At 32.2% G+C, this 115343-nt stretch carries 109 protein-coding genes and 1 tRNA gene (1 of these 110 running past the window's edge); 43 read left to right on the top strand and 67 right to left on the bottom strand.

Annotated elements, in window-relative coordinates:
• Together P6733_RS03110 and P6733_RS03105 are read right to left on the bottom strand one after the other, a co-directional pair.
• Nucleotides 1-486, bottom strand: partial view of a uracil-DNA glycosylase gene (locus P6733_RS03110; RefSeq protein ID WP_306350141.1) — the 5' portion only. Its footprint begins 180 nt before the window's first position; 486 of the gene's 666 nt are visible here — the first part of the coding sequence; it begins with the start codon at nt 484-486; its stop codon lies beyond the left edge, outside the window.
• Between the two features lie 21 nt (nt 487-507).
• A complete protein-coding gene (locus P6733_RS03105) occupies nt 508-1458 on the bottom strand; it encodes a hypothetical protein (RefSeq protein WP_306350140.1) in 951 nt (316 codons plus the stop codon).
• Nucleotides 1459-1623: 165 nt separating this feature from the next.
• Between P6733_RS03105 and P6733_RS03100 the strand changes: the two genes are divergently transcribed.
• Both P6733_RS03100 and P6733_RS03095 read left to right on the top strand, forming a co-directional pair.
• Nucleotides 1624-3795 (top strand): endonuclease MutS2, encoded by a 2172-nt coding sequence (locus P6733_RS03100; protein WP_306350139.1) that lies wholly within the window; start codon nt 1624-1626, stop codon nt 3793-3795.
• 2 nt (nt 3796-3797) lie between these two features.
• Nucleotides 3798-4214 carry a thiol-disulfide oxidoreductase DCC family protein gene (locus P6733_RS03095; RefSeq protein WP_306350138.1) on the top strand — a complete coding sequence of 139 codons (417 nt, stop codon included), beginning with the start codon at nt 3798-3800 and terminating at the stop codon, nt 4212-4214.
• A 4-nt stretch (nt 4215-4218) separates the two neighbouring features.
• On the opposite strand, the gene P6733_RS03090 is transcribed toward P6733_RS03095, so the two are convergent.
• The 3 genes from P6733_RS03090 to P6733_RS03080 form a co-directional block, all read right to left on the bottom strand.
• Entirely contained in the window at nt 4219-4665 is a 447-nt protein-coding gene (locus P6733_RS03090) for a hypothetical protein (RefSeq protein ID WP_306350137.1), read from the bottom strand.
• 100 nt (nt 4666-4765) lie between these two features.
• A complete protein-coding gene (locus tag P6733_RS03085) occupies nt 4766-7441 on the bottom strand; it encodes a zinc-dependent metalloprotease (RefSeq protein WP_306350136.1) in 2676 nt (891 codons plus the stop codon).
• A 297-nt stretch (nt 7442-7738) separates the two neighbouring features.
• Nucleotides 7739-10396 carry a zinc-dependent metalloprotease gene (locus P6733_RS03080; RefSeq protein ID WP_306350135.1) on the bottom strand — a complete coding sequence of 886 codons (2658 nt, stop codon included), beginning with the start codon at nt 10394-10396 and terminating at the stop codon, nt 7739-7741.
• A gap of 1058 nt (nt 10397-11454) precedes the next feature.
• On the opposite strand from P6733_RS03080, the gene P6733_RS03075 reads away from it, so the two are divergent.
• Complete coding sequence (locus P6733_RS03075; protein WP_306350134.1) at nt 11455-12465, top strand: beta-ketoacyl-ACP synthase III; 1011 nt, start codon at nt 11455-11457, stop codon at nt 12463-12465.
• Between the two features lie 63 nt (nt 12466-12528).
• Here the strand turns inward: P6733_RS03075 and P6733_RS03070 are convergent, their stop codons facing one another.
• The 3 genes from P6733_RS03070 to P6733_RS03060 all read right to left on the bottom strand — a co-directional run bounded on the left by P6733_RS03070 (nt 12529) and on the right by P6733_RS03060 (nt 16223).
• Nucleotides 12529-13875 (bottom strand): DEAD/DEAH box helicase, encoded by a 1347-nt coding sequence (locus tag P6733_RS03070; RefSeq protein WP_306350133.1) that lies wholly within the window; start codon nt 13873-13875, stop codon nt 12529-12531.
• Between the two features lie 157 nt (nt 13876-14032).
• Nucleotides 14033-15544, bottom strand: coding sequence for a DEAD/DEAH box helicase (locus tag P6733_RS03065; RefSeq protein WP_306350132.1), 1512 nt, complete (start codon nt 15542-15544; stop codon nt 14033-14035).
• A 163-nt stretch (nt 15545-15707) separates the two neighbouring features.
• The gene (locus P6733_RS03060; protein ID WP_306350131.1) at nt 15708-16223 is read right to left on the bottom strand and encodes a DUF6155 family protein; all 516 of its coding nucleotides are present in this window, start codon (nt 16221-16223) and stop codon (nt 15708-15710) included.
• Nucleotides 16224-16416: 193 nt separating this feature from the next.
• Here P6733_RS03060 and nhaA point away from each other — a divergent pair, with 193 nt between their 5' ends.
• From nhaA to P6733_RS03045, 3 genes are all read left to right on the top strand, one after another.
• Nucleotides 16417-17772 (top strand): Na+/H+ antiporter NhaA, encoded by a 1356-nt coding sequence (nhaA, locus tag P6733_RS03055; protein ID WP_306350130.1) that lies wholly within the window; start codon nt 16417-16419, stop codon nt 17770-17772.
• A gap of 113 nt (nt 17773-17885) precedes the next feature.
• Nucleotides 17886-18155, top strand: coding sequence for a DUF3817 domain-containing protein (locus P6733_RS03050; RefSeq protein WP_306350129.1), 270 nt, complete (start codon nt 17886-17888; stop codon nt 18153-18155).
• A 10-nt stretch (nt 18156-18165) separates the two neighbouring features.
• Nucleotides 18166-19410: a mechanosensitive ion channel family protein gene (locus P6733_RS03045; RefSeq protein WP_306350128.1), complete on the top strand. Its 1245-nt coding sequence runs from the start codon at nt 18166-18168 to the stop codon at nt 19408-19410.
• 9 nt (nt 19411-19419) lie between these two features.
• Here P6733_RS03045 and P6733_RS03040 read toward each other — a convergent pair whose 3' ends face one another.
• Together P6733_RS03040 and P6733_RS03035 are read right to left on the bottom strand one after the other, a co-directional pair.
• Nucleotides 19420-19812 (bottom strand): acyl-CoA thioesterase, encoded by a 393-nt coding sequence (locus P6733_RS03040; RefSeq protein ID WP_306350127.1) that lies wholly within the window; start codon nt 19810-19812, stop codon nt 19420-19422.
• Nucleotides 19813-19900: 88 nt separating this feature from the next.
• Nucleotides 19901-21256 carry an NAD-dependent succinate-semialdehyde dehydrogenase gene (locus P6733_RS03035; RefSeq protein ID WP_306350126.1) on the bottom strand — a complete coding sequence of 452 codons (1356 nt, stop codon included), beginning with the start codon at nt 21254-21256 and terminating at the stop codon, nt 19901-19903.
• A 152-nt stretch (nt 21257-21408) separates the two neighbouring features.
• On the opposite strand from P6733_RS03035, the gene P6733_RS03030 reads away from it, so the two are divergent.
• Together P6733_RS03030 and P6733_RS03025 are read left to right on the top strand one after the other, a co-directional pair.
• Nucleotides 21409-22647 (top strand): OmpA family protein, encoded by a 1239-nt coding sequence (locus P6733_RS03030; protein ID WP_306350125.1) that lies wholly within the window; start codon nt 21409-21411, stop codon nt 22645-22647.
• Between the two features lie 113 nt (nt 22648-22760).
• On the top strand, nt 22761-23159 hold the full coding sequence (locus P6733_RS03025; RefSeq protein WP_306350124.1) for a glyoxalase: 399 nt from the start codon (nt 22761-22763) through the stop codon (nt 23157-23159).
• Nucleotides 23160-23211: 52 nt separating this feature from the next.
• Here P6733_RS03025 and P6733_RS03020 read toward each other — a convergent pair whose 3' ends face one another.
• The 27 genes from P6733_RS03020 to P6733_RS02890 all read right to left on the bottom strand — a co-directional run bounded on the left by P6733_RS03020 (nt 23212) and on the right by P6733_RS02890 (nt 50073).
• Nucleotides 23212-23997, bottom strand: a complete 786-nt coding sequence (locus P6733_RS03020) for a heat-shock protein (RefSeq protein WP_306350123.1) — start codon at nt 23995-23997, stop codon at nt 23212-23214.
• Between the two features lie 3 nt (nt 23998-24000).
• Nucleotides 24001-24429 (bottom strand): META domain-containing protein, encoded by a 429-nt coding sequence (locus tag P6733_RS03015; RefSeq protein ID WP_306350122.1) that lies wholly within the window; start codon nt 24427-24429, stop codon nt 24001-24003.
• A gap of 73 nt (nt 24430-24502) precedes the next feature.
• Entirely contained in the window at nt 24503-25108 is a 606-nt protein-coding gene (gene hisIE, locus P6733_RS03010; protein ID WP_306350121.1) for a bifunctional phosphoribosyl-AMP cyclohydrolase/phosphoribosyl-ATP diphosphatase HisIE, read from the bottom strand.
• Between the two features lie 24 nt (nt 25109-25132).
• A complete protein-coding gene (hisF, locus tag P6733_RS03005) occupies nt 25133-25888 on the bottom strand; it encodes an imidazole glycerol phosphate synthase subunit HisF (protein WP_306350120.1) in 756 nt (251 codons plus the stop codon).
• Nucleotides 25889-25912: 24 nt separating this feature from the next.
• Nucleotides 25913-26638: a 1-(5-phosphoribosyl)-5-[(5-phosphoribosylamino)methylideneamino]imidazole-4-carboxamide isomerase gene (gene hisA, locus P6733_RS03000; RefSeq protein ID WP_306350418.1), complete on the bottom strand. Its 726-nt coding sequence runs from the start codon at nt 26636-26638 to the stop codon at nt 25913-25915.
• Nucleotides 26639-26654: 16 nt separating this feature from the next.
• The gene (hisH, locus tag P6733_RS02995) at nt 26655-27239 is read right to left on the bottom strand and encodes an imidazole glycerol phosphate synthase subunit HisH (protein WP_306350119.1); all 585 of its coding nucleotides are present in this window, start codon (nt 27237-27239) and stop codon (nt 26655-26657) included.
• Between the two features lie 10 nt (nt 27240-27249).
• Nucleotides 27250-28386 carry a bifunctional histidinol-phosphatase/imidazoleglycerol-phosphate dehydratase HisB gene (gene hisB / locus P6733_RS02990; RefSeq protein WP_306350118.1) on the bottom strand — a complete coding sequence of 379 codons (1137 nt, stop codon included), beginning with the start codon at nt 28384-28386 and terminating at the stop codon, nt 27250-27252.
• Between the two features lie 4 nt (nt 28387-28390).
• Complete coding sequence (gene hisC, locus P6733_RS02985; protein WP_306350117.1) at nt 28391-29434, bottom strand: histidinol-phosphate transaminase; 1044 nt, start codon at nt 29432-29434, stop codon at nt 28391-28393.
• Between the two features lies 1 nt (nt 29435).
• Complete coding sequence (gene hisD / locus P6733_RS02980) at nt 29436-30755, bottom strand: histidinol dehydrogenase (RefSeq protein ID WP_306350116.1); 1320 nt, start codon at nt 30753-30755, stop codon at nt 29436-29438.
• Nucleotides 30756-30776: 21 nt separating this feature from the next.
• The gene (gene hisG, locus P6733_RS02975; RefSeq protein ID WP_306350115.1) at nt 30777-31634 is read right to left on the bottom strand and encodes an ATP phosphoribosyltransferase; all 858 of its coding nucleotides are present in this window, start codon (nt 31632-31634) and stop codon (nt 30777-30779) included.
• Nucleotides 31635-31920: 286 nt separating this feature from the next.
• Nucleotides 31921-33339 carry a sensor histidine kinase gene (locus tag P6733_RS02970; RefSeq protein WP_306350114.1) on the bottom strand — a complete coding sequence of 473 codons (1419 nt, stop codon included), beginning with the start codon at nt 33337-33339 and terminating at the stop codon, nt 31921-31923.
• Between the two features lie 2 nt (nt 33340-33341).
• Nucleotides 33342-34013 carry a response regulator transcription factor gene (locus tag P6733_RS02965; protein WP_306350113.1) on the bottom strand — a complete coding sequence of 224 codons (672 nt, stop codon included), beginning with the start codon at nt 34011-34013 and terminating at the stop codon, nt 33342-33344.
• 29 nt (nt 34014-34042) lie between these two features.
• The gene (locus tag P6733_RS02960; protein WP_306350112.1) at nt 34043-34477 is read right to left on the bottom strand and encodes a thioredoxin family protein; all 435 of its coding nucleotides are present in this window, start codon (nt 34475-34477) and stop codon (nt 34043-34045) included.
• 155 nt (nt 34478-34632) lie between these two features.
• Entirely contained in the window at nt 34633-35526 is an 894-nt protein-coding gene (locus tag P6733_RS02955) for a diacylglycerol/lipid kinase family protein (RefSeq protein ID WP_306350111.1), read from the bottom strand.
• Nucleotides 35523-37508 (bottom strand): LTA synthase family protein, encoded by a 1986-nt coding sequence (locus P6733_RS02950; protein ID WP_306350110.1) that lies wholly within the window; start codon nt 37506-37508, stop codon nt 35523-35525. The genes P6733_RS02955 and P6733_RS02950 overlap by 4 nt, the downstream gene beginning before the upstream one ends.
• 166 nt (nt 37509-37674) lie before the next feature.
• On the bottom strand, nt 37675-39711 hold the full coding sequence (locus P6733_RS02945; RefSeq protein WP_306350109.1) for a hypothetical protein: 2037 nt from the start codon (nt 39709-39711) through the stop codon (nt 37675-37677).
• A gap of 75 nt (nt 39712-39786) precedes the next feature.
• Entirely contained in the window at nt 39787-40533 is a 747-nt protein-coding gene (gene fabG, locus P6733_RS02940) for a 3-oxoacyl-[acyl-carrier-protein] reductase (protein ID WP_306350108.1), read from the bottom strand.
• A 229-nt stretch (nt 40534-40762) separates the two neighbouring features.
• Nucleotides 40763-41101, bottom strand: coding sequence for a tRNA-binding protein (locus P6733_RS02935; protein ID WP_306350107.1), 339 nt, complete (start codon nt 41099-41101; stop codon nt 40763-40765).
• Nucleotides 41102-41124: 23 nt separating this feature from the next.
• Complete coding sequence (locus P6733_RS02930) at nt 41125-42459, bottom strand: polymer-forming cytoskeletal protein (RefSeq protein ID WP_306350106.1); 1335 nt, start codon at nt 42457-42459, stop codon at nt 41125-41127.
• A gap of 160 nt (nt 42460-42619) precedes the next feature.
• Nucleotides 42620-43492, bottom strand: coding sequence for a succinate--CoA ligase subunit alpha (gene sucD / locus P6733_RS02925; protein WP_306350105.1), 873 nt, complete (start codon nt 43490-43492; stop codon nt 42620-42622).
• Between the two features lie 116 nt (nt 43493-43608).
• A complete protein-coding gene (locus P6733_RS02920) occupies nt 43609-43974 on the bottom strand; it encodes a nuclear transport factor 2 family protein (RefSeq protein WP_306350104.1) in 366 nt (121 codons plus the stop codon).
• A complete protein-coding gene (locus tag P6733_RS02915) occupies nt 43974-44903 on the bottom strand; it encodes a UDP-3-O-(3-hydroxymyristoyl)glucosamine N-acyltransferase (RefSeq protein WP_306350103.1) in 930 nt (309 codons plus the stop codon). Before P6733_RS02915 ends, P6733_RS02920 begins: the two co-directional genes overlap by 1 nt.
• An 89-nt stretch (nt 44904-44992) precedes the next feature.
• Nucleotides 44993-45559 carry an elongation factor P gene (efp, locus tag P6733_RS02910; RefSeq protein WP_306350102.1) on the bottom strand — a complete coding sequence of 189 codons (567 nt, stop codon included), beginning with the start codon at nt 45557-45559 and terminating at the stop codon, nt 44993-44995.
• Nucleotides 45560-45580: 21 nt separating this feature from the next.
• Nucleotides 45581-46366: an acyl-ACP--UDP-N-acetylglucosamine O-acyltransferase gene (gene lpxA / locus P6733_RS02905; RefSeq protein ID WP_306350101.1), complete on the bottom strand. Its 786-nt coding sequence runs from the start codon at nt 46364-46366 to the stop codon at nt 45581-45583.
• Nucleotides 46367-46381: 15 nt separating this feature from the next.
• A complete protein-coding gene (locus P6733_RS02900) occupies nt 46382-47770 on the bottom strand; it encodes a bifunctional UDP-3-O-[3-hydroxymyristoyl] N-acetylglucosamine deacetylase/3-hydroxyacyl-ACP dehydratase (protein WP_306350100.1) in 1389 nt (462 codons plus the stop codon).
• Between the two features lie 13 nt (nt 47771-47783).
• On the bottom strand, nt 47784-48803 hold the full coding sequence (gene lpxD / locus P6733_RS02895; RefSeq protein ID WP_306350099.1) for a UDP-3-O-(3-hydroxymyristoyl)glucosamine N-acyltransferase: 1020 nt from the start codon (nt 48801-48803) through the stop codon (nt 47784-47786).
• A gap of 34 nt (nt 48804-48837) precedes the next feature.
• Nucleotides 48838-50073, bottom strand: a complete 1236-nt coding sequence (locus tag P6733_RS02890; RefSeq protein ID WP_306350098.1) for an HD domain-containing protein — start codon at nt 50071-50073, stop codon at nt 48838-48840.
• Nucleotides 50074-50379: 306 nt separating this feature from the next.
• Here P6733_RS02890 and porX point away from each other — a divergent pair, with 306 nt between their 5' ends.
• The 6 genes from porX (at nt 50380) to P6733_RS02860 (ending at nt 55433) form a co-directional block, all read left to right on the top strand.
• Entirely contained in the window at nt 50380-51933 is a 1554-nt protein-coding gene (porX, locus tag P6733_RS02885) for a T9SS response regulator signal transducer PorX (protein WP_306350097.1), read from the top strand.
• A gap of 15 nt (nt 51934-51948) precedes the next feature.
• Nucleotides 51949-52356 carry a tRNA (adenosine(37)-N6)-threonylcarbamoyltransferase complex ATPase subunit type 1 TsaE gene (tsaE, locus tag P6733_RS02880; protein WP_306350096.1) on the top strand — a complete coding sequence of 136 codons (408 nt, stop codon included), beginning with the start codon at nt 51949-51951 and terminating at the stop codon, nt 52354-52356.
• A 54-nt stretch (nt 52357-52410) separates the two neighbouring features.
• On the top strand, nt 52411-53604 hold the full coding sequence (locus P6733_RS02875; protein ID WP_306350095.1) for an alanine dehydrogenase: 1194 nt from the start codon (nt 52411-52413) through the stop codon (nt 53602-53604).
• A 100-nt stretch (nt 53605-53704) separates the two neighbouring features.
• Complete coding sequence (locus P6733_RS02870; RefSeq protein WP_306350094.1) at nt 53705-54076, top strand: DUF4258 domain-containing protein; 372 nt, start codon at nt 53705-53707, stop codon at nt 54074-54076.
• Nucleotides 54077-54150: 74 nt separating this feature from the next.
• Nucleotides 54151-54225: transfer RNA gene (locus P6733_RS02865), tRNA-Val, on the top strand.
• A gap of 368 nt (nt 54226-54593) precedes the next feature.
• The gene (locus P6733_RS02860; protein WP_306350093.1) at nt 54594-55433 is read left to right on the top strand and encodes a DUF5694 domain-containing protein; all 840 of its coding nucleotides are present in this window, start codon (nt 54594-54596) and stop codon (nt 55431-55433) included.
• 77 nt (nt 55434-55510) lie between these two features.
• On the opposite strand, the gene P6733_RS02855 is transcribed toward P6733_RS02860, so the two are convergent.
• From P6733_RS02855 to P6733_RS02820, 8 genes are all read right to left on the bottom strand, one after another.
• Nucleotides 55511-56449, bottom strand: coding sequence for a hypothetical protein (locus P6733_RS02855; RefSeq protein ID WP_306350092.1), 939 nt, complete (start codon nt 56447-56449; stop codon nt 55511-55513).
• A gap of 89 nt (nt 56450-56538) precedes the next feature.
• Entirely contained in the window at nt 56539-57087 is a 549-nt protein-coding gene (locus tag P6733_RS02850; protein ID WP_306350091.1) for a helix-turn-helix domain-containing protein, read from the bottom strand.
• Between the two features lie 235 nt (nt 57088-57322).
• Nucleotides 57323-58357 carry a hypothetical protein gene (locus P6733_RS02845; protein ID WP_306350090.1) on the bottom strand — a complete coding sequence of 345 codons (1035 nt, stop codon included), beginning with the start codon at nt 58355-58357 and terminating at the stop codon, nt 57323-57325.
• 187 nt (nt 58358-58544) lie between these two features.
• Complete coding sequence (locus tag P6733_RS02840; protein WP_306350089.1) at nt 58545-59144, bottom strand: GNAT family N-acetyltransferase; 600 nt, start codon at nt 59142-59144, stop codon at nt 58545-58547.
• Between the two features lie 224 nt (nt 59145-59368).
• A complete protein-coding gene (locus P6733_RS02835) occupies nt 59369-59578 on the bottom strand; it encodes a hypothetical protein (RefSeq protein WP_306350088.1) in 210 nt (69 codons plus the stop codon).
• Nucleotides 59579-59713: 135 nt separating this feature from the next.
• On the bottom strand, nt 59714-60859 hold the full coding sequence (locus P6733_RS02830; protein ID WP_306350087.1) for an agmatine deiminase family protein: 1146 nt from the start codon (nt 60857-60859) through the stop codon (nt 59714-59716).
• Nucleotides 60860-60916: 57 nt separating this feature from the next.
• Nucleotides 60917-61744: an AraC family transcriptional regulator gene (locus tag P6733_RS02825; RefSeq protein WP_306350086.1), complete on the bottom strand. Its 828-nt coding sequence runs from the start codon at nt 61742-61744 to the stop codon at nt 60917-60919.
• 245 nt (nt 61745-61989) lie between these two features.
• Nucleotides 61990-62499 (bottom strand): GNAT family N-acetyltransferase, encoded by a 510-nt coding sequence (locus tag P6733_RS02820; protein ID WP_306350085.1) that lies wholly within the window; start codon nt 62497-62499, stop codon nt 61990-61992.
• 185 nt (nt 62500-62684) lie between these two features.
• On the opposite strand from P6733_RS02820, the gene P6733_RS02815 reads away from it, so the two are divergent.
• From P6733_RS02815 to P6733_RS02805, 3 genes are all read left to right on the top strand, one after another.
• A complete protein-coding gene (locus P6733_RS02815) occupies nt 62685-63752 on the top strand; it encodes a tyrosine-protein phosphatase (protein WP_306350084.1) in 1068 nt (355 codons plus the stop codon).
• Between the two features lie 140 nt (nt 63753-63892).
• Nucleotides 63893-64747, top strand: coding sequence for a TolB family protein (locus P6733_RS02810; protein WP_306350083.1), 855 nt, complete (start codon nt 63893-63895; stop codon nt 64745-64747).
• Nucleotide 64748: 1 nt separating this feature from the next.
• The gene (locus P6733_RS02805; RefSeq protein ID WP_306350082.1) at nt 64749-65948 is read left to right on the top strand and encodes an N-acetylmuramoyl-L-alanine amidase; all 1200 of its coding nucleotides are present in this window, start codon (nt 64749-64751) and stop codon (nt 65946-65948) included.
• A gap of 117 nt (nt 65949-66065) precedes the next feature.
• Here P6733_RS02805 and P6733_RS02800 read toward each other — a convergent pair whose 3' ends face one another.
• The 5 genes from P6733_RS02800 to P6733_RS02780 all read right to left on the bottom strand — a co-directional run bounded on the left by P6733_RS02800 (nt 66066) and on the right by P6733_RS02780 (nt 74028).
• Nucleotides 66066-67196 (bottom strand): PepSY-associated TM helix domain-containing protein, encoded by a 1131-nt coding sequence (locus P6733_RS02800; protein ID WP_306350081.1) that lies wholly within the window; start codon nt 67194-67196, stop codon nt 66066-66068.
• Nucleotides 67197-67287: 91 nt separating this feature from the next.
• Entirely contained in the window at nt 67288-68544 is a 1257-nt protein-coding gene (locus tag P6733_RS02795; RefSeq protein ID WP_306350080.1) for a DUF4374 domain-containing protein, read from the bottom strand.
• Between the two features lie 21 nt (nt 68545-68565).
• Entirely contained in the window at nt 68566-70917 is a 2352-nt protein-coding gene (locus tag P6733_RS02790) for a TonB-dependent receptor (RefSeq protein ID WP_306350079.1), read from the bottom strand.
• A gap of 408 nt (nt 70918-71325) precedes the next feature.
• Entirely contained in the window at nt 71326-72651 is a 1326-nt protein-coding gene (locus P6733_RS02785; protein ID WP_306350078.1) for a sensor histidine kinase, read from the bottom strand.
• A gap of 30 nt (nt 72652-72681) precedes the next feature.
• Complete coding sequence (locus P6733_RS02780) at nt 72682-74028, bottom strand: sigma-54-dependent transcriptional regulator (protein WP_306350077.1); 1347 nt, start codon at nt 74026-74028, stop codon at nt 72682-72684.
• A 142-nt stretch (nt 74029-74170) separates the two neighbouring features.
• Between P6733_RS02780 and P6733_RS02775 the strand changes: the two genes are divergently transcribed.
• The 4 genes from P6733_RS02775 to P6733_RS02760 all read left to right on the top strand — a co-directional run bounded on the left by P6733_RS02775 (nt 74171) and on the right by P6733_RS02760 (nt 80082).
• Complete coding sequence (locus P6733_RS02775; protein WP_306350076.1) at nt 74171-75409, top strand: efflux RND transporter periplasmic adaptor subunit; 1239 nt, start codon at nt 74171-74173, stop codon at nt 75407-75409.
• A gap of 66 nt (nt 75410-75475) precedes the next feature.
• Nucleotides 75476-76174 (top strand): ABC transporter ATP-binding protein, encoded by a 699-nt coding sequence (locus tag P6733_RS02770; RefSeq protein WP_306350075.1) that lies wholly within the window; start codon nt 75476-75478, stop codon nt 76172-76174.
• A gap of 51 nt (nt 76175-76225) precedes the next feature.
• The gene (locus P6733_RS02765) at nt 76226-78655 is read left to right on the top strand and encodes an ABC transporter permease (RefSeq protein WP_306350074.1); all 2430 of its coding nucleotides are present in this window, start codon (nt 76226-76228) and stop codon (nt 78653-78655) included.
• A gap of 95 nt (nt 78656-78750) precedes the next feature.
• Entirely contained in the window at nt 78751-80082 is a 1332-nt protein-coding gene (locus P6733_RS02760) for a TolC family protein (RefSeq protein WP_306350073.1), read from the top strand.
• A 79-nt stretch (nt 80083-80161) separates the two neighbouring features.
• Here P6733_RS02760 and P6733_RS02755 read toward each other — a convergent pair whose 3' ends face one another.
• The 3 genes from P6733_RS02755 to P6733_RS02745 all read right to left on the bottom strand — a co-directional run bounded on the left by P6733_RS02755 (nt 80162) and on the right by P6733_RS02745 (nt 84442).
• On the bottom strand, nt 80162-81016 hold the full coding sequence (locus tag P6733_RS02755; RefSeq protein WP_306350072.1) for a GEVED domain-containing protein: 855 nt from the start codon (nt 81014-81016) through the stop codon (nt 80162-80164).
• Between the two features lie 188 nt (nt 81017-81204).
• Nucleotides 81205-82287, bottom strand: a complete 1083-nt coding sequence (locus tag P6733_RS02750) for a DUF4932 domain-containing protein (RefSeq protein ID WP_306350071.1) — start codon at nt 82285-82287, stop codon at nt 81205-81207.
• A gap of 139 nt (nt 82288-82426) precedes the next feature.
• The gene (locus P6733_RS02745) at nt 82427-84442 is read right to left on the bottom strand and encodes a hypothetical protein (RefSeq protein WP_306350070.1); all 2016 of its coding nucleotides are present in this window, start codon (nt 84440-84442) and stop codon (nt 82427-82429) included.
• A 265-nt stretch (nt 84443-84707) separates the two neighbouring features.
• Between P6733_RS02745 and P6733_RS02740 the strand changes: the two genes are divergently transcribed.
• On the top strand, nt 84708-85472 hold the full coding sequence (locus P6733_RS02740; protein ID WP_306350069.1) for a LuxR C-terminal-related transcriptional regulator: 765 nt from the start codon (nt 84708-84710) through the stop codon (nt 85470-85472).
• A 6-nt stretch (nt 85473-85478) separates the two neighbouring features.
• On the opposite strand, the gene P6733_RS02735 is transcribed toward P6733_RS02740, so the two are convergent.
• The gene (locus P6733_RS02735; protein WP_306350068.1) at nt 85479-85655 is read right to left on the bottom strand and encodes a hypothetical protein; all 177 of its coding nucleotides are present in this window, start codon (nt 85653-85655) and stop codon (nt 85479-85481) included.
• A gap of 57 nt (nt 85656-85712) precedes the next feature.
• Nucleotides 85713-86108, bottom strand: a complete 396-nt coding sequence (locus P6733_RS02730; protein WP_306350067.1) for a hypothetical protein — start codon at nt 86106-86108, stop codon at nt 85713-85715.
• A gap of 192 nt (nt 86109-86300) precedes the next feature.
• Here P6733_RS02730 and P6733_RS02725 point away from each other — a divergent pair, with 192 nt between their 5' ends.
• The 6 genes from P6733_RS02725 to P6733_RS02700 all read left to right on the top strand — a co-directional run bounded on the left by P6733_RS02725 (nt 86301) and on the right by P6733_RS02700 (nt 91290).
• Entirely contained in the window at nt 86301-87290 is a 990-nt protein-coding gene (locus P6733_RS02725) for a ChuX/HutX family heme-like substrate-binding protein (protein ID WP_306350066.1), read from the top strand.
• Between the two features lie 170 nt (nt 87291-87460).
• Nucleotides 87461-88378: a bestrophin family protein gene (locus tag P6733_RS02720; protein WP_306350065.1), complete on the top strand. Its 918-nt coding sequence runs from the start codon at nt 87461-87463 to the stop codon at nt 88376-88378.
• A 191-nt stretch (nt 88379-88569) separates the two neighbouring features.
• Nucleotides 88570-89232, top strand: coding sequence for an NADPH-dependent F420 reductase (locus P6733_RS02715; protein WP_306350064.1), 663 nt, complete (start codon nt 88570-88572; stop codon nt 89230-89232).
• 11 nt (nt 89233-89243) lie between these two features.
• Complete coding sequence (locus P6733_RS02710; protein ID WP_306350063.1) at nt 89244-89699, top strand: nuclear transport factor 2 family protein; 456 nt, start codon at nt 89244-89246, stop codon at nt 89697-89699.
• Nucleotides 89700-89985: 286 nt separating this feature from the next.
• Nucleotides 89986-90597 (top strand): nuclear transport factor 2 family protein, encoded by a 612-nt coding sequence (locus tag P6733_RS02705; RefSeq protein WP_306350062.1) that lies wholly within the window; start codon nt 89986-89988, stop codon nt 90595-90597.
• Nucleotides 90598-90840: 243 nt separating this feature from the next.
• Nucleotides 90841-91290 (top strand): hypothetical protein, encoded by a 450-nt coding sequence (locus P6733_RS02700; protein ID WP_306350061.1) that lies wholly within the window; start codon nt 90841-90843, stop codon nt 91288-91290.
• Between the two features lie 50 nt (nt 91291-91340).
• On the opposite strand, the gene P6733_RS02695 is transcribed toward P6733_RS02700, so the two are convergent.
• Complete coding sequence (locus tag P6733_RS02695; RefSeq protein ID WP_306350060.1) at nt 91341-92075, bottom strand: DUF4377 domain-containing protein; 735 nt, start codon at nt 92073-92075, stop codon at nt 91341-91343.
• 213 nt (nt 92076-92288) lie between these two features.
• On the opposite strand from P6733_RS02695, the gene P6733_RS02690 reads away from it, so the two are divergent.
• From P6733_RS02690 to P6733_RS02680, 3 genes are all read left to right on the top strand, one after another.
• Nucleotides 92289-92570 (top strand): hypothetical protein, encoded by a 282-nt coding sequence (locus P6733_RS02690; RefSeq protein WP_306350059.1) that lies wholly within the window; start codon nt 92289-92291, stop codon nt 92568-92570.
• Between the two features lie 61 nt (nt 92571-92631).
• Nucleotides 92632-93453: a GNAT family N-acetyltransferase gene (locus P6733_RS02685; RefSeq protein ID WP_306350058.1), complete on the top strand. Its 822-nt coding sequence runs from the start codon at nt 92632-92634 to the stop codon at nt 93451-93453.
• Between the two features lie 104 nt (nt 93454-93557).
• A complete protein-coding gene (locus tag P6733_RS02680; protein ID WP_306350057.1) occupies nt 93558-94619 on the top strand; it encodes a bifunctional transcriptional activator/DNA repair enzyme AdaA in 1062 nt (353 codons plus the stop codon).
• On the opposite strand, the gene P6733_RS02675 is transcribed toward P6733_RS02680, so the two are convergent.
• Together P6733_RS02675 and P6733_RS02670 are read right to left on the bottom strand one after the other, a co-directional pair.
• On the bottom strand, nt 94616-95092 hold the full coding sequence (locus P6733_RS02675) for a hypothetical protein (protein ID WP_306350056.1): 477 nt from the start codon (nt 95090-95092) through the stop codon (nt 94616-94618). The two genes, P6733_RS02680 and P6733_RS02675, sit on opposite strands and share 4 nt — an antisense overlap.
• The gene (locus tag P6733_RS02670) at nt 95085-95495 is read right to left on the bottom strand and encodes a hypothetical protein (protein ID WP_306350055.1); all 411 of its coding nucleotides are present in this window, start codon (nt 95493-95495) and stop codon (nt 95085-95087) included. The genes P6733_RS02675 and P6733_RS02670 overlap by 8 nt, the downstream gene beginning before the upstream one ends.
• Nucleotides 95496-95671: 176 nt before the next feature.
• Here P6733_RS02670 and P6733_RS02665 point away from each other — a divergent pair, with 176 nt between their 5' ends.
• Both P6733_RS02665 and P6733_RS02660 read left to right on the top strand, forming a co-directional pair.
• On the top strand, nt 95672-96109 hold the full coding sequence (locus P6733_RS02665) for an acyl-CoA thioesterase (protein ID WP_306350054.1): 438 nt from the start codon (nt 95672-95674) through the stop codon (nt 96107-96109).
• Between the two features lie 193 nt (nt 96110-96302).
• Nucleotides 96303-96725 carry a VOC family protein gene (locus tag P6733_RS02660; RefSeq protein ID WP_306350053.1) on the top strand — a complete coding sequence of 141 codons (423 nt, stop codon included), beginning with the start codon at nt 96303-96305 and terminating at the stop codon, nt 96723-96725.
• A 38-nt stretch (nt 96726-96763) separates the two neighbouring features.
• Here the strand turns inward: P6733_RS02660 and P6733_RS02655 are convergent, their stop codons facing one another.
• Complete coding sequence (locus P6733_RS02655) at nt 96764-97144, bottom strand: winged helix-turn-helix transcriptional regulator (protein WP_306350052.1); 381 nt, start codon at nt 97142-97144, stop codon at nt 96764-96766.
• Nucleotides 97145-97232: 88 nt separating this feature from the next.
• Here P6733_RS02655 and P6733_RS02650 point away from each other — a divergent pair, with 88 nt between their 5' ends.
• Nucleotides 97233-97604, top strand: coding sequence for a DoxX family protein (locus P6733_RS02650; RefSeq protein WP_306350051.1), 372 nt, complete (start codon nt 97233-97235; stop codon nt 97602-97604).
• Between the two features lie 43 nt (nt 97605-97647).
• On the opposite strand, the gene P6733_RS02645 is transcribed toward P6733_RS02650, so the two are convergent.
• A complete protein-coding gene (locus tag P6733_RS02645; RefSeq protein ID WP_306350050.1) occupies nt 97648-98820 on the bottom strand; it encodes a proline dehydrogenase family protein in 1173 nt (390 codons plus the stop codon).
• 104 nt (nt 98821-98924) lie between these two features.
• Here P6733_RS02645 and aroB point away from each other — a divergent pair, with 104 nt between their 5' ends.
• The 7 genes from aroB to P6733_RS02610 all read left to right on the top strand — a co-directional run bounded on the left by aroB (nt 98925) and on the right by P6733_RS02610 (nt 106518).
• Nucleotides 98925-99992: a 3-dehydroquinate synthase gene (gene aroB / locus P6733_RS02640; protein WP_306350049.1), complete on the top strand. Its 1068-nt coding sequence runs from the start codon at nt 98925-98927 to the stop codon at nt 99990-99992.
• A 299-nt stretch (nt 99993-100291) separates the two neighbouring features.
• Complete coding sequence (locus P6733_RS02635; protein WP_306350048.1) at nt 100292-101692, top strand: arginine decarboxylase; 1401 nt, start codon at nt 100292-100294, stop codon at nt 101690-101692.
• Between the two features lie 43 nt (nt 101693-101735).
• On the top strand, nt 101736-102707 hold the full coding sequence (locus tag P6733_RS02630; protein WP_306350047.1) for a deoxyhypusine synthase family protein: 972 nt from the start codon (nt 101736-101738) through the stop codon (nt 102705-102707).
• A gap of 7 nt (nt 102708-102714) precedes the next feature.
• A complete protein-coding gene (locus tag P6733_RS02625; RefSeq protein ID WP_306350046.1) occupies nt 102715-103065 on the top strand; it encodes a DNA primase in 351 nt (116 codons plus the stop codon).
• Between the two features lie 80 nt (nt 103066-103145).
• Complete coding sequence (gene recQ, locus P6733_RS02620) at nt 103146-105257, top strand: DNA helicase RecQ (protein WP_306350045.1); 2112 nt, start codon at nt 103146-103148, stop codon at nt 105255-105257.
• 19 nt (nt 105258-105276) lie between these two features.
• Nucleotides 105277-105999, top strand: coding sequence for a Dph6-related ATP pyrophosphatase (locus tag P6733_RS02615; protein WP_306350044.1), 723 nt, complete (start codon nt 105277-105279; stop codon nt 105997-105999).
• Nucleotides 106000-106005: 6 nt separating this feature from the next.
• On the top strand, nt 106006-106518 hold the full coding sequence (locus P6733_RS02610) for a DNA-deoxyinosine glycosylase (RefSeq protein ID WP_306350043.1): 513 nt from the start codon (nt 106006-106008) through the stop codon (nt 106516-106518).
• 24 nt (nt 106519-106542) lie between these two features.
• On the opposite strand, the gene P6733_RS02605 is transcribed toward P6733_RS02610, so the two are convergent.
• From P6733_RS02605 to P6733_RS02585, 5 genes are all read right to left on the bottom strand, one after another.
• Complete coding sequence (locus P6733_RS02605; RefSeq protein WP_306350042.1) at nt 106543-107376, bottom strand: hypothetical protein; 834 nt, start codon at nt 107374-107376, stop codon at nt 106543-106545.
• Nucleotides 107377-107445: 69 nt separating this feature from the next.
• Nucleotides 107446-107961, bottom strand: a complete 516-nt coding sequence (locus tag P6733_RS02600) for a DinB family protein (protein WP_306350041.1) — start codon at nt 107959-107961, stop codon at nt 107446-107448.
• A 15-nt stretch (nt 107962-107976) separates the two neighbouring features.
• Nucleotides 107977-110562, bottom strand: a complete 2586-nt coding sequence (locus P6733_RS02595; protein ID WP_306350040.1) for a phosphoenolpyruvate carboxylase — start codon at nt 110560-110562, stop codon at nt 107977-107979.
• Between the two features lie 87 nt (nt 110563-110649).
• On the bottom strand, nt 110650-111129 hold the full coding sequence (locus P6733_RS02590; RefSeq protein WP_306350039.1) for an Lrp/AsnC family transcriptional regulator: 480 nt from the start codon (nt 111127-111129) through the stop codon (nt 110650-110652).
• An 84-nt stretch (nt 111130-111213) separates the two neighbouring features.
• Nucleotides 111214-112368 (bottom strand): M14 family metallopeptidase, encoded by a 1155-nt coding sequence (locus P6733_RS02585; protein ID WP_306350038.1) that lies wholly within the window; start codon nt 112366-112368, stop codon nt 111214-111216.
• Nucleotides 112369-112681: 313 nt separating this feature from the next.
• On the opposite strand from P6733_RS02585, the gene P6733_RS02580 reads away from it, so the two are divergent.
• The gene (locus tag P6733_RS02580; protein ID WP_306350037.1) at nt 112682-113173 is read left to right on the top strand and encodes a helix-turn-helix domain-containing protein; all 492 of its coding nucleotides are present in this window, start codon (nt 112682-112684) and stop codon (nt 113171-113173) included.
• Between the two features lie 144 nt (nt 113174-113317).
• Here the strand turns inward: P6733_RS02580 and P6733_RS02575 are convergent, their stop codons facing one another.
• Complete coding sequence (locus P6733_RS02575; RefSeq protein WP_306350036.1) at nt 113318-113869, bottom strand: 1-acyl-sn-glycerol-3-phosphate acyltransferase; 552 nt, start codon at nt 113867-113869, stop codon at nt 113318-113320.
• Nucleotides 113870-113927: 58 nt separating this feature from the next.
• Between P6733_RS02575 and P6733_RS02570 the strand changes: the two genes are divergently transcribed.
• Complete coding sequence (locus P6733_RS02570) at nt 113928-114590, top strand: spermidine synthase (protein ID WP_306350035.1); 663 nt, start codon at nt 113928-113930, stop codon at nt 114588-114590.
• 81 nt (nt 114591-114671) lie between these two features.
• On the opposite strand, the gene P6733_RS02565 is transcribed toward P6733_RS02570, so the two are convergent.
• Nucleotides 114672-114971 carry a hypothetical protein gene (locus tag P6733_RS02565; protein WP_306350034.1) on the bottom strand — a complete coding sequence of 100 codons (300 nt, stop codon included), beginning with the start codon at nt 114969-114971 and terminating at the stop codon, nt 114672-114674.
• Between the last annotated feature and the right edge of the window lie 372 nt (nt 114972-115343).

The following is a 115343-nucleotide window of genomic DNA, read 5'->3' as shown; positions in this document are numbered from 1 at the left end:
TAAAAAGATTACATCTTCTTTTTCATCGGAAATTTTTTGAATAATTGCATCTGTAAAAGTTTCCCATCCTTTCTTTTGATGGCTTCCTGCTTTACCTTCTTGAACTGTTAGAGTGGCATTTAGCATCAATACACCTTGTTTTGCCCAACGTTCTAGATTTCCTGAAATAGCAATTGGAATTTCTAAATCATTTTCTAATTCTTTAAAAATATTCCTTAAAGAGGGTGGAAATGTAACACCATCATTTACCGAAAAACTCAACCCATTGGCCTGTCCTAATCCGTGATAAGGGTCTTGTCCAATAAGTACCACCTTTAAGTTTTCAAAACTGCAATAATCGAATGCTGAAAAAATCAACTCCTTGGGCGGATAGCATCTGTTTTCTTCGTATGCGGTATCGACAAAACTCATTAAATCCTGAAAATAGGGTTTTTGAATTTCCGTTTTTAATTGATTCCCCCAAGCATTATCCCATTGAATTTTCATCTTTTTATTTTTACGACCTATTTATTTTTTTCTATTCATTTGTATTCTTTCATTGTACTTTCTGGATTCCAGAACGTCAGCAATTCCTTTCGAATCATTCGTCTTTAGAATCAATGCAATTTCATTCTGCAATGCTGTCAAGAGGGAATTTATTACTATTATATCCAATCCATCAATTTCTGCTATACCTTGTAAAGCTTCTGCTATCGATGTATACAGCAGGTTAAATCTGCCTTCTTCACTTGAGGTTGAAAACAAATTGTAATCCAAAACTGCATAGGTATATTGATGCCAGTCTTCCAAAGGAAATTCCGTTTTAGCATCGTCAAGCTGATCCGAAAAACTAAAGTAAATTTCGTTATATCCTGGTGTAAAAATCTTTATTTTCTTTTTAAAATGAGATAGAATATCACAATATAAATTAAAATAAGGTCTTAAAAGGACATTGTCTTTTTTGTCATAAATTCGAAAACCACCAAGTAGTTTAACCAATTCTTTTGGTTTTTTTCTACGCTGATTTATTTTGCCATTCACATATTTTACAACAATTTGATCTCTCAGTTCTTCTTTTTCATCCAACCAATAATTCAGCTCTTCTTCTGTCTTAGGTATTCTTTTCTTTAATTCTTCTAAATCTTTACGCAACAAATCTTCATCAAAATCAAAGGGTGTTACTTCTATTTCATGAACCAAATGCAGACAGCTTTCAAGAAACTCAAATTCTTTTTGGAAATTTTCTACACTCAATTCATCGTCATAATCAGAATAAACAGGAATTGCAATATCTGCGTATTTTTTATACAAAAAACGTCTTTTGAATTTTTGAGTTTTTTTAGGATTATTAATTAATGTAATAAATACAGCATTGAAAGTAGTTCCGTGGTCTATCTCAATTAAGTTATAGTTTAAAAAATTACTTAATGCTATTGTATTTTTGGATTTATGATCTAAATAAAGGATTTCTATTCTCATTCTATGAGCTAATTATTACTAAAAACGAAGTTAAAAAAATAATCGCTTAAACCGAATAAGCACACAAGAATTTCAAGTGATTTGTTAAAAAAGTGCTTTATACTCTTCCCTGCTGTATGTCACTAACTTTTCCGTATTTTTGTATTCAAAATTGCATACATTCAAATGATTAATATTACCAATAAATCTTTACAAGACCTAGAATTCGCTACAGTGCTGGAAACTATTTCCGCAATTTGTAATACGGAGCTGGGCAAACAAAAAGCACTGGAGATTATTCCATTTCCTACTGAAGAAACATTAATGGATGCTTTACTTCAGACTTCTGAATATGTTTCTTCTCTTGAAAACAATAATGCTATTCCAAATCATAGTTTTGATGCCATTACGCATGAAATTAAATTTTTAAAAATTGAAGATAGTTTCTTAGAAACGGGTAGTTTTAGAAAAATTGCTACACTTTCAGAAACCACTAATGTTCTACTTTTATTCTTAAAAAAATTCTTTGATTATTATCCAAAACTACACCTTCGGTCTTCGGAAGTTGTTTACAACAAAGAAGTCATTTCTAAGATTGATGAAATTGTAGACAAATATGGCGAAATTAAAGATAATGCTTCTCCTAATTTACAAAGTATCCGCCGTGAAATTAATCTGGTAAAGGGTAAAATTAACCAGAGTTTTGTACAAGCGCTAAGTATGTATAATGGCTTAGGTTATTTGGATGATATTCGCGAAAGTATTGTAGAGAACCGTCGTGTTTTGGCAGTATTAGCCATGTACCGAAAAAAAGTAAAAGGTTCCATTCTAGGAAACTCAAAAACGGGTAGCATTACTTATGTTGAACCTGAAGCAACCTTACGATATTCTAGAGAGCTTAATAATTTAGAATACGAAGAGAAAGAAGAAATTACCCGTATTTTAAAACAACTGACCAATTTTATTCGTCCTCACGTTGATCTTTTCATTTCGTATCAGGAATTTTTAACTGATATTGATGTTATCGCAGCTAAAGCAAAATATGCTAACAAAATCAATGGTATTTTACCACATATAACACAAGAACGAAGACTCTATTTTAGAGAAGCCTTCCACCCTATTTTATTATTAAACAATAAGAAAAAGAATCAGCCTACTTATCCTCAAACGATAGAATTACATCAGGAAAACCGAGTGATTGTAATCTCTGGACCTAATGCAGGGGGTAAAAGTATTACCTTAAAAACGATTGGATTATTGCAATTGATGTTGCAAAGTGGTATACTGATTCCTGTACATGAACGTAGTGAAACCTTTTTGTTTGACCGTATCATGACTGATATTGGAGACAATCAATCTATTGAAAATCATTTGAGTACTTATAGTTCCCGATTGAAAAACATGAATTACTTTTTGAAAAAATGTAATAATAAAACCATGTTTTTAATTGATGAATTTGGTACCGGTTCAGATCCCGAATTAGGAGGTGCACTGGCAGAAATATTTTTAGAGGAATTTTACCATCGTGAAGCCTTTGGAATTATTACTACACATTATTCTAATTTGAAAATTTTAGCCAATGAATTGCCTTATGCAACCAATGCAAATATGCTTTTTGATGAGAAATCATTAGAACCTATGTATCAATTGATTCTTGGGCAAGCTGGTAGTTCCTTTACATTTGAGGTGGCTCAAAAAAACGGAATTCCTTTTGGTTTAATTAATCGTGCAAAAAAGAAAATTGAGAAAGGAAAAGTTCGTTTTGATAAAACTATTGCAACACTGCAAAAGGAGCGTTCTAAAATGGAAAAAACCTCTCAAACCCTGAAAGAAGAAGAAAGTAAAGCACGGGAAGAAGGCAAAAAGATGGAAAACATCAATACTAAAATCCAACAAAAACTGGAAAGCTATCAAGAATTATATGATGCCAACCAACGTTTAATCTATTTAGGACAAAAAATTGATGATTTATCTGAGCGTTATTTTAATTCTAAAAACAAGAAAGACTTAATTGGTGAATTTCTAAAAGTTGTTGAAATAGAAAACTCTAAACGCAAGAAAGTTACCGCAAAAGAGAATAAAGCCAAAGAAGTCAAACAGAAAGAAATCATACAAGAAGTATCGGTTATTGTGGAAGAAATTCGACAAGAGAAAAAAGAAAAGAAAATCAAAGCAATCAAACAACTCGCAGATAAACCAAAAGCAATTCTCAAAGTTGGTGATCGTGTACGTATGTTGGATGGTAAAGCTGTTGGTACCCTTGATAACATTGAAAAAAACAAAGCAACAGTAAACTATGGTATCTTTACGTCTAAAGTAAATTTGGATGCATTAGAACTTGTTGAAGCAAAAAAATAATAATGATAAACCTCTTACCTTTAGATAAAAAGATAATATTATTTGACGGAGTTTGTAATTTATGCAACTCTGCCATTCAGTATGTTATTAAACATGATAAAACAGATCAATTTCGATTTGTCTCTCTCCAATCCGATTTAGGACAAGAAGTCATCAATTACTTAGGTATCGATTCTAAAAGTATTGATTCTATCATTTTATATGAGCCTAATAAAGCTTATTTTATCAAAGCAGATGCTGCCATGCGTATTGCTAAGTATTTAGGAGGAATTGTTTCTGTAATATCCTTGTTTCAATTTGTACCTCCTTTTATTAAAAATAGTGTTTATGACTTTATTGCCAAAAACCGTTATAAATGGTATGGAAAACAAGAGAGTTGTATGATTCCAACTCCAGAATTGAAATCTAAATTTCTATAAATATTTAATCTGGATTATTCAGAAAATCTTGTGGTAGCTGTTGAATTTCCATTCGAATTTTTTCATAAATATCATGTAGTTGTTCCGATAATTTAATCTGTAAATTTTCAAATATTTCTGCTACACCTCTTTCATGATAGGTCAAATATACTTCATATTTTGTCACATCTGAATTGATTAAATCATGTGGCATTCTTAATGAATAACTAACCACCTTATATCGTTTTGATACTTCTGGTCCTTTTACTTCTAAATCTAATTGACCTAGAACACTAGAGTCTTTTAATGATAAAAAAGAATCCGTTCCATATTTTTCATCAAACCAAACGGAATCTATTATCCTGCATTCTAAGTGCTCACGAATAATCCGACTTATATGATGGGATATATAAAAAATGGCTTCTGGATCAGCAAAGAGGCCACCAATAGCTATAGGATAAGGATTGCGCATAGTAATTTATAAATGAATTTCACAAATATAAAAAACCCTGTTCAAATAAATGAACAGGGTTTCTTTTTATATTCTTATTCTATTGAGAATAGGGACCTATTTATTGAATAACAATTTTCTTTACAACTTTTTTAGCACCGTCTTGAACAGTTACCATATACACACCCGATTGAATATTATCCAATTGGATATTTTCGTTGAAAATTCCTGTATTGTTATATACTTTATCTAAAACTTTTCTTCCTCTTAAATCATATACTCCAACATTAATTTTGTTTTGAGCATCTGAATTAAACTGAATTGTAAAGTTTCCTTTATTTGGATTTGGATATAGAGCAAAGTTCTCTAATTCAAATTCTTTCGTTCCAAGAACTGCGGCATTTTGATGACAAATTTCCATGTTCCAAGACACTAAATTTCCACTATCGCCTGGCTCAATATCTTGAACCTCTAATCTCCAGTTTCCATTAGATGGTTTATTTGTCAATGCAGAGAGAGACATTAATGGTTTATACTCACCTACTGTTGGGCTTGCACAAACTACTGCTGGTGCTCCATCTTTAAATGTTACATTAAAATTCACTCTAGAACCACACATACTTTTTGCTAGTCTGATTTTAGTTCCATCTGGATGAATTAAAGAAACATTTAAGTCACTAATATAAGAGTGTGTAACATTCACATTCACTTTTATAGATGAAATTGGGAAGTTATCTGGTACATTAATCGTAGATGCTAAAACTGGACCAGGTCCACCTGCTGCTCCATCAGGAATAGGTGTACTTGTTCCATTACTATAAGTTGCACATACATTTTCTAATGTATATCCAATAGAGAATGTTTTGCTATTTACAGCATAATATACATTTCCTGTTGGCTCAATTAAGATTCTACATTGTGCTGCAGATTGTGCAGGTACAGTAATTGTTTCCGTTCCATCATTAGGCGTATTTGCTGCCAATGTAATAGGAAATGTCAATCCATTATCTGTAGATAATTTAATATTTACATTAGTAGATCCTGTCAAAGCAGTAGTATTTTTCACATTCCAAGTAATCGTTTGTTGTGTTCCTGAAACCCAAGAAATACCTGCTGTATTTTGTGATGTTACTTCAAATGGTCCATAGACATTACTGAAAGAAACAACTACATTATCGCTAGAGTTACTTGCTCCTCCTAATTTATTATCTCTTACTGTTAATCTGAATGCTAGATTACGTGTAATATTAGGAACTTTTTCCCATTGATTTCCGTTTACTCCATTTAACACTACATCTCTAAAATTTGGAAAATAACGTGTTGGGCTTGTTGTTGGTGTAAACGAACGGAAATTAGGACCCGCTGTAGCTGTAATAGATGGATATGTTGTAGTTGCTCCACCTACATTCATTTGTTCCCAGCAATAGGTTAATACATCAGCTGCATTCGCATCTGTTGCAGAACCTGTTAATTTGAATGCAGTACCGATAGGTAACGTCAAGTCAGCTCCTGCATTTACTACTGGTGTAGCATTTCCTGTAGGAGTTTGTACTGGACATGATAATGTTTTTACGTATTGAGATACTTGGAAAATACTATAAGCATGAAAATAGGCATCACTATTTGACTGAACGTCAGTTGGTCCTGTAATTCCTGCATATCCCATGATTGTAGTACCACTACCCGGCTCTAAAAGCGCTTGTGTTCCCTCATTTCTAAAAGTATAAGTATGGTAAGCACCAAATTGATGTCCCATTTCGTGTGCTACGAAATCAATATCAAATGCATCTCCTATTGGGAATGTACTGGTTGTAAATCCACTTCCTTTTCCATTTCCATCTTCATCAAATGTATTGTCGCATACACATCCAATACAACCTGCATTTCCATTATTTCCATAAGCAGACATTAAATGTCCAATATCATAATTTGCTGGTCCTACAGTATTTGTCATTACCGTTTGTAATTCAGCATTATAATTATTATCATTTGGACCGTAAGGATCTGTAGCCGCATTTAAGAAAATAACAGCATCATTCGTTGGTATTAATACCATGTTTACATTGAAATCATTTTCATAAAGACCATTTACTCTCGTTAAGGTTGCCACAATTGCAGCATTAACTGTAGCTAATGTTCCACCGTGAAATGTTGAATACTCCCCAGTAACTGACATTGCCAATTTAAATGTTCTCAAGATATTATCATCTGCATTACGACCATTATTCAAGTTACGTTCCATTTCATCATGTAATACTTTTTCTTCTTTAGTGTTACATTGAAAATGTTTTGCTCCTGTACTTGCTTTATCAAATACAATATAATTATCGCCATTCACCGTGTATGGATCAATAATTGTTGTGCCTGATCCTCCTAAAAATAAAGCACTAAGCCCTTTTTCTGGAGAAACACTAAAACGAACTGTTCGGGATGGATTTTTAATACTTTGCCCAGCATATGAGCGAATATTTGGATATTTTGCTTGTAATTCTGGTGACATTACAGAAGCTTCCACTACTCTGAATTCTTCTAATTTTCCTTGTGCATCTGGAAATGTAACTACGACATTTGAGGTCCCTGCTGTAGCGCTACGTAGTGGTGCCGCATCGAGTTGGTTTCTTAAAGATTCTAAATTTAATTTAAAAACCTTGTAATCGTTTGGCGATGATGATCGCTCAATTTTTTTCAGAGCTGCAGCTCTAGCTTCATTTGAAGCCGACCATAATTTGTCTCCTTGTCCATAACTGCTTGAATATAGCAGAACGGCAAAAAGCAATACGCATAATTTTCTTTTCATGTTTAGTGGTTTAGGTTAAGAATTCTAGGTTAAGTTTTTGAATAATTTATTCAGAATCAAATATATACATACTTCAATATATTTACAAAAAAAATAACAATATTTACATTTTTTACGTAAATCATAACGATATACACATTTAGAAGATTATTTTTAAACATTTAGTAGTGTTTTATTCGATTAACAAATTAGCTCCTTGAAATTGTATACCATAAAAAAAGCCTACTCAAATGAATGAATAGGCCTTTTCTTAGACTATTTTATGTTTTTAAAGATAATTTACTTTAGTTGGGTAATTTATTCTATAACAATTTTTTTGACTACTTTTTTGGTTCCATCTTGAACTGTAACCATATATACTCCTGCTTGAATTTTATCAAGTTGTATATTTTCATTAAAAATACCTGTATTATTGTATACTTTATCGAGTACTTTTCTTCCTCTTAAATCATACACTCCAACATTAATTTTGTTCTGAGCATCTGAATTAAATTGAACCGTAAAGTTTCCTTTATTAGGATTTGGGTATAAAGCGAAATTCTCTAATTCAAATTCTTTTGTTCCCAATACTGAAGCAGTTTGATGGCATATTTCCATATTCCAAGAAACTAGATTTCCAACATCACCAGGTTCTAAATCTTGTAATTCAAGTGTCCAATCTCCATTGGAAGGCTTATTGATTAATTTAGATAATTCCATAACTGGCATATACTCCCCTGCAATATTTGCTGCACAAGTCACAACAGGAGAACCATCTTTAAAGGTCACATCCAAATTAACTGGTCTCTGACATGCTGGTGATTTATACAATCTAATTTTTGTCCCATCAGGATGGATTAGCGTAACCAATAAATCTCCTCCATAAGTGTGTGTAGCCTTTACATTTACTTTAACTCCAGATATAGGGTTAGTATCTGTTACAGTAATAACAGAATTTAATTTTGTCCCAGGACCTCCTATAATCCCATCTGGAACGGCTCCTCCAGTAGTATTTGTATACGTTGCACAAACGGATTCTAAAGTATATCCTATTGAGAATGTTTTATTATTTACCGCATAAAAATTATTGTTGGTCGGTTCAATTAGAATTCTACATTGTTCCGCATTCTGACTTGGTACTGTTATACTCTCAGATCCATCATTTGGTGTATTCGTTGCTAAGGTTATTGGAAAAGTTAAACCATTATCAGTCGATAATTTAATATTGACATTGGTTGCTCCTGTCAAAGCAGTTGTATTATTTACATTCCAAGTAATGGTTTGTTGTGTCCCTGAAACCCATGAAACTCCATCTGTATTTTGAGAAGTAACTTCAAAAGGTCCATAAGCACTATCAAACAATACAGTCATATTATCACTTGAATTGCTTGCTCCGCCTAATTTATTATCACGTACCGTTAGTCTAAAATTCAGGGTACGGGTAATATTTGGTACTTTTTCCCATTGAATTCCATTCACTCCATTTGTCACTACTTCATTAAAACTTGGAAGAAAACGGATAGGGTTTGTTGTAGGTGAATAAGATCTAAAATTTGGTCCGGCAGTAGCTGTAATTGAAGGAAATGTTGTCGCTGGGCCACCTACATCCATTTGTTCCCAACAATAGGTCAATGCAGAACCTGCATTAGCATCTGTAGCAGAACCTGTCAATTTAAAAGCTGTCCCAATTGGCAATGTCAAATCTGCTCCTGCATCTACCACAGGGGTAGCATTTCCTGTAGGTGTTTGTACTGGGCATGTTAACCCTTTTACATATTGCATGATTTGGAAAATATTATACGCATGAAAATAAGCATCACTGTTTACTTGTACATCTGTAGCACCAGTAATTCCTGCATATCCCATGATTGTAGTACCACTTCCTGGCTCTAATAATGCTTGACTTCCCGCTTCATTTCTATAAGTATAAGTATGTCTTCCTCCAAATTGATGTCCCATTTCATGCGCCACAAAATCAATATCAAAAGTATCTCCTACAGGTGTTGTACTCGTAGTAAAACCTCTACCTTTTCCACTATTACAAACACAACCAATACAACCAGCACTACCATTATTACCATATCCAGACATTAAATGTCCGATATCATAATTGGCTTCTCCTATGGCATTTGTTATTGCTGTTTGCACTGCCGCATTATATCCTGATCCATTAGAGGCATAAGGATCTGTAGCTGCATCTAAATAAATGACTGCATCATTATTTGCAATCAAGACCATATTTACACTAAAATCACTCTCGTACAATCCATTTACACGAGTCATAGTTGCATTAATAGCAGCATTCACTCCTGCTAATGTCCCTCCATGAAAAGCAGAATATTCTCCTGATACTGACATTGCCAATCTAAATGTCCTCAGAATATTATCATCTGCATTTCGGGCAACCTGTAAGTTACGATCCATTGCTTCGTGTATAGAAGTTTCTTCATTGGTTGTACATTCAAATTGCTTCACCGAAGATTTAATTTTATCAAATACTAAATAATATTGATTATTTACTGTATAAGGATCAATTATTGTGGAGATTCCTCCTAAAAACAAAGCACTTAAGCCTTTTTCAGGAGATACACTAAAGCGTACAATCCTAGCAGGGTTTTTAATACTTTGCCCTGCATAAGAGCGTATTTCCGGATATTTAGCTTGTAATTCTGGAGCCATTACTGAAGCTTCCATTACTCTAAATTCTTCTAAGTTTCCTTTTGCATCAGGAAAGGTCACAATTACATTTGAAAGCCCAGAAGAAGTACCTCTTTGTGGAGCTACAGCTAGTTGATTTCTAAAAGCTTCTAAATTTAATTTTAATATCTTGTATTCATCTGGTAATGAACCTCTCGATATTTTTTCCAATGGACTTACTCTTTCTTCGCTCGAAGCGGACCAAAATTTATCTCCTTGTCCATAACTACTCGAAGTGAGTAAAATGGCAAAAAGAATTACGAATAGTTGTTGTTTCATTTGTTGTGGTTTTGGTTATTTTTTAGTGTTAAGTAAAACATAAAATAGTCATTCTCAAATATATACAACTAAAAAGTATTTTTCAAAAAAAACAACAATATGACGTGTTTTTGTGATATTAGAAAATAATTAGATTTTTAACATTAATTATTGAATATTTATTTCAAAAAAGATAAATTAATTATTAAAAACTGTTAAAATTTCCGCGAATAACATAATCGCATAATGTGAATGATTGATTTTCAATGCTTTATAAATCCAAAAAAAAAGGTGTTTTTAACTTACAAACTAAATAATGGGCTAAAAATGCTTTATAAAATAGCGTTCATTTTCTCCACTGAATAAGTGTTAAAATTAACGCAATCATAACCCCAAAAATCACCTGGAATTCCCAAAAAAAATTATGCGAAAATTCAATTTTCGAATCAGCAAAATATCAAATCTTGAAAAACCACATAAAACACTGGCAACCCCAGTAAACACTTATGCATGCATAGTATTTTTAATTACAAATTCCTTCTTTTTTTAAGATGTTTTATGCGAAAATTTTATGCATTAATTAACAAATTATAAGGTCTTTTTTACACTTTTTTTTTCAAGATTGTTGGTATCTTTGGCGCCACGTTCATAACTTTATTCTTCATCCATATGGAAAGTTTATTTTATGGCATTGAGTAGAAAATCATGGTTAACCTGAAAAACTATTTTATCCCATCAACAATGCAAATTATTTTTATGTTTTTATATTCATCAATATAAGGAGAAAATAAAACTGAAATTATCTGTCCTTTTAAGTAATTCCCCCGCCATGTGATAAGACTTTGCACTTTTAAGTTTTTACTTCTTCAAACTGCATTGATAATTTAGATATGATTTTTGAGTGTATGTGAGTATTATTTAAGGATACAGATTTTTTAAATAATGCTATAGGAATATGAATCAATTGGCTTTGGTTTTTATTTTGAGTATTACTCGGGAGCGATTGAGCCATAGAAGGCACGAATAAATTAATAGATAAACAGCGAAAGCTATTTACTTTTTCATTTTTTGACAATTATATGAATACAAAAATACATGCAGTAATTACAGCATTAGGAGGTTACGTCCCGGAAAACATTTTAGACAATCATGCTTTAGAGAAAATGGTTGATACTACAAATGATTGGATTATTTCCAGAACTGGAATTAAAGAGAGACGAATTCTAAATGATCCAGAACTTGCAACTTCTGATATGGCAACATTCGCTATACAAAACTTATTAGAAACTGCTCAATTGGATCCAAGTGAAATTGATTGTGTTATTATTGCTACTTCAACACCGGATCATATCTTATTGCCTACTGCAAGTATTGTATGTGACAAAGCTAATTTAACAAATGCCTGGGGCATTGATATGAATGCTGCTTGTAGTGGTTTTCTATATTCTTTATCAATTGGAGCAAGTTTAATTGAAAGCAATCGTTATAAAAAAGTAATTGTTGTAGGTGCAGATCAAATGAGTTCTATAGTGGATTATACGGATCGCAATACTTGTATTTTATTTGGTGATGGAGCTGGAGCGGTATTATTAGAACAAACGACAGAAGAAATAGGAATTATTGATAATTTATTCAAAACGGATGGTAAGGGTGCTAAATTCCTTTCTGTTCCTGCTGGTGGATCTAAATATCCTGCTTCTGATGAGACTTTGGCAAATCGTACGCATTTCATTCATCAGGATGGTCGAACTGTTTTTAAATCGGCTATTAATGGCATGAGTGAAACAACACAAAAAATACTAGATCGTAATAATATTGAGTCTAACGATATTGATTGGTTAATCCCACATCAAGCTAATTTACGTATTATACAGGCTGTTAGTGAGAAACTAGATTTTCCTATAGAAAAAGTAAAAATCAACATCCAGAAATATGGTAATACTACAGCGGGAACTATCCCTTTGTGTTTATGGGATTTCAAAGATGATTTCAAGTATGGTGACAATATTGCTTTAACTGCTTTTGGTGCAGGTTTTACTTGGGGTACAACCTATTTGAAATGGGGTAATCTTAGAAATCAACAAAACTAATTGTATTAAAATATATTATAAAAAAAGGGCTCTAAAATTTAGAGCCCTTTTTTATTATTCTTTTTATTTTTTCTTCTTTTTCTTTCCCGCTCCTTCAGCTGGTACAGAAATTTCTGTTTTTGTCTGTAACAAATGATTGGCTAACATTTTTTCAATCAACTCATCTTTTGTCAAATGATGAAAAACTGTTTTTATTTTGTCCTTTAAAGCTGGGTCTACATCATGATTTGGTTTAGTCTTGAAAATCTGCTTTGCCCATAAATAGGTATTATTTTCTTCAATACTTTCAGCAGTAGGTTTTTTGAATTCAATGAATTTAATCCCTAATTCTTTTTCAAAATCTGCAATTTCAATTACTTCTTCAGGTTGTAATACCGTCAATGAAAGTCCTTTTGCTCCTGCTCTAGCGGTACGTCCGCTACGGTGTACATAGGCTTCGTATACATCCGGTAAATGATAATTTACTACGTAAGCTATTTCTTTAACATCAATTCCACGTGCAGCTAAATCTGTTGCTACTAAAATATTAATGTGTCCATTTCGGAACTGGTCCATAATACGATCACGAATTGGTTGTGTTAAACTACCGTGTAAAGCTCCAGAAGAAAAGCGGTTAATGGCTAAATTTTTCGCTAGCTTATTTACAGCTGCTTTGGTTTTACAAAAAATGATCCCGCGTTGTCCCTCACGTTCTGATAAGAAATGCATTAATACATTTAATTTCTCAATTGGGTCTACAACAATATATTGATGGTCTATTCCTTTATTCCCTACAGTCACCATGTCTGCACTAATCTGCACAACATTTTTTGACATATAATTCTGAATCAGTTGTTTAATAGCTCCTGGTAAAGTTGCAGAAAACAGCCATGTACGTCTATTTTTGGGTAAAGCTGCTACAATTACATCCAATCCATCTTTTAATGCACTCAACATCTCGTCTGCTTCATCCAGAATAAGATAATTTGCTTCTTTTACATTTATAGCATTACGTTCCATTAAATCAATCAACCTTCCTGGAGTAGCCACTACAATATTAGCACCTTCTTCTAAACGTTGGATTTGAGGTTTAATAGGTACTCCACCACATACTGTTGCTATAGAAACCTGAGTTGTATGTTTTGCAAAAGCTTCTAAATTACTCGCTATTTGATGTCCTAATTCACGCGTAGGAACTAATATAATAGCTTGTATTGTCGATTTAGTAAAATCCAACTGTTGTAATAAAGGTAATCCAAAAGCCGCTGTTTTTCCTGTACCTGTTTTAGCCAAACCTACGAAATCGTCTTTTTGGTTTAATAGTACTGGAATTGCTTTTTCCTGAATTTCTGTTGGTATTGTAATTTCTAAATCTGTTAATGCTTTTATTATGTGTTTAGAAATTCCTAAATCTGAAAATGTATGGGTCATGTAATTTATTATTTTGACAAAGGTAATCAGTATGATGGACTAATCTCAAGAAAATTAAAGAAGTCGATCGTTTTACTCTTATTTCGTACTCTTATTTTGATTAAAACAAAAAAGACATCCTGATATTGGATGTCTTTTTTATAAAATATTCTATTTCTTATTTAACGAATTGCTGTCCAATCATAATGCTCAATTTGGCTTTATAATCGTCTACTAGCCATTCTCTATAATTTTTACTACTCTTACTTAAGCAGCTTGAAAAGCGTTTTACACGACATTCAATATCTCCTAGTAATTCTCTTGATAAAATACGGGCATCAAAAACATCTTCGCTATTTTCTGCACACATAACGGCATGTTGTTCGATTGAAGCATCCAAAACTACTTTTGATCGTAAATTTTTTGCAATGGCTTCTTTATGTGCTGCTTCAATATCAAATGTTACAACCGCAGTTTTACTAAATTTTTGTCTTAGTTCATACGGCATTTCATATTTAAAATGAAGTTCGATTTCGGCATCATCTCTAAGATTTTCAAGATAAAACTCTGGTGATTTAAATATATGTTGCCAATCTACTGGTTCACTCCATAATCCAAAACGTGCTGCATTATTTCCTAAATCAATTACTGTAAATTCTGACTTATTAGGCAATTTTCTAGAACCACGTCCAATCATCTGATAATACAATGTCAATGATTTTGTAGCACGATTCAAAATAATCGTTTCTACGGTAGGTTCATCAAAACCAGTGGTTAGAATTCCGACAGAAGTTAATATTGCATCAGGTGTTTTCTTAAACCATTGTAATATGTCTTTACGTTCCTCGTTCGTACTCGTATTATCAAGGTGTCTTACATCATATCCTGCTTCTCTAAATGTTTCATACACATATAAAGAAGTATGTATACCACTATTAAAAATTAAGGTTTTCTTTCCTTTTGAGCGTTCTTCATAGGAATGCAATAATTTCTCCTGCATCGCCATATTAGAGTACAAATCATCGGATGATTTAACAGTATAGTCACCATTAATACCAACCTTCAATGAGGTTAACCCAACATCATAACTATAGGTAACTGCTTTGGCCAAAAATCCTTTATCAATCAATGAATGAATGGTCTCACCTACTATAAGTTCATTATAGTTTTCATTCATAGGAAGTTTAATATTAGAACTTAAAGGTGTAGCGGTAACTCCTAATATAAAAGCATTTTTAAAATATCCTAAAAGCTTTCTGAATGAATTGTAATGTGCCTCATCGATAATAACTAATCCTACATTATCAATTTTAAGCTTTTCATCATTCAAACGATTTTTCAGTGTTTCAACCATAGCCACAAAGCAAGAATAATCATCCTGATCAGGAATTTCTTTTACTTTACTGTTTATGATTTTGTTTTTCACATTAAACCCTTTCAGCATTTTTGAGGTTTGCTTACAAAGTTCAATACGGTGTGTGAGAACCATTACTTTTTTATCATTCTGAGAAAGGTATCTGCGCACTATTTCCGAAAAAATAACGGTTTTACCACCTCCAGTAGGCAATTGATATAAAAGACGATAATTATTTAATTCCTTATTCAGGCGTACAAAAATAGCATCAATATCTCCTTGCTGATAACTGTAAAGTTCTTTCTTTTCTTCTAATTCTATATTTGTGTAAGACATTCTATTTTTTAAGATTTTGCAAAAATAAGCACTTTAAACGCTTAATCCGAAAACAAATGCCTTTTATTATTTGAAAATAAAAATGTATAAGGACCTAGAAAGATGCCAAAATTTGGCTTTTCAGCAGGTAAAACATCCTAAATTAATATTGAATTCTTCTTTTTTAGAAATCTATTTTCTCAATTCGGCTTTGAAATTCATATTTATTTTCCCATTTCTGAAGATTTACTTCTTTTTCTATCGCTTGAATTCTGTTTTTAAATTCGATTAATACACCGTTTGCGATACAGAATTCTACTGCTTGTTCAAAGGAGTTGAATATGCTTTTATAAAAAGAAGTGTATTTCATTTCTCTTTTGGCTGAAAATCGTTGGGCAATTTCAATATTATAAAACATTAAATCTCCCAAATAGTATGGGTCGACACCTAAAGTCATGAAATGTTTGATGAATTTCTGTGCCGTAGATCTCCTCATCTTAGGTTTACGCCCTTTTATTGGGAAATATTCATTGGAAATTTTAGTTTTTGCTTCTTGTATTAGTTTCTCTTCTTTTGGATTAAAGACAAAATCATAAAATACTTTTACATCCGAGAATTTATCGTACAAATCAATCAACTGTTCTTCCAACTGTTCTTTATTTAGCTCTGCCAAATACTTTTTTAGATCACGTTTACTCATGCTCTTAGCCTCATTTTAATTGGAATTTTATCTGAATTTTTTGCAGTGTTTTTATTTAATTTATTGCATTATTAATAGGGTATCTTTTATCGTTTTCTCGACCATAAAATACCATCAGCTAGCAAAACAAGGTACGATAAATCATGTAAATACCAATCATAATTCTTATTTTTGACAATATTAAAAAATTAGGATGGATATTAAAATCAAAATTACTCCCGTAGACAAATGGATTATTAACCCTGTAAACAACTTTATCAGTAAGTCAACCACTGGTGGAATCGTTTTATTTATCTCCGCGATAGTTGCGATTTTTATGGCTAATTCCCCATGGGCACATTGGTACCATGAAATTTGGGAACATAAAATCGGCATTGCTTTAAATGATACATTACACTTAAACTTATCGCTCCACCATTGGATTAATGATGGTTTAATGGCTATATTTTTCTTTGTAGTGGGACTTGAATTGAAGCGTGAAATTATTACTGGAGAACTTTCAAATGTTCGAAAAGCATTTCTTCCTATCGCTGCTGCTATTGGTGGTATGATTTTCCCAGCTCTTATTTACATTGTATTGAACCATACTGGAGAAGTACATGCGGGCTGGGGTATTCCAATGGCTACAGATATTGCTTTTGCCTTAGGTGTATTATACCTTTTGGGAGATCGAATTCCAACTTCTTTAAAAGTATTCTTAACTGCTTTGGCCATTGTAGATGATCTTGGTGCTGTACTTGTGATTGCCTTTTTCTATACTTCTAGTATCTCTTATATTAGTTTATCTATAGGTTTAGCCTTTTTAGCCGTTTTATATATTGCTAATAAAATTGGTGTCCGAAATACTTTATTTTATGCAATCGTAGGTATTGCAGGTGTATGGTTACCATTCCTTATGTCTGGTGTTCATGCTACTATTGCAGCCGTTTTAGTTGCCTTTACTATTCCCATAGATATTCGTATTGAAGAAACACAGTTTGTCCATAAAATGAAAGTTTATTTGGAGCGTTTCAGTACGATTGACCCTCAAAATAAAATTCCTACATTAACTAATGAACAAATGCATACTGTAGAAGAGATGAAAGATATTAGCAATTTAGCTATTCCTCCATTACAAAAACTAGAGCATGCCTTACATCCTTTTGTCACTTTTATTATCATGCCAGTATTTGCCTTAGCGAACGCAGGTGTAGCTATGGATATTGATTTTGACAGTTTACTGGAAACCAATGTTGCTGTAGGTGTTGTACTAGGATTGATTGTTGGTAAATTTATTGGAGTCTTTGGTTTAACTTCTATATTAATCAAATTAAAAATAGCTGTTCTTCCTGATGGAATGACGACCAAACATTTAATTGGTGTTGGGCTATTAGCTGGTATTGGTTTTACAATGTCCTTATTTGTAACCACCTTAGCTTTCACTCATCCGGAGTACCAATTGCAAGCTAAAATTGGAATTTTAATTGGGTCATTTATTAGTGGTGTTTTGGGTTATCTTGTTTTAAAATCTATTAAAAAAGATGCTCCTCAAAATTCTGGGATGGAATAGAAATCATAAATTTAGAATGATTCTTATTTAAATTTTTATTTGAATTTAATAACCCTTAGCTTTGTTGATATATTCAAATAAATACATTTATTAATTCCCTTTATTTTACAAAAATGATTAAGTTTTTCAAGATTATTGCCTTTTTAGAAGGAGTTTCTCTTCTATTGCTTTTTTTCGTAGCTATGCCTCTAAAATATGCATTTGATATGCCAGAATATGTTAGAACAGTAGGAATGGCTCATGGTATATTATTTATTGGCTATATTATCCTAGCTTCCATGCTTAAAATGGAATTGGAATGGCCAATGAAAAAATATTTATTGATTTGTTTAGCTTCAATTATTCCTTTTGGTACGTTTTATGTAGAGAAGAAAATGATTTAATATCGTTTAAATGGATAAAAAAATATTCAACTGGGTTTATAAGTTATTACGAGAATGGGATTTTAGCAAAATAGTAGCAAGTTACGCTAACTTATTTGTTAACATTATTGTACTTTGTATTGTAGCCCTGATATTGGATTTTATCTTTAAAAAAATACTAACGGAGATTATTTCAAGGATCGCCAAAAGATCCAAAACAGAGTTTGATGATTTCTTAGTAGCCAACAAAACGGCCTCTTATATTGCTCATCTTATCCCTTTATTATTCATTTACGAGACCTTTCCTTTAATTTTAAAAGGATTTACACATTGGGAACCTTTCTTTGAAAAAGGAATCAGCTTCTTCATTGTATTTCTTAGTTTGTGGATTGCCCGAAGTATTTTAAACGCTATAAAAGACTACCTAAAGAAGTTGCCTTCTTTTAGTGATAAACCTATTGACAGTTACATCCAAATAATCATGATATTCTTTTGGATATTTGCTGTGACTGTTATAGTTTCACTTTTATTCAATAAATCGATCACCTATCTATTAGGAACATTTGGAGCTGTGTCGGCAGTTGTAATTTTGATTTTCAAGGATACCATTTTAGGATTTGTTGCAAGTATCCAAGTATCGGTTAACGATATGGTACGTATTGGTGATTGGATCACCAGTGATAAATTTGGTGCCGATGGAGATGTTATTGAAATCAACTTGGCTACTGTAAAAGTTCGAAATTTTGACAATACTACTACCACAATTCCAACGTATAGTTTGATTTCTGATTCTTTTAAAAACTGGCGCGGAATGACCAATTCTGGTGGTAGAAGGATTAAAAGATCTATTTTTATTAAAGCAACGGGTATTCGATTTTTAAAAACTGAAGAATTAGAGCAATTCAAAAAAATTCAATTAATTTCAGGTTATATTGAGCATCGTCAAATTGATATAGACAAATTCAATCACAATAATGAAATTGATAAGTCTTTATTCATTAATGGACGAAATTTGACTAATTTTGGTTTATTCAGAAAATACATCAATCAATATTTGGCAAGTCATCCCGGAATTAACAAGGATATGACCTTAATGTGTCGCCATCTACAACCTACTCCACAGGGAATGCCTCTTGAAATTTATGCTTTTGTGAGTGACAAAAGATGGATTAATTATGAAGCGATTATGGCCGATATATTCGACCACATTATCGCCTCTGTAATTTATTTTGATCTTGAAATCTATGAATTATCTTCTGATCGTGATGGAATATAAGCAGAGAAATTAGAATTTCCCCAGTCTATCTTTCATATATTCTATTGTAGTTTTCCCATGCGCACAAGGTTTTCCAAAACTATCCAGATTCACCATAGTAATTGCATCGACTGTAAGTATCGTTTCATGGGTCATTTTATTTCGTACTTCGCTTTTCAAAATGATTGAGGTTGTTCCGAATTTCACTACATCAATTCCAATTTCTACAATATCACCTTGTTTTGCAGAACTCATGAAATTAATTTCTGACATGTATTTTGTTACTACACGTTGGTTTTCCAACTGAATAATTGAATACAAAGCAGCTTCTTCATCAATCCAAGCTAATAACTTTCCTCCAAATAATGTCCCATTAGGATTTAAATCTTCGGGTTTAACCCATTTTCTAGTGTGAAATCTCATTGTTTTTCTATTATCTAATTAGTCCTTATTATATTATTTAAATCTCTATTTTTCTTTTTAAAGAATTTAAAGATCACTTCAATAGTATCTATTCTGCAATGAATACTGTTTTTATGTTTACAAATTCTTTAATTCCTTCTTCTGAGAGTTCGCGGCCATATCCCGATTTTTTAATTCCTCCAAATGGAAGTCTTGGATCTGATTTTATCATCTGATTAATAAAAACGGCTCCTTCATTGAATAAGTGAATTTTAGTTTTTACGAATTCAACATCTGCAGAAAAAATTGAAACACCTAATCCAAATGAAGATTGATTACTTAGGTTTACTGCTTCATCAAAATCTGAAAATGACGTTACTGCTGCAATTGGCCCAAATAGCTCTTCATTAAAAGCTGGCATATCTGGAGTAACATGGGTTAATATAGTAGGTTCAAAAAAAGCATCTTTTCTTTTTCCTCCAGTGGCAATTACAGCTCCCATTTTGACGGATGTATTCATTTGTTTTTCTAATTCTTCTGCAAGATCAATTCGGGACATGGTTCCTATTTCTGTTTTCATATCCATCGGATCACCAGGAATCATTTTTGAAACTGCTTCCGCAAATTGTTTTACAAAATCATCATGAATTTTATCGTGTACCAGGAATCGTTTTGCTGCAATACAACTCTGCCCAGCATTTTGCATTCTTGCATTTACTGCAATAGCAACTGTTTTTTTAATATCTGCATCTTCACAGACAATAAACGCGTTTGATCCACCTAATTCTAATAATGTTTTCTTTAAATATTTCCCTGCTGTAGCGGCAACTGCCGATCCTGCTCCTTCACTTCCTGTTAAGGAAACTGCTTTTACAATAGGATTTGCAATTATATCCGCTACTTCTTTACTACTAATCTCTAGATTTTGATATACTCCAATAGGAAATCCTGCATCAATAAAGATCTTCTCAATAAGTGCTGCACTTCCCATTACATTACTAGCATGTTTCATTACCACAGTATTACCTGCCATAATTGATGGTATTGCAAATCGGAAAACTTGCCAAAAAGGAAAGTTCCATGGCATTACTCCTAATAGTACACCCAGAGGTTCATAGGTTACAAAACTTTCTTTTGCATCTGTTTTTATCGCTCTTCCCGACAAAAATGACGTAACATGGTCAAAATAGTAGTCACAAAGCAGGCTACACTTCTCAATTTCAGCTATCGATTGTTTAATGGGTTTGCCCATTTCTTGTGAAATCATAGCTCCCAGCAGATTTTTTTGAGAAATTAATATTTTGGATAATTGAGAAAGATTTTTTTTTCGATTTTCAATTTTAACATTTTTCCAAAGCATATAACAACGATCGGATTCTATTAATTTTTCATCTATCATTTTTTTTGTTAATACTTCGTAAGAATATACACTCTTATTAGTGAAAGGGTTGATTGTTAAGGCCATAGTTATGTTATTAATATCTTAAAACTGCATCTAATTTAAAACTTTTAAAACGAAAAATATTACATTTGCCATTACTTTAACAACATTAATTTGTTGCCAGTAAATAAATTAAAAAAAGAAATTGTATGAAAAAAATTGTATTTCCCTTAGTAATGTTAGGCTTGTCATTTACAGCAGTAAATGCGCAAGAAACAAATGTTAAAACTCCAGAGAGTTATAACAAATGGTCTATCGATTTGATGGGAGGAATTAACAAACCTACAACACCATTTAGTGCTGGATCGTCTACTTCAAGAGCTAATTTTTACCATGCTGACCTTGGAGTTAGATACATGTTTAACACCAAATTTGGTTTGAAAGCTGATGTTGGATTTGACAACATGGAAAATGCTGACAACACTAACAAATTTAAAAGCCAATATTACAGAACAAGCCTTCAAGGGGTTGTTAACTTAGGTAGAGTATTAGAATTCGAAAACTGGACTAGCAGATTGAACATTTTAGCTCACACAGGTGTTGGTTACTCTCAATTAAGAAACAAAGACGCTTACAAAGGTGCTGACGAAATGGTAAACTTCATCGTAGGTTTAACAGGTCAAATTAAATTATCTGAAAGAGTAGCTTTAAACGCTGACTTTACTATGGTAAACAACATTGATCAAAACCGTACTTTTGATGGTGCTATCGCTCCAGAAGACAGAGGATTTAACGGAACATTATATAATGCGTCTGTCGGTATCTCTATCTACTTAGGTAAAAATGCTAAACATGCTGACTGGTATGCAGTGAAAAACGATGATATCGTATCTGCATTAGACAAAAGAGTTAGTGACATCGAAACTATGTTAGTTGATTCTGACCAAGACGGTGTGCCTGATTACTTAGATGTTGAACCAAACTCTATCACTGGTGTTGCAGTTGATACAAAAGGTAGATCTATCGACAGAAACCAAAATGGTATTCCTGATGAATTAGAATCTTACTTAGAGAAAAAATATGGTAACAATTCTAACACAACTGCTGTACAGCAAACAAACAACCAATTAGTTAAAGATTTAATTAATGGTGGATATGTTACTACATATTTTGACTTCAACAAAACTACTCCAACAAACGTTTCTACTGAAGGAATCGATTTCATCTTAACTTACTTAAGAAACAATCCATCTGCTTCTGTTGAAATCGTTGGTCATGCTGATGAATTAGGTAAAAGTGCTTATAACACTAAATTATCTAATACTAGAGCTACAAACGTGAAAAACGTTTTAACTAAAGCTGGTATCGCTGAATCAAGATTGAAAGTTGTTGCTGAAGGTGAAGATAATTCAGTTGATAAAAATTCTGCAGCTGCACGTAAATTAGTAAGAAGAGTTACTTTCCAAGTAAAATAATTCAAACTAAATTATGATCGTTATTCTCGAAAAAGTATAACGTTGTATTTTACATAAATTTAAAACCTGTTCATTCATTTGAACAGGTTTTTTTTATACCTTTAAAAGAAAATATGAACGATAGAGATCCTTTTATTATCGAATTTAGAGGTGCTATTTTAGGGGAAATTAACCCGCAATCCTCTGCTGAAGAACAATTTCAGAACAAAACACTAAGACCTATTCTCAAACTTCAAAACGATCTTTTCATCGCTTCTTTCCACAATTACATTTCCAAGTATAAAAATGATTTTTACAATCTTTCCTTAGAGAAGAAGTTTATCTACATTGACAATGCCATACAAAAAGACATCAAGTTTAGAAATGCTTTAAAAGGAATGATTATTGGTTTGTTTACCTTAGATGAGTTCAAAGAGTACATTGCGAATTCTTCTGCCTTGAATAAACGGATGATGAATTTATTAATCGAACGACTTAAAAGCCAGATTCAATTATTTGAAATGCATCCATAAAAAAATCCCTCTAGAAAATTCTAGAGGGATTTTTTTTTATTGTACTTGTAGCTTAATCTACTTTCCTAAAGACGGCTTTCATTCCGTCTGGATTTGAAAGGTATAGTCTATTATTTTTTATTTCAAAATGAGTAACACCTTTCAGTGCAGTAAGAAACTCAACTGATATTGGTTTTGGCTTTTTCTCTGTTGTATTGATATCCACGAATCGCAACAGTTTATTCTCAGAGAATAATTTTCCTTTTACAGTGGCTCCATACTTTAAATCAATCATAAAGGTAGCTTCGGCAGCATTAATTTCCATTACTGGAATTTCTTTTCCAAAATCGCTAGCTGTAACTTTTTTACCTTCAATTTCTTCGGGTACCCATATATCATGAAGTCTATAATTTACAACGTAATTTCCACAGCCTTCAAATAGTTCGGTATTAAAATCTAGTCTTTTCTTAATTTCTACTTTTACAGTATATTTATTTTCCTGACCAGACATATTGTCCACACATTTGCTTTGCTGCACTATAACTTTAATCGTACCCGATTTCGATTCTGATTTATATTCTTTTATATTGGCATCCATCAGCGCAGTCATTTTGACTCCACTGGCTGAAAAACCTCCATAATCGGTTACCGAATTAAATTTAATGCTGTCTGTTGTAATCTCAACATTCCAAAAGGGCTCATTTCCCGTTCCTTTAAAAAAATAGGTCGGAACTTTTGCTGTTTTATTCATTTCATCATTTGCAAAAGAATCAGCATCAATCTTTTTGATTCTGCTTCCGCATGAAATCATAACCAATACTCCGCCTGCAATTAATAAAAGTGATTTGAAATTTATCATTGTTTATTTTTTTGGAGTCATCGTTATCACTTCATTCGTCCCTTCCATCAAAACCAACTTGTTTTTCTTTATTTTCAAACTTGTTACTTTATTCAAAGCTTGCATAAATTTACTTTCTCCTTTACCAGGACAAGCCATTCTTGTCATTCCCATCTTATCCAGTTTGATCTCGCCATTTGCCTTCAAATCATAAGGTCCAAATAATCGATTGCATCCTGATGATCCATTAACTGAATTATCTTTTGTAAAATTCAAATACGGTAAACCATTTAAAAAATCCTCTGTACGATTTGGTTCTGCACCATTTAAAGTCGCTAACTCCCACTCATTATTCGTTAATCCATCTGTTGAACTTACCTTTTTCATACTATTACAAGATGTTAGTGCTATGGTAAAAACCAATACCATTGATGCAAAAATACTCTTCTTCATGATTTTTATTTTAAATGTTATATGCCTTGAATTTAACATATTTCATGCCAAGAATGCTTTTTGAGTATTTTTTTTATCGTTGTAAATGTCTTTCTTTCATTATCGAAGCTACATCAGAAAGTCTAAATCCTTTTGCTTGTAATAAAATTAAATAATGAAACAACAAATCGGCGCTTTCATTTAGAAACAAAACGGGATTGTTATCCTTTGCTTCTATTACTACTTCCACAGCCTCTTCCCCAACTTTTTGAGCAATTTTATTAATTCCTTTTTGAAACAAAGAGGCAATATAACTACCTTCTACTCCTACTTGCTCTTTGCGGTTATCAATGATTGTTTCTAAAACGGATAAGAATCCATAATCTATCGTGTTCGATTCTTGCCAGCAACTATCGGTACCCTTATGACAAGTGGGGCCATCTGGAGTAACTTTAATCAATAGGGTATCGTTATCACAATCAACGGATAAAGAAACTAAATTCAGGAAATTTCCGCTTTCTTCTCCTTTAACCCAGAGTTTATTTTTAGTTCTACTAAAAAAAGTAACCTTTTTAGTTTCTATCGTTTGTTTGTAAGCTGCTTCATTCATATAGCCTAACATCAATACTACTCTGGTTTCATTATCTTGTATAATAGCTGGAATCAATCCATTATTATTCTTTTCAAAATCTAATCTCATATTATTTTATTCTAAATCGGCTTCTTACAACCGAATATTAATCTGTTCTGTTTTCAATTTTTGCTTTAGAGTTTGTATTTCAATTTCTTTAAAATGAAATACACTAGCGGCCAAAGCTGCATCTGCTTTCCCAACATGAAACACTGCTACAAAATGTTCTATTGTTCCTGCTCCACCGGATGCTATAATTGGAATATTGACTAATTCTGATAATTGGGCCAAGGTGTCATTTGCAAAACCATTTTTTGTACCATCATGATCCATAGACGTAAACAACAATTCTCCTGCTCCTCTGTACTCCGCTTCTTTAGCCCATTCAAACAAATCTAAATTTGTTGCAACTTTTCCGCCTTCTAGATACACTTTCCATCTTCCATTTATTGATTTCGCATCGATAGCTACCACAACACATTGGCTTCCGAACTTTTCTGCTAGGTCATTAATTAATTGGGGATTCTTTACTGCTGCGGAATTAATCGAAACTTTATCGGCTCCATTACGTAACAATGCTTCCACATCATTCACTGTTGTGATTCCTCCACCTACGGTAAAAGGAATATCCAACTGAGCCGCTACAGCGCGAACCAAAGGAATTAAAGTCTTTCTTCTTTCTAGTGTTGCTGAAATATCCAAAAAAACCAATTCATCGGCTCCTGTTTCAGCATAGGCTTTGGCTAACTCTATCGGATCGCCTGCATCTTTCAGGTTTATGAAATTCACCCCTTTTACAGTTCGTCCATTTTTAATGTCTAAACAGGGAATTATTCTTTTTGTAAGCATTGTTACTTTTTATTTATAAAAACATTATTGTCTTATTCTATAATTTTCCAAATCTTTCAGTGTGATGTGTCCTTCATAAATTGCCTTCCCGATAATCACTCCTTCGCATCCTAATTCTTGTAATTGGATGATTTCGTCTAGCTTTAAAACTCCACCAGAAGCAATTAGTCGAATACTTGGTAATTGTTCCCGAATATCACGGTAAAGATCTATTGAGGTGCCTTGTAGCATACCGTCTTTGGTTATATCTGTACAAATCACATATTCAATGCCTTCTTTTTGATATTCTGTTACAAAAGGAATTAATTGCTCGTTAGAGGTTTCCTGCCATCCATTTATTGCTATTTTACCATTGTGTACATCGGCTCCTAATATAATTTTGTCGGAACCGTACTTTTGAATCCAATCTAAAAACAGTTTTCTTTCCTGTACCGCAATACTACCACCCGTAATTTGGTTTGCTCCACACTCAAAGGCAATCCGTAGATCATTGTCTGACTTTAATCCTCCTCCAAAATCAATTTTTAAAGCTGTTTTAGATGCTATTTTCTCTAAAATCTTATAGTTGACTATCTGTTGTGATTTCGCGCCATCTAAATCCACTAAATGCAGATGTTCAATTCCGTGTGCTTCAAATCGCTTGGCAATCTCCAAAGGATCTTCATTGTATATTTTTTTCGTTTCATAATCTCCTTTTGTCAAACGCACACATTTTCCTTCAATAATGTCTAATGCTGGAATTATTCTGATACTCATTTTGCTTTTATTATAGTTTTAAAAAATTATCCAGTATTTGTGCTCCTGCTTTTCCACTTTTTTCTGGATGGAATTGTACGCCATAAAAATTGTCTTTTTGTAGTGCTGATGTATATTCTACACCGTAGCTTGTGAGGGCTATCGCTTGTTCATTTTTGGGCACATAAAAACTATGTACTAAATACATGTATTCTTGCGGGTTTATGTTTTTAAATAATGGGGTTTTCAAATTGTATATTTCATTCCATCCTACTTGTGGAACTTTCATTGTTTCTTTTGAAAATTGGATTACATCTGCATCAAAAACACCCAATCCTTTTGTATTTCCTTCTTCAGAAAATCGGCATAATAGCTGCATGCCTAGACAAATACCTAATACCGGTTGCTTTAATATAGGAATCAAGACATCGAGTTCTCTTTCTTTTAACTTTTGCATTGCACTTTGAGCGGATCCTACTCCTGGAAAGATTACTTTGTCGGCCGTTCGAATTTCTTTAGAATTACTACTTAGCTGTGCTTCTTGCCCTAATCGTTCTAAAGCAAATTGTATGCTTTGGATATTTCCCGCTCCGTAATCTATAATTACAATTTTCATTTTCTCTTTATTAAATAATTCCTTTGGTGGAGGGTACAATCATTTTTTCAATATCTCTTTTTATCGCTGCTTTTATTGCCTTGGCAAAGGCTTTGAATATGGCTTCAATTTTATGGTGTTCGTTTGTTCCTTCTGCTTTAATGTAAAGATTGGCCTTCGCCCCATCTGAAAAGGACTTGAAGAAATGGAAAAACATTTCGGTAGGCATTGCTCCTATTTTTTCTCTTTTAAAATCGGCTTCCCAAACTAACCAGTTACGCCCTCCGAAATCTAATGCAACTGTTGCAACGCAATCGTCCATAGGCAAACAAAATCCATAGCGTTCAATTCCTAGCTTATTCCCTAAGGCTTTTGCAAAAGCTTCCCCTAATACAATAGCAGTATCTTCTATCGTATGGTGCTCATCTACTTCTAAATCGCCTTTTACAGCGATTTCTAGGTCGATTTGCCCGTGTCGAGCTATTTGATCCAGCATGTGGTCAAAAAATGCAATACCGGTGCTACAATTGCTTTTACCTATTCCATCTAAATTCAATTGAATTTTAATATCTGTTTCATTGGTTTTTCGAGAAATGGAAATGGTTCGATCTTCGACTTTTAAAAAAGCATAGATTTCTTCCCAATCTTTTGTTTCTAAGGCTATTGTTTCCTCCAATAAGTTTTTATTTACAGTAATTTCATCACTTCCTAAAGCAACATGGTCTGTAATAAAAATAGCTTTTGCTTTTAGATTTTTGGCTAATTCCACATCGGTCAATCGGTCACCTATCACAAATGAATTTTCTAAATCATAGGCTGTATTCTCTATATACTGCTTTAGCATACCAATACCCGGTTTACGGGTTGGTGCGTTTTCTTCGGGAAAGGTTTTATCAATATAAATGGCTGAAAACTTAACACCTTCACTTTCAAATGCTTTAATAATCAATTCCTGAACGGGCCAAAAGGTAGTTTCTGGATATTGTTCTGTTCCCAACCCATCTTGATTGGTTACCATAACTAATTCAAAATCTAATTCCTTTGTAATCTTAGCGAGGTATTGGAATACTTTTGGATAAAATTCCAGTTTTGCAAAACTATCTAACTGATAGTCATGGGGTTCTTTAACCAAAGTTCCATCACGGTCAATAAACAATACTTTTTTCATTGTGTTATATTTTTTGTAAAACATCAATTAGATATTCATTTTCTTCTTTTGTTCCTATGGTAATGCGTAAACAGTTTTCACATCCAAAGTCCGAAGATCGATTTCGTATTACAATTCTTTTTTCCAATAATTGTTGGTAACGCAACGTAGCATTGTCTACTTTTATTAGTACAAAATTTGCATCTGTTGGATATATTTCAGCAATCCATTTTACTGAATCTAACACTTTAAGTAAAGTTACTTTACTTTCTATAATAGCGTTAATTTCATTTTGAATAATTTCTAAATTATTTAATTTATCTAAGGCTATTTTTTGTGTTTGTATATTAATATTATACGGTGGTTTAATCTTATTCAATAGGGTAATAATTTCTGTTGATGCATAGGCTATCCCCAGTCTAATACCTGCCATCCCGTATGCTTTTGAAAGGGTTTGCACTATTACTAAATTAGGATATTGTTTCCTCTTTTTCAGCCAACTTTCTTGTGTTGAAAAATCGATATAGGCTTCGTCTACCACTACTATTCCTTGAAATTGGTTTAAAATCTCTAGTATATTCTTTTCAGAAAAAGAGTTTCCCGTTGGATTATTTGGCGAACATAAAAAGATAATTTTAGTTCTGTTGTCTATTATCTTTAGGATTTGTTCTACGTTAGGCTGATAATCTGAGGTTAATACTACTTCTCTATTCTCCAAAGCGTTGATTTCTGCTAATACTTTGTACATTCCATAAGTGGGCGGTAGCGTAATAATATTATCCTGATTGGGTTCACAAAACACTCGGAGTAATAAATCCAAAACTTCATCGCTTCCATTGCCTAGTAAAATTTCAGATGCCGTAATTCCTTTCATCGTTGCTAACTTATTTTTCAACTGTAATTGCAAAGGGTCAGGATATCGGTTTACTCCTGTATCAAAAGGATTTTCATTGGCATCCAGAAAAATCATTGTTTCATTCTTGGTTTCAAATTCATCTCTGGCAGAAGAATATGATTTTAAGCGTTTTATATTTTCTCTGACCAAGGAGTTTGTATCAATTGTTTTCATTTTATCTGAATTCTTTACTTACTGTTCTTAATTCTTCTTTTTCAATAGCTTGCAAACGGAGTGTTACTGCATTTTTATGAGCTTGTAAGCCTTCATTTTCGGCCATTACTTCTATACTTCTGCCAATACTGAGCATTCCTTTTTCTGATATTTTCTGAAAGGTTATCGCTTTTAAAAAGCTATCTAAGTTGACTCCGCTATAACTCTTAGAAAATCCATTTGTTGGTAAGGTGTGATTGGTCCCTGAAGCATAATCTCCTGCGCTTTCTGGAGTATAATTCCCTATAAAAACGGAACCTGAATTTTGAACACCGTATACATAATAATCTTCATTTTGCATACAGACAATCAGGTGTTCAGGTCCATATTCATTGATTAATTTCAAGACTTCTTGATCGCTTTCTACATAAATTAATTTGGAATTCTGAATTGCTTTTTGGGCGATTACTTGGCGTGGCAATTCAACAATTTGCTTACTAATCTCCTGATCTACTTCTTCTAGCATTTGTTTTGACGTTGTTACTAGAATCACTTGGCTATCGGTTCCATGTTCTGCTTGAGAAAGTAGGTCTGACGCAACAAAAGAGGCTTTGGCAGTATTATCAGCCACTACCATTAATTCTGAGGGCCCAGCTGGCATATCGATGGCTACACCAAATTGGGTGGCGAGTTGTTTCGCAACGGTAACGAATTGATTTCCGGGTCCAAATATTTTATAAACTTGTGGAATGCTTGTGGTCCCGAATGTCATTGCTCCAATGGCTTGAATACCTCCTACTTTAAAAATTTTTGTAACTCCACAGAGTTGTGCAGCATATAGTATAGCTGCATTTATTTGTCCATTTTTATCACAAGGTGAACAAAGTATAACTTCTTCACATCCTGCAATTTGTGCTGGAATTGCTAGCATTAATACTGTAGAAAACAGTGGTGCTGTGCCTCCTGGTATATACAATCCTACTTTCTGAATGGGTCTTTTTTCCTGCCAACAGAATACTCCTTCCATTGTTGCCACTTCTATGGGTTGTGTTTTTTGTGCACTGTGAAATTTTTCAATGTTGGTTTTTGCAATTTGTATCGCTTCTTTTAGTTCTTTATCTATAGATTGAACCGCTTTCTGGATTTCTTGTGCTGTTACTTCAATAGTACTTGGTATTACTCCATCAAACAGGGCCGTATATTTTGCAACTGCTAAATCCCCTTTTTTCTGAATTTCAGTAAAAATTTGTTTTACTGTATTTTCTATATCTTCAATGGATTGGGTTGGTCGCTTTAAAATAGTTGACCATTCATTTGACGTTGGGTTGTATATTTTATTCATGGTTTCTAGTTTTTTTAAGTGTTATAATACCATTTTTTCAATAGGACAAATCAGTATTCCTTCAGCTCCTGCATTTTTTAATTGGTCAATTACTTCCCAGAATTGTTCTTCATCGATTACGGAATGTAAACTGCTCCAACCTTGTTCTGCTAAAGGCATTATGGTAGGGCTTTTTAGTACGGGTAATAGTTCACTAATTGCTTTAATGGATTGATTGGGTACATTCATTAGAATGTATTTTGATTTTCTAGCTTTAATAACGGATTGTATTCGAAATTGCAGTTTCTCAAGTAAAGATTTTTTTTCTGCACTTAAAGTAGGCGATATTGCTAACACTGCTTCACTCCAAAGTATGGTTTCTACTTCTTTGAGATTGTTTTTAAACAATGTACTACCACTGGATACAATATCTACAATAGCATCGGCTAATCCAATATTGGGTGCAATTTCTACTGATCCAGAAATTTGGTGTAATCCTATTTTTATGGCTTTGGATTCGAAATAGGAATTAACTGTATTGGGATATGAGGTGGCAATACGCATTCCTTCTAAGTCGTGAATTGATTGGTAATTAAACGTTTTGGGTACTGCTATTGATACTTTGCATTTCGAAAAACCTAGCTTCTGTACCACAGGAATTCCTTGTGCTTTTTCGATGAGTTGATTTTCACCCACCATAGCAACGTCTACTACTCCGTCGATTAGATATTGTGGAATATCTGAATTTCTTAAAAACAGTACTTCTAAAGGAAAATTACTGGCTTCGGCTTTCAATTGATCGTTTCCATTATTAATGGATATCCCACAGTCTTTCAGCATTTGTAGTGATTCTTCACTTAATCGTCCTGATTTCTGAATCGCAATTTTTAATATACTCATTTTGTTTTGTTTTAGAATGAGTACGCCAAAAAGGTGGAAAATAAAAAACCCGTTTGAGATACTCAAACGGGTTTTAAAATATGATGATTTACACGCATACCATTAACACTTCGCCTGAGAGCAAATATGAAAATGATGATGATGTAATTGAATTGAAAACATTTTTTCTTTGTATTATTTAACGGTACAAATGTATAGAATTTAATTTTTGAAAAACAAATTATTTTTCAAAAATAACATTTAATTAATCTTTAAGACACCTAGTAAGTACTTAATTTAAAACAGATTAAACTACAATTTCCTGCTCAATATTTTGTTCTTCAATATATCGTTCAAAGACCAAGCTAGCTTCTGCTCCTTCACCTTCAATACTTTCTATACAGAGATTAATTTGAAGTAAACTGCATAGTTTTTTAGTAATCGAAAGTCCTAAACCACTTCCTTTAATTGCTGGATGTACCGTCGCTTTTGATCTATAAAACTGCTTGTATATTTTATCTAAATCTTCCTTTGCAATTCCGATACCGTAGTCTTTTATCTTGCAGAATATTTTGTCTTCTTCTTCACTCAAAACAATGTCCAAAACTCCTCCTTCTTCAGAATATTTGATTGCATTTGACAATAAATTTTCAATGATAATTGATGCAAAATAGGGATCGGTTGCCGCCCAAAAATGTTTATCAAAAGTAAAATTAACAACTACTTTCTTGTTTTCTATTTTTGATGAAAATCGTTCTAGCGATTGTAATATCATTTCATCTAGCGCTACTTTTTCTTTTCTGATTACTAATTTCTGGTTTTCAAATCGCGCCAATAAAAGTAATTGATCTACTAAGTTATTGAGTCGATCTACTTCCTTTATTGAATATTTTATTTTTTCTATATATTCATGATTTTCACGTGGTTTACGAATTAAAACTTCAAGTGTCCCTTTAATAACAGCCAGAGGTGTTCTGAGTTCGTGTGAAGCATCGGAAGTGAATTGTTTTTCTCGTACAATAGCACTTTCTATTCGATCTAGTAGTTCATTAATGGAACTGGATAGCATGAATAGTTCATCTTTATTTTCGGGTAAAGTGATTCTTTGATCAAAATTATTATTGGTAATATTACTGGTGGTCTGAATAATATTCAAGGCGGGTTTAATACTTCTCCCTGCAATCCATCGGGTCACAAAAAACAGTGCAATCATAATTATCGGAAAAAGAATCGATAGGGTAATTTGAAGATTTTTCAATACCATTTTAGGTTCTTCTAACGACATTGCTATAATCACATAGCCTACAATTTTATCTTTTATGACTAAGGGTGCTTGTACTTGCCTGATGTCTATATCTCCAATTTTTGTATCATGAAATCCTTCTTGTTGATGGAAATTGAAATGCAGGAATTGGTCATATAAATTAGGGGATTTATCTATAAATTTAGCCTGATTATCCAACACTTGAACAAAAATTGGATTCACGTTAATTTCGCGGTGTTCACGCTCCTCCCATTCTCCATCTTCCACTAAATGCAATGAATTACCATGGTACTTCACTTCGTTTTGGTGTCGTTCTATTTCAATTTGAAGGTCTTGATTGATATGAAAATTGACTGAGGTGGATACAATAAAGTAAATTATCGTGAAGACTACTAGAATCACAAAGGCTGTGCTAATTAAATAGTACAGTGCAATTCTATTTTTAAACGATAATGGAAACATCTTTAGTTGATTTCGTTGGCAATATATCCTACTCCCCGTACTGTTTTAATGTAATCTTCTTCTTTCTTTAATTGTAGTTTCTTGCGAATGGCATTAATAAAAACGTCAATTACACCAGTATCGTATTCAAAGTGAATATTCCAAACTTCTTTTATAATCTCGTTTCGGGTGCAAACTGTTCCTTTTTTCTTCATTAGGTATTCTAATAATGAGTATTCTTTTTGCGTGAGCAGAACTTCTTCATTATGATTAAATACTTGATGGGTTTGTGTTTTTAGGGTAATAGTTCCTAAACTGTATTCAATAGGGTCTGCTTGAACTGTACGAAATTGTACTTTTATGCGTTCGACCAATTCTTCAAAACTAAATGGTTTTTTGATGTAATCATTGGCTCCCGCCTGTAAACCTTGTATGGTTTCTTGAATTGTATCTTTTGCTGTTAAAAATACAATAGGGGTTGTTTTATTTGTTTTTCGGTATTCTGTACAAACTTCTAATCCGCTTAGCTTAGGAAGCATCCAGTCTAGCAACAATAGGTCATATGATTGTTGTTGTGCTAGTTTTAAACCTTGTTGCCCATCGTAGGCTAGTGATACCTGATAACCGTCTTCTTCCAATCCTTGTTTTAAAAATTCTGAAATACCAACTTCATCTTCAACAATTAGAATATGCATATGATAAATTTAAAACGGTTATTTTCCTTTTATTTTTGAAATGATTTCAGCAGTTTAATATATTCTTTCGGATTTAAGTCTTCGTAGCCTGTTTTTCCTAATACTTTTCCATTTTTATCTAATACTACCACGAATGGGAAAAATCCATCGCGATTGTATTTCTCAGTCAAAACCATATTTTGTGTATTCACATCTACGGGTTCGGACCATGCTTTGCGTTTAGGGAATTCTGCTTTTATCAATACTAGATTATCCGTTGCGTACTCTTTAAAGTCTGGCGATTGCCATACTGTTCGATCTAATTCTTTGGAATTGTCTGACCATTCTAATCCTGAAAAAACTAAAAGAATATTCTTATTTTCTTGCTGGGCTTGTCGCTTTGCCTGCTCAAAATCTTGCTTAAATTCTTGCCCTTGACTGAGCGAACTTATTCCGATGGCTAACCCTATTATAACATTCTTCATTGATCAATTATTTTCAAATACAATTAACGCTAAAATCTGGGATAAATTTCATCAATTTTCTGCTAAAATTTTCATTCACTATGTTAATTCTATCAACCTTTTAATTAACAATTTAACATTGTTCGTTAATAACTGATATTACAAATTATTATGTTTTATACGACTTCTTCGTTCAATAGTATTTTTAACGAGTGTGGTAGTACTGAAACGTTTATAATATTGGTAGACAGGTTGTAATATTCTCCATCGATTTGTATATCGGTGGTTTCATTTTCTGGAAAAATAATTGTTGCTTTCTGAATTAAATCACGGTGGGATTTCTTTAGTTTCTCTGTTTTATTAAAGAGTACTAATCCTCCTAAATACATTTTATTCAAAAAGTTTAATTTCTCTACAATCAATAGGTCTAAAAGTCCGTCTCTTAAACTTGCTGAAGGTGTTAAACTCATCTTATACCCCATTTCATTTGAATTGGATATAAACAGCATAAATGGCGCTACTTCTAATGTTTTATTGTTCATTTGAACAATTGCCTTTGGTGCTTTATAAGCTGTAGAGGCTTTCATTGAGGCTTTTACATAGGCAGACAGGGTTCTCTTTTGATGTTTTTCATAGTTATGAATAATCATTGCATCGATTCCTAATCCCATATTACTAAAGAAATAGTGTTCGTTTACTCGTCCTACATCTATGGCTTTTGCTTGCCCATTTTTAATAATAAGAATTGCTTTATCGATATTCTGCGGAATCTTAAGGTTGGATGCTAATCCGTTTCCTGATCCAATAGGGATTATCCCTAATTGAATTTCCGTATTAATCAAACAAGATGCTACTTCATTAATCGTTCCGTCACCTCCACAGGCCACAATAACATCGGGCTGCTTCTCTATTGCTGCTTTTGTAAGCGTTATAGCGTGTTTTTTATATTTTGAATAGTCAATATCAATCTTATACTTTTCTGTTGGAAAATAGGCTTCTAATAGGCCTTTCGTAATATTGTGTTTTCCTTTTCCTGAAATTGGATTTACAATAAAATGTAAATAGATCATTCTTTTAATAATTTATTGGTATATAAATAATCAGCTGTTTGATACCATGAAATTGCTTCATTTAAGAAATTTTGATTCATCGGTAATGGTTTCAAACTATTATCTACTTTATTCCATTGATAGAAGGCTTGTTTCTTTTGGTCTGACAAAATCATCACGCTATCTTGTTTCATTAGTACTAACTTTCTGTACGTTGCTACAAATGCTCGTTCTTTAAAGCTCTTATCTAATACATTTTCTCCAAACAAATTTGTCTCATAATCCCAGTGTAATAGGGAGAACAACGTTGGGAAAATATCAATTTGTGAACATTGTTTTGTAATTTTCTGATTGTAATTTTTTGGCAAATTAACGATAAAAGCTGGAATATGATAGTTTGCTACATCAATTTCGTCTTTACCAGCACTGCTTGCACAGTGGTCTGCAATGATTACAAAAACTGTATTCTTAAACCATGGCTTATTTTTCACCTTGTTAAACAGCTCTTTAATAGCAAAATCTGTGTATTGTACAGCTCCGTCTCTACCTGTTCCGGATGCAATACTTACTTTATTGCCTGGATAGGTAAATGGTCTGTGGTTTGATGTGGTCATCACAAAATTCAAGAATGGTTTTCTATCCTTGTATTGTTGATCGGATACTTTTATCAATTTATTGAAAATATCTTCATCGCAGATTCCCCATGCGTTTTCAAAAGTGACTTCGTTATCATCAATATTATGTCGTTGCATTTTTATTTTATCACTCAATACACTTCCTCTTCCTCGATCGTAAATATTAAAACCATTTCCTCCAAAATAACTGTTCATATTATCAAAATAACCGTCTCCTCCATAAAAGAAATTGCATTCGTAGTTTTTTGCTTTAAATACGTTTGATATTGTGAATAATCCTTGATTATCAGGTCTTTTTACAATACTTTGTCCCGGTGTAGGTGGAATTGATAGAGTAACGGCTTCCATACCTCGCACAGTACGGGTTCCAGTAGCATACATATTTGAAAAGAATACACTTTGATCTTTTATAGAATCTAAAAATGGCGTGATATTGTGCTCGTTTCCAAATTCTTTCATAAAACTAGCACTTAGGCTTTCTACCAGGATAAAAACAACATTTGGTTTTTCTGCATTGGACGATAGTGTGTCTTTAATGTTTCTTCGAATTGAGAAAGGGTCATTGCTCACAAACTGACTTTTATCCTCAGATAGGTGTGTTCTTACAAAATGGAAGGCTACATTGTTTTGTATTGATGTATAGAAGTCTTCATACTTCATTTGGTTGTTTCTAAATTCTGCAAAGAAGGAATAAATCCCCGCTTTTGATATTTCTGTATTGTATCTATTGCTAGACCATTCTGCTTGTTTATTGGTGATAAAACTAGCATAGAAAATCATAATCAAAATTGCTGGTATTACTACTGTCAACCTTTGTTTTAAAGAGGCTTTACCTGAAAACGTATTCTGAAAAGCTTGTTTTTTATAACAAATGAATACAATAATTGAGGTTATCAAAGTAACTCCTCCAATTAAAAGTGGTAAAGGATAAGATTCTTGAATATTCTTTACCACTTCGTGTGTATAAATCAAATAATCTACTGCAATAAAATTAAATCGAGTTTTAAATTCATCCCAAAATGTAATCTCCGCAAAAAAGGTAAATACCAAAATGAAGATTGTAAGAATGAAAACAAAATATATTAGAATTTTATCTAACCAAGACCCAATATATCGATTGGGGAAAATGAGAAGATAAAGAATACTCGGAAACACAATAAAGGAACAGGTTCCAATATCAAAAAATAACCCAGTAAGCATTGTTCTTAAGAAGTCAATAATATTCCAAGAAACTTCGGTACGTTGCCATATAAAAAAGATCAAACGTAACACAAAAGAGAATACTACAAATCCTTTGATAAAGATAAATAGTAATGAAAATCTTTTGGATAAATTTCCTGAGGTAATTGAATTGAATTTAGATGTCATAGTTGTATTAATTTCTAATACAAAATAACGCCTGTTAAAAGATAAAATTGAACCTATTTTGGTAATTTAAGCGAATCTTAAGAATTGGGGTTAAGTCCTGAATTACAGACTTCTATTGAAATTCAACTCTTTATAAATGGAATCGTATTAAAATGAAGTTAAATGGTTATAATAAACCATTGTATTTACGAATAAACCATTCTATTGTTAACGCTAGTGCAATTAAGATTAGTAGCCATACGGTATCAATTAATGGTGATTTTTTGACAATGGCTTTTTGCACTGCTTTATAATCTTCATTTTTAATCAAACGTTCAATTAGCTGGTCTACCTGATTTGCAAAATAATGTTGTCCTTTCGTTTGTTGCCCTAATTGTGTTAGTTTATTCAAATCGGGATTTACAAATTGTTTTTCAATATCAAAATCCAGTACTTCAAAGTACCCCGAATAACTACTACCACTGGTGCTTTCTTTTACTGTAAAGTTGTAAGCTCCAGCAACCAATCCATCTAAATTAACTTTGTAAAGACCATTCCCTTTTAGTAAATCATAGGTTTTGGTCTGCTTCGTTTCTTTATTCGTTAGTACAATTGTTAATCGTGCATTTTCATCAAATTCATAATTCTTATTGAAATACTGAGCGGTTATTGTAATTGCTTCTCCTGAATTATAAAAGGATTCGAAATTGACTATTAATGATTTTTTTGCATTATTTGTAGATAGAAATTGTATGCTTTTATCGATAAAAACATCGAATGATTCAAAGGAGTTCTTATCCAAATGGCTTTGCATACGCCACTTCCAAATATTCTCTCCTAATAAAAATGCCTGACGTTGTCCTTGATTGTCTGTATAGGCCAATAAAGGAGATTCTGTCTGGATATTACGAACTTTGGAGAATAATAGTACTTCTACTTTACTGTTTGCTTTAACGGTTCCAAAAGCATTTTGTAAGGGTGGGAAATTTTCAAATCCGATATCTTCTGTTGCAAACAGATTATACTGCCCATTAAATGCTGCGGTATAATCTTCACGTTGATTGTTCATCTTAAATTCTAAACTATTCTGCTGTTGATTCAAGAATGCATAATCAGTACTCAATCCAGTGATGATCCAAGTATTAATGTGTGCTAATTTATTTTCATCAAAAATTGCTTTGAAAGCTGCTGTTGGCTGATATAATATTAAAACATTATAATCCTTTATAGCGCCAATTTCGTTTGGCTTGACAATTTTGACCTTGCGCTGCATGTTCGTCTCAATAGAGCGTTTCAATGCTCCTACATCTGGATGATTGATTGCGGAGACAATTGCAATTTCAGATTTTTGATCGATTACTTCTACTGCAAAATTCTTAGTATTGTTATAGGTGTTTTTTTCTGCTTCTTTAGAACTAATAGACGCTTTAAAAATCTGTAAGCCTACTTTATCCGCTGGTAATAGTACATTGAGTACGGCTGATTTTTTTGTTTTTGAGAATGTAATTGCTTCTCGGTGTAATGTTGTGTTTCCTTGCGAAATAACAACATCTGTGGTTACATTTTTATTTCCTGCATATTGCAAAAATACTTCTACTGGAAATTTATTTTTATGAAAAGCATATTTATTGACATTCAATTGGCTTACTTTCAAGTCCAAGTAGGTTGTTGTATCTCCTAATACAATAGGATATACTGCATTATTAGCCTCAAAGCTATAGATATAATCATTCCCTATTGTTTGGTTACCATCCGTTAAAATAACGGTTGGAAATGATCTGTTTTTATATAAATTCTTTAGATTTTTTGCTACTTGATCTAGATTCGTTTGATGTCCTTTAAAGTCAAACTGTTCTGCTTGCTCAAATTCACTATCAAACTTATAGGATTGAATGTCAAATTTTTCCTGTAAAGCCTTATTAGAGCTTATCTTTTGATATAATTGAACGGCTAATTCATTTTGCTTTAATTCAATGATAGAGCTTGAATTGTCTACAATAAGTGGTAAAGGTGTTTTTACAGTTTCAAAGGTATTGTGGGTAATCTTAGGATTTATCAGTAATACCAGTATTCCAAAAATTGCTACAAAACGTAAAAAAGCCAAAAGTAAGTGTACTTTCGACTTACTTTTGGCTTTATAATAATATTGAATATAAACCAAGAATAATGCTACAAGTACAGAAAGTAATAATAATAATAATAATAATATTGTATTGATAGTCATTATCTAGTTTTATCTATATGGTTAAGATATTGTTTATTTTAAAAAATCTGAAACAAACCTTTTATGTGTCATGTTTTAGGTTAACATACCACCGTCAACATTCAATACTTGGCCTGTTACATAAGCAGACATATCTGATGCTAAGAAAACACAAACATTAGCTACATCTTCTGGTGTTCCACCTCTTTTCAATGGAATATTATCTCTCCATCCTTGTACTACTTCCTCGCTTAATTTTCCAGTCATTTCTGTTTCAATAAAACCTGGTGCAATTACATTACAACGAATGTTTCTTGATCCTAATTCTAATGCTACCGATTTTGAGAATCCAATTACACCTGCTTTTGAAGCCGCATAATTAGTTTGCCCTGCATTACCTTTTACTCCAACTACAGAGCTCATGTTGATGATTGATCCGTGGCGTTGTTTTAAGAATGTTTTTTGAACTGCTTTTGTCATATTAAAAACAGATTTTAGATTTACTTCGATTACTTTATCAAAATCATCTTCTGAAATACGCATTAATAAATTATCTTTTGTGATTCCTGCATTATTAATTAATATATCAATAGCACCAAATTCAGCTATTACATCATCTACTAGTTTCTGTGCTTCATTAAAATCTGCTGCATTCGATTGATATCCTTTTGCTTTTACACCTAATGCAATCAATTCGTTCTCTAAGGCTTTAGCTGCTTCTGCAGAAGCACTATAGGTAAAAGCAACATTTGCTCCGTGTTTTGCAAATACTTCTGCAATTCCTCTTCCAATACCTCTACTGGCTCCAGTAATAATAGCCGTTTTTCCTTCTAATAATTTCATATCGTAAATTGGGTTTATTAATCCTATAAGGTCACAAATATAATAATTAGGAACTTAGATACATATTTTTATACTGTAGGATTTAAAATTCCTATCTTATAAATGTTATATTTTTTACATAAAAAAACATAACTCATTGTATATAGGAAGATTAAACTATTCGATTTCTCTGCTTCTACTTTTTAATGTTGTATAAAAATTCAAATCTATCGGTTTCTTCTTTATATATTTAGCCTATTCTTAAACCATTTTCACTTGGTCGCTCTGGTGTCATTAGAGTAACTTCTTTATCAGCTCCTACTGCTCCTAAAACAAGACATTCACTCATGAAATTTGCAATCTGTTTCGGCGGAAAATTGATTACCGCAACAACTTGTTTTCCAATAACTTCTTCTGGTGTATATAGTTTTGTGATTTGTGCTGATGTTTTTCGTATTCCATGTGGACCAAAATCGATTTTTAGTTTGTAAGCCGGATTGCGTACTTCCGCAAAAATTTCTGCTTCAATAATGGTTCCTACACGCATTTCAACTTTTTCAAAATCACTCCACGTTAAATTATTTTCCATATTATATTGTTATTTTTTATGTTTTATTTGTATCGACTTAGTTTTGTTTTATATTTTTCTAGATACTGATTCAATTTTTCTTTATTCAAATCCGTATCATAATATTGAAGAGCATATTCAATCATTTCTGCACTGCAATGATGACTAAAAATAAGATCTAAAGATTTAATATCTTCATCAACTACTGCTTTAAGAATTTCTATTTTATCAATCGCTTTTTCTTTACAGATTTTATCGAGAAACAATCCTTTTCCCATTTTCACATATTCGACAAGTAGATTCTTTGTAATAAAAGCTTCTGGAACTTCCTGAATGTTGGGTTCATAGCTTCTATTTTTCATCGCTTTTAGAATTAGTTCTTCCGTATAATAGCGTTCTGGGATTAAATTTAGTATTGTTCCTTTATCTGCTGCAAGAATGCAGAGTTTTTCTGTAATAAATTGCGCCGGTATTACGCGTAATGCTAATCCATCTTTTTGTACTAAACTAATGCATAAAGCTTCTGTAATATATTCTTCCTTACAATATGGCAGTGCGTAAAATGTTTGATTTAAGGCTTTATTACACAGCGCTTCATCTTTATAATCAAAGGGCACTCTCTTTAAATCTCTATAATTTTTATTTACTTTTTCTGTCCAATATTGATAGTCTCTTATTGTTTTCTCAGAAGTTTGCAACACCCACTCTCCTTTTGCTAGATCTCGTTGTAATTCCTCAAAAGTAGTTGTTAATGTACTTGACAAATGTTGGGTTAATACGGATGAAATAGTCCAATCGCCCTCGTCATTTTCTCCACATTCATTTTCTTCAGAGTGTGAATCCGTTCCTTTATCATTATAATAAAACAGAGATATTTCTTTATTACCAAAAATCGTATGATGATCGTTTACTATGAATACAGGAGCTGTAATTGTTCCTTCACATTTGAATGTTCCATGATTATAATCACACAACACAACTTCTTTTGCAATACAATTTCCTTTTAACTCTGCATAGGAACCTCCTAATAAAAGACTCTGGCATTGCACATTTCCTTTATTATAGATAAATGGTCCGTAGTCCCCTATTTCATTTATTATTGATCCATGTACCGTTAAATCTCCCAATACAATAATCCCTTGAATTCTTCCTGAAAATTGTTTTGTTTCTTTTACTTGTAAAAGCTTGAATAATTTTTCTGTTTGGCCTTCTTTAAATACATCTAGGATTAAATGACTGTTCACCACCACATCGTCTTCTGCAACTAATAAATAATCTTGCTCATCCCAATCATCAAAATAATCAAATCCTTCAAGTTCATCTAAAAAAGGGTATTTATTCTTTACTTCTAAAAAGTGTAATAATCTAAACTCTGACATGTATTCTTCTATTAATATTCCAATTTAAAAATTGGAATTTAAATATACAAATTATTTATACAGTAAGAATTCTTACCGTTTTATATTCTTAAATTTATCCTACAAAAAAAGCCTCGATATTTAGATATCGAGGCTTTTTATATGATTCAGAAAATTTAGATTATCCTAAAACTTCTTTTACTTTTTTTCCAATTTCTGCAGGAGAATCAACAACGTGGATACCACATTCTCTCATGATACGTTTTTTAGCTTGTGCAGTATCATCTGATCCACCAACGATAGCTCCAGCATGACCCATTGTACGTCCAGCAGGTGCAGTTTCACCAGCGATAAAACCTACAACTGGTTTTCTGTTACCATCAGCTTTAATCCATTGTGCAGCATCAGCTTCTAATTGACCTCCGATTTCACCAATCATAACGATACATTTCGTTTCTGGATCATTCATCAATAATTGTACAGCTTCTTTTGTAGTAGTTCCAATGATTGGATCTCCACCAATTCCGATTGCTGTAGTAATTCCTAAACCTTGTTTTACAACTTGGTCAGCAGCTTCGTATGTTAATGTTCCTGATTTAGAAACGATTCCTACCCCACCTTTTTTGAAAACGAAACCTGGCATAATACCAACTTTAGCTTCACCTGGTGTAATAACACCTGGACAGTTTGGTCCGATTAATCTACATTCTTTACCTTGAATATAATCATAAGCTTTAATCATATCAGCAACAGGAATACCTTCAGTAATAGTAATGATTACTTTAATTCCTGCATCAGCAGCTTCCATAATAGCGTCAGCAGCAAAAGCTGGCGGAACAAAAATAATAGTTGTATCAGCACCTGCTTGTTCTACTGCATCTTTTACAGTATTAAAAACTGGACGATCTAAATGTGTAGTACCACCTTTTCCTGGTGTAACACCACCAACAACATTGGTACCGTATTCAATCATTTGAGAAGCATGGAAAGTTCCTTCACTTCCTGTAAAACCTTGAACAATTATTTTTGAATCTTTATTAACTAAAACACTCATGATATATTTTTTAAATTGTTTTTAAAAATCTGATGCAAAAATAGACTTTTGATGCCTAACAATAAAGTTTTTTTGCAACTTTATAACTTTAATAAATTGTAATCTTAAATTCAATATTATGACAACTGGCTCATTTGATATCCTTTGAACAATTTCTGTTCTTTTAACTCCCAAATTACAATGAATTTTGCCAATGCAATTTCTTCGGTTGGATTTTCAAACAACGTTACATATTGTCTGTATCGCAATGTAACCAAGTTATCTTCCTGTAATAAATGACTAATTTCTACGCGTGAAGTATTGTAGGATCGTTCCAACTCATCTGCCAACTTCAAAAGTCCATGGTGATCAAATTCGTGAAAACCTTTACTGCTATCCCATTCCAAAGTGACTTCGGGATGAAGATATGCTTGCATTTTCTCTTTGTTGATTAATGCATCAGACTGATAAAAATCATAAACAATATCTTTACTAGCTTCCATTATTTTAATTTATTAAGAATTTCTGGTATTTTTTTTACGTTGGCCAATTGTTTCAATTTCTCACGAGATTCTTCAATCGGTGTTCCAAAATAACTTTTCCCTCCTTCTACAGATTTGGTTACACCTGTTTGGCCTAAAATAACTGCTTTTGCTCCAATGGTAATACCACTGGTTGTTCCTACTTGTCCCCAAATAGTTACTTCGTCTTCTATAATCACACAACCTGCAATTCCAGTTTGTGAAGCAATCAGACATTTTTTACCGATAACAGTATCATGTCCTACATGTACCTGATTATCGATTTTGGTTCCTTCTCCAATCGTTGTATCGCCTGTTACACCTTTATCAATTGTACAAAGTGCTCCTAGATGAACATGGTCTTGTATTACTACTCTACCACCTGATTTTAACTGATCAAAACCTTCTGGTCTTTTTTTATAATAAAAAGCATCTGCTCCCAATATGGTTCCTGCATGAATAACAACATGATCTCCAATCACAGCATTATCATAAATTGTAACATTGGGATGAATCAGACAATTTTTTCCAATCACTACATTGTGTCCTATAAAAGTATTCGGTTGGATTATAGTTCCTTCACCAATTTTTGCTGAAGGTGAAATCGCAACATTTGAGTACTGAAAGGGTCTAAAATGATTGGTCAATATATTAAAATCCCTAAATGGATCATCCGATATCAATAAAGCTTTTCCTTCTGGACAGTCAACAATTTTATTAATTAATACAATCGTCGCAGCAGATTGTAAGGCTTTATCATAATATTTTGGGTGATCTACAAATACAATATCTCCTGGTGTTACAACGTGAATTTCATTCATCCCTGAAACAGGAAAATTGTCATCTCCTACATATTCACAATGAATAATTGTAGCTATTTCTTTTAAAGAATAATTTTTAGGAAATTTCATTTCTAATTTTTAGAATTCAGTATTTAGCGTCCAATGCACAATGTTCCGTAATCTTATTGAAAAATTACGGAACATTGCAATACTGTAAACTATTCTTTTACTCGTTCCATGTAGGAACCTGTAGCGGTATCAATTTTGATTTTATCTCCTTCATTGATGAATAAAGGTACATTTACGCTTGCTCCTGTTTCTACTTTCGCAGGTTTCGTTGCATTGGTTGCTGTATTTCCTTTTACTCCTGGTTCTGCATACGTTACTTCAAGGATTACTGAAGCGGGCATATCTACTGATAATGGAACGTCTGTTTCTGCATTGATAATAATCATTACATTTTCCCCTTCTTTCAATAAATCTGGTGCATCCAAAACACTTCTGTCTAAATAGATTTGTTCGTAAGTCTCAACATGCATGAAGTGAAACTGATCTCCTTCTGGATATAAGAATTGGAATTTGTGTGTTTCAACTCTTACATCTTCGATTTTATGACCTGCAGAAAATGTATTATCTAATACTTTACCATTGGTCAAACTTCTTAATTTTGTTCTAACAAAAGCAGGTCCTTTACCTGGCTTAACGTGAAGGAACTCGATGATTTTGTAGATATCATTATTAAATTTGATACATAATCCGTTTCTAATATCTGAAGTACTAGCCATATTTTCTAATTATATTGTTTATTAATAAATTCCTGAATAACCTTTCATCACCCCTCTTGATGAGTTTCTAATGAATAGAATTACTTCATCACGTTCTGGCGTTGCTTCCATTTCGGCTTCAATGATGCCTAAAGCTTGTGTCGTGTTATAATTTTTTTGATATAATATTCTATATATATCTTGTATCTCTCTGATTTTCTCTGTAGAGAATCCTCTTCTTCTCAATCCTACTGAATTGATTCCGATATAAGATAATGGTTCTTTTGCTGCTTTTGTAAAAGGTGGTACATCTTTACGAACTAAAGATCCCCCAGAAATCATAGCATGATCACCAATATTGATGAACTGATGTACTGCTGCTAATCCGCCAATGATAGCAAAATTACCAACGGTTACATGTCCTGCTAAAGCTACTCCATTTACAATAATTGCATTATCTCCAATATGGCAATCGTGTGCAATATGCGCTGTTGCCATAACTAAACAGTTACTTCCTATTTTGGTTTGTCCAGATGCTACTGTACCTCTATTGATTGTAACACACTCTCTAATTGTTGAGTTGTCACCTATAATCGCTAAAGAATCTTCACCGCCAAACTTTAAATCTTGTGGTACTGCTGAAATTACGGCTCCAGGGAAAATATTACAATTTTTTCCGATTCTAGCGCCTTCCATAATAGTAACATTAGACCCGATCCATGTTCCCTCACCAATTTCTACATTATTATGTATCGTAGTAAAAGGTTCAATCACTACATTTTTAGCGATTTTAGCTCCAGGATGTACGTATGCTAAAGGTTGATTCATAATTGAAATAAATAATTAATTCTTTTTAGCTATTTGAGCCATTAGTTCTGCTTCTGCAACTAGTTTTCCATTTGCATAAGCATTTGCCTGCATGTGACAGATTCCTCTTCTAATAGGGATAATCAAGTCACATTTAAATATTAAAGTGTCTCCTGGAAGTACTTTATGTTTGAATTTAACTTTATCAATTTTCATGAAATACGTTAAATAATTCTCTGGATCTGGAACAGTACATAATACAAGTATACCTCCTGTTTGAGCCATTGCTTCTACAATCAATACACCCGGCATAACTGGTGCTTCGGGGAAATGCCCTACGAAGAATGGTTCATTCATCGTTACATTTTTCTGTCCTACCACATGACTGTCTGATAATTCTAAAATCTTGTCTACCAATAAAAATGGTGGACGGTGTGGCAATATACTCATGATTTTATGAATATCCATCAAAGGTTCTTGATGTAAGTCATAAACAGGTACTTGATTACGTTGCTCGATTTTTATAATTTTAGATAATTTCTTAGCAAATTGAGTGTTTACAAAGTGTCCTGGCTTATTAGCAATTACTTTTCCTTTGATACGCATTCCTACTAAAGCTAAATCACCTACTACATCTAATAGTTTGTGTCTTGCTGCTTCATTTGGATAATGTAACGTAAGGTTATCTAAAATACCATTTGGTTTCACAGAGATTGAATCCTTTTCAAAAGCTACTTTTAATCGTTCAATTGTTTCAGCAGAAATTTCTTTATCTACATATACAATTGCATTATTTAAATCGCCTCCTTTGATTAATCCATTCTCTAATAAAGCTTCTAATTCATGTAAGAAACTGAATGTTCTTGCATTTGAAATTTCATTTTTAAAATCAGAAATGCTTTTCATTGTTGCATTTTGTGTACCTAAAACTTTAGTACCAAAATCCACCATCGCAGTTACCTGATAATCATCATACGGCATAATAAGAATTTCACTTCCCGTAGCTTCATCAGTATAAGAAATAACTTCTTTTACAACATAAACTTTACGTTCAGCATCTTGTTCTTCAACTCCTGCTTTTTCAATTGCTTCCACAAAATACTTTGATGAACCGTCCATAATTGGTGGCTCAGAAGCATTCAATTCGATGATAACGTTATCGATATCACATCCTACAAAGGCAGCTAATACATGCTCAGAAGTCTGGATCTTAACGCCTTTTTTTTCTAAATTGGTTCCTCTTTGAGTATTTACAACATAATTTGCATCTGCCTCAATTACGGGATGCCCCTCTAAATCAACTCTCACAAATGAAAATCCATTGTTTACTGGAGCAGGTTTAAAAGTCATTGTAACTTCCTTACCTGTATGAAGTCCAACACCTTTTAACGAAATTTCGTTTTTGATGGTAGTCTGTTTAACCATTGTTTATGCTTTTTTATTTGTTATTCTTTAAAATTTTATCAACGTCAGAAACAATTTTTGGCAAGTTTTTAAAATGCACATACGACTTATTAAAATCGTTATAATTGAAAGATGGTGTTCCTTGAACAACTTCGCCATCTTTTAAATTTCTGGAAATACCACTTTGCGCTTGGATTCTCACATTATTCCCAATCGTTAAATGCCCGGCTACACCTACTTGGCCTCCTAGCATGCAATTTTTACCGATTTTGGAAGATCCTGCAATTCCACATTGTGCTGCAATAACGGTATTCTCTCCTATTTCAACATTATGAGCAATCTGAATTTGATTGTCTAATTTTACACCTTTACGAATAATTGTTGAGCCCAATGTAGCTCTATCAATTGTCGTACAAGCTCCTATATCCACATTGTCTTCAATAATCACATTTCCGATTTGTGGAATCTTACTGTAGCTACCTTCTTCACTTGGTGCAAAACCAAAACCATCGGCTCCGATTACAACTCCTGAGTTTATCACGCAACTATTCCCAATAACACTATCTGAATAGATTTTTGAGCCAGCAAAAATAGTAACATTATTTCCAATTGTAACATTGTCACCAATATAAACATTCGGATACAACTTTACATTGTTACCAATTTTTACTTGTTTTCCAATATAAGTGAATGCTCCAATGTATATTTCATCTCCATAAACAACGTGTTCCGAAATAAAGGAAGGTTGTTCAATACCTGATTTATTATTTTTTACTTGATCATAAAACTCCAATAATTTTGAAAATGATTGATAAGCATCTTCTACTCGTATAAGAGTTGTTTGTATAGGTGCTTCCGCAACAAAAGTTTTATTAACTATTGTTACTGAGGCTAATGTTGTATATATGTAATTGATATATTTAGGATTAGCCAAAAAAGTCAAGGAACCTTCTGTTCCTTCTTCGATCTTGGATAATTTATAGACTTCCGCTTTAGGATTCCCTTCCACTTCGCCTTCTAAAATACCTGCTATTTGGTCCGCTGTAAATTTCATCGCGACAAAAATATAAAAATTTGAAAAGTAAACTTTAGTTTTCAACAAGTACTTTTGGAAAACAAATAAAATATTTTGTTACGGGGCGTGATAATGCCTTCAAATTTAATTGATCTGACGCCTCCAAAACATCTTCTATTGTCTTGTCCTTTTTCAAGATACGTATTGGTTCTTCTTCTTTATTGTATGCTTGATTCTTTACTTTACCTTTAAAAATAAAATAGCTTGCATCCTGTAGAGAAATATGACTTAATGCCGCAAAATCGGCTCTTTTACGGTCTAATTCCTCTGTCGAATACTTTTCGCTGCTTAATTTTATCTTTAATAAATCTCTATTGATAATCATTTTACTCAGATTTCCTAAAACAAAATCTTCGTGAAACTGCCATCCTTTAATAGCTCCCATGATATCAAAGTCATCCAATTGTGCAAATTGATTCAAAACGTTATCATCAAAATTTTCGTTCGTTACTTTATTTTGAAGAAAATATTGCAATGGTGGACTACAAGGTAAAAGTATACCTTTTTGAGTAAGTTCCTTCGCTCTTTTTAGTATTCGTGTCAAAATAGATTCGGCTACTAAACTCGTTTTATGTAAATAGGCTTGCCAATACATCAATCTTCGGGCAACTAAGAATTTTTCTACCGAATAAATTCCTTTTTCCTCAATGACCAATGTATCATCTACCACATTCATCATTTGAATTAATCGCTCAGAATTAATATTCCCTTCTGCTACTCCCGAATAGAAACTATCTCTTTTCAAATAGTCCATGCGATCCATATCCAACTGACTTGAAATGAGTTGCAACATAAATTTACGATGGTATTCTCCTTTGAATACCTGAATAGCTAAACTCATTTTACCTTTAAACTCTTCATTTAGTTTATTCATCAGTAATAATGAAATAGACTCATGGCTAACATCTTCTACAATACTATGTTCCATAGCGTGTGAAAATGGTCCATGTCCAATATCATGTAGAAGTATCGCAACATAGAGTGCTGTTTCCTCTTCTTTCGTAATAGAAACGCCTTTAAAACGTAAAACTTGAACTGTTTTCTGCATAATATGCATACAGCCCAATGCGTGATGAAAACGCGTATGATGTGCTCCAGGATAAACTAAATAAGACATTCCCATCTGCGAAATCCTTCTTAATCGCTGAAAATAAGGATGTTCTATCAAATCATAGATCAAAGAATTCGGTATCGTTATAAACCCATATATAGGGTCATTCAGTATTTTTAATTTATTAATTTTACTCACGTTTAATAGATAACTTTGTTACAAATATAATTAATTAGAATTCAGTTAATAGAATAGTGATTCAATAAAAATCATACTTTTTTTAACACCCTTTTTTCTGCTTTCTAAATTTGACTGCTCTTTTCCTTTTTTAAATTCATTTATTTAATAAGCCTTCATAAGATTTTCTTCACATTACCGTTTCAATCTAATAGTCTAAAATAAAATTTTAAGTCCCATTTTTTTATTAAAAAATTAAGAACAATAAATTTTAAACTGATTAAATTGCTCACTTCATTTATTACATTTGAAAAAGAATTATTTTTTATGGAAAAAATCAAAATACTTTGGGTTGACGACGAAATTGATCTTTTGAAACCACATATAATGTTCTTAGAGAAAAAAAACTACGCTGTAACTACTTGTAATAATGGTAGTGATGCGATAGATCTTTTTGACGAACAAAACTTCGACATTGTTTTTCTAGACGAGAACATGCCGGGATTAAGCGGATTAGAAACTTTAGCTGAAATTAAAGAGAAAAAATCTTCTGTTCCTGTTATCATGATCACGAAAAGTGAAGAAGAATATATTATGGAAGAAGCTATTGGTTCTAAAATAGCCGATTACCTAATCAAACCTGTTAATCCAAACCAAATTCTTTTAAGTTTAAAAAAGAACCTTGACCATTCTCGTCTTGTGTCTGAAAAAACGACTTTAGATTATCAAAAAGAATTCCGAAAAATCTCCATGGAAATGGCGATGGTCAATTCATTTGAGGATTGGATTGAATTGTATAAAAAATTGGTTTTCTGGGAAATTGAATTAGAAAACATCAATGATCAAAGCATGGTGGAGATTCTTGAATCTCAGAAATTGGAAGCCAATTCTCAATTCGGTAAATTCATTGAAAAGAACTATGAATATTGGTTTGATAAGAATGAAGAAAAACCGATTCTATCCCATACTCTATTCAAGGAACTAGTTGTCCCGGAATTAAAAAAGAAAGATAAACCGATTCTTTTTGTCGTTATCGACAATTTAAGATATGACCAATGGAAAGCTTTTGAAGGCATTGTGAATAATTATTACAAACTGGAAAAAGAAACTTCTTATTACGCCATTTTGCCTACAGCTACACAGTATGCTCGTAATGCTATTTTCTCTGGTTTAATGCCATTGGAAATGGAAAAAATGTATCCACAATATTGGAAAAATGACGTAGAAGATGGTGGGAAAAACCTTTTCGAAGCTGAGTTTTTAACGGAACAATTGAAACGTTTAGGACTTAACATCAAACAAGAGTATTTCAAAATTACGAACTTTCGTGATGGTAAAAAATTAGTGGACAATTTCAAATCTTTAAAAAATAACGATTTGACTACTATTGTCTATAATTTTGTGGATATGTTATCCCATGCTAAAACAGAAATGGATGTTGTAAAAGAATTAGCTTCAAATGACAAAGCATACCGCTCCCTTACTTTAAGCTGGTTCAAAAACTCTCCATTACTTGAAATGATCCAACAGGCTCAAATGATGGGCTTTAAATTGATTTTAACTACCGATCACGGTACTATTAACGTTAAAAATCCATCGAAAGTAATTGGTGATCGTAATACTAGTTTGAACTTGCGTTACAAAACTGGACGTAGTTTAACTTTCGAGGATAAAGATGTGTATCACATCAAAGATCCAAAAAAAGTACATTTACCTGCCATAAACATGACAAGTTCTTATATTTTTGCAAAAAATGATTTATTCCTTGCTTACGTTAATAATTATAATCATTACGTGAGTTACTATCGAAATACTTATCAGCATGGTGGTATTTCATTAGAGGAAATGATTATTCCATTTTTAGTTTTTAATCCCAAATAATCGCATCTATTTTTAATGGAAATATTATTTTCGCTTGCCGAAATTGACCAGGTAGCACAACAAATTATTGCCAGTAACCCTAACAAAGTCATCGTGTTTCACGGTGACATGGGAGTTGGTAAAACTACTTTGATTAAAGCTTTAGCCAAAGCATTCGGCGTTAGAGGAGCTACCAGTAGTCCTACATTTTCATTAGTCAACGAATACGAAACTGAAAATGGAGATCGTATTTATCACTTTGACTTGTATCGATTAAACAAAGAAGAAGAAGCTTACGATATGGGAATTGATGAATATTTATATTCCGATGAATGGTGTTTTATTGAATGGCCTGAAAGAATTCCTAATTTGATTCCAACTGATCATACCACAATCAAAATAAAACTAGCCTCTCAAGGGAAGCGAAATTTGTTATTGAAATAACGGGCTGTTAAACATTTTTTTTCGTAATTTGTATCAATTTTTCATAACAGTGCTATGTCTATAACCCCCTTCACTAAATCCCAATTGCTTCCTCAAGAAGAGAAGCTTGAAATTGCTAGACATAAGAGTGAACTTTTTATTGGCGTTCCTAAAGAAACGTCTTATCAGGAACGACGAATTTGTTTAACTCCAGATGGTGTTAATTCTTTAACGTCACACGGTCATCGTGTGCTTATGGAAGCCGGTGCCGGAGAGAGTTCTAGTTATACGGATCGGGAATATAGTGAAGCCGGTGCAGAAATTACACAGGATACTAAAAAAGTATTCAGTTGCCCTTTAATCTTAAAAGTGGAACCGCCTACGATTGAGGAAATTGAAATGATGATACCGGATGCGTTAATTATCTCGGCAATTCAACTCAAAACACAGAAAAAGAGTTACTTTGAAACCTTATCAAAAAAACGAATTACAGCTTTAGCCTTTGAATTTATTCGGGATGATGATGGTTCTTACCCAGCTGTAAAATCACTCAGTGAGATTGCAGGTACAGCTTCTGTACTTATCGCTGCAGAATTGATGATTAATCAAAAATTTGGAAAAGGATTACTTTTTGGAAATATAACAGGTGTTCCTCCTACAGAAGTTGTTATTCTAGGTGCAGGAACTGTTGGCGAATATGCTGCCCGTACTGCATTAGGCCTTGGCGCCACTGTCAAAGTTTTTGATAATTCGATTACAAAACTAAGACGTTTACACAATACTTTAAATCAACGTATTTTCACTTCAACAATTCAAGACAAAGGTTTACTGAAAGCTTTACGTCGTTGTGATGTCGCTATTGGTGCTATGAGAGGAAAGGATCGTTGCCCTGTTGTCGTTTCTGAAACGATGGTTGAGCATATGAAAAAAGGAGCTGTAATTGTCGATGTTAGTATTGATACTGGCGGATGCTTTGAAACTTCGGAAGTAACTACGCATGAAAAACCAACATTCATCAAGAATAATGTAATCCATTATTGTGTTCCCAATATTCCTTCCCGTTATTCCAAAACAGCTTCTCTAACCATTAGTAACATTCTTACTCCCTACCTTCTTCAGATTGCTGAAGATGGCGGTATAGAAAGCGCCATACGTTGCACACAGGGACTAAAACATGGGATCTATATGTATCATGGGATTTTGACGAATAAAGCGATTTCAGAGTGGTTTACATTATCCTATAGCGACATTAACCTGATTGTATTTTAAAATACTCCCAATTCTTTAGTAAAATCACTCCGATTCAATTCTGCTTCAGTTAGAATTGCTTACTTTTGCCGCACAATTATTTTTATAAAATTTATTCCAAATGAAGTTTGTTCACAGATTAGCATATTATATGCTTGGGTTTAGTATAGGTATCGTATTTTTATTGTTCTTTTTAAGCGGTAAACACACGCGTTGCAGCTATTTTCCAAATCAAAGAGTTTTAAATGATCTTAGACAAAAACCTGTTGTTTATTCGGATGCTACAATCCTAAAATTATCCAATAAAGAGGTTGACACAGTTGATATTCGCAATACATTGGAGTTTGGTGATGTAGATTTTGGAAAAAGTAATGTCCCTGATGATAATGGTAAATTATACATCATCGAAGGTAAAACAACTAAGAACGAACCTATTACATTAGAAATCGTAAATATGTCTGATCGTATTTTTTTAAAAGACATAAAAAAATAATAATTTTTCTTACCAATACGCTTGCAGATCTAAATAACATGTGTATATTTGCACTCGCAATCAGTAAATGATTAGGGCGATTAGCTCAGTTGGTTCAGAGCATCTGGTTTACACCCAGAGGGTCAGGGGTTCGAATCCCTTATCGCCCACAACACAAAAGCTTCAGTGAAAACTGAGGCTTTTTTTATTTCTATTAAGTCATAGGCAAACATTTATAAAAATTGGTAAATCTTTGAAAATACTATAAGCTGACAAGAAATCTTCAAAACCCATCATTTTTCAAAAAAATATAGTGTTAAAAAGTATACAATCTTTTTAATAGAATTTAATACTAAAATGGCTAGCATGTATTAGGTGTTACATTACATAAAAAAAAGAAATATTAATTTACGGAAAACCCATCTTACTATTCTTTTTTTTGTGTAGTATTGTGAAACTTTACGATACATTACGTAAAAGAGCTAGTTAACGGAAATTTTAAAACAACAGTACGAAATAAAAAATTATCGGCAATATAATGAAAACATTTTTTACACTTTTTTTTACACTTTTTTCTATTTACACTTTTAGTCAAACCAAATCAAAAATCAATGTTGTTTTAATTGGAACTTATCACTTTAACAATCCTGGTTCTGACGAGGCAAAAGTGAAAGAGAGAAATATTTTATCACAAGAAAACCAAGAAGCACTTGAACGAATTACCAATAAATTAATCAAAAAATATAAACCTAGTAAAGTATTTGTAGAAAGTGACTTTGCTAAAAAAAAATCGTTAAATGAAATGTTTAATTTGTATAAAAATGACAAACCATTTTATAACATTGATGCATTAGATGCTTATTACAAACGATTTTATACCGAAAATGAAATATTTCAATTAGGCTTCCGTCTGGCTAATAGGGCAAAAAATGATAGTATTTATCCAATAGATTATGATAAAGTTCCTATTCGATTTAACTTAATAAAATCAAAATTAGAAGCCAATTCAACTTTCAATTATTCTGATTACAATGTAGAAATTGCTAAACTAGGAACTTTTTTTAATGATTGTTTAAGCAAAAACACATTAGAAAACGTTTATAAATGTTTAAATTCTGAAGAACAGTATCAATTAAATAAAGGTTTATATATTTCATTTCTCAACAGAATAAATAAAGATCCTGATTTTTTTGGTTCAGACCTTGTTTCAGCTTGGTACAAAAGAAATCTAATTATGTACGCGAATATTCAAAATCAAGTTACTACGACTGACAAAAATATAATAATAATTGTTGGCGCAGGACATGCTGCAATGATGGAAGACTTTATAAAAATGGACACAAGATTTAACTTAATAAAAATTGACCAAATTTTATAACTAATGGTTATTGAATTGAGTTAACATCAATGAGGTTTTTCTTCAGCGTAGTCAGTTCTATAAATTTGTAAACATTTCTATTCTACTTTGAATTTTTTATTCTTACAATCTAAAATTAGTTTGTGATTTAAGAAGAGCTTATTTCCTATCATTCCTTGCATTCCAGAAGTTTTCATTAATAGATTCTGAATTTGTGAAGTGCCTTCAACATAGGTTACCTCTGAAAGTTTTAGGTCTTGATTTCCAATCTTTATAGTGTTCTTAGTTGCTGCGGAAATAACGGTTAACATATTTCCCCAAGAATTTCCTTTTTCTATGCTAGGCTTACTATTTTGAGTTTTATATTTTTCCCATTCTTCTTTATTCGTAATCAATTCATAACCGCTTGTTCCTGAATCGTACAGCAATTTTAGCTTTTCATCCCCAATTGTTGCTGGAAAGATAATCTTCCGTTTTTTAAATTCAAATTCGGTAAACTCCTCTCCCTTTATATCCTCTACGAATGAACACAGATTATTTTTAAAATCGAGAATCGTTACTCGTCTCTCTAATAAATCTGTTCCAATTGTACCAATGATATTCTCCGCATTTGGATTATTCAAATCTATTATATTGCCATAATTTAATACTTTAAAATGATCTGAAACAATACTCATAGTTCCGATATTGAAATGTATTGAAATCTGATTTTGATCTGTATTAAATTTAAACGAGTGTTGTAGCTTTGATTGGATCGATTCTAACGATTTTTTATAGAACAAAGTAATTGGTGATCCGGAATCCAATTGCATATAAAATGTTTTATCAATTCCTTTAATTTGTACAGGCAAAAGAGTCGCAGAATAAGGATTCTCCTCACTAGAAACCCATCTCATTGAAATGTCTTTTGTAAAGCCGGAAACATTCAAATCATTTTCTGGTGGTGTAAATTTTTGATCAAAATAAAAATAGCCACCGAGCAATGATAAAACGGTACTGATTACAATAACCAATGTAATTTTTTTAAATAATTTCATACTGTTGTTTTTCTTGCAAGATTCCGCTTTAAAAATCGATTTTCTAGCAAAAACAATATGACATTTTTACGTCAATTTTACGACTATAATTATAAAAAACTGGTTTTCAATTTAATACACAAATCCCCTTTTTGATTCAAACTAATTCCATTCTTGATAATCACAAATAGTTTTAAACCTATAAGAGCAATTAAGAAGAGAATAAATAAAGGAAATTTTATTGATAATGCTTTTTGAATGAATGGGCTTATAATCATCAAAACGGAGAGAATGATTGTCAAAAGAATTTGAATACTTACTATACTTTTTCCAAGTTCTTTATTTATTGGATCTTTTGTTTTGTAGGTTAAAATTAAAGGAAAAACAATATTTCCAAATGGAATGAGAAGTCCCAACAAAGCAGAAAGATTAATTAATTTTGCTCTGTCTATTTTAGTATTCTCGTCAAGAGTAGATATTAGATTTTCTGGTTTGGTTTCCAAAGATTGGGCAATGGATTTTAAAGTAAAACCTTTTGGGATATTACCTGCTTCAATCCTTTGAATTGTTCTTAATGAAAGTCCTGATTTTTCTGCAAGTTCAGTTTGAGTCATGTTTTTTTCTTCCCTCAAAACTTGGACTTTATTCTTCATTTTCATTTGATCATAGATTTATGATAAATTTTCCGCTATTTGCTTTCTTTATGGTGGCTAATATAAAACTAATTTCAGGACTAGTATAGATTAATTTCATCTCCATTTACACAGTCGTTTTATACTGCTGTAAAGGTATATCTTATCATTCAGAACAGAAAAAGCTTCAGTAAAAACTGAAGCTTTTTCTGTTTTTATAAATCATACGTATGTATTATAGTAATGATTACACTCAAAATACTTATGATTTTTTTATAGGAAAGTATTTGTTTTTTAAATCTAGATCCATGTAATAAATAGCATCATCATCTAATACCTTGACATAGATTTTCGCTTTTGATTTATCTTGAGTATTTTTAATATTTAAAGCAACTTTAGAAGTATAATCCATCCATCTGATTTTTATTTTTGACTGTGGCTTCACGATCCATTCCATTTTTTCAACATCCAGAACTCCTGTAAAAGTAAGACATCCTGAAGCATTTGCTTCTATTCCAAATATATCCGCAGAAGGATAGTTCGGAAATTCTCCTTTTAATTTCTCTTCTCCTTTTATGCTCATAAAGGATGCTTTCTCTAGTAATTTATCACAAGAATAATTTTGTTGTCCATTAATAATAAACCAAGCATTGTCATCATTACTTGCTAATTCGTTCAACGATATTCCTTCATGAATAAAATCAAATCCTGGCAAAGAATTTCCTTCTGTATCTATTATACCATATCGTTTCTCACCATGGGTCATTTTCTTTTTTGCTATTGCATAATATTTTCCTTTATATTTAAAAGGATAAACATCCTTAAAACTCCCCTCTTTATAAATATCCGAACAGTTTTGTAAATTTCCTTTTTCATCTACTGAAAATCCTTTGAAATTATTTTCAGTAGAAACAATAGGGTTATTCCTTGAATTTTCACTCGGGCTACAGTCTAGTACAGGAACTAAATCCATAGTGTCTGTGGCATTTTTTGTAACTGTTATTTTAAAATCTTTTGAGTCAATTTCAAATTCATAGCCTTTATAATATCCTTTCATGACGGGATTAAATAATACATTAATTTGGAATTCTTCAATGGGACTCAGTATTGTTTTTTTAGAATGAGCATCTATTAAACCTGTTCTGTTATTTATTTCAAAGGGCAACACATTTTGAAGATTCTTTTTGTCAGCCTTTGCAAATAAATTTGAGATTTCATTTTTAATTTTCACAGATTCCTGGCCAAAAGAAAGCATTGAAATTGATAGAATGATAATAAGTGAAAGTTTTATTTTCATAAAAATAATTTAAAATAAATAGAAGCCTAATTAGGCGTTTTTCGACGGCGAATATATAACTATTTTCACTACTTGTATTGATTAATCCATGCTCTACTTCCTGATAAATTTTCTAATCTAACAGGAGTAAAACCTAATCTTAGACATTTTTCATAGAACTTAAAATAACCCAAATAATACCTCCATATTAAAGCTTGTTTTTCAATAGTTCTTTTTTAGATTCAACCCATTCCTGCTTTAAAATACTCAACACAGCAGAATCTCTTCGGCTACCATCAATTTTATAGCCATTACTACGCAGAATACCTTCATAGGTACAGCCAATGCTTTTAATCGCATTCATACTTCGTTCATTTTGACTGTCTAATCGGAATTCGACACGCTCGAAAGCTATTTGTTCAAATACAAATTCAAAAAGTAGGTATTTGCAGTGTTTGTTAAGTCCGGTTCCTTGAAATTGTTTGCCATACCAAGTGTGTCCAATAGAAAGATTTTTATTTACGTGATCGATATCATACAGTCGTGTACATCCTGCATATTCATTGCGTATTTTATCGAATACAATAAACGGATAGGCTTTTCCTGATTCTTTATCTTTTAAAGCCAAATCAATATAGGTTTTCATCCCTTCTTCACTTCCTGCATTATGCAAAGAGAATTTCCATAATTCGGGTTCCTGAATAGCAAAGGGTTTTAAATGGTCGTAATCGGAAAGGGCTAACGGGATTAGTTTTACCGATTCATTTTCAAGGATGTAATATTGTGCTGTACTAAAGTTTTCTTTCATTTTATAGCGCTATGGGATGATTTGTATTCTCTTTTCCGTTCCTTCGGAAAGAAAAGTACTATCAAACAAATTTAGTAAAGCAAAGTGAATAGTTTGCTTTGCGCTTGCTCTTTAACAGTAATGGAATTTAAGCTTTATAGCTTTGCACAATTATTCGTTTTTATGAATACAAAATAGTGTATAAAAAAAACCTTAAAATATATTTTAAGGTTTTTCAAATGACTTTAGTATTTCAACATTTTTTGAGTTTTCTTAAGAACAAAACTAGAGATAAAGTAAACGACTGAGGTTAGTAAAAATACTATTCCAACCATTCCGAAAAACTCTACAAACCTCATTAACATACTAGGTTCTTTTATATCACCATCCATTAAAAAAGCAATAGTGGTAATAATGGATGATACCATTAAAATGTTTAAAAATTGTTTTTTCATACTTATTTAGTATTTAGTTCGTATTCAAGAAACGTATTCTACAATCATTTAGTATCAATTTATGATCAACAACCTTAATTTAAGTTAAATACATAAAAAATCCCCAGCTTATACTGAGGATTTCTATTATTCATTTTATTGTGGTTGCTGTTGTGTAACACAATGTACCATTCCGCCATTAGCATAGAGGTTTCGGACATCAATCCCTACTACTGTTCGGCCTGGGTATAAGCCTGCAATAATTGAATTTGCTACAGCATCGTTAGGATCATTGTAATTTGGCACTAAAACTTTACCATTAGCTACATAGTAATTAATATAACTTCCTTTGTAGGATAAGTGTTCTCCAGTTTGTGTCGTTACATTATTTTGGGTTAGCGGTAAGATTACTTTAGTATATACTTGATTACTTGTATTGGACGCTGCATATAGCGTTGTAATATCAGTCGATGAAAGACCCCAATCCGATAAATCGTTATTGTTCATGGTGACCATTTTTGTACTGGATACAAATTTTGCAATTCCATCAATATGCATATCCGTTACATCATCTTCACTAAAACCTCCTTCTAACCAAATGAATTTTGTTGCTCCAAGGTATTTTGTGAAGTTTGATTCCGCTTGCGCCTGACTCATTCCTGGGTTTCTGACTGAACTTGCTGGGCTCTGACTGATGATCGCACTTTTTGTCGCCATTAGCACACCATGTCCATCTAATTCAACTGAACCGCCTTCATTTACCATTACGCTGTTCAAATTCACTACTGTTTTTCCTGTACTAGCTCCTATTGAACTTGGTACTGCATTACAATTGGCCGAATCATATTTTCCTCCCCAACCATTAAACCCCCAGTCTTCAATAACTAAATTACCTTGCTTGTCACGCACATAAATTGGCCCGTTGTCTCTTACCCACACATCGTCTGTTTTTTGGATTTTGAAATCAACATTTGACAAAGGAACATTTGCAGTATTTAATAAAGCTATGATTCTGGATTGTTCGGTAGCATTGTAAGCAATAATGTGTACTTTTTCAGTAGCTTGTAAGGCTTTGGTCATCGCAACCCATGTCGCATCCAAATCATTTCTGTAGGTAACACCGTGTTGGTATTGGTGTGGCCATTGTAACCAAGTTCCTTCGTGTGGTTCTGATTCTTCTGGCATCTTGTACAAAATTTGAGACGGATCGGGTGTTGGTATTACCTCCGTCGTACTTTCGTCGGTATTGCATGAATTAAAAAGTGCCATTGCAATTACTGTAAATAAAATTTTAGTTTCCATGTTGTATTGTTTTTTTAGATAGGCAAAACTAAGGCCAGTTCGAATAACAGTATTGTCTTATTTTGACAACTTTCGTTGAATGGGAACATAGATTTCTGTTGTTAATTCAGTACCTGAATTTTCATCGATATAATACTGTTCTATAATCGGGGATGTACCGAGCTCATAATTGTTCTCATACAGCCATCGATGGTATATTTTACGATAGGTTTCCTCAATAGTATCGTAATTTCCTTCATGTATATATTTGGCATACCAACCGCCAAAAATGCTTTTTTTAAGGTATGATTTTGGATGAGCACATTGGTCAATACCGGCTTCATATCTTGATTTCTCTTTATCTGAAATAATGGGTTGATCTACAATTATTCCAAAAGTATTATAGACTGGAATACTTATATTTCCGTCGATTATATCATCCCAAAAGTCATTGATTGCCATATTATTATAATTATTACTTATCAATGTTTTGTAATAAATGTGTACAGGTTCTTTGTATACATACTCAAAACTGATGGGGAAATCCTGTTCTTTTTTGTGCTGAATGTATTCTTCAAAAAGTGATTTCTTACTTTGTCTGGCTTGTAGAGGTGTGATGTGAAATTTATTCTTAAAGGCTTTGGCAAAAGATTGGTTGTTACCATATCCTACATCGTAGGCAACCTCAACAATCGAAAGATCTGTGTAAACCAATTTCTTATAGGCATTTTCAAGCTTTAGCCGAATACAGAAATCTCCAATGGTTTCCTGAAGTATCGCGCTAAAAATACGTTGTATATTTCGATAGGAATAATTGGAAATTTCTTCCAATTCCAAGGGATCGATTTGTCGATCATAATTGGCTTCCAAAAAAGTGAGAATCTGCTGTATTTTTTCAATAGTCATCTATTCTGGTATTAGCCGTTTACAAACCTATAATAGAGCCTTTGTATTTCTATCTATAAAATTAATACGTTATTTATTGTCATCCAATAGTTTACCCACAAATATGACTCCTAAAGGGAAAATTTAATAGTTCACATCATATCTAATAGTTAAACTTAGATTTTTTAATTTTCGTATTATCCATAATAATTTCAAATCTGTATATTTCCTTCAATTCTAAAATAATATTGAAATGCCTAAGGAAGTTACTGACTTTTACAATATACTAAGCTTTCTTCTTCTTTTGGGACATCATTAAGTGTTCCTTCTAAAAGAAACCCGCATTTCTCCAAAACATTAATTGAAGCAATATTTTTAGGCCTTACAAGTCCGAAAACCTCTATTGCTTCTAATTCTTCAAAAGCAAATGTAATAGCTCTTTTGGCTAGTTCTGTGGCATATCCTTTACCAAAAAATGCAACATCAAATCGGAATCCTAGATTTAGCTTTAATTCATCACCATACATCCTATAATTAAGTCCTCCAAAACCGATACTATGTTCTGGATTCTTTATTTCTGAAATTTTCCAAACGCCAAAATTATATTTCTCCCAATGTTCCACAATAGCTCTCATAATATTCTCTGCTACTTCAATGTTTTTTAATGGTCCAAGTGGATTGAATATATTAGTTGCAGGATCACTATTTATTTCAAAATATCGGGCAACATCACTCTTTTCTGGTCTTGATAAAATTAATCGGTCAGTAATTATCATTTCGTTAATCTATTTAATTGCTGTAATAGTCAAACTATGAAGTTAGAAAAATATTTTATTTTATTCTCATCCTATAATTTATTCTTTCATTCCCTTTATACATCTTTAGTATTAATCTTACAATTGGTGCGTTAATTTTATCCAAATTGTTTTTCTTTCAGCCTACATTTCTTTATCTTTCATTCATGAAGCATCTACTTTGCATTTCGGTCCTTTCAATAACCATTGTTTCCTGTGGCGTCAAACTTCCTTCAAACACTTTTGATAAGCAACTGAAAGAGAGTAATTATGTAGACAACAAAAAGGAAAATTATACTTTATATATTGATCCTCAAATGCCAATTACGCAAATTAAACTTCAAGCCAAACCTACTTCTTGGAATCCAAATAATATTATGAAAGATCATACAATTCAGCTTCCTAATCAGGAACAACGTCCTTATTTTGACTTAATCACTCCTACTGATACAGTAGTTGTTGCAAATCGTCATATTGATTTTAAAAAAGTCATTAATTTTAGAGATATAGGCGGTATAAAAACCAAAGATGGAAAAACGGTACAGTGGGGTAAAATTTTCCGTTCCGACAATCTCTCTAAGTTACAAGACAAAGAATTTGATAAATTCGAGAATCTGAATATCCGCAGTGTAATTGATTTAAGAACTAAAACAGAAATAAAAGGTCACGAAGATCATTTGCCTAGTACCGCACAGTATTTCAGTTATCCTTCTATTGAAGATGATGGTGATATGTTTACCAAAATGCGTAACAAAGTCATCAATGGTGAAATAACCGAAGATGAATCTTTGCAGCTAATGATGAAGTTGTACCAAAGCATCGTTTCAGACAATGTAACTTCCTTACGTGCTGTTATCCATAAAACGATTGAATCTGATACTCCTGTATTATACCATTGTTCTGCGGGGAAGGATCGCACAGGAATTATAACTGCTCTAATCTTTTCTATTTTGAATGTAGATCGAGAAACCATCAAAAATGAATACTTGCTATCGAATCATTTTCTGAAAAGCAAAACCGAAAAAATTCTACGTAAAATAAAAATAGCCAAAGTGATTAAACCCCGTCTTAATCAGCATGTGATTCTAAACTTTATGCGTGTAGATGAACGTTACTTGAATGCTGCTTTTGAGGTTATTGATACTAAATATGGCGGTATCGATTCTTATATTAAAAATGAACTTCAAATAGATGATACTATGCGAAAGGAAGCCATTCGTAAGCTTACTTACTAAACTAATATCTTTACCATAAACAAACCTTTCAATCACACTAACAACCTCAGCAACAACACTTAATGTTAATAATTTAACACATAAGGGATTATTTATATAAAAATTTAAGTTAATTTTATATTTAACCTAAATCCTTTATTATGAATAAATTACTTATGTTGTGCTCATTATTCTTGAGCATTTCCATTTATGGACAAAAAATTAATGGCCTCGAGCGTATCGACATTGATGGCTTTTACACGAACCCATTATTCTCACCCACTGGTGAATTTGTATTACTATCTGGTGAGCACCTTAAAGGGGTTTATCTATTAGAGCTAAAGAATAATAGTGTAAAAAAAATTTCTGATTTATCAGGAAGTGGTTATGCCTATTCTTGGGATCTGTCTGGAGATTCTTTTTATTTTAAAGAAAAACCAGAGCATGAATATTACTCTAACTCCAAAGTTGTTAATTACAACGTTCGCAACAACTCTTACACAAAAATTGTAGAGGTAGATCACAACTATTTACCTTCATATACAGGTAAAACTAACAATGATCAACAGATTGTGGTGTATACTAACATTGCTACCTTAAAAATTGAAGCTAAAGATTTAGTTTCTTCAAAACAATGGATGGTTACTGAAGATGAAGGACAATTCTACAATGCAATTCTTTCTCATGATGGTAAAAAAGTAGCGGTACACAATGGTGCTGACATCTATGTGTATTCTATCGACAATAGTTTTAAAGCTAAAAAAGTAGGTACTGGAATTGCTACAGCTTGGACAGAGGATGACAAAGCGCTTATTGGATTTTTAGACGAAAGCAGAGATGGACACGTGGTTACAAATTCAGAATTATATCTTTTTAATGTGGAAACTGCACAAACGAAAAAGATTACTAATACTGAAGTATTGGCTGAAATGTACCCTACTGTTTATAAAGACAAAATTATTTTCGCTGACGATAAAAGCGGAGGAATTTTTACTGCAACTCTAAAATTAAAATAAGATGAAAAAAATTACTTTTATATTCGGTTTATTACTATTTACTTTAGGAATGAACGCTCAAATTATTGTTCTTGATCCAGGACATGGATATGGTACTAGTACCAGTGATAATCCAGATGGTAGAACGGCTACTGAAATAGAAACTGCACTTGCTGTAGGTCTAAAAACCAGAACCTTAATTCAAAACAGTTGTACTTGGACAGCACATATGACACGTACAACCAATGTAAACGGATGGATTTCTGTAAATCAACGTGCTACAATGTCTAACAACTGGAATGCTGACCGTTTCTTAAGTATTCATTGTAATGCAGGTGGTGGAACCGGAACAGAAACTTTCTATTGTACCTATGATGATGCTAATACAGCTCCAGATATCGCTTTCGCAAAAAAGATACAGGCAGATATGGTAACACATGGTTCATGGGCGAATCGTCGTTGTGTAGAAGATAATACCTTTTTAAATTATCATTTAGGTGTATTGCGTTACTCTTCGGCTACTGCATGTTTAAATGAAATTGGATTTGTTGATTTAGCAGGTGATGCTGCAAAATTAAACAGTGACAGTTGGAGAAATAACTTTGCTTTAGCCTATTTTAATTCTTTAAAATCGGACCTGAACTTAACCTGTAGCGCTACGGCTGCACCGGGTAGTTTTACTATTTCGGCAACGACTACTTGTAGCGGAACGCAAAGCGCTATTAATTTAACTTGGACAACATCGTCTAATGCTACTACATATGATGTTTACAGAAATGGTAATTTATATGCACCTGATTTAACAGGTAATTCATTCTTGAATACGTATCTGATTAATGCAGGTTCAACATATACTTACTCTATTAAAGCCAAAAATGCTACTGGTAGTACGGCTAACTCGAATGGTACCATTTCAAGAACCGCTATTAGTTGTGCAGGTGCTCGTAACAGTGCTACTGTAGGTTTATCGGATTTAGACATTAAGATCTATCCTAATCCAAACACTGGCAAATTTATGCTTACATTGAACAGTACAATTACTAACGAAGGACATTATGAAATCTATGATGTTATGGGTAGAAAAGTGGTTGCTCAGAAACTAAGTAATAATGATACTTCTTCTGATGTTGAAATCGATATTTCTAAATTTCCATCTGGTGTATACATGCTGAATGTTGTGATTGATAATCAGGAATTCACTAAGAAAATCATCAAAAATTAGCACTTGATTTATTTTTAAAATTAAAAAACCGCTTCAGTTTCCTGAAGCGGTTTTCATTTGTGCAAAGTAAAAATTTAAATTACCACTAATTTAAAACGTCTAATTGGCTGGTTAGTATCAAATAGCTTTTTTTCCTTTTTGAGGACTTTTCTTCTTCTTTTTCTTTCTACCCCACCAAATAATAAATCCGGTTATGGGTAAGCTGGCACAAATAAAACTAGCAATGAAATATAAAATTTTTGTAGTTAATCCGCCTACAGTTCCTGTATGCAAACCGTAATTCGATCGGCGAAGCCAATCAGCAAAACGCTCATCTCCTATTCTTTTTTGTGTATCGGGTAGTAATTTAAGTGTTTGTGGATCAAAATATAAATCACGCCATGCTCCATTATGCATATCGGTACAGGCATATATACTTTCTCCTGGTTTTTCTTGAATACTGATGATGACTGCTTCTTTATCTTTCTCTGCAATATCTCGACGTACTTTTTTCCAAATCGAATCTGCCAGAATTAATTTGTCTCTTTCGGGTTTAGTGATAGAATCTTTAACAGCAATGGGTTCTTCTTTCTGTTCTTTGTCTTGCCATCCACCACTTGCCCAATAGGCACTTTGACGAAACCAATTAAAACTCATTACTAAAGCTGTAAAAGCCATGATTAAGGCTAGTAGAAAAGAATAAAAACCCAATACATTATGCAAATCATAATTCAGACGCTTAAAGCGGGCTTTCCATTTAATTTTAAAGCTCATATCTCTATTTGCTTTGTTCCATTTTTTAGGAAACCATAGGATTAATCCACTGATCGTTAGTAGAAAGAAAATGAAGGTTCCCCATCCTGTGAACTGCTCTCCTATTTCTCGTGGAAGCCATAAATAGAAATGTCCATCTTCTACAATATGAAAAATGTCTTCATGATCTACAACGGCCATGATTTTGGCGGTATAGGGATTTACATATACCAATGAATCTGAATCGATAGTAACTTGTATCGATCGATCTAATCCTTCATACCAAAGACTTTTCACCTCTTTGTCGGGCATTGCTGTTTTTACAGCATTATAAATTTCAGAAGGGGGTAATTGTTTTTCGGCAGCTTGTTCTTCAACGTGTAGCCATGGGGAGGAAAATGAAACTATTTCCTGTTCAAAAACCAAGATACAACCTGTAATACTAACGATTACAACAATGATTCCCGACGCAAGACCTAACCACAAATGTAGCCAAGCATTTATTTTATTGAACATAAAAAAAATTGAGTTTAGTAAAAAATAACCATGTGTTTGAAGGAGAACCAACAGTCACATGGTTATGTAATTATTTTATAAAAAATAGGGATTATCTTTTTGTTAACTTGGTAATTACTGGCATGTGAAGACCACCTTTTAACAATGCTCCTGGTTTAGCAACACCTGTACTAAGATCTATTTGATAGATTCTAGATTCAGTATTGTTTAAGTAACTTTTATAAGCTTTTCCATTTTCTACATACATACTACCCAATCCAAAATATTCATCCCCGGAATGATCTGGCAATCCTGTAATTGGTGTAACCGTTTTGCTTATCAAATCTACTATAGCCGATTTTAAAATAGGTTTTGTATTTTGAAGAAATGCCGATTGATTTTCTGTTGTATCAATATTTTTAGGAATGTATTTTACCACTACTTTATTTCCTCCTGCATAGTAAGCAGAAAGCACTTTTCCTGTTACACTGCTTTGTTCGAAGTTAAGGAAGTAATCTGCATCAAAGGTATCAGTTCCACTTTTAATACGTAATATCCCTGAAGCTGCATCTGTTTTTGGAGTATAGATTCCTGCATAGGCATTCGAAGAGAAAGTGTAAATATCTCCATTTTCTGTACGAATTGTACCTGTATTACTATAATAAATTCCAGCTGGTGTAGTTCTAGTATCTTTAATCGTTTTTACATAAGTAAGTGATGGATAATCATATACTCTGATGTAAGTTTCTGTCGTTCTTTTATCTCCCCAGTTGTTTCCAACGCGTGGTAATAAATAACCAGTAACATATAGTTTATTTCCTGATGTTTGTAAACCTGTAGGCCACATATATAAAGTTTCATTCCCTACCACTTCTGCAAAATTATCCATTTTTCGACGGATGATTGAAACTGTATTTGGGTCATAAATCATCATTTCTTTGTCTATAGAACTTCCTTCCCATGAAGCTCCAATAAGCACTGCTTTATTATCTTCTGTAGTACCAAAAGCATATACTGATTCTATAGCAATTTTATTTCCCTTGACTAATTTTCCTGTTTGATCAATGTAAAGAGATGCTCCTCCATCGTCGTCTGTACTACAAGCAAAAAGTGTATTGTTTACAGCAATACAATCTCCTTTTTGTTCAATACCGATTCCCTGCATACTAATTTCTCCTGTCATGAATCGATCTAATGAATCGAATCCCCAGATGTATTGTGTATAGTCTGCTAACCAATAGGAGAAAACATATTTTGAATCTGCTCCAGAATTTTCATCTCCTCTAGAAGAATCATCACTTCCACAAGAAAAAAATACAGCTGATAGAGCTATAGCCGTAAAATAATTTTTGAATTTGTTTATTGACATCATTTGATTATTTAAGTATGATTAATTATTAAAAAAGTATCTGAATTTTATCGTAAATGAGCGCCCTGGTTTTTGTACATTAAAGTAATCGTACACCTTTACATCGGTGATATTACGGCAATCCAAAGCCACATTGTACTTACCGTTTTGGAATGAATAGGTTGCTCCTAGGTTTTGAGTGAACTGTTCTGGAATGGCTTTTTTGTATTTTGAATCGCCATAAATAGGCCATGATAAATAATAGGCATCGATATAATTTGCTCCTACATTTACTGAAAGTTGATCATGAGTATACGAAACATTTTTGAACATGAACGTTAAATCGGCATTCCCGTAGAATATTGGTGTATTCGGCAACTGAGCACCGTATAGGTAATTATGTATTTGTGTTCCTGGTGGGGCAAATTTGTTTGTATTGGTCGTTTTTTGATAGGTTGCATTAATCTCAAACGTTAACAACTCTGAGTATCCGTATCGGATAGCTCCGTCGACACCTTGTACTCGAATACTTTCCTGATTTTCATATTTGCTTGTAGTTTCTAATCGTACATTTTGAATAAAGTCTTTTGCATTTCTAAAAATATAACTGCTTTCTAGCCCAAAAGTATGTTTTTCTATTTTTTTTGTAAAAGCTAATCCTGCATTGATGTTACTACTTTTCTCTGGTTTTAAATCAATGTTACTTTTAATACTTAATCCATCTCCTAACATTTCTGTTGCTGTAGGCATACGGTATGCATATTCATAGGATGCTTTAACTTGCAATTCTGGAATAATATGATAAGTTGCAGCGGTTCCGTAACCATAAAATGAAGATGATTTTGATAACAAAGCATCATTCGATACCATCTTAGTCGATAAATCATAACGTTTTCCAAAAGCGGAAACAGATAGGCGTTGATCTAAGGCTATAACATTATATGATAATCCTAAAAACCCTTTATTAATTGTTGGTTTTCCTGGTCGGATAATCTCTTTATATTCATCATTTTCTTTACGATTGTATCCTGTATAGGAATGGTTCAAGGCTACCGTTTGATTGTCTGTGATTTGGTATTTTAAATTGGTTGCGGTCTGAAATGTCTTTTCATCATAGACATAGATTGTCTTATCACCTAGCTCACCCTTATCAGGAGTATTGCCGTAGGTTCTATACGTATACCCTCCCGTCCAGTCATAAACTTTTGAAGAAACATCGACTGATTTTCCTTGTGAAATATTATATGAAGTTGTGAAATTCAAAGAAAGTCCATCTGTAAACAAATTGTCTTTTTTATATTTCAACGAAGGAATAAAACCTTTGCTTTCTGTATACGCTTCTCCCACTACACGTTGCATGGTTGAGCCTTGTTGGATTTCCTTTTTATTGCCAGTTACAATGGCTCCAATTAATAAATAATCCGCAAATTTTTTATTTTTCACTCCTCCTTCAACCATCATGGTGCCAGATTTATAACCATCATGAAAATGTCTAAACTTTCGTTCTGGTAAATATTGTCCTGTTTCACGATCGGCTATACTTACATCCACTTTATAGTCGTTATCAGAGTAATTGGTAAAAGCATTTACATTCAATATGAATCCATTTTTATTGGAAAAACGGGTATTAATTGCTGCCTTATGGGTATTAAATGATCCGAAACTATAAGAGGCATCAATATAACGGTTGATATTTTTATTGGTAATAATATTAACCGCTCCTCCTAGTGCATCACCACCTAGTTCAATAGGTACAACTCCTTTGTAAATATCAATACGTTCAGCCATATTGATTGGAATATTATTAAGTGTAAATGATGAACCATAATTGTCAATTGGAATTCCATCCAAAAAGAATTTAACTTGATTTCCTGAAAAACCATTTAAAGTGAAGTTAAAGTTAGAACCTAATCCACCCGATTCACGAATGCGTACTCCTGTTGTCTTATTCAATACTTGATTGATATCACTCGAAGTATTATAAAGCTGTTTTGCATCTATTGCAGTAACATTGTAAGCCTGTTCTCTTATGCGCTGTACGCTCGATTTTCCTTCTACCTGAACTTCATTTAAGGCTTTGACATCTTCCTCTACAATTACATTTTGTATCTGCGTATTTTCTTCCTGCACAACAACTTTCATTTCTTTCGATTTAAAACCGATATATGAAATAATTAAAGTGTATTTTCCTGGTTCTGCATCAATCGTATACTCTCCTTTTTCATTTGTAATAGCTGAATATTGTGTGTTTTTAAAAAAAACGGAAACGGATTCGGCCGGTAAATTGTCGGGGGTTAATATTTTCCCCGATACAGAAGATTTTCTACTTTGAGAGAAAACCTGTAATGAAGCTATTAGAAAAATAGCTAAAACACATAGTCTTTGTAGTTTCATTTGGATAAGTTGAGTATAGTTCTACTCTTTTTTAACTTTATTTTGATGTTCCAAAATTAAAATACAAAATGTTAAAATCCTAAACTATTCTTATTTATTCTAAATAAAAATAAAATGGTTTTGAGGAATTGAAAATAAAAAATGGTTTTTATCTGTTTACAAAATACTGTAACTAACTATGAAACAGTGATTAACTATTTCATAGAATAATTAAATAATTACGGTAATTTTCGACGTTAACACTAGTGTATTTTATAATATTTGTAAGATTTTTACCTAACAATACTACCCGTATTACCTTGTTGTTGTTTTTGTTGTAGTATATTTTTGTACAGAAAAGGTATTTTTTAAGTTCAGGAAGTAAACAAAGAATATATATATGGTAATTTACTATATATAATTTTAATTTTAGGTTTTTAAATTGATTACAAAAATGGTTTGCTCTTCTCCTTTTCTCAAGGTCAAATAGCCACCATGAGCTTCTATAATATTTCTGGATAAAGTAAGTCCAATACCTGCTCCTTCTATACGGGTAGTGAAAAAAGGAAGAAATATTTTATCCTCAATTTCTTTTTCAATTCCTTTTCCAGAATCGCCAATCGTTATCGTAATTCTATCATTTTTTTGCTCTGCCTGAATCTCAATAACTTTATCTTTTAATCCTTCTAATGCATAAATACTATTGGTTAGTATATTGATTAGAACTTGTTCCATCTGTAATTTATCTACCGAAAGCCATCGGTTAAAGGAAATTGAATTCACAACTGCAATATTCTCTTTTTTCAAGAGAGGATTCATGATGTTTAAGGTACTATTAATTAATTCATTCAGCTCTACCTTAGTTTTTACAGGTGTAGGTAACATGGCTAATTTTCGATAGCTATCCACAAAAATTTGTAGGTGATCACTACGGTGAATCATTGTCGTAACGCTTTGTTTAATATCTTCTAAATCTTCTTTAGAAAGAGATTCTTGTTGCATTAGCTCATTAAGATTTTGTGTAAGTGAACGAATGGGCGTTAAAGAATTCATTAATTCATGCGAAATTACTTTCATCAGATTAATCCACGCTTCTTTTTCCTTTTTCTCAATTACTTTTTGAATTGAATCCAAGAGGATAATGTAGTATTCTTTATTGTATGTTTTTGTCCTAGAGGTTTGAAGTATAAAGGTTTGTGTGTCTTGCTGTTCCACCTTGATTTGCAGTGCCGTTTTGATTTCCTGAAAATTTTGATCTTCAATACTTGCACAAAGAGAAGGTAAATGATTCTTAAGATACTTCCATTTGGAAACTTTAGGAACAGTAAAATAATTAGAGAAATAATCATTCATTAAGAAGATATCCCAGTCTTGTTTATCTTTCTGTAAGATTAAAACACCTGTTTCAATATTGTTCAAGATAGAACGGTATACCAATTCTTTTGACTCTTGGTCGTTCTGCTTTTCTTTTAAAGTTTCATAGAGTCTTAGTAAACTTTTATAATTGGATAAAGTGCTCTGTTTTGAAAAGTCCGCTGAAAAATCATTGGCCAATATTGCATCTATCGTTTTATCATAAAAAAGAATACTACTCTTAATGAATATATACATTTCTATGATGATGGTGATAGAAATTATTGCAGCTAGAATAGCCGAATAGTGTAGTCCTTTTTGAAATAAAATTATACAGGAGGTAATCCCTATTATAATGATTAGGATTCGAAAAAATATACCGTTGTATTGTTTAAAGTTCATCTATTGTATTATTTTCAAGTCAATAGTTCGTTATTCCTTAATATCAAATTTTTCCATTCTGCGGTACAATGAAGCTCGGGATAATCCTAATTCTTCGGCTGATTTACTAATATTGAAATTGTTTTTATGCAATACTTTTTCGATAGAGCTTTTCTCTATGTCAGCTAATTGTAAATCATCTTTATGATCCTCCACTGGCACTATGATATCCAAATCTAAATCGGAAATGGTGATGATATCTTTATCGCAAAGTATTACAGCCCGTTCGATTCTATTTTCCATTTCTCGAATGTTTCCATTCCACGCGTGTTTTTCCATCTGCTCTAAGGCTATGGGGTTAAAGACAATCGCTGCACGTTCATATTTATCAATCATCTTCTCCAATAAGAATTGGGCTAATGGTATAATATCATCCTTACGCTCACGGAGTGGCGGCAGCATTATTTCCATCGTATTAATGCGATAGTATAAATCTTCTCTGAAATTTTTATCGCCAACTTTTTGTTTTAAATCAGCATTTGTAGCCGTAATAATACGAACATCAACTGCTCTGGGTTTTGATTCTCCTAATCGGGTTACTGACTTGTTCTGGATTACCTGTAATAATTTAGATTGCAGGTGCAAGGGTACATTCCCTATTTCGTCCAAAAAAATAGTCCCATTCTGAGCCAATTCGAATCGTCCTGGTGTATCATTTTTTGCATCGGTAAATGCTCCACTGGCATAACCAAAAAGCTCACTTTCAAAGATATTGTCGTTCAATGATCCTAAATCTACATGGACAAAGGGTTGATTTTTACGTGGAGAATTTTGATGGATATGCTGTGCTAGTACATACTTCCCTGTCCCATTTTCACCTAAAATTAAAATATTTGCATCGGTTTTTGCTACTTTATCGGCAAATGAATACGCTTTTTGTAGAGAAGGGGAATGTCCAATAAAGAATCGATCCGTTTTGGGTTCTTTATCCACTCTTTTTTGCTCTTTTCTACTCTCCTCTACTCCTGTTTTTACTACGGCAAGTAGTTTATCATTATCCCAAGGTTTTAAGATATAATCAAAAGCTCCTGATTTTAATCCTTCAACAGCTGTTTCTACTTTACCAAATGCCGTCATAAGAATCACAATTGTTTTTGGAGAGAATGTTTTAATTTCTTTCAATACATAAATTCCTTCTTTCCCATCTTCAAATCCTATACGGTAATTCATATCCAAGAGTACCACATCAATATGATTCTCAGATAACAGATTTATAATGTTTCTGGGGTTATTGAGTGTGAAAATATTCTCAAAATGTTTTTTCAAAAACATTTTGGAAGCAAATAAGATGTCTTCCTGATCATCAATCACTAATATGTTTGCCTGTGTTTTTTTCATTACTGTACGGTTTCGGACAAAAGGTGTTCATTATCGGACACTTTTGATTTTTTAGAAATAAATAAAACACTAAAAATCAACGTGTTATTCTTTTTAAAGTTTGTGGCATAAAATTGATAAGTACCTCTATAAAATAATCAATATGGACACCATCACGCCTCGTAAAAATAGAAAAAATAAATACCTCGCCTTAGCTTTACCTGTTTTTTTATTAATCAGTTATTTTGTGTATTCTTCTATTACTAAAAAAAGAAGTTTAGACATTTCAAAAAATGAAATCACAATTAAAACGGTTGAGAATAATTATTTTGAAGATTTCATTGTATTTCAAGCAAAAGTGGAACCTTTACATTCTACTTTATTGAATGTTGTGGAAGGTGGTTCTATTCAAGAGATATTAGTAGAAAATGGGGCTTTCGTTGAAAAAGGACAACCTTTGGCTCGATTGTATAATCCCAATACCGAATTAGGGTACATGACCCAAGAAACATCTATTATTGAGCAAATTAATAACTTAAATAAGGCTAAACTTGATTTGAGAAATCAGGAACTAAGTTTGGCTAAAGATCTTATTGCTATTGAACATGATTATCAGGATGCAAAAAATCTATTTGATTTGAATCAAAAATTATATAAGGAACAAATTTTGGCTAAAAATGAGTTTGAGAAAACAACAGAAAATTTCAGATTTCAAAAAGAGCGTAAGAGTATAATTCAACAAAGTATTCAAAAAGAAAAACAAGCCAATCAGATTCAAATTTCACAAATTGGCCAATCTCAAGAGATTATGTATAAAAGTCTTGAGATTCTACGAAAAAACAAAAAGAATTTCTTGGTTACAGCTCCTTCTGCGGGCAGACTTTCTTCTTTTGAACCGGTTTTAGGTAAAAATTATGTATCTGGTGAAAGTATCGGAAAAATCGATATGATGAATGGCTACAAATTAATGGCTGATGTAGATGAATTCTATTTAGAGAAAATTTCTCCAGGGCAAATTGGGCAAGTAGAGTATAAAAATAAAATCTTGAAAGTTGAAATCTCAAAAGTACTTCCTGAAGTAAAAGGAGGGCGTTTTCAAGTCGAGCTTAATTTTATCGATGGAAAAGAACTAGATTTAAGACAAGGACTTAGTTTTGGTATACGATTAATGCTTTCTGAAAAAACAAAAACTTTGGTACTTTCAAAGGGTAGTTTTTATAGTGATACTGCTGGAAAATGGATCTTTGTTGTAGAAGGTGACAAAGCGGTACGTAGAAACATTAAAATAGGCCGAGAAAATCCGTTATATTATGAAATACAAGAAGGCTTAAAAGTGGGTGAAAAAGTAATTACCTCAACATATAAGGATTATAATGAAATACAAGTTCTTAATTTAAAATAATCATCAATCAATCAACGAATAGTAAACTAAACCAGTCTAATCCATTGGTTCTAAATCAAAAAAATTATGATCACAATTCAAAATTTATCTAAAGTATTCCGAACTGAAGAAATAGAAACTAAAGCTTTAAATGAAATTTCACTTCAAATCCAACAAGGTGAATTTGTAACTATTATGGGAGCCTCAGGTTGTGGAAAATCAACTTTATTAAACATCATTGGTCTACTGGATAGTGCAAATGGTGGAAGCTACAAACTATTGAATCAGGAAATGATGGGTTTGAGTGAAAAAGAAAAATCAAAAAGTAGAAAACAAAATATTGGATTTATTTTTCAGAATTTCAACCTCATCGATGAACTATCAGTATATGATAATATTGAATTGCCGTTGATTTATAATAATGTGAGTCCAGCAGAACGCAAGAAAAAAGTAGAAGTCATTGCAGAGCGTCTCGCCATTTCTCACCGTCTAAAGCATTTTCCTCAACAACTTTCTGGTGGACAACAACAAAGAGTTGCGGTAGCCAGAGCATTAGTGAACGAACCGAAGATTATCCTTGCCGATGAGCCTACAGGGAATTTAGATAGTAAAAATGGTAATGAAGTAATGGAACTATTGACTGATTTGCATGCAAATGGAGCTACGATCTTAATGGTTACGCACTCTGAATATGATGCTTCTTTTTCTCAAAGAACAATTTTAATGAAAGATGGAATGATCTTGTCTGAAAGACAGAACAGTCGAAACGTAGATGTATTTGTTTAAATCGCAAATTCTACTAACAATCTTATTTCATAACATTTAAATCAATTCATTATGCTTCGCAACTGGATCAAGATATTTTTATATCAATTAAAACGCAATAAACTCTTTGCTGCTCTCAATATTCTAGGACTAAGTCTTGGTATTGCAGGACTTATATTTACCACTTTATATTGGAATGAGGAACATTCCTATGATGCTTGGAACCCTGAAAAAGACAAAATATTCCAGGTCATTAGTGATATGGGTGAAGGTAAATACTGGTCAACAGTTCCGGGAACTTTGGGTGAACACCTGGGTGCTGAATTTACTGAAGTAGAAAGCTTTTGTTATTTCAAAACTAATTATCAATCAGAAATCATTGAGTACAATGGAAAAAAAGAACTCTATAAAAAGATTCTGAATGCTCAAAAAAACTTTTTTGAATTCTTCCCTTTCGAATTTATAAAAGGAGATAAAAAAACGGCTTTACAAGACAATGCAAGTATTGCTCTTTCTGAAGGAAATGCAAAACTTCTGTTTGGTGATGAAGATCCAATGGGGAAAACTGTACTTTATCAGAATACTCCTTTAGTCGTTCGTGGTGTCTATAAAATCAAGGGAAAATCTTCTATTGAACCTTTAATTGTAATTTCTACGATTAATAAGGAGTTAGAACAAAACAAAGACCAATGGGGAAATTATAATTTTGGTTTATACGTAAAATTAAAAGACCCTTCACAAGCCAAAACTGTAGAAAGTAAAATAGGTGACTTATTCTATGAATATAAATTTAAAAAAGAAGCAAAATCTCTAGGGGTTACTCCTGAAGAATTAATTAAAAAATGGGGTCAATCGAAAACAGTACTAGAAAATCTAAAAGATTCACGTTTACACTCTACTGTAAAATATGTATTTGAAGAAAAAGGTAACTATCAGTTCCTATTAATTCTATTTGGTTTATCCATATTAGTATTGACCTTATCGATCATTAATTATGTGAATCTTGCTACGGCAGATGCCGTTAAAAGAGCCAAAGAAGTAGGTGTACGTAAAATACTAGGGGCATCAAAAAGTAACATTGTAAAACAATTTATTTTTGAAACTATAATTCTAACCACTTTCTCTATACTTCTCGCTCTAGTAATTGTAGAACTTTCATTGCCTTACTATAATGATTTTTTAGGAAAAGAACTTGTTATTCAAGGCAGTCAATTTTACCTACAGTTGATTAGTATTTTTGTGATTGTTATTCTTTTTGCAGGTATTTTCCCTGCTGTATATGTAGCCGATTTTGAAGCTTTAAAAGTATTAAAAGGGAACTTTGGACGTAGTAAAAGTGGGATTTGGTTTCGTAATGGAATGCTGATATTACAGTTTGCTATTGCTACCTTTTTCATCATTGGTTCTTATATTGTACACCAACAAATACATTATCTTAGCACTAAGGATTTAGGTTTCAAAGGAGACCAAATTATACAGATTGACTATCGTAATCCTATTAGTGTTGAGAATAAAGATTACAAAAATGCCTCTCTTCAAAAGTACCATACCGTTATACAAGAATTAAAAAAGATAAAAGGAGTAAAAAATGCTTCAACGGGTTCATTTAGACTTGGGAGTGGGGCAAATTCATCTTCTGGTTTTACTTACAAGGATAATGCTGTACAGGGACAAAACATGGGTATTGATTTTGGAATGCTAGACATGATGGAAATTAAAATAGTCTCTGGTAGAAATTTATCTGAAAAGTTTGCTTCCGATACAATCAATTCAATATTAATCAATGAAACGGCTGCAAAATTGATGAATGAAAAAGATCCAATTGGTAAAGAAATTGAATGGAATGGTAATAAATTAAAAATTGTAGGAGTAGTAAAAGACTTTAATCTATATGCTCCACAAGATAAGATTCCTCCAATGGTTTTTTTCCATTTCAAAACCATCAATTGGATGGTCAATACACTTAGTAAAGTCTTTGTTAAAGTTTCTCCAAATGATATGGAACAAACGATAAGCGATATAGAAAAGTATTGGGGTAAAAATGTAGATGTGAAATATCCATTCAATTACGATTTTGTTAATAATGATTTTGCTCGAACATATGAGAATTATGTAAAGCAAGAGCGTCTATTTTCACTCTTAAACTTTATTGTGATTCTTATTGCTCTCTTTGGTTTATTTGCTTTAGCCTCCTACTCTATTGAACGAAGAATGAAGGAAATAGCCATCCGAAAAACATTAGGCGCTGAAACAAAAACCTTATTGAAAGAACTTTCCAAACAATATATTGTTTACTGTATTATCGGGTTTTTAATTGCTTTGATTCCTGTGTATTATTTACTGGGTAAATGGTTAGAAAACTTTGCTTACAGAATTGATATCAGTGTAATTCCTTTTATCATCGGATTCGTCGTATTGTTGCTATTGACTTTATTGATTGTACTTTCAAAAGCATATCAAGCTACAAAAGTAGATGTACTTCGTTACTTAAAATATGAATAATTAGTAGGATCTCACTCCTAGTTCTTTTCTCACAAATCATTTAATAATCAATAACCTGCAGAATTTCACTTCTGCGGGTTATAATTTCTATTGCCATGAAAAATATCAAAATATTCAGTCTGGTTCTCTTTTTTGGATTCACTATTCACGTTTCTGCCCAAGAAGTATGGACTTTACAAAAGTGCCTTGAAACTGGTATGAAAAACAATTTAGACTTCCAACTTAAACAACTTGATATTCTTAGTGCAGAAAAAACACACCGCAGTCCACTACTGGATTTATTACCTCGGGTTACTTTTTCCGGAAATCAAACCTATAGTATTGGTTCAACAATTGATCCATCGACCAATAATAGAGTTAGTTCTAACATTCAATCGAATAACTTATCGTTGAATGCAAACATGAATCTGGTAGATTTCAATAGTTTTACCCAAGCGCGTAGAAACAAAATTGCAATTCTTAAATCTAAAGCAGACAAAGAAGTAACAGCAAATGAATACCAACTTTCTATTCTAGAGAATTATTTTAATGTATTGTATTCGCAAGAACTACTGAAAATTCAGAATGTTCAGTTTCAAAATGCTCAATTTAATTTAAATCGAATACAAAAAGAAGTAGAGATTGGTAGTAAACCACAAAGTGATCTCTATGACATGCAAGTAAGCTATGCCCAGGAAGAAAATAATATCCTGAGTACAAAACAATTGTTGGAAAACCAGAAGCTAACCCTCTTACAGCTTATGAATATCACTACTGTACTACCCAATGATTTTTTGGTAGAGCCGCTAGCAACAACAGAGTTTCCTACAGTGTTATCCCCAAAAACAATTTTTGAAGATGCTCTTAAGAATTCTCCGATTATTCATTCGGCTGAACTCAATGAACAAATCTTTAAAAAGAACATCAACATTGAACGCAATAAGAGCTTACCGGTGTTATCCGCATTTTATACTTTTTCTTCTTTCTATTTTCTTCCCATTAGTCAAAGTAATGCAGTTGTAGATCCTTTTTGGACACAAATCAACAGTAATAAAAATCATTATATCGGAATACAATTATCAGTTCCACTATTCAATGGTTTAAGAAATAGTCAGAATGTACAGCTCTCTAAAATTGAATACCAGAAAAAAAGTGTAGCTACTAAACAGGAAAAAATAAAACTGAATAATATTATTACGCAAGAAATTACAAAACAGGAACAAAATAGAGTTTTGGTTACCCAACTAGAAAACACCGAAATTTTGGCTGAAAAATCATTCCAAACTACTCAATCAAAATTTACGAGCGGATTAGTCGATGCTACAATTTTCACTACCTCAAAGAATCAGTTGATTACTACACAATACAATTTGTTGAAAGCTAAATTTACGGTTCATTATCTCTCTCTAAAATTGAACTTTTTAGCACATAATAAGTTTACATTATAAAAAATACAAACTTATTATAACAAAACAAGGGGCAAAAAAGATGCGTTTTTTGTCCCTTGTTTATTTCTATACTACTACTTTACTTCTTGATTAATTTTCTAAAGGTTGATTGTCCATCTTTATATTGCACTTTCACAATGTATAATCCTGTGGCATATCCTGTAAGATCTAAATGATTGTATGCATTACTAATCAATAATTTTCCAGAATCACTATACAAGAGTAGATTTTCAATTTCATTGTTATCTTCTACCTTTACATAGCCAGATGTAGGATTAGGATAAATATTGAGCTGTTTCTTTTCTTTTGTTATGTTACCTACGGATAAACTGGCTGTCTTAATTTCGATTGTATAATCTCTGGTTTCCCCTGATCCAAATGAACTACAAGCATCTGTTGCCTTAATGGCACTTCCATAAGCTCTGGTTCGTACACGCATCTTAGTCTTACCCGGAATTGCATGGGCTGAAATTGTAAAATTACTGGTGTTTTCCGATTGCATATTATTGACTAACTCTGTCCACTCTTCTGCTTCAAAAATATTGTTTTGGTTATAATCTATCCAAATTGCTAGTACTGCTTCGGAGGAAGTAAATGTATAAAATACATATTCTTGCCCTACAATAAGCACTGTCGAAGTATTTTCTGAAATTGGATATTCATGGTAATACGTTGTAGGTGCTGCATAAGTCACATGATCGAAACTAGTTTCTTTAATTTTAAATTTCACAAAGGATGGCTCTAGTGCTCCTCCCAGATTGTCTTTACAAACGGTTGTTGTACTTTCATCCTTCTTTTGTGTTGATTGTTTATTCTTTTGAATGGTGACAATCGGTACTCGCAATGATTTGTTTTGAAATTCTTGTGCTTTCGATTCTGTACCCGATATCAATACAAACAGGAACACGCTAATGGATAGATAAATTTGTTTCATTTTGTTTAGCTTTAAATTATTATATGCAACATTGTTGCAAATTTAATAAGTAGCAAACAAAACGCAACATTATTGCGTTAAAATTTATTCTTTAGGCAAAATAAATTCTTTCCTTGATTGTTTGAATATATTGAGTCGATTTCTAATCGCACAGCCAATACAAAAATTAACCTTCGAAATGTCAAATATTATTTGATCTCCGCCGACTTTTTTTGAAGTATTTCAATACATTCTTTATAAACGGACTCAAAAGAAATAATATCTTTTGGGTTATAAAGGGCTAATCGGATATAAATGTCTTTCCTTACATCTTTACATTCCGTTAAGAAATAGAGTTCTCCACTCGTATCGTTACCTAATCTTTTCATCAATATTGCTTGCAAAGGATTAACGATAGCATGGTCTACATAATCTCTAATTTTAACCTCATCACATTCTTTACAAAGAGATTTATAATCTGATATATTCCCTATGTATTTGTTCAATAGTTCATTGGTGAATATGTGTGAAATTTCATGGTATAAAATCCTTCTTTTTCCTTCTAAGGTTAAAAATTTATTCGTTTCAGTAGGGCTATTAATATCCGTACATAAATTCGTTAGAATAAGGGCTCTTGTTTTTGGGTTATTATGTTCATAAAAAGATAATGCTCTGTTGTTAGCATTATTAGTCAATTCAACAAAAATAATAAATTTCAACCCTTCTTTCTGAGATTGATAAAACTGTTCTATCGATTCGAAAAGTTGCTCTTTTTCGGCTTCAATTTTTAGATTTTCGACTGCTTTTAAGTAATAGTTTTGATGGCTTTTAAAAAACTTTCTAAAATTAGATTTTTTATAAAAATCCAATAAAAGAGGCTTCATTTCTTTGATTTCCTGCTCACTGATTCCCATTCCTTTTAGTTCATCCAAATAGTATGAATCAAACTCAAAAGTTTCAAAATTTTTATACATTAGCCCTACTACCGAAAAATCTACTCCAATATTGTCATTATTCAAGATGTAAGCCATTAAAGGATGGTTCTTATAAGGATTGAAATAAGCTTTAACACTCTTATAATATTCCGTTTCGCAAGGCTTTAATTTATCATCAATTACATCATCTACCGCTAAATTGTATATCGTCCTGAAAAATTCAGTTCGTTCATCTACTTTAAAGATAATTTCATTTTTGGAAGGATTTTGAATCCTTTCCTTCGCTGATAAGCTTGTAGTGAAATTTAATACTATAATGAATATTATGGTAAAAAAAACAGGCAGAGTAATTTTCATAATTTGTTTTTTAATGTCGTAAAGATATTGTTTCTAGAATATAATTTTCTACACTTTTACCCCAATCACAACACGATTTATTATATAGACCCATAAAAAAACAAAAAGTTACACTAATCCTATTTTTTGAGTTATTTCGTTATTTTTTATAATCGGCTACTCGATTCAAAGCAATTTGAATCCCCAATTGTATCTGTTGGAAATTCTCTTGACTATTACCATCTTGCCTGTGATAACGGTACCGTATAAATGCTTTGGAGGCATCTCCTAATTTTAAAAAACCCTCAAGCCAAGAAACATAAATTAAATTCGTTGTTTCTGGTAAATAAGCATAACGCTCCTTTTTTGTTTTAAGCCATAAGAAATCAAAGCCAAGCATTAATCCAAAATCAGGATTTGGCTTTAACTCCATGGCTATACCTAAAGTATGTTTAATCGTGCTTATATTTGTTTTTAACTTTGAAGGTAATGCTACAATACCTCCATTTTCAATAAATACTGAGTCTGCAACGGATAATCTTCCATAATTCAAGCTATAATTGATTTGAAAGTTCGTCTTATAGTTTGTAATATTTAACTTGAAGACATTTAATAAAACTCCAAAATTAAAATTTTGATATTTTAATACTTCAATAGGTTTAATATAGAAATTAGCACGTCCATCTACTAATTGTGTAGTATTAACAGCATTTCCATCCAAAATATAATTACGGTCTTTTTCTTCAATTTTACTAAACGTTAATATTGGTGTTATAGTCGTTAAGAATCCCCAATTACTAAAAGCTGAAAAAACTTGAAACCGATTCGTATATAAATTTAATTTTTTTGAAACCTCAATTTGTACTAAACCATTCGGTTGGTCTTCATTCAAACCCATTAAATCAGTAAATATTCTGGCACTAAACGCATTGGCGGTTTTTTCTTTTTTCAGTTCTATAATGTTATTTTCTGGGGTCAATATGATAACTGCATTTTGAGGGCTATAATCTTCATTATCATTCTCCGCAGCTACTTTATACTCCACTAATTCATTCAAATTGAATTTTAAATCACATATTTCTTGTCCTTCATCCTTTTTAATAAGATTCCGCAATATTATATCGTCTCCCGCAAATATTGCATGTTTCGCAAATTTTTCTGGATCAAATTTCCCTGAGGTACTAATGGGTTTATTATTTCTGAAACGGATGCTTTTTCGTCCGTAAATAGCGGTATATTCCGGTACATTCGGGATTAAATCGGCAAATATGTTTTTTATAGTACCTTCATCGAATTCTATAGTAATTCGCTCAACATCAAAGGAGATCTGTTTATCCGATTTGGGTTCAAATTTCTCACTTTCCTTAGACATTTTACATGGTTCTGAACAACTATTGCAATCTTTAACATTCTTATATTTTATTTCTAAATCAATCCTTTTACGTGTTAATAATATATGAGCAACAGTAGGCTGTCGGTCACCAAATTTCACTCTATTGTCTATTTCATAAAATACCTTATCCACAACATTTTGAAATTCTTTGAATTCTTCAGATTCTTTTGATTGTTTATCAGAAGCGATATTTAACTCTTTTACCAATTTAAAACTTTTTTCAATTTCAGATTTAGTAATCTCTTGAAACTTATATTTATCGGTCGTAAAGCCCGGCTCACTAGTCTTGCTCTCAACTAGTTTTGCTGCATCTTTGTATTTCGCTAGCTTTTCTAGTAAGGAAGTTACTTCCTCTTTATTAAAACCCTCACTTTTAGCAGCAGCCAATATATACTCAATCAATTTTGTAATCATATCTGCTTTATCCGTACTTTCTACTTCTTCTTGCTTTGTTTTTTTCTGTGATGCAATAATTTTTTTAGCTTCATTAAATCTTGAAGTCAAAGTATCAATATCTTTTTTCTTCATTTCTTTTACAATCTCTAAAGCTTTTATATCTGTTATTACTTTGTCCAATTTATCAATTGAAATAGGTTGTTCTGCATTATCCAAAGAAGAATAGCTGATGGATTTTATACCATTTTCTTGTTGAATAAAATGGTAATTGTATAATTTACCTTTGATTGTAAAAGTTCCGTAAAAATCATAGGTGGGATTGGTCGGATTTTGTGCAAAGACAATTCCGCTCAAGAGCAGTAAAAAAATAAGGTAGTTTTTTTTCATCAGTGAAAATTTTAAATGAATATCCAATCATTATTATTCGAAGATTCTATTATTTTATATTCTATCCCTGCACTTACTAAACTAGTACTGAGTACAATCTCTATTTATTCTTCTAATTTATAAATGTGGTATTCTCTTTTTTCCATGATTGTGCCTACTCATATCTTCCTTAAAATTAATTCTAAAAAAAACATAAAAAAATACCATAAAAATGGTATTTTTAATCAATATTATTTTTATTTAACATAAATTCATAAGAATAAATATGCAAAAATTACCCTTTGATGAAATACAGCAATTGTGGTTAAAAATTGCCAAAATTAGGCCTGAGGAAGTCTCCGATTTTGACTTGCAACACTACCAGAAATTATCGGATGTATTTCAGGTGGGGGATTATTATTATTATATTTTTAATTTATGTACGGCAGAAATAGAATACATTCAGGAAAATGTGACCCAAATATTAGGTTATCCTCCTGAAGTCATTACTCCCGAATTTATCATGCAAAAAATCCATCCGGATGATCTATCGTATTTTCTGAATTTTGAAAACTATGCAATTCATTTTTTCTACCAGTTTACTCCAGAAAAAATAATGAAATATAAAATTCGATACGATTATAGAATCAAGAAATCCAATGGAGAATACATACGGGTACTGCAACAGTTACTAACGATACAAAGCGGTAAAGATGGTGGCGCCATTCGCGTATTGGGGATTCATACCGATATTACTCATCTAAAGCCCGAAGGTAAACCTACACTCTCTTTTATTGGCCTCGATAATGAACCTTCATTTCTAAATGTAGAAGCATTATCTGTTTTTAAAACCAAAAAGGAGATTATTACAAAAAGAGAAAAACAGATTCTCAAATATCTTGTCGATGGAAAAAGAAACAGTGAAATTGCTATTATACTATCTATTAGTAAACATACTGTTGATACACATCGGAAAAACATTCTCCGCAAAAGTGAAACATTCACCACCTTAGAACTTGTAAAAAAAGCGATTCGCGAAGGATGGATATGAATTCAATTATTTCAACTCATTTTCCTTCTCTTTCTTATCGATCCATTCTGTTTCCGTTTCAGAATGATCTTCTTTTTTTGTAATTGCAATCGGAATGCCACCACCCAAACCTATACCAATAGATGCTAGCAATAATAACATTACAAACCCAATAGTTCGTAGTGCTTTCTTTAAATTTCTCATACTGTTTATTTATACCACCAGGGATCCTGACAGCTTGTTTTAGAATAATTTTGCTAATTATAATCTAAAACGAGAAGTGTGGACTGTTGGATAAACAATAGCCATTACTTGTAAAAGGGAATGCTGAATTTCTTCTTTTATCACTATAAAATGCCTATTCAGATCCTGCCATTTGACTTGAATCAATTGACTGTAATAGTGCAGAAAAACGGAAGTATAATACGTGTGTAGTTTTTGTAGTTCTAAAAATAAATCGCTTACCTGTGTATAAAATAACGCTGTTTTTTTATTCGTAGTAACGAATTCTGAATGAACTAATTCTATTGGAACAATCTGTTGTTCTGCTTGGCTATTTGCTGAATAACCTGCAAAAGAAATTGTATTCAGTAATAAGGCTATAATAAATAACCATTTTGAGAATCGCTTGGTAGTATGTCCTATAGGTATGTGCATAACCACACAAAGATATTGATTTACAGCATTATAAGGCACTAATAATCCAATAAAAAGTACATCTCATAAATGTAAACCTCATTATAACAAAATGTCCTAAAAGTACAAGTTTTGACGTGAATTTTAGAAGCTATTTTCCAAACAATATCAGGAAATTTACCCTTCAATTATTCATTTATAAAATCAATCCCCATGAACAAATCATCTATAGAAGAACAATTTGATCAAATCATTGAAAAAAATATTTCTGTAACAGAAAATACAACAGAAGTTGAACGCATTGCAATACTGGATAATGTCATTCAATTACATGGTAATTGGAAAGAATTATTACAAGAACTGCATTTATTAGGAACAATTACAGCTGTTACGACCAATGATAATGCTATTCATGAAAAAACTGGTGTTTACGATGTTGTCACTTTTCAAGGTCCCGTAGGTACTGCACTAACCAAAGAAATCGATTTGCGCTTATTCATGATGCATTGGGCACACGGCTACCTTGTTCCAGAAAAGACTATGGCTAGTTTTCAATTTTTTGCTAAAAATGGACAAGCCATCCAGAAAATATACTTTGACCCTACTGCTTCGCCAGAAACCTATAGTCATTTTATTTCTAAATACGGCAGTATAACCAATACAAGTAGCGCTATTGAAATAGTAAAAGATCCTGTCCAACCTATCGAAAAGCCTGATAATGAGATTGACCAAATCGGTTTACAAAATACTTGGCGATTACTAAAAGACACACATGAGTTTTTTGGAATGCTCCAAGAATTTGAAGTATCCAGAGTTCAAGCTTTACGATTGGCACCTTCTGGTTATGTACGAAAAATACCTACTTCAGCCATCTATTCCTTATTGCTCAATGCGGTTACTTCGAATGTTTCTATTATGGCTTTTGTGGGTAATAAAGGATGTATTCAAATACATACCGGATGCATTTACAATGTTTCAAAACTAAATCAAATACTCAAAATTCAGGATCAAGATTTCTGTTTACAACTGAAAGAAGACCAAATGCATAATGCGTATATAGTACAAAAATCTACCGATTTAGGTATTGTAACTTCAGTAGAGGTTTTTGATAAAACTGGTGAACTGATTGTACAATTTTTTGGCGATCGAAAACCTACATTACCTGAACCCGAAGAATGGCGCAACTTATTACGCCAATTATAAAATAGTTTAACCCTTATTCAAATTATATTTTGGATAAGGGTTTATAAAATTCAGCTATCAGGAACTAAATTTAGGCCTCTTATAAGCACAAAAACGGAAGACTCTTGTCCTAATCCATATTTTTTCCAGTATTAATTCTTAATTTTATATTCATAAAATTTGAATCAAAAATGATTACCAAGAAAAAAACAAATTGGTTTAAGATGCTTTTTGAATGGAAAGGCTCCGTCTTACCTCAATTATTACCTCGTTTATGCCTTTTATTCCTCTTTTCTTTATTAATTGTTTACTTCCGTGATTTTTTACTGAAACATCATATCCACCTCAACCCTGCTATTTTTACGCTTTTTGGAATAGCATTGGCTATTTTCTTAGGCTTTCGTAACAATGTAAGTTATGATCGTTTCTGGGAAGGACGAAAACTTTGGGGTGCACTATTAAATGATACTCGTTCTCTGGCAAGACAAGCTCATACGCTCATTGAAGGAGAGGATTATAAACCTCAGCAAACTGATTTCATCAAACAACTTACTGCCCTTGTACATGCTCTGAAACATCAACTTCGAAATACGGATGCTGACCCTGACTTACAACGGTTATTACCTAATACTATGGCAAATTCATTGAAAAACAATACTTTCAAACCTATTGTCATCATGAAAAGCCTTGGGCTTTGGATACAAAATGCCCGCCGAGAAGGCCGAATTGACTCGATACAGCAGATTGCCTTTGATGAAAATTTAAACAAAATATCAGATATCATTGGTGGTTGTGAGCGAATTTCCAGCACTCCTATCCCTTATACCTATAGCGTTTTGTTACACCGCACTGTCTATATGTACTGCTTTATGCTTCCCTTTGGATTTGTGGAAAGTTTAGGCTGGATTACACCTTTTATTATCGTATTTGTCGCCTATACTTTTACAGCACTCGAAGCAATTGCCGATGAATTAGAGGATCCTTTCGGCACTCAGCCCAATGATCTGGCATTGGACGCCATGTCTGAAATGATTGAAAATACCTTAGCAGAACTAGATGATCAAAAGATCTCTGTCGTTCAAAAAAAACAAAACTACTTCATTACTTAAAATAAATATTATTTTTCATTCTTTGGTTACTTTCTTCATTATATAAAAAATGATTATTAACATCTATTAACATTGCTTATTAAGAAATCTTATTGGTAGACCTTTTGCTTGCGCCGTAACTTTGGTTAAAGATAAAAACCTAATTATAAGGGTTTAATTCACTTAGTCAAATTAACATCAAAATAAGCATTATGGATAATCATTTAAAAAATAACCCTATCGTCGCTATTATTGGTACTGGCAATATAGGGTCTCGTCTTGCAACAAATTTAGTCAGAGGAGGGCAAAAAGTAATAATCGCAGATCAAACTATTGAAAAAGCAGAAGTACTTACAACAAAACTAGGAAGTCTTGCCACCGCAGCAACGATTGAGGATGCTATTAAAAATTCAAATGTAATTATTATGGCAATCTGGTTTGAAGCAATTAAAACATTTGTTGTACAATATGCAAATGAACTAAAAGGCAAAATCATCGTTGATCCTTCAAATCCAATTGAAGTTGATGAAAAAGGTAATTTTCATAAAACTATTGATCAAAATCAATCTTCAGGTCAAATCATTGCAAACTTATTAACTAAAGATACGCCATTGGTAAAAGCTTTTGGTAGTGTTAGCGCTAATTCATTAAGTGAGGCTGCAAATAGCACTCCAGTACGCATGGTTGAATTCTATGCTACAGATAATGTTGATGCTGGAAACGTAGTATCAAAATTAATTACAGCCAATGGTTTCGATCCACTCAAAATTGGCGGTATTAACCAATCTATCCGAATTGAAGTCTTTGGAGATTTACATGAATTTGGAAGTTTAGGCAAACTAGTTACCCTAGATGAAGCTAAAGAATTAATCTAAAAATAATAATTATGGAAAATTCAAATGTACAAATAGTAAAAGATTTTTTAAACAACTATAGTGATGTATCATCATTTCCAACCTATCTATCTTCTGATGTAGTCTACATATCTTTAAATGAAAATGATGATCCACTAAGAAAGATTATGGTATGGGCTGGACGCCACGAAGGAATCGAAGAATTCATCAAATATTCAACTATTATTTCAGAAAATATGATGTTTAATAAATTCGAAGTGGAATATGTCTTTGGGGAAGGTGAAGATGTTGCTGTATTTGGAAATATTGAAATTGAATCAAAAAATCTTAATCAAAAAGCACATTCTCCTTTTGCAATCCGAATCAAAGTTCAAAATGGAAAAATTAATCATTTCCAATTTTTTGAAGATACTTATGAAACTGCAAGTACTTATCGCGTAAGTGGCACATGGAAAGTTTCAAATTCTAACGGTGAATTTGAAGTATAATTCTATCCATTACTAATTTCATTTCTGTAGCTCCAATTGCATTTATAGAAATATGGATACTTTGGTAGAACAAAAATACTATTTCAATTGAAAAGAAGCTTTGCTATTTGGGATAGCAAAGTTCATTACAATTAGTGACTTTGATCCTCTTAAAATTGGAGGTATTAATCAATCCATTCATATGGAAGTCGCTGGGGATCTAAATGAATTTGGACGTTTAGGTAAAATGGACCCTGAAAATTGTCTTAACAATCAATATCAAAAACTAATCTTTAATTAATTAAGTATGAAAAAGGTCATTTTAAGTTTAAGTATTTTCTCAATGGTTTTCTTAGCAAGTTATAATAACAAGCCTAAAAAAGAAAATATAGAGGGAATCGAGAAAGAAGTAACGGAGTTACCTGTTGGTGAAGCAAAAAAATTTATTAACAAAAATCAAAATATTAAAAATTCAAATATACAAATTGTAAAAGATTTCTTAAACAACTATGGTGATATATCATCATATCCGACTTATTTATCTTCTGATGTTGTCTATATTTCTTTAAATGAAAACGATGATCCATTAAAAAAAATTATGGTATGGGCTGGGCGTCATGAGGGAATTGAAGAATTTGCTAAATATTCAACACTTATTGCAAATAATATGATCTTTCATAAGTTTGATGTTGAATATGTCTTTGGAGAAGGCGAAGATGTTGCTGTATTTGGAACTATTGAAATTGAATCAAAAAATCTTAAACAAAAAGCACACTCTCCTTTTGCAATCCGAATCAAAGTTCAAAATGGAAAAATTAATCATTTCCAATTTTTTGAAGATACTTATGAAACTGCAAGTACTTATCGTGTAAGTGGTAAATGGAATATTTCAAATTCTAATGGAGAATTTGAAATTTAATAGTATCATTCCTAATTTTATTTCAAAAAACAGTCAATTATTTCTATAAAAACTATGGCGTTTTAGAAAAACAAAAATACTATTTCAATTGAAAAAACCCTTTGCTTCTTCTAGTCGCAAAGGGTTTTTAGTTTTCCATAAGCTAAACTTTTATATATAAAAACTTAACATTGAAACGTTTATATTATAATTATATTTGTTAACACCTAATTTACAATTAATTAGAAAAAACAACCATAGTACATGAGAAAAGCCACACCAAAACCCGTAGAAAATAGTGAAAATCCTATAGATCAAAATACTACCGATCAAATTCAGAATACACCACAAGATAATTCAACTGATGAAACAGCTACGACCGATGCTGCTACAGCTGAAATTGAAGAAGTTATCATTGTAGAAGAAGTTCAAGAAGCTGAATCTGAACTGGAAAATGAATCTAAAGAAAAAGGCATGAAAAAAGTGAAATCTGAGAAAAAAAATAAAGCCAAAGAAAAGGCTAAAAAAGACAAGCTGAAAGAGAAGATCAAAAAAGCCAAGGAAAAAGAAAAAGCCAAGAAGAAAGAAAAACAAAAAAAGGCGAAAGAAAAAGAAAAGGCTAAGAAGAAAAAAGCTAAGGAAAAAGAAAAAGCAAAAAAGGCAAAGAAGAAAGAGAAATCGAAGAAAAAAGGAAAATCAAAGAAGAAAAAATAATAAAAAAAGCCGACTAAATTAGTCGGCTTTTTTATGAAAAATTAAATCCTTTATTTCGCTGGAACTTCTTCTTTGAAAGTATAAGTATACATACTTACATCTTGCATATTGTCAGTTCTTGTTTTTCTAACTACTTTAATTTGTTGAACTTTACCTGGAACATATTTAAATCCTTCAATTTCTTCAGAGAAATTTTGCCAGTCTTTATCATTCTTTGGTGCAAATTTATCGTATGAAATTTGGTAACACTCTTTAGTACCTTTTCCTGGAGGATTCACAGCACATGTTCCTTTTTTCTTATTAACCCACATCATTAATTCCTTATCTTTTGGTGCAGGTTTCTCTGTTTTTTTCAACTTTAATCCTTCAGTACCATATTCTTTACCAACATATACTAATTGATCTCCATCTACTTTAAATGACATTTCATTTTTAGCGCTAGAACCACTTCCTACAGTTACTAAAGAAACTGCTGTTGTTCCATCATCATTTTTCTTCCACGTTCCCATTTCCACAATTTCTGGGGAATAATTATTGTAATCGGTAATCATTTCTGCATCACCATTCACATTTAGTGTCAAGCCAATTGTTCTCTCTCCACTAGATGCTGCCGGTAAGATTGCTTCATAATAATTCAATGCTGCAGCTTCCATTTTTGCTTCACCAACAGGCAATTCCGTTACTTCTTTCTCTGTTCCCTCAACATTTTCTTCTTTAGGCTTGTTATTGCAACTTGCTAAAAACACCATTGAGAAAACACTTAAACTTAAAATGACCTTTTTCATACTTAATTAATTAAAGATTAGTTTTTGATATTGATTGTTAAGACAATTTTTATGCCATATTCTCTTACATTAAAATAGTTTTTGCAACTTTAGGCTCATTCTTACAGGATTTCAGCTCAATGACAAACCTATTAACATCCTGTTACCTCTATAAATTTATAAAATAATTTAGTAATTTAGGGCTATATTCGCAAAATACTACCAATTCTAATTATGGGACAACTGGAAAAATATTATGCTGGCGATGAAAGCTGGGAGAAATATGTCAAACTATATGAAGAAGATTATCTGGATGATAATGCCCATACTTTAGCAAAATCAATTGGTGGTCATCTTGATCTGGCTGTAGTTATTTATGGAAAAAGAGGGCTGGAAGAAGGACTATGGTGGCTTGAACAGAATGTTCCTGCACTCAATAACATTACACCTATCGATTGCCTTGCTAGTCCAAAATTAATACGCCGTTTAAGAGAAACTCTTATGCGAATGCCATAATTCAAAGAAGCATTTAAAATTTACTTTAATAAATCACTTATTCCCCTATCTAATCATTATAATGAAAGTAGAAAAATTAAGCACCGTTCCTTTTGAAACTTTAATCGATTGTTTTCTAAAGTCTTTTGAAAATTATTATGTTCCTCTATCCACCGATCCGGAATATTATAGAAACAGATGGAATGCTGCAAATGTTCGATATGATTTATCATATGGAATGTTTGATGAAGGTAAACTAGTAGGATTTATTATCAATGCTATTGATTCTAGAAATGGACATACAACCGCATTTAATACCGGAACTGGTGTGATTCCTGATTATCGTGGCAAACAAATCGTTAAAACGATTTATGATTATGCCTTACCAGACTTAAAGAACAATGGCGTTACAAAGTGTAGCCTAGAAGTAATTCAGGAAAACACAAAAGCAAAACACGTATATGAAACGATAGGTTTTAAAATCAATAAAGAATATAGATGCTTTAAAGGGCATGTTACACCAAGTTCAGAAATACCAGTTGAATTAGAAGAACACAACCTAAGTGAAATTGAGTGGGAACTTTTGCCAAACCAATCGTTTTATTCCTGGGACAATCATCAAAATACTATAAAAAAGGGAAATTATAAATATTACAGTGTTGAAACCAATGATGGACCAAAAGGTTACTTCATCATTAATCCAACCAATGGTTATATAGCACAAATAAATGCAATGAATACTACTGAAGATGCTTGGAATGGCCTTTTTAATGGAGTAAAACAGGTTGCTGAAACCATCACTATAAATAATGTAGATTCCAGACTACAAGAAAAAATAAAGCAAATACAAGCAGCTGGTTTAACCCATACCGTAGATCAATTTGAAATGGAATTATTTTTTTAAAAGAATTAAAAAATACGTGTCTATTTTTCGGTTGTGTGCTGAGTATGCTGAATCTAACTTTGTCCTATAGAAAATAAAATCGTTCCATTCTAAATGATCTAATTATGCTAACGGATGAAATTATGTATAAGGCACTGGTTGAAAAAGATTCTTCTTTTGAAGGTATCTTCTATGCTGCTATCAAAACAACAGGGATATTTTGTCGCCCAACCTGTACCGCTCGAAAACCCAAGAAAGAAAATGTTGAATATTTTTCTAACTCAAAAGAGGCTATTCTAAAAGGTTATCGTTCCTGTAAAGTATGTAAACCTTTAAATCCTTATCGCGAAACACCTCCTTATATAGAACAATTACTCGATGAGATTAATAATGATCCTTCTGTAAAGATTAAAGATTTGGATTTAATACAGCGCAATATTGAACCTAGTACAGTACGCCGATGGTTTATTAAAAATCATGGGATTACATTTCATGCCTATCAAAGAATGCATCGAATCAATTCGGCTTTCAAGAAAATTCAAAATGGAGAATCTGTAACCGCTACCGCCTATGATGTTGGTTTCGAATCACTCAGTGGTTTTGGTGAATCCTTTAAAACGATTTTTGGCGTAGCCCCATCCAAAACTAAAGCGCAAACAATAATTGATTTCACTCGATTAGAAACCCCTTTAGGAACAATGGTAGCATGTGCAACAAATCAAGGAATTTGTCTCTTGGAATTTAGTGATCGTAAAATGCTTGAAACCGAGTTAAAAATGTTGACCAAACTCTACAATGCTACTATTATTCAAGGAAAAAACAGTTATTTTGAAATACTAAAACAAGAGCTTCAAGAATATTTTGAAGGTTCTCGACAAGAATTCACTATTCCGCTGGATACCAAAGGAACTGATTTTCAAAATCAAGTTTGGGATGTTTTATTAGGCGTTCACTATGGTTCAACCAGTTCATATATGGAACAAGCGCTAAAAATAAATAATCCAAAAGGAGTTCGCGCTGTTGCCAATGCCAATGGAATGAATCGAATTTCAATTATTATTCCTTGTCATCGTATTATAGGTTCAGATGGGAGTCTGACAGGTTATGGTGGTGGTTTGTGGCGAAAATCATGGTTATTAGATTTTGAAAAAAAGAATCTAAAGGACAAAATCGGTGTGGCATATTAGTTTATACATTTCCATTTATACTCTACTTCATAATTTGGTCCAGAACAAAAAAATGCTAATTTATATTTTTCATTGGTCAACATAGCAATTCTTTCTTCATTATCAAGTACAACTTGAATCATAGATAAATAGAGTTGTTTCCCTCCTTTTAGTGCTGCTAAGGGTGTATAAGCAAGATTAATAAATGCAAAATCTCCTATTGAACTATTTCTTTCGATATTGGCATTCCAAGAAGCAATAGCTGCTAAGTCTTTTTCTTCTAGCGCTTCTTGGAAATACTCCATGTTATATTTATTTTCCTGTACTAATTTCATCTTAGAATTTTCTTCGGTATCTATGCAAATGGATACTGCTTTCGACTCATGATCGTGGTAAAAGGCCAATGTATATAGGGAAACTGTATTATTTTTCTTTTCAAATTCAGCTAAAGCCTGATCCAAAACGGCCTGCAAAAAAACCTTTATTTTACTCATACTCTTCTATTAAATCTTCTTCTGTTATCCATTCTGCTATATCATTTAAAACTATATCTTTCATCCAACTCATAAAAGTATGATTTATTTCCTCTTCTCTATAGGGGTCAACTAATTCTCGTTTACCACTGAATGACAAATGACAGGTAATTACCTTATCCTCAATTTTACCATTTCTAACCAGAAAAAAAGCAAAATCTTCTCGATCTTGCCTACTAGCAAAAAGATATACCTCAAAGTCTGCACCTGTTTCAATACAAAATGCTTTATTAAAATATTCTTTTTTTAACCAATTTGGAGTCTCCATAATACTCTCCTTCGTATCGATAAAATACCATGGCTCTACAGCAGTTAATCCTTTTACTATAAACCAAGAATAAGCCAATGGGAATTCAATTTTCATGCTTTTAAATTTTATTCGATTCAATCAAACTAATCTTCCAACTATTAATTTTAAGGTATTTTTAAGAAGCAAAAGGTACAACTAATTACTATCCTTTTCATACTTTAGTACTTTAAAACCTTTTTATACTTACAAAATAAAAGCAATTGTAAGCCACTAATTTTATACCATTGATTATGACAACATTTAGTAAAAAAATATCCATTCGCTGGTCAGACATTGACCCTAATTTTCATATGAGACATAGTGCTTATTATGATTTTGGCGCTCAACATCGTGTTGAAATTTTAGAACAACTTGGATTGACGATGCGTGTAATGCAAAAAGAACATTTTGGTCCTGTTCTTTTTAGAGAAGAATGTCTTTTTAGAAAAGAAATACATTTGGCAGATCAGATTACCATTACAACCACACTTTTAAAAATGAAAGAAGATGCTTCACGTTGGTCCATTCAACATGAATTTATTAATGCAGATGGTAAAAGTTGCGCTGTAATTACTGTAGATGGAGCTTGGATTGATACGATTCAACGCAAACTGGCAATACCAACGCCTACTATTGCTGTTACTGTTTTAAATGGAATTCCGAAAGCAGAAAATTTTACACAATTATAGCAGTCTTTTTGAAGTAAATCTATAGTCTATCGTCAAGCATTTAATAGTATTAAGAAAATGTAAAATCATTCTTTGTTTATAAATTTAACTTTATTTTTAGTATAAAATTATTATATTCGGATTTTTCAAATCGAAAAATTACCTTATCTATCGAAACTAACAAATTAATACGATAATAAAGAAACTAACAATTATGACACAAATTAATCCTTATTTAAATTTTGATGGTAATTGTCGTGAGGCAATGGCTTTTTACAAAGAATGCTTCGGAGGCGAATTGGTTATGATGCCCTTTGAAGGATCTCCTATGGAGGATCAGGTTCCTGCAGAAGCAAAACAACATATAATGCATGCCAACCTTATCAATGGAGGTCTGGTTTTAATGGCTTCAGATAGTCTTAGCTGTGAATTAAAGAGAGGGAATGCAATTACGCTATCCATCAATTGTAGTAGTACTGCCGAGATTGATACTTTTTTCGGAAACCTTTCAAAAGACGGAAATATCACTATGCCATTATCTGAACAATTTTGGGGTGCAAAATTTGGTATGCTAACAGACAAATTTGGTGTCAACTGGATGTTAAACTATGACAAAGCCCCTAAAGAAAATGCTTAAATAGTAGATTCTAATTTAAACATAAAAAAAGCCAAGGATTATCTTGGCTTTTTTATATTTATAGCATTATTACTCGAATTCTGATCCTCTCCCCATTCCGACATTTTCACTAATATCTTCTCTAATGTCAACCCTTTTTCTGTTAATTCATATTCTACTTTTGGAGGAACTTCAGGATATACAATTCGATTCACTAAACCATCACTTTGCAATTCTTTCAACTGTGCGATTAGCATACGCTCCGAAACACCAATAAGTTTACGTCTCAATTCATTATACCGCAGTCTTCCATTGCTTAGCAATAATCCTAAAATACTAAGCTTCCATCGCCCTCCTATCACTGAAAGTGTATAAACCATACCACATTCTTCGTTCAAATGATTCTGATTAATTGTATTTGTTGATGTTTCTTTTTTCATATACTTACTTTTTTGTTAGTACCCTACAATTTCGTCAGTACTTACATATAACAAAAGAACAAAATATCTTTGTTAAAAAAATAGAATCATGAAATACTTTTTAAACGTTACACATTGGGCTGCTTACATTTACTATGTCTATATCTTTGGTTATGCAGGACTTTATAAAATTTTCTTACTTCCAAAAATGGTGAAAAGCATGGAATCGCTTGGCTTCAATAAAACCTGGACAATTTGGATTGGAATCGCAGAAGTTCTTGGGCTTATAATTGTATTACTCGGTCTTTATGACTCTCGCTTGAAAAACTTGGGATTATTACTCTTATTTCCTTTTGCCGTAGGCGCATTTACAACACATATGGCACATCAGGAATACCATCATTACTTTAACTCTCTAATGGTTTGTATACTGACCATTTTTCTATTGTTAACAGATAAGAATTTTAAAATTCATCTATAAAAAAAGCCAAGAATTACCTTGGCTTTTTTTATTTACTATGAAACTATCGTTGTTCTTTTCTTCTTTTTCTTTCCGTTTTAATCAACGTTAATTCTCTACTGGTTTGGCCAGCTACAGAAGTATTTTCTTCCGCTCTTCTAATCAAGTACGGCATCACGTCCCTAACGGGACCAAAGGGCAAGTATTTTGCAATATTATAACCTGCATCTGCCAAGTTATAACTAATATTATCGCTCATCCCATACAATTGACCGAAGCAAATTCTAGCATCATTTTTCGCTAAACCTTTTGCAGCCATCAATTCCATTAATTTATATGAACTATCTTCATTATGTGTTCCTGCAAAAACAGCCATTTTATCAATATGTTCCACCATATAATTTACTGCAGCATCATAATTAATATCAGTCGCTTCTTTTGATACACAAATCGGAGAAGGATATCCTTTTTCTTCAGCACGTTTGTTTTCTTTTTCCATATAAGCTCCACGAACTAACTTCATACCAATATAGAAGCCTTCTTCCTGAGCTTGTACGTGTAATTTTTTCAAATAATCCAAACGATCCCAACGGTACATTTGTAATGTATTATATACAATCGCTTTCTCTTTATTATACTTCTGCATCATTTCTACCACCAAAGCATCTGCTGCATCTTGCATCCAGCTTTCTTCTCCATCAATCAATAATGCTACATCTTTTTCATTCGCTAACTTACATACTCTGTCAAAACGCACTACTACTCTATTCCATTCTGCTTGTTCCTCTGCTGTTAGCGTTTTCCCTTCACCTAATTTTTCATACAATTCAAAACGTCCAAAACCTGTTGGTTTGAACACTGCAAATGGAATTGATTTACGTTCTTTTGCAAAATCAATAATTTTCAATGTTTTATCCATCGCCGCATCAAATTGAGCCTCATCTTCCTTTCCTTCTACAGAATAATCTAGTACAGAAGAAACACCTTTCGTAAACATTCTGTCTACTACTGGAAGACAATCTTCTTCCGTTGTACCACCACAAAAATGATCAAAAACAGTAGCTCTAATCAATCCTTCAACAGGCAAGTGTGCTTTAATAGCAAAATTTGTAACTGCAGTACCTATTTTAACCAAAGGCTGCATATCTATCATTTTAAAAAGAAAGTAAGCTCTATCTAGCTCAGTATCGCTCTTTAAGGTAAATGCGACTTGTGTATTATTGAATATCTTTTCCATAGTATGTTTAATAATTATGCAAATATAATGAGTGCGGGAAGATTTTTTCTTAAAAAATGCCTTATTTTGCCTATTCAAATTAATACTTAATAATTTTTAGTCTTATGCATCCAATTCAAGCCAATAATTACTCCATTTATTTTAATGAATCGGCTTATGAAGCTTTAAACGCACAACTGCAAAATAAAACCTATTCTAAAATCTTCATTTTAGTTGACAGTCATACTAACGAATATTGTTTACCAATATTATTACCGTATATCGCAACCGAAGCTGAAATTGAAATCGTAGAGTTTGATGCAGGCGAAGCCTATAAGAATATCGAAACCTGTGTCGGTATTTGGAATGTATTAACCGAACTAGGTGGCGATCGTAAGAGTCTTATGATTAATCTGGGCGGTGGCGTAGTAACTGATTTAGGAGGATTTGTCGCTTCTACTTTTAAACGTGGTATTGACTTCATTAATATTCCTACTACTCTCCTATCGATGGTTGATGCATCTGTAGGTGGAAAAACAGGAGTTGATTTAGGAAATTTAAAAAATCAAATTGGCGTAATCAACACTCCTTTAATGGTTCTAATCGATACACATTATCTGGAAACACTACCGCAAGCTGAAATGCGATCGGGTTTGGCTGAAATGTTGAAGCATGGATTAATATTTGATCAGAATTATTGGAATAAATTTTTAGATCTAACGACACTTAATTTTGATGACTTGGATGAATTAATTTATGAATCTGTTGTAATCAAAAATACAATTGTAATGCAGGATCCAAGAGAAAATGGTATTCGTAAAGCATTAAATTTTGGACATACACTAGGACATGCAATAGAATCTTATTTTTTAGAAAATGAAAATAAAACTACTTTATTACATGGAGAAGCAATTGCTGTTGGAATGATTTTAGAATCGTACTTGTCGTTGCAAAAAAATTACCTAAATTTAACACAGTATAATCAAATTAAGAACACAATTAAAGCTATTTTTAATACCGTTCATTTTGATGAAAATGACATCGAACCCATATTGGATTTACTGATTCACGACAAGAAAAATGAATTCGGCAAGATTCAATTTGCATTGATTGAAAATATCGGAAAAATTATTCTCGATCAAAACGTTGAAAATGAAACCATTAACGCAGCATTTTTAGATTATAAATCTTAGTATTATTTTAATAAAAATGGTTGCATATCAGTTATAATATTTTTTACATTTGCCACGATGAAAAAAATTAAAAATACACTATTAATTACCTTCTGTAACGACAGGCAAAATAAGATTTTGTCCCGTCGGCAGCGTATCGCATTTGGGATTAATAACATTTTAAATTTTGATATTTTTCAATACACAAATACTTATCAGGAGAAGTTGCCCATCGTTTATGCAAATATTCGAGTTTGAAAAGTTTAGAGTACTCTATTTTTATTTTACATCTAATACTTATTTAAAACTCGAAAAATATAATGAACACAAAATATTTCGACCTAATAAATCAAACTTTCTACTTCCCTCAAGAAGAATTCAAGTTAAATAAAGACAACCTACAATTTCACAATATCGATTTGATGAATTTGGTTGAACAATACGGAACTCCATTAAAATTCACGTATTTACCTCAGATTTCCAACAACATTAAAAAAGCCAAAGAATGGTTTAGAAATGCAATGGAAAAGAACAAATATGAAGGTAAATACTACTATTGCTATTGCACAAAAAGCTCTCATTTTGAATACATTATGAATGAAGCTTTCAAAAATAACATCCATATCGAAACGTCTTCTGCATTTGATGTAAATATTGTAGAACGATTATTAGAATCTGGGAAAATCAATAAAAATACTTATGTAATCTGTAATGGTTTTAAAAGAGACCAATATATTGAGAACATTGCCCGATTAATAAACGGTGGTCATACTAAAACAATTCCAATCATTGACAACTATGAGGAATTGGATTTATTACAAAATGTGATCCCAAGCAAATTAAAAATCGGAATCCGAATTGCAGCAGAAGAAGAACCTAAGTTCGAGTTCTATACTAGCCGTTTGGGAATTGGATACAAAAACATTGTTCCTTTTTACAAAAAAGAGATTAAAGAGAATAAGAATGTGGAACTAAAAATGTTACACTTCTTTATTAATACAGGTATTCGCGATACATCCTATTATTGGAATGAATTATCAAAATGTTTAAAAGTATATGTTTCTTTGAAAAAAGAATGCCCTACTTTAGACAGCTTGAACATTGGTGGTGGTTTCCCTATCAAAAACTCATTGGCATTCGAATACGATTATCAATATATGATTGATGAAATCATTAATCAAATTAAGATTTCTTGTGAAGAAGCAGATGTTGATGTTCCTAATATTTTTACAGAATTTGGTTCTTTTACTGTAGGAGAAAGCGGTGGAGCAATCTACCAAATCCTTTACCAAAAGCAACAAAATGACAGAGAGAAATGGAATATGATCGATTCTTCTTTCATTACAACTTTACCAGATACTTGGGCAATCAACAAGCGTTTTGTAATGTTGGCCATCAACCGTTGGAATGATCAATACGAGAGAGTCCTTTTAGGAGGTATGACTTGTGATAGTGATGATTATTACAACTCTGAACAAAATATGAATGCAATTTACTTACCTAAATACAATAAAGAAAAACCATTATATATTGGATTCTTTAACACTGGAGCTTACCAAGAAACCATAGGAGGTTACGGAGGATTGCACCACTGTTTAATTCCACAGCCAAAACACATCTTAATTGATCGTGATGAAAATGGAATTTTGGCAACTGAGGTGTTTTCAGAGCAACAAAATGCAGAAGAAGTGCTGAAAATTTTAGGTTATGACAAAAAATAATTTATTTTTGAAAAATTAATTGAATACAACAAACATAGAAAAAATGAGTAAAGGACCAATCAGTCAGTTTATTGAAAAGTACTACCTACATTTCAATTCTGCAACAGTAGTTGATGCGGCTAAAGCCTATGAGCAACAATTACAGAATGGTGCGAAAATGATGGTTACCCTAGCAGGTGCGATGAGTACTGCAGAAATAGGAAAAATTTTCGCTGAAATGATTAGACAAGATAAAGTTCAAATTATTTCTTGTACAGGAGCTAATCTTGAAGAAGATATTATGAACTTGGTTGCACACTCTCATTATGAAAGAGTTCCTAACTATCGTGATTTAACGCCACAAGAAGAATGGGACTTATTAGAAAGAGGATTAAATAGAGTTACTGATACTTGTATTCCTGAGCACGAAGCGTTCAGACGTTTACAAAAACATATTTATAAAATCTGGAAAGATGCTGACGACAATGGTGAGCGTTTCTTACCTCATGAATTTATGTACAAAATGTTATTATCAGGTGTTCTTGAAGAATATTATGAGATTGACTTAAAAGATAGCTGGATGTATGCTGCTGCTGAGAAAAATCTACCTATTATTGTACCAGGATGGGAAGATAGTACTATGGGTAACATCTTTGCTTCTTATGTAATAAAAGGAGAATTGAAAGCAAGCACTATGAAATCAGGTATTGAATACATGACTTTCTTGGCTGACTGGTATTCAAAAAACAGTCAAAACGGTGTTGGTTTCTTCCAAATCGGTGGAGGTATCGCAGGAGATTTCCCTATTTGTGTTGTACCAATGTTGTACCAAGATATGGAAATGCATGATGTACCATTCTGGAGCTATTTCTGTCAAATTTCTGATTCAACAACAAGTTATGGATCTTACTCTGGAGCTGTTCCAAATGAGAAAATTACTTGGGGTAAATTAGATATTAAAACTCCTAAATTTGTTATCGAATCGGATGCAACAATTGTTGCACCACTAATTTTTGCTTATTTATTAGATTTATAGCCGTTTTATGAAAAGAGTTATTGTTGATTATGCTAAATTAACGAACGAAATCTTAACCTTATTGGTAGAAAGATTTCCTGATGGATATGACGATTCGAACATTATCCGTTTTAAAAATGCAAAAAATGAAACAATCGAAGCTGTAGAAGTTAGAACTGAAGATACCATCTTTTTGGTAAAAGTAAGTACTAAACTTGCCGACAGAATTGAGAACTTCGAAGATGATGACGATATCGAAAGCGTAGATACACTAGATGTATTGAAAGGGATTGATATTGCCGATGATGATGAGCAAGACGATGAAGAAGAAGAAACTGAAGAAGTTATCGAAACTGACGAAGAATCTGACGAAGATTAAATCCGTTTTTATGGAATGTATAAAAAAAGGAACTCTATCGAGTTCCTTTTTTTATTAATTATTGACAATAGATTATACAAATGATTACAACGAAAGACTTACATGTTCTTCTTAAAGAAAATTTTGGTTATGAAAAATTCAGACCATTACAAGAATCAATTATTACGACTATTCTTGAGAAAAAAGATGGAATTGTAATCATGCCTACTGGTGGTGGAAAATCAATTTGTTTTCAATTGCCCGCTCTAATTTTACCTGGAATTACTATTGTTATATCTCCTTTGATTGCTTTAATGAAAGATCAAGTAGATAGTTTAAAAGCCAATGGAATAGCCGCTTCTTATATTAATAGTAGCCAAACAACAGAAGAGCGAGATACCATTTTCGATCATTTAAGAAACAATACACTAAAGTTACTTTATATCGCTCCAGAAAGTTTATCATATCTGGATATTATATTTAATCAGCTCACAATCAGCTTAATTGCTATTGATGAAGCACATTGTATTTCTTCTTGGGGTCATGATTTCAGACCTGCCTACACTAATTTAGGCTATTTAAAAAACCGCTTCCCTTCTACTCCAATCCTTGCTTTAACAGCCACAGCAGATAAAGCAACGCGAGAAGACATTGTTAATCAGCTTAACCTCGTTAATCCAGAACGTTTTGTCGCCTCATTTGATCGTCAAAACTTAAGTCTTGAAGTTCGATCTTCTCAAAATAGAGTGAAACAAATCATTGATTTCATTGATGACCGAACGAATGATTCAGGTATTATTTATTGCCTGAGTAGAAAAAATACGGAAGAGCTTGCCGAAAAATTGCAAAAAGCAGGAATTAATGCCAAAGCATATCATGCAGGATTAGAATATGATGAGCGTTCCAAAACACAGGATCAATTTATAAATGATACAATTCAGGTAGTTTGTGCCACCATTGCTTTCGGAATGGGAATTGACAAATCTAATGTACGTTGGGTTATTCATTATAATTTACCGAAAAATATTGAAGGTTATTATCAAGAAATTGGTCGTGCTGGTCGTGACGGGCTTCCTTCCGAAACTATATTATTTCAAAGCTATGGTGATGTAATTCAATTGCAACAATTTGCTTCTAGTGCATCCAATTCCGAAGTACAATTAGCCAAATTGGATCGAATGAAACAATATGCTGATGCTTTGAGTTGTCGTAGAAAAATATTATTGAGTTATTTTGGAGAACTTATACAGGAAGATTGCGGAAACTGTGACGTTTGTTTAAATCCACCTGAATTCTTTGACGGTACTGTTATCACACAAAAAGCTTTATCGGCTATCGTTCGACTTCAAGAAAATGAAACTTTAGGAGTTATTGTCGATTTTTTAAGAGGTTCAAAAAATGCTTCTATTTATGACAATGGTTATCAAAATTTAAAGACCTATGGGATTGGTCATGATATTGCTTGGCAAGACTGGAACCAATACCTAATACAATTGATTAATTTAGGATACTGTGAAATTGCGTTTCACAAACAAAATAAAATTCGGTTGACTGCTTTTGCAAAAAAAGTATTGTTTGAAGGGGAAAAAGTACAATTGACCAAAGCTCATCCTATTACATTTGAAAAAACAGAAACTAAATCTGTCCCGAAGAAAAATACTCCAAGTAGTCTCTTTGAAATTCTACGAAAAATCAGATATGAACTTGCTTTAGAGGAAGATGTTCCCGCTTATATCATCTTTAATGATGCTACATTACGTCAAATGGAAATTGAAAGACCAATGAGTGATGATGAATTTCTAACAATTGACGGTGTGGGTCGTTCCAAAATGGAAAAATATGGAGAACCATTCATTCAAGCTATTATTAATTTTCAAAAAGAGAAGAAAGCAAAACCTCGTAAAATCAATACTTTCAAAGAAACACTTACTTTATATGAAGCAGGATTTTCTCCTGAAGAAATTGCTGAAAAAAGAAAGTTAAATTTTAATACTATTATGTCGCATTTAGCTAAATTGTATGTCGATGGACATGCGATTGATTTATTTGCTTTTGTAACTCATGAAGAAGTCGCTAAAATTAAAGCTGCGCAAATTGCTTTAGAAAATCCGGCTGCTTTGAAACCTTATTATGATTATTGTGAAGAACAAATTTCATACGATAAGATTCGATTAGCACTGGCAGTCCTTGAAAAAGAACAGAAAAATGAGTAACATAATCCAATAATACCACATGGAAATACCGAAAGCTATATTTTGTTGGAGCGGAGGAAAGGATTCTTCTTACTGTTTAGACAAAGTAATTACCGAAAAATTATTTGATGTTCGTTATCTTCTAACAACATTAAATGGCGATTTTGAAAGAATTTCTATGCATGGTGTACGAAATTCCATGCTTCAACTACAAGTGCAATCTATCGGTATACCCTTACTAACGGTTCATGTTTCTGAAGGAACAAATAATGAATATGAACAAAAAATGGAAGCTATTTTGCTTCAAGCAAAGGCTGAAGGTATTGAAAATGTAATCTTTGGGGATATTTTCCTAGAAGACCTTAGAGCATACCGCGAAAAAAATATGGAAAAAATTGGCATGAAAGCTATTTTTCCACTTTGGAAAATGAATACTATATTTATTCTTCATGATTTTATCCACAAAGGATTCAAAAGTATACTTTGTTGTACAAATGATGCTTATTTGGATGAAAATTGGGTGGGGAAAATTATCGATACTGATTTCATACAGCAATTACCTGAAGAGGTTGATCCTTGCGGAGAAAATGGAGAATACCATACCTTTTGTTACGACGGACCTATATTTAAAAAGAAAATCCCTTTTATCATTGGTGAAAAAGTGTACAAACCATTGGAAATAAAAACTAATTCCGACTGTTCTCTTCCATCTGAAATAAAAACTAAGGGGTTTTGGTTCTGTGATATTTTACCTATTTCTTAATTAATCATGAAAGAAGATAGAAATCCATCCACTGAACATTTCAAGGAATCCTTTTTACCTATTGTAAATTCGGAAACCAATACATTAATTTTAGGTACAATGCCGGGTGAAATTTCTTTGAATAAAAGAGAATACTATGGTAATGTTCGTAACCAATTCTGGAAAATCATCTTTACAACCTTTGGAAAAGATAGTGTTCCTTTGGATTTTGATAAAAAAATAGCATTTCTACAACAACAACAATTAGGATTATGGGATACATTATCCAGTTGTGAGAGAAAAGGAAGTTTGGATATTCACATTAAAAACCAAAAAGAAAATGATTTTGTCGCTTTATTCACTCAATATCCAAACATCAAACGAATCTTATTCAACGGAAAGGAAAGTCATAAATACTTTATAAAGAAATTTGGTCAACTGGATGGAATTGAATATTTTCAAATGCCATCTACAAGCCCAGCTAATACTGTTCCTTTTGAATCCAAACTTAACGATTGGAAAAAAGGGCTGTTGAAATAATAATCTCAACAACCCTCTCCTATATTATTCTTTACTTTTTAATTTGATTTCTTCTGATGTAGGTGGTACCGCCTTGATTCTACCTAACGTTATAGTCACCTTTTTAGGAGGATCCTTAACGACAGGAACCATTCCAATCCCTCCAGCAATTACTGCTTGAAATAATTCTTTTTCAGGATTTATTTTAATATTCTGAACTAAAGTCGATCCTTTTAAATTTTTCAAATTCAATTCAATTTGCTTTGTTCCATTATAATCATTAGCATATATTTCAATAGTAACTGATTTCTGATTTGGTTGCAATTTCATCGGTAAAATAAATTCCCCAGAAGCAGCTTTTACATTAATCGTTTGTTGTGAACTATCTATTCTCAAAGTTATATTATTGTACTTTTTTGCATCCAAAGGCAAATTTGTTCGGCTATCAATTAACCTTCCTTTCAATAATACAGAACGTTCTTTTTCCGTTTTTTTCTCAAAATTTGGATTTAACTTTTCTGTATCATTTTTCAAAACACTTGCTTGCTCTGTTTGATGAACTGCTTTTTGTGATTGTGCACTAACACCTGAAGCTAATAATACTGAAGCAGCCATTGCAGCGGCATACTTTAAACTATTATTATTTTCTTCATAGTATTCAAAATTTTGTTCTAAATGATAAGGCCTTAATTTTGCACAAAAACTAGCTCCATTCATAGATGAAACAATCGTTGTAATTTCCTGATCCGTTTTTTCAGTGAAATCTAACACGTTCTTTTTACAAGAATCACAATAAAATCCTTGACTATTTTTAGTCATTCCATCCAAATTCTCTGTACATGGGTTTCTCAATTCAAGGGTAAATGCTTTCTTTTTCATAGGAATGATTTTAATGATACTCTTAAAATAACAAAAACTGAGCCTTAATTTATTTTTTCATAGAAATGTCTACAAATATCTTTCATTAAAAACTCTGCTATGGTGTAATTGATGTCCCAAAATTATAAAACCAATTGCTCTTGGCGAAGCTGGAGTGTTTGATGCAGTTCCAATAATCGCTAGTTCTTTTTCTTTTAAAGAACGCAATAAAGCAATCGTTGATTTTCGCACTAAATCAAATTCCTCAATTAAATCTTCCATCCTTCTATGTTCTACTATGGCATGATTCGCATAACTATTTTCATCAAAACCAGGAAATGATGTTTGATCTCCTCTAGAAATACACATGGCTCGATAGGCAAAAACTCTTTCGGTATCAATAATATGTTGAATGATTTCTTTTAAATCCCATTTTCCTTCTGCATAACGGTATCCATATTTATCACTTGGAATACTTTTTACAAAACTATGGAAATCGGCTAATCCCTCTTTTAATCCATCTAATAATTCTACTTCACCTAATTTTGAGATATACGTATTATAGTAAGATCCATATTCCGTAGTTGATATTTCGTTTAGTTTCATTGTTATATTTTTAGTTTAAGCTGAATTTCTACTAGCATTAATATTCCCGAAAAGTGAGCGCATTACAATTTTTTCAAAAACTTTAATCAATGCATCATCAGGTTGTGATTCTTTATTTAATTCATTAATTTTCAATAATGCATATTGCTGTATTGTTAACAATGGCAATACAATATGCTCTCTTACTTCAATAGAAGCTTTACTATCTGGATAATTCTCCATTAGTGTTTTATATCCTGTTATTTTCAACAATAAACGTTGAGTCTCTAAAAATTCATCATAGATAATTTGCCAAAATTCTCCAAACTCAGGATCTTCTTTCATGTAAGCTGTCAAGGGAAAAAATGATTTAGCCAATGACATCATACTGTTTTCAATTAGCGTTTTGAAAAATAAAGAATGAGTATATAATGCCTGAACATCACTCCATTTATTTTGATCTTCATAATGTTTCAAGGCACTGCCTACACCAAAGAAACCCGGTACGTTTTGCTTTAATTGACTCCATGATCCCACAAAAGGTATTGCTCTTAAATCCTTGAAATCAAGCTGGTCTGACTTACTACGTTTGGATGGACGGCTACCAATATTGGTTTTAGCATAGTATTTTAAAGTACTCATTTTATCCAAATATGGAATAAATTTAGGATGTTCCTTAAAATCAATATACTTCTTGAAACTAATTTGTGAAAGGTTCTCTAATACTTGAGCATCATTTTCAGATAATTGATGATTTCCTGTGTTGAATATATCATTTGTAACCCCTGCACTGAATAGATTCTCTAAATTATAGCGACAAGAATCTAATGTCCCAAAATTAGAACTAATCGTTTGCCCCTGAATAGTTATTTGAATCTGCTGATTTTCAATATTAGGTCCCAATGAAGCATAAAACTTATGTGTTTTTCCGCCTCCACGGGCTGGTGGTCCTCCGCGACCATCAAAGAACACTACTTTTATACCATATTCTCTTGATATCTTCGTCAATGCTTCCTTGGCTTTATAAATACTCCAATTAGCCATTAAATATCCTCCATCTTTAGTCCCATCTGAAAAACCAAGCATAATTGTTTGCTGTTTTCCTCTAGCAACCAAATGCTCACTATACGCTCTATTCTCATATAATTTACGCATAATCTTATCGGCATTCTGTAAATCATCTACCGTTTCAAATAACGGAATGACATCTACAGTAGGTTGTTCCCATCCACAAAGACGGAACATACTATATGCTTCTAACACATTTAATGCGCTTTCATTGTTACTAATAATATAACGATTTGCTCCAAATTCTCCATTTTCTTTCTGAATTGCCTTCATTGCAAAAATAGACTCTACAGTTGATTTTGTTATCTCATCTTCAAACCAACTCGCCTCAATGTTTCCATTGACAGCAGCTAATACTTCCAATTTGACTTCTTCTGTAGATGTTGCATAATCCGAAGGGAAATAACCTAGATTTCTTTTAGAAACTTCTTCCACTATATTTTTAAATACAACATTATGAATTGCACTATTCTGACGAATATCCAAAGTAGCAAAGTAGAATCCAAACAGATTCACTTTATTAATCAAATCTTCCAAATCATCTAAATATAATGACTGTTGTTCTTCAATCAATATATCACGAATCATCAATAATTTCATCTTGAATTCTTCCAATGTAATATAAATTTCACCTTGAGAATAGAAAACAGAACGATAAAGTTTTTGTTCAAGTTCGGTTATTAAAGCATCTATCTTTAAAAAAGTTAGCTTTCTCTTTAATTTACGAATATCTCTATAATAGCATTTTAAAATTGAAGTACGTAATCGATTTGCCACTTTCATTGTTATTTCGGTAGTAACAAATGGATTTCCATCACGATCACCTCCAGGCCAGAACCCTAAATTAATAATAGAATTATCAATTAATTCTCCGTTATTGATATTATTCTGAATAAACTGAATGATCTCTCCTGAAGTTTCATAGAATACATTCTCCAAATACCAAATTAAGCTTACAGCTTCATCATAAGGAGTTGGTTTTTCATGTTGTATAAAGGGAGTTTTTCCCAATTGTGCTAATAATTGCTTGATCTTATTTAAGTCGTTTTGCTTAATAGCTGTAGTTAAATCGGTAATAATTCCGAGCACTGAACCTGGATAAAATTGAGTGGGATGAGCAGTTAATACCGTGCGTACTTGAAACTCATTAAAAAAAGCTCTTAATTCGCTCATTTTGTTCTCTGATTCGGCTCTTTCTTTAATATGTATTAAAGATCCGCGTCCTTCCATATTATTAACAACAGAGAAGGTCGCGTCTTCAATAGCATCGAATAGTACAACTTGACGCTCAATATATTGAATAAAGAGAAACATTAGATCTATCTTATCGTTTTCAGTAGGATTATCTAAGTATTTTTCCGCGAAAAAATTAACAATTTCCTTGGGATTCCAATGATTTTTAAATCCTGTTTCGCAAACTTCTGTGAATAATGGTAGCAAAACACCCGTATTTCCAATAAAATCAAACGGTAGAGTGATAAATATACTATTAAATAACTGATATTTCAATCGAACATTTTGATCGAAACTATCCATTTTAGTAGGGCTATACATACTTGAAATTTTTTTATTAAAATAGCAAAAAAAAACCTCAAATTCTACAATTTGAGGTTTTTAATATATTTATTTTTTGGAAAAAAATTACATATTTTTAAAGATAGTATGCATTAAACGCTTTTTATCGTTAATACTTTCTTCCAATGAAATCATAGTTTCTGTTCTATATACTCCATCAATATCATCAATCATGAAGATGACTTCTTTTGCATGTTTAGTATCCATAGCTCTAATCTTACAGAAGATATTGAACTTACCTGTAGTAACGTGTGCTACTGTTACAAACGGAATGTCATTGATACGTTCTAATACAAATTTTGTTTGAGAAGTGTTGTGTAAGAATACCCCAACATACGCGATAAAAGAATAACCTAATTTCTCATAATCTAACGTTAATGAGGAACCCGTTATAATCCCAGCATCTTCCATTTTTTTCACTCTCACGTGTACCGTACCCGCAGAAATCAATAATTTTTTTGCGATATCTGTAAACGGAACCCTTGTATTGTCAATCAACATGTCCAAAATTTGGTGATCAACTTCATCTAAACGAAACTTACTCATAAAGTATATATTAATAATTTGATAATTCTTTAATTAAATTTACAGCAAAAAAACTAAATAAAACCCAAAAAGAAAAGAAAAATATCAAAATTTTAACATTCCGTTAGTAACTTTGATCTTATTACCTAATAAAAAATCAGCTTTTTGATTTATTTCAGGGTAATTCTTACTCTCATCAGCATATTCTGCTCCTTCTGCATCATATTCAAAATGGCCAACATAACCATCTAATTCTCCAATCTCTTGTATTCGGGCTTCAAAGCCCACCAGTCCTAGGTTTAACACCTCTTTATATTGGGCTGCAAAATTCGTGATTATTTGCTTACCATCATAGCTAATTTTGACATTTTTGTATATGAAGTCATAAAATTTCGCTTTATTTTGAGGAATATTCAGATAATCATTCATTTTGTTATCAACTATAACGTTTTCGTAAACATTTGATAACGCAGAAACTAGCGCAATAAAAATATATTTTCTTGTAATCTCTCTTTCATAATCATTTTCATAGTGTCCCGCTTCAAATAAGACTGTAGGAACACCTAAAAATTGAAACATATCTCCAATACAATTAATATTGAACGAATCATCAAATCTCCCTACTTGACCTGGAATATAACGTTGCAACTCAGTATTCATCGCTACTATTATATTCATCGCTTTTAAACGAACTTCATTAACATCTCTCGCTTCATTATATGATGGTGACAAGAAAGACACTGTAGCAGGCTTATTTGTATCTCCTGCGGCAAATATTGTTCTCTGGTCGTGCAGATTAAAACAATAATCAGGCCAAAAACTTTCAAACACCTCCCTTAACACCTTACTTTCTGGTTGAGATAAGCTAAAAGAGTCTCTATTTAGGTCAACTTTATTCGCATTTTCTCGAGTATATAACGCTGAACCATCGGGGTTTAGCATAGGAATTATGCAAAAAGTGAAATTATTTAATATTTTTTTTGAAAATTCTGATTGATCTAGTAATAAATGAATTAAATCAAAGAGTGCTTTTGTAGTTGTACCCTCATTACCGTGCATTTGTGACCACATATACAACTTCGTTTGACCAGTACCCAACTTACAAACATATATAGGTCTATTCTCAACCGAATATCCTTCAATCGAAACTGTTCCTTGTTTTTTAATCCGTTCTATTAATGGCTCAATGTGGTCTAATGTAATATACCTACCCTGTAATGATGACTCTTTATTCGCTTCAAATAATGTATCGAAATTCATATGCTAAAATTTAATTTACAAAAGTAAACATCTTATTATTTACATTTGTAAACAGGGAAAACAATTGACTTATGCACAATTGTAAACAGTTTACACCTGCATTATAACCTCTTGCATACTCTTGATTTTACTATTATTTTTGTTTTCTTAATATATTTATCAATACATTTATTATCAGTGTATTAGAAACAATTATATAAAGTATATATTCAATAATAACCAGTTGTTTTCGATTTAATATTCATTTGTTCTAGTATATTTCATTCATAATATTTACATTTGTAAATCACTAATCGACTGGAAGCTATTTACAATGGTAAACACTGAAGAATTTATAAAAAGGCTGGAAAAAGTATTGGATTATTACAATCTGAATGCCTCCTCTTTTGCAGATAAAATAGGTGTACAACGTTCTAGTTTATCCCACCTCCTTTCGGGAAGGAATAAACCAAGCTTAGATTTTATTATGAAAATTTTAGAGGTTTTCCCCGAAGTTGATTTGTATTGGATCTTAAATGGGAAGGGAAATTTTCCGATGAATTCTGTTCAATATGAAAAAGAAAATTTCATAGAACATAAAATTTCACCTACTCCAATTTTTGAAAAACAAAATATTAAAGAAGCAATTCCAAATTTATTTAATACTGAAGAAGCAAAAGCTCCTCCGTCCGATGTTGAAAAAACAAAAGAAAGTATTGCTCTTGAAAAAGTGCAGAACAACATTATCCCAAAAAGAGATTCTGCTATTCATAAAATTGTTATTTTTTACAAGGATGGTACTTTTGAAGATTTTAGCCCAAGCTAGTACCCTGTATTTGAAATAAGTGACGATATGAATCGTTCTATTAGATTATCTAATCAAAATAATAATCATATCCATTGAGATAAGTTATAATCCCTTAAAAAGGATTATATAAGGTTTATTCTAAAATAATATGTTGTTTTATTACTATTCAACCCGAAAACTATTCTCTTTTACTTTTCCAATCACTCCTCTATAATTTTCTTGTAGAATCTTGATATCATCTTCTAAATTACCTGTTGGATAAAAAGGCGCTGAGATTTGTACTTGTTTTAGCTCAAAATTAAAGGCAACTGGGATAATCGGAACATTAGCCTGTAAGGCTATATAATAAAATCCCGTTTTCCATTCCGTTACTTTTTTACGAGTTCCTTCTGGAGCGATTGCTAAACGAAAAACTTCTCGATCGTCAAATACATTCGCTATAGCCTGAACTTTATTTTGACCAGGCACTCTATCAATCGCTGCTCCTCCCATCCATTTAAAATAAGCACCAAAAGGAAATACAAATAATTCTTTCTTTGCAATGAAATTCATTTCTAAGTTCATAACACCTCTTGTAAAGACCCCTATATAGAAATCATGCCAACTTGTATGAGGCACAACAATCATAACACATTTCTTTATTTCTGGATTTATAGTCCCTACAATTTTCCATCCCATCCACTTATAAAAAATCCACTTATAAACTTTTTGCATATCCTTATTTTAATTTGTCGTAAAAATAACATTAATCTCTTATTTTTGATAAAAAAACATGCTAAAGAAATGGTTGAGCTATCTTATCCCGATAAGAATATATCAAAAAAAATCAACCTTCAGTAAAAATCTAGAAGTAACCTGGAACAATGGGAAATTAGTATTGGATTCTCAAAACACTAATTATTCTTATGGTAGCTTACAACGGGTCCTAAAAAAAGGGTTACAAACTATTGGTTATAGCACCATTATCGAAATGGAACATATTCTTGTACTCGGTGTAGCTGGTGGAAGTGTGATACAAACTTTAATCAACGATATTCAATACAAAGGAAAAATTACCGGAATTGAAATTGATGAAAATATTATTACAATTGCCAATGAATACTTTCACCTAGATTCTCTTCCAAATGTTGAAATCGTAATTGATGATGCTTCTCTTTTTGTTTTCAAAACAAAAGATCAATATGATTTAATTATTATAGATATTTTTCAAGATACACAAATGCCTCATTTTCTTTTTGAAACATCATTTATCGAACAAACTAGTAAACTTGTAAGACCAAAAGGATATATCCTATTCAATACGATGAACTTAACGCATACAGGAAATAATCAAAATTCGGATTATATTTCACATTTTATCTCCCAACATTATATGATTACTCGATTAGCACATATTGAACAATTCAATGAATTGCTGATTGTTGAAAAAAAATAATACAAAAAAAGGAGATCTTTCGATCTCCTTTTTTCTTCTCTCACATCATGACAATTTAAATTCTTTTTAAAGAATCTCTCATTATACTTCTCTAATGAATTCTCCAGCCGCAGTAAAGAGAGCTGTTACTTTAGCTCCATCTTTTGCTAATACTAGTTTGTATTCACCATCTGCAGCAACATTAGCTTCTTCTAATGTATAACCTGCGTATTTTGTTCCAATTTGTTTTAAAGCGTCAGCAGATACCTCTGAAGCTTCTATCTTTTTGTATTCTTTCTCTTGATTGATCTCTGTTCTTGTTCCTTGAACTGATAGAGTCGTTGCTGTTGCACTAAATCCTAACCCTAAAACTAATGCTGCTGTTAAAAATAAATTTTTCATAATTTCTTGATTTTATTGTTTATAGTTGTTTTCTGATTACTATAATGAAAGAAACATGCCAAGTGAGTATTTTTTCTTTAACAATAAATCAACCTCTTGATTATCAAGTATTTAAAACTTATTTTGTGTTGTAGTAAAATTGTGTAGAATCGGTGTTTTGCTGTAGAATAGACACTTTTACTGTAGAATTCTACAGTTTTTTTGTCTTTTAGTTTGTAGTCTTTCTTTTTTTATTTCCTCCTTTTTTCTCAAAAATTAATAAAAACAAAAAACCCTATCCGATATGGATAGGGTTTTTAAAAGAAAGGCGACGACATACTCTCCCACAAATTGCAGTACCATCTGCGCAGGCGGGCTTAACTACTCTGTTCG

Origin of the sequence: Flavobacterium aerium, from assembly GCF_030766725.1 — a bacterium.
In the GTDB taxonomy this organism is placed as follows: domain Bacteria; phylum Bacteroidota; class Bacteroidia; order Flavobacteriales; family Flavobacteriaceae; genus Flavobacterium; species Flavobacterium aerium.
This window is presented reverse-complemented; position numbering and strand designations above follow the sequence as displayed.

Bases quoted from the DNA above. Each gene is read 5' to 3' on its own strand.
- P6733_RS03100 (WP_306350139.1), top strand. From the start codon at position 1,624: ATGATTAATATTACCAATAAATCTTTACAAGACCTAGAATTCGCTACA.
- hisH (WP_306350119.1), bottom strand. From the start codon at position 27,239: ATGAAAATTGTAATTATAGATTACGGAGCGGGAAATATCCAAAGCATA.
- P6733_RS02720 (WP_306350065.1), top strand. From the start codon at position 87,461: ATGATTACCAAGAAAAAAACAAATTGGTTTAAGATGCTTTTTGAATGG.
- P6733_RS02935 (WP_306350107.1), bottom strand. From the start codon at position 41,101: ATGGAAAATAATTTAACGTGGAGTGATTTTGAAAAAGTTGAAATGCGT.
- P6733_RS02815 (WP_306350084.1), top strand. From the start codon at position 62,685: ATGAAGCATCTACTTTGCATTTCGGTCCTTTCAATAACCATTGTTTCC.
- P6733_RS02690 (WP_306350059.1), top strand. From the start codon at position 92,289: ATGGGACAACTGGAAAAATATTATGCTGGCGATGAAAGCTGGGAGAAA.
- P6733_RS02945 (WP_306350109.1), bottom strand. From the start codon at position 39,711: ATGACTATCAATACAATATTATTATTATTATTATTATTACTTTCTGTA.
- aroB (WP_306350049.1), top strand. From the start codon at position 98,925: ATGCATCCAATTCAAGCCAATAATTACTCCATTTATTTTAATGAATCG.
- P6733_RS03030 (WP_306350125.1), top strand. From the start codon at position 21,409: ATGTTAGGCTTGTCATTTACAGCAGTAAATGCGCAAGAAACAAATGTT.
- lpxA (WP_306350101.1), bottom strand. From the start codon at position 46,366: ATGAATCAACCTTTAGCATACGTACATCCTGGAGCTAAAATCGCTAAA.
- P6733_RS02930 (WP_306350106.1), bottom strand. From the start codon at position 42,459: ATGTCAGAGTTTAGATTATTACACTTTTTAGAAGTAAAGAATAAATAC.
- hisB (WP_306350118.1), bottom strand. From the start codon at position 28,386: ATGAAAAAAGTATTGTTTATTGACCGTGATGGAACTTTGGTTAAAGAA.
- P6733_RS02670 (WP_306350055.1), bottom strand. From the start codon at position 95,495: ATGAAAATTGAATTCCCATTGGCTTATTCTTGGTTTATAGTAAAAGGA.
- P6733_RS02645 (WP_306350050.1), bottom strand. From the start codon at position 98,820: ATGGAAAAGATATTCAATAATACACAAGTCGCATTTACCTTAAAGAGC.
- P6733_RS03095 (WP_306350138.1), top strand. From the start codon at position 3,798: ATGATAAACCTCTTACCTTTAGATAAAAAGATAATATTATTTGACGGA.
- P6733_RS02565 (WP_306350034.1), bottom strand. From the start codon at position 114,971: ATGAAAAATTTATTTTTAACAGCAGCATTAGTTTTAGGGTTAGGATTT.
- P6733_RS02970 (WP_306350114.1), bottom strand. From the start codon at position 33,339: ATGTTTCCATTATCGTTTAAAAATAGAATTGCACTGTACTATTTAATT.
- P6733_RS03025 (WP_306350124.1), top strand. From the start codon at position 22,761: ATGAACGATAGAGATCCTTTTATTATCGAATTTAGAGGTGCTATTTTA.
- P6733_RS02795 (WP_306350080.1), bottom strand. From the start codon at position 68,544: ATGTCAATAAACAAATTCAAAAATTATTTTACGGCTATAGCTCTATCA.
- P6733_RS02700 (WP_306350061.1), top strand. From the start codon at position 90,841: ATGAGAAAAGCCACACCAAAACCCGTAGAAAATAGTGAAAATCCTATA.
- P6733_RS02845 (WP_306350090.1), bottom strand. From the start codon at position 58,357: ATGAAAATAAAACTTTCACTTATTATCATTCTATCAATTTCAATGCTT.
- P6733_RS03015 (WP_306350122.1), bottom strand. From the start codon at position 24,429: ATGAAGAAGAGTATTTTTGCATCAATGGTATTGGTTTTTACCATAGCA.
- recQ (WP_306350045.1), top strand. From the start codon at position 103,146: ATGATTACAACGAAAGACTTACATGTTCTTCTTAAAGAAAATTTTGGT.
- P6733_RS02960 (WP_306350112.1), bottom strand. From the start codon at position 34,477: ATGAAGAATGTTATAATAGGGTTAGCCATCGGAATAAGTTCGCTCAGT.
- P6733_RS03090 (WP_306350137.1), bottom strand. From the start codon at position 4,665: ATGCGCAATCCTTATCCTATAGCTATTGGTGGCCTCTTTGCTGATCCA.
- P6733_RS02785 (WP_306350078.1), bottom strand. From the start codon at position 72,651: ATGAACTTTAAACAATACAACGGTATATTTTTTCGAATCCTAATCATT.
- P6733_RS03020 (WP_306350123.1), bottom strand. From the start codon at position 23,997: ATGATAAATTTCAAATCACTTTTATTAATTGCAGGCGGAGTATTGGTT.
- P6733_RS03075 (WP_306350134.1), top strand. From the start codon at position 11,455: ATGAATACAAAAATACATGCAGTAATTACAGCATTAGGAGGTTACGTC.
- P6733_RS02710 (WP_306350063.1), top strand. From the start codon at position 89,244: ATGGAAAATTCAAATGTACAAATAGTAAAAGATTTTTTAAACAACTAT.
- P6733_RS02575 (WP_306350036.1), bottom strand. From the start codon at position 113,869: ATGCAAAAAGTTTATAAGTGGATTTTTTATAAGTGGATGGGATGGAAA.
- P6733_RS02615 (WP_306350044.1), top strand. From the start codon at position 105,277: ATGGAAATACCGAAAGCTATATTTTGTTGGAGCGGAGGAAAGGATTCT.
- P6733_RS02775 (WP_306350076.1), top strand. From the start codon at position 74,171: ATGGACACCATCACGCCTCGTAAAAATAGAAAAAATAAATACCTCGCC.
- P6733_RS02855 (WP_306350092.1), bottom strand. From the start codon at position 56,449: ATGAAATTATTTAAAAAAATTACATTGGTTATTGTAATCAGTACCGTT.
- P6733_RS02735 (WP_306350068.1), bottom strand. From the start codon at position 85,655: ATGAGAAATTTAAAGAAAGCACTACGAACTATTGGGTTTGTAATGTTA.
- efp (WP_306350102.1), bottom strand. From the start codon at position 45,559: ATGGCTAGTACTTCAGATATTAGAAACGGATTATGTATCAAATTTAAT.
- P6733_RS02825 (WP_306350086.1), bottom strand. From the start codon at position 61,744: ATGACTATTGAAAAAATACAGCAGATTCTCACTTTTTTGGAAGCCAAT.
- P6733_RS02965 (WP_306350113.1), bottom strand. From the start codon at position 34,013: ATGCATATTCTAATTGTTGAAGATGAAGTTGGTATTTCAGAATTTTTA.
- hisIE (WP_306350121.1), bottom strand. From the start codon at position 25,108: ATGAGATTAGATTTTGAAAAGAATAATAATGGATTGATTCCAGCTATT.
- P6733_RS02630 (WP_306350047.1), top strand. From the start codon at position 101,736: ATGAGTAAAGGACCAATCAGTCAGTTTATTGAAAAGTACTACCTACAT.
- P6733_RS02790 (WP_306350079.1), bottom strand. From the start codon at position 70,917: ATGAAACTACAAAGACTATGTGTTTTAGCTATTTTTCTAATAGCTTCA.
- P6733_RS02830 (WP_306350087.1), bottom strand. From the start codon at position 60,859: ATGGAAACTAAAATTTTATTTACAGTAATTGCAATGGCACTTTTTAAT.
- P6733_RS02745 (WP_306350070.1), bottom strand. From the start codon at position 84,442: ATGAAAAAAAACTACCTTATTTTTTTACTGCTCTTGAGCGGAATTGTC.
- P6733_RS02805 (WP_306350082.1), top strand. From the start codon at position 64,749: ATGAAAAAAATTACTTTTATATTCGGTTTATTACTATTTACTTTAGGA.
- P6733_RS02810 (WP_306350083.1), top strand. From the start codon at position 63,893: ATGAATAAATTACTTATGTTGTGCTCATTATTCTTGAGCATTTCCATT.
- P6733_RS02780 (WP_306350077.1), bottom strand. From the start codon at position 74,028: ATGAAAAAAACACAGGCAAACATATTAGTGATTGATGATCAGGAAGAC.
- P6733_RS03065 (WP_306350132.1), bottom strand. From the start codon at position 15,544: ATGTCTTACACAAATATAGAATTAGAAGAAAAGAAAGAACTTTACAGT.
- P6733_RS02635 (WP_306350048.1), top strand. From the start codon at position 100,292: ATGAACACAAAATATTTCGACCTAATAAATCAAACTTTCTACTTCCCT.
- P6733_RS02750 (WP_306350071.1), bottom strand. From the start codon at position 82,287: ATGAAAATTACTCTGCCTGTTTTTTTTACCATAATATTCATTATAGTA.
- P6733_RS02955 (WP_306350111.1), bottom strand. From the start codon at position 35,526: ATGATCTATTTACATTTTATTGTAAATCCAATTTCAGGAAAAGGAAAA.
- P6733_RS02770 (WP_306350075.1), top strand. From the start codon at position 75,476: ATGATCACAATTCAAAATTTATCTAAAGTATTCCGAACTGAAGAAATA.
- P6733_RS02920 (WP_306350104.1), bottom strand. From the start codon at position 43,974: ATGGAAGCTAGTAAAGATATTGTTTATGATTTTTATCAGTCTGATGCA.
- P6733_RS02705 (WP_306350062.1), top strand. From the start codon at position 89,986: ATGAAAAAGGTCATTTTAAGTTTAAGTATTTTCTCAATGGTTTTCTTA.
- P6733_RS02605 (WP_306350042.1), bottom strand. From the start codon at position 107,376: ATGAAAAAGAAAGCATTTACCCTTGAATTGAGAAACCCATGTACAGAG.
- P6733_RS03060 (WP_306350131.1), bottom strand. From the start codon at position 16,223: ATGAGTAAACGTGATCTAAAAAAGTATTTGGCAGAGCTAAATAAAGAA.
- P6733_RS03070 (WP_306350133.1), bottom strand. From the start codon at position 13,875: ATGACCCATACATTTTCAGATTTAGGAATTTCTAAACACATAATAAAA.
- hisD (WP_306350116.1), bottom strand. From the start codon at position 30,755: ATGAATAAAATATACAACCCAACGTCAAATGAATGGTCAACTATTTTA.
- P6733_RS02820 (WP_306350085.1), bottom strand. From the start codon at position 62,499: ATGATAATTACTGACCGATTAATTTTATCAAGACCAGAAAAGAGTGAT.
- P6733_RS02650 (WP_306350051.1), top strand. From the start codon at position 97,233: ATGAAATACTTTTTAAACGTTACACATTGGGCTGCTTACATTTACTAT.
- tsaE (WP_306350096.1), top strand. From the start codon at position 51,949: ATGGAAATATTATTTTCGCTTGCCGAAATTGACCAGGTAGCACAACAA.
- P6733_RS02870 (WP_306350094.1), top strand. From the start codon at position 53,705: ATGAAGTTTGTTCACAGATTAGCATATTATATGCTTGGGTTTAGTATA.
- P6733_RS02765 (WP_306350074.1), top strand. From the start codon at position 76,226: ATGCTTCGCAACTGGATCAAGATATTTTTATATCAATTAAAACGCAAT.
- P6733_RS02840 (WP_306350089.1), bottom strand. From the start codon at position 59,144: ATGAAAGAAAACTTTAGTACAGCACAATATTACATCCTTGAAAATGAA.
- hisG (WP_306350115.1), bottom strand. From the start codon at position 31,634: ATGAGTATATTAAAAATTGCGATTCAGAAATCAGGACGATTAAGTGAA.
- P6733_RS02725 (WP_306350066.1), top strand. From the start codon at position 86,301: ATGAACAAATCATCTATAGAAGAACAATTTGATCAAATCATTGAAAAA.
- nhaA (WP_306350130.1), top strand. From the start codon at position 16,417: ATGGATATTAAAATCAAAATTACTCCCGTAGACAAATGGATTATTAAC.
- P6733_RS02655 (WP_306350052.1), bottom strand. From the start codon at position 97,144: ATGAAAAAAGAAACATCAACAAATACAATTAATCAGAATCATTTGAAC.
- P6733_RS03080 (WP_306350135.1), bottom strand. From the start codon at position 10,396: ATGAAACAACAACTATTCGTAATTCTTTTTGCCATTTTACTCACTTCG.
- P6733_RS02755 (WP_306350072.1), bottom strand. From the start codon at position 81,016: ATGAAACAAATTTATCTATCCATTAGCGTGTTCCTGTTTGTATTGATA.
- P6733_RS02680 (WP_306350057.1), top strand. From the start codon at position 93,558: ATGCTAACGGATGAAATTATGTATAAGGCACTGGTTGAAAAAGATTCT.
- P6733_RS03050 (WP_306350129.1), top strand. From the start codon at position 17,886: ATGATTAAGTTTTTCAAGATTATTGCCTTTTTAGAAGGAGTTTCTCTT.
- P6733_RS02875 (WP_306350095.1), top strand. From the start codon at position 52,411: ATGTCTATAACCCCCTTCACTAAATCCCAATTGCTTCCTCAAGAAGAG.
- P6733_RS02600 (WP_306350041.1), bottom strand. From the start codon at position 107,961: ATGAAACTAAACGAAATATCAACTACGGAATATGGATCTTACTATAAT.
- P6733_RS02900 (WP_306350100.1), bottom strand. From the start codon at position 47,770: ATGGTTAAACAGACTACCATCAAAAACGAAATTTCGTTAAAAGGTGTT.
- P6733_RS02695 (WP_306350060.1), bottom strand. From the start codon at position 92,075: ATGAAAAAGGTCATTTTAAGTTTAAGTGTTTTCTCAATGGTGTTTTTA.
- P6733_RS02580 (WP_306350037.1), top strand. From the start codon at position 112,682: ATGGTAAACACTGAAGAATTTATAAAAAGGCTGGAAAAAGTATTGGAT.
- P6733_RS02660 (WP_306350053.1), top strand. From the start codon at position 96,303: ATGACACAAATTAATCCTTATTTAAATTTTGATGGTAATTGTCGTGAG.
- sucD (WP_306350105.1), bottom strand. From the start codon at position 43,492: ATGAGTGTTTTAGTTAATAAAGATTCAAAAATAATTGTTCAAGGTTTT.
- P6733_RS02800 (WP_306350081.1), bottom strand. From the start codon at position 67,196: ATGTTCAATAAAATAAATGCTTGGCTACATTTGTGGTTAGGTCTTGCG.
- porX (WP_306350097.1), top strand. From the start codon at position 50,380: ATGGAAAAAATCAAAATACTTTGGGTTGACGACGAAATTGATCTTTTG.
- P6733_RS02665 (WP_306350054.1), top strand. From the start codon at position 95,672: ATGACAACATTTAGTAAAAAAATATCCATTCGCTGGTCAGACATTGAC.
- fabG (WP_306350108.1), bottom strand. From the start codon at position 40,533: ATGAAATTATTAGAAGGAAAAACGGCTATTATTACTGGAGCCAGTAGA.
- hisF (WP_306350120.1), bottom strand. From the start codon at position 25,888: ATGCTTACAAAAAGAATAATTCCCTGTTTAGACATTAAAAATGGACGA.
- P6733_RS02730 (WP_306350067.1), bottom strand. From the start codon at position 86,108: ATGCACATACCTATAGGACATACTACCAAGCGATTCTCAAAATGGTTA.
- P6733_RS02590 (WP_306350039.1), bottom strand. From the start codon at position 111,129: ATGAGTAAGTTTCGTTTAGATGAAGTTGATCACCAAATTTTGGACATG.
- P6733_RS02625 (WP_306350046.1), top strand. From the start codon at position 102,715: ATGAAAAGAGTTATTGTTGATTATGCTAAATTAACGAACGAAATCTTA.
- P6733_RS03105 (WP_306350140.1), bottom strand. From the start codon at position 1,458: ATGAGAATAGAAATCCTTTATTTAGATCATAAATCCAAAAATACAATA.
- P6733_RS02585 (WP_306350038.1), bottom strand. From the start codon at position 112,368: ATGAATTTCGATACATTATTTGAAGCGAATAAAGAGTCATCATTACAG.
- P6733_RS02610 (WP_306350043.1), top strand. From the start codon at position 106,006: ATGAAAGAAGATAGAAATCCATCCACTGAACATTTCAAGGAATCCTTT.
- P6733_RS03035 (WP_306350126.1), bottom strand. From the start codon at position 21,256: ATGGCCTTAACAATCAACCCTTTCACTAATAAGAGTGTATATTCTTAC.
- P6733_RS02595 (WP_306350040.1), bottom strand. From the start codon at position 110,562: ATGTATAGCCCTACTAAAATGGATAGTTTCGATCAAAATGTTCGATTG.
- P6733_RS02850 (WP_306350091.1), bottom strand. From the start codon at position 57,087: ATGAAAATGAAGAATAAAGTCCAAGTTTTGAGGGAAGAAAAAAACATG.
- P6733_RS02860 (WP_306350093.1), top strand. From the start codon at position 54,594: ATGAAAACATTTTTTACACTTTTTTTTACACTTTTTTCTATTTACACT.
- lpxD (WP_306350099.1), bottom strand. From the start codon at position 48,803: ATGAAATTTACAGCGGACCAAATAGCAGGTATTTTAGAAGGCGAAGTG.
- P6733_RS02760 (WP_306350073.1), top strand. From the start codon at position 78,751: ATGAAAAATATCAAAATATTCAGTCTGGTTCTCTTTTTTGGATTCACT.
- P6733_RS03085 (WP_306350136.1), bottom strand. From the start codon at position 7,441: ATGAAAAGAAAATTATGCGTATTGCTTTTTGCCGTTCTGCTATATTCA.
- P6733_RS02675 (WP_306350056.1), bottom strand. From the start codon at position 95,092: ATGAGTAAAATAAAGGTTTTTTTGCAGGCCGTTTTGGATCAGGCTTTA.
- P6733_RS03040 (WP_306350127.1), bottom strand. From the start codon at position 19,812: ATGAGATTTCACACTAGAAAATGGGTTAAACCCGAAGATTTAAATCCT.
- P6733_RS02570 (WP_306350035.1), top strand. From the start codon at position 113,928: ATGCTAAAGAAATGGTTGAGCTATCTTATCCCGATAAGAATATATCAA.
- P6733_RS02915 (WP_306350103.1), bottom strand. From the start codon at position 44,903: ATGAAATTTCCTAAAAATTATTCTTTAAAAGAAATAGCTACAATTATT.
- hisC (WP_306350117.1), bottom strand. From the start codon at position 29,434: ATGAAAACAATTGATACAAACTCCTTGGTCAGAGAAAATATAAAACGC.
- P6733_RS03045 (WP_306350128.1), top strand. From the start codon at position 18,166: ATGGATAAAAAAATATTCAACTGGGTTTATAAGTTATTACGAGAATGG.
- P6733_RS02740 (WP_306350069.1), top strand. From the start codon at position 84,708: ATGCAAAAATTACCCTTTGATGAAATACAGCAATTGTGGTTAAAAATT.
- P6733_RS02950 (WP_306350110.1), bottom strand. From the start codon at position 37,508: ATGACATCTAAATTCAATTCAATTACCTCAGGAAATTTATCCAAAAGA.
- P6733_RS02715 (WP_306350064.1), top strand. From the start codon at position 88,570: ATGGATAATCATTTAAAAAATAACCCTATCGTCGCTATTATTGGTACT.
- P6733_RS02685 (WP_306350058.1), top strand. From the start codon at position 92,632: ATGAAAGTAGAAAAATTAAGCACCGTTCCTTTTGAAACTTTAATCGAT.
- P6733_RS02835 (WP_306350088.1), bottom strand. From the start codon at position 59,578: ATGAAAAAACAATTTTTAAACATTTTAATGGTATCATCCATTATTACC.